This window comes from Actinorugispora endophytica, assembly GCF_004363075.1.
Taxonomy (GTDB): Bacteria; Actinomycetota; Actinomycetes; order Streptosporangiales; family Streptosporangiaceae; genus Actinorugispora; species Actinorugispora endophytica.
Genome location: NZ_SNYN01000021.1, coordinates 1,204 through 82,160 on the forward strand (window position 1 = coordinate 1,204; position 80,957 = coordinate 82,160).

General features: G+C 73.7%; 66 protein-coding genes. 49 read left to right on the forward strand and 17 right to left on the reverse strand.

All coding sequences use genetic code 11. From position 1 onward, the window contains the following. The 3 genes from EV190_RS23775 to EV190_RS18710 all read left to right on the forward strand — a co-directional run. On the forward strand, positions 1 to 437 hold a 437-nt coding region (locus tag EV190_RS23775; RefSeq protein WP_208113241.1), incomplete at its 5' end, for a hypothetical protein. Positions 438 to 463: 26 nt separating this feature from the next. Then, entirely contained in the window at positions 464 to 1,240 is a 777-nt protein-coding gene (locus EV190_RS18705) for an FUSC family protein (RefSeq protein ID WP_243742667.1), read from the forward strand. A 122-nt stretch (positions 1,241 to 1,362) separates the two neighbouring features. After that, positions 1,363 to 1,806: an NUDIX domain-containing protein gene (locus EV190_RS18710; RefSeq protein WP_133742897.1), complete on the forward strand. Its 444-nt coding sequence runs from the start codon at positions 1,363 to 1,365 to the stop codon at positions 1,804 to 1,806. Here the strand turns inward: EV190_RS18710 and EV190_RS18715 are convergent. After that, positions 1,801 to 2,724, reverse strand: a complete 924-nt coding sequence (locus tag EV190_RS18715) for a GNAT family N-acetyltransferase (protein WP_133742898.1) — start codon at positions 2,722 to 2,724, stop codon at positions 1,801 to 1,803. The genes EV190_RS18710 and EV190_RS18715 overlap by 6 nt on opposite strands. Positions 2,725 to 2,837: 113 nt before the next feature. After that, the gene (locus EV190_RS18720) at positions 2,838 to 3,746 is read right to left on the reverse strand and encodes an MBL fold metallo-hydrolase (protein WP_133742949.1); all 909 of its coding nucleotides are present in this window, start codon (positions 3,744 to 3,746) and stop codon (positions 2,838 to 2,840) included. Between the two features lie 347 nt (positions 3,747 to 4,093). Here EV190_RS18720 and EV190_RS18725 point away from each other — a divergent pair, with 347 nt between their 5' ends. Then, positions 4,094 to 4,513, forward strand: a complete 420-nt coding sequence (locus EV190_RS18725) for a single-stranded DNA-binding protein (RefSeq protein ID WP_133742899.1) — start codon at positions 4,094 to 4,096, stop codon at positions 4,511 to 4,513. An 88-nt stretch (positions 4,514 to 4,601) separates the two neighbouring features. On the opposite strand, the gene EV190_RS18730 is transcribed toward EV190_RS18725, so the two are convergent. The 3 genes from EV190_RS18730 to EV190_RS18740 form a co-directional block, all read right to left on the reverse strand. Continuing rightward, entirely contained in the window at positions 4,602 to 5,606 is a 1,005-nt protein-coding gene (locus EV190_RS18730; protein WP_133742900.1) for an HAD-IIA family hydrolase, read from the reverse strand. Next, the gene (locus EV190_RS18735) at positions 5,603 to 6,943 is read right to left on the reverse strand and encodes a DUF1015 domain-containing protein (protein ID WP_133742901.1); all 1,341 of its coding nucleotides are present in this window, start codon (positions 6,941 to 6,943) and stop codon (positions 5,603 to 5,605) included. Before EV190_RS18735 ends, EV190_RS18730 begins: the two co-directional genes overlap by 4 nt. A 181-nt stretch (positions 6,944 to 7,124) precedes the next feature. Then, the gene (locus EV190_RS18740; protein WP_133742902.1) at positions 7,125 to 7,475 is read right to left on the reverse strand and encodes an SCP2 sterol-binding domain-containing protein; all 351 of its coding nucleotides are present in this window, start codon (positions 7,473 to 7,475) and stop codon (positions 7,125 to 7,127) included. Between the two features lie 312 nt (positions 7,476 to 7,787). Here EV190_RS18740 and EV190_RS18745 point away from each other — a divergent pair, with 312 nt between their 5' ends. The 15 genes from EV190_RS18745 to EV190_RS18815 all read left to right on the forward strand — a co-directional run bounded on the left by EV190_RS18745 (position 7,788) and on the right by EV190_RS18815 (position 25,259). Continuing rightward, positions 7,788 to 8,555, forward strand: a complete 768-nt coding sequence (locus EV190_RS18745; protein ID WP_133742903.1) for a hypothetical protein — start codon at positions 7,788 to 7,790, stop codon at positions 8,553 to 8,555. After that, positions 8,555 to 8,716, forward strand: a complete 162-nt coding sequence (locus EV190_RS23525; RefSeq protein WP_166655506.1) for a hypothetical protein — start codon at positions 8,555 to 8,557, stop codon at positions 8,714 to 8,716. The genes EV190_RS18745 and EV190_RS23525 overlap by 1 nt, the downstream gene beginning before the upstream one ends. Positions 8,717 to 8,836: 120 nt before the next feature. Then, positions 8,837 to 9,637, forward strand: a complete 801-nt coding sequence (locus EV190_RS18750) for a TlyA family RNA methyltransferase (RefSeq protein ID WP_133742904.1) — start codon at positions 8,837 to 8,839, stop codon at positions 9,635 to 9,637. Positions 9,638 to 9,778: 141 nt separating this feature from the next. Further along, positions 9,779 to 10,750, forward strand: coding sequence for an NAD kinase (locus EV190_RS18755; protein ID WP_133742905.1), 972 nt, complete (start codon positions 9,779 to 9,781; stop codon positions 10,748 to 10,750). Positions 10,751 to 10,814: 64 nt separating this feature from the next. Beyond that, entirely contained in the window at positions 10,815 to 12,512 is a 1,698-nt protein-coding gene (gene recN / locus EV190_RS18760) for a DNA repair protein RecN (RefSeq protein WP_133742906.1), read from the forward strand. A gap of 184 nt (positions 12,513 to 12,696) precedes the next feature. Then, entirely contained in the window at positions 12,697 to 13,902 is a 1,206-nt protein-coding gene (gene steA / locus EV190_RS18765; protein WP_133742907.1) for a putative cytokinetic ring protein SteA, read from the forward strand. Further along, entirely contained in the window at positions 13,899 to 14,927 is a 1,029-nt protein-coding gene (locus EV190_RS18770) for a copper transporter (protein ID WP_133742908.1), read from the forward strand. The genes steA and EV190_RS18770 overlap by 4 nt, the downstream gene beginning before the upstream one ends. Positions 14,928 to 15,078: 151 nt before the next feature. Next, positions 15,079 to 15,963 (forward strand): hypothetical protein, encoded by an 885-nt coding sequence (locus EV190_RS18775; protein ID WP_133742909.1) that lies wholly within the window; start codon positions 15,079 to 15,081, stop codon positions 15,961 to 15,963. A gap of 94 nt (positions 15,964 to 16,057) precedes the next feature. After that, entirely contained in the window at positions 16,058 to 17,701 is a 1,644-nt protein-coding gene (gene murJ, locus EV190_RS18780; protein ID WP_133742910.1) for a murein biosynthesis integral membrane protein MurJ, read from the forward strand. After that, complete coding sequence (locus EV190_RS18785; protein WP_243742668.1) at positions 17,698 to 18,801, forward strand: glycosyltransferase family 4 protein; 1,104 nt, start codon at positions 17,698 to 17,700, stop codon at positions 18,799 to 18,801. Before murJ ends, EV190_RS18785 begins: the two co-directional genes overlap by 4 nt. A 294-nt stretch (positions 18,802 to 19,095) precedes the next feature. Then, positions 19,096 to 20,115 (forward strand): TerC family protein, encoded by a 1,020-nt coding sequence (locus tag EV190_RS18790; protein WP_133742911.1) that lies wholly within the window; start codon positions 19,096 to 19,098, stop codon positions 20,113 to 20,115. Between the two features lie 348 nt (positions 20,116 to 20,463). Beyond that, on the forward strand, positions 20,464 to 23,310 hold the full coding sequence (uvrA, locus tag EV190_RS18800; protein WP_133742912.1) for an excinuclease ABC subunit UvrA: 2,847 nt from the start codon (positions 20,464 to 20,466) through the stop codon (positions 23,308 to 23,310). 65 nt (positions 23,311 to 23,375) lie between these two features. Further along, complete coding sequence (locus tag EV190_RS18805; protein ID WP_243742669.1) at positions 23,376 to 23,888, forward strand: RDD family protein; 513 nt, start codon at positions 23,376 to 23,378, stop codon at positions 23,886 to 23,888. 149 nt (positions 23,889 to 24,037) lie between these two features. Further along, positions 24,038 to 24,754, forward strand: a complete 717-nt coding sequence (locus tag EV190_RS18810) for an RDD family protein (RefSeq protein WP_133742913.1) — start codon at positions 24,038 to 24,040, stop codon at positions 24,752 to 24,754. Between the two features lie 127 nt (positions 24,755 to 24,881). Next, positions 24,882 to 25,259 carry a Rieske (2Fe-2S) protein gene (locus EV190_RS18815; protein WP_208113237.1) on the forward strand — a complete coding sequence of 126 codons (378 nt, stop codon included), beginning with the start codon at positions 24,882 to 24,884 and terminating at the stop codon, positions 25,257 to 25,259. Positions 25,260 to 25,291: 32 nt separating this feature from the next. Here the strand turns inward: EV190_RS18815 and EV190_RS18820 are convergent, their stop codons facing one another. Next, positions 25,292 to 26,449, reverse strand: a complete 1,158-nt coding sequence (locus EV190_RS18820; RefSeq protein WP_133742914.1) for a mechanosensitive ion channel family protein — start codon at positions 26,447 to 26,449, stop codon at positions 25,292 to 25,294. A 467-nt stretch (positions 26,450 to 26,916) separates the two neighbouring features. On the opposite strand from EV190_RS18820, the gene uvrC reads away from it, so the two are divergent. From uvrC to EV190_RS18865, 9 genes are all read left to right on the forward strand, one after another. Further along, positions 26,917 to 28,938 carry an excinuclease ABC subunit UvrC gene (gene uvrC / locus EV190_RS18825; RefSeq protein WP_133742915.1) on the forward strand — a complete coding sequence of 674 codons (2,022 nt, stop codon included), beginning with the start codon at positions 26,917 to 26,919 and terminating at the stop codon, positions 28,936 to 28,938. 4 nt (positions 28,939 to 28,942) lie between these two features. Next, entirely contained in the window at positions 28,943 to 29,824 is an 882-nt protein-coding gene (gene rapZ, locus EV190_RS18830) for an RNase adapter RapZ (protein ID WP_279536626.1), read from the forward strand. A 154-nt stretch (positions 29,825 to 29,978) separates the two neighbouring features. Beyond that, positions 29,979 to 30,974, forward strand: a complete 996-nt coding sequence (locus EV190_RS18835; protein ID WP_133742917.1) for a gluconeogenesis factor YvcK family protein — start codon at positions 29,979 to 29,981, stop codon at positions 30,972 to 30,974. A 186-nt stretch (positions 30,975 to 31,160) separates the two neighbouring features. Further along, positions 31,161 to 32,141 (forward strand): DNA-binding protein WhiA, encoded by a 981-nt coding sequence (gene whiA, locus EV190_RS18840; protein ID WP_133742918.1) that lies wholly within the window; start codon positions 31,161 to 31,163, stop codon positions 32,139 to 32,141. A 428-nt stretch (positions 32,142 to 32,569) separates the two neighbouring features. Continuing rightward, positions 32,570 to 33,577, forward strand: a complete 1,008-nt coding sequence (gene gap, locus EV190_RS18845; protein ID WP_133742919.1) for a type I glyceraldehyde-3-phosphate dehydrogenase — start codon at positions 32,570 to 32,572, stop codon at positions 33,575 to 33,577. Positions 33,578 to 33,678: 101 nt separating this feature from the next. Then, the gene (locus EV190_RS18850; RefSeq protein WP_133742920.1) at positions 33,679 to 34,866 is read left to right on the forward strand and encodes a phosphoglycerate kinase; all 1,188 of its coding nucleotides are present in this window, start codon (positions 33,679 to 33,681) and stop codon (positions 34,864 to 34,866) included. Between the two features lie 7 nt (positions 34,867 to 34,873). Beyond that, positions 34,874 to 35,659, forward strand: coding sequence for a triose-phosphate isomerase (tpiA, locus tag EV190_RS18855; protein WP_133742921.1), 786 nt, complete (start codon positions 34,874 to 34,876; stop codon positions 35,657 to 35,659). Between the two features lie 309 nt (positions 35,660 to 35,968). Beyond that, positions 35,969 to 36,202: a preprotein translocase subunit SecG gene (gene secG, locus EV190_RS18860; protein ID WP_133742922.1), complete on the forward strand. Its 234-nt coding sequence runs from the start codon at positions 35,969 to 35,971 to the stop codon at positions 36,200 to 36,202. A gap of 117 nt (positions 36,203 to 36,319) precedes the next feature. Beyond that, complete coding sequence (locus EV190_RS18865) at positions 36,320 to 36,691, forward strand: RNA polymerase-binding protein RbpA (protein WP_133742923.1); 372 nt, start codon at positions 36,320 to 36,322, stop codon at positions 36,689 to 36,691. A 53-nt stretch (positions 36,692 to 36,744) separates the two neighbouring features. On the opposite strand, the gene EV190_RS18870 is transcribed toward EV190_RS18865, so the two are convergent. After that, positions 36,745 to 37,503: an IclR family transcriptional regulator gene (locus EV190_RS18870; RefSeq protein WP_133742924.1), complete on the reverse strand. Its 759-nt coding sequence runs from the start codon at positions 37,501 to 37,503 to the stop codon at positions 36,745 to 36,747. Between the two features lie 131 nt (positions 37,504 to 37,634). Here EV190_RS18870 and EV190_RS18875 point away from each other — a divergent pair, with 131 nt between their 5' ends. The 11 genes from EV190_RS18875 (at position 37,635) to EV190_RS18920 (ending at position 49,715) form a co-directional block, all read left to right on the forward strand. Further along, complete coding sequence (locus tag EV190_RS18875; protein ID WP_133742953.1) at positions 37,635 to 38,585, forward strand: VOC family protein; 951 nt, start codon at positions 37,635 to 37,637, stop codon at positions 38,583 to 38,585. 2 nt (positions 38,586 to 38,587) lie between these two features. After that, positions 38,588 to 39,217, forward strand: coding sequence for an alpha/beta hydrolase (locus tag EV190_RS18880; protein WP_133742925.1), 630 nt, complete (start codon positions 38,588 to 38,590; stop codon positions 39,215 to 39,217). A 150-nt stretch (positions 39,218 to 39,367) separates the two neighbouring features. Next, positions 39,368 to 40,216 (forward strand): hypothetical protein, encoded by an 849-nt coding sequence (locus tag EV190_RS18885; protein ID WP_133742926.1) that lies wholly within the window; start codon positions 39,368 to 39,370, stop codon positions 40,214 to 40,216. Beyond that, positions 40,213 to 40,557 carry a hypothetical protein gene (locus EV190_RS18890; RefSeq protein ID WP_133742927.1) on the forward strand — a complete coding sequence of 115 codons (345 nt, stop codon included), beginning with the start codon at positions 40,213 to 40,215 and terminating at the stop codon, positions 40,555 to 40,557. Before EV190_RS18885 ends, EV190_RS18890 begins: the two co-directional genes overlap by 4 nt. Before the next feature lie 91 nt (positions 40,558 to 40,648). Further along, positions 40,649 to 42,193, forward strand: coding sequence for a histidine ammonia-lyase (hutH, locus tag EV190_RS18895; RefSeq protein ID WP_133742928.1), 1,545 nt, complete (start codon positions 40,649 to 40,651; stop codon positions 42,191 to 42,193). A 16-nt stretch (positions 42,194 to 42,209) separates the two neighbouring features. Further along, on the forward strand, positions 42,210 to 43,883 hold the full coding sequence (gene hutU / locus EV190_RS18900; RefSeq protein WP_133742929.1) for a urocanate hydratase: 1,674 nt from the start codon (positions 42,210 to 42,212) through the stop codon (positions 43,881 to 43,883). Between the two features lie 150 nt (positions 43,884 to 44,033). Next, on the forward strand, positions 44,034 to 45,257 hold the full coding sequence (locus tag EV190_RS18905; RefSeq protein ID WP_133742930.1) for an allantoate amidohydrolase: 1,224 nt from the start codon (positions 44,034 to 44,036) through the stop codon (positions 45,255 to 45,257). Next, positions 45,254 to 46,693, forward strand: coding sequence for a formimidoylglutamate deiminase (locus EV190_RS23780; protein WP_208113238.1), 1,440 nt, complete (start codon positions 45,254 to 45,256; stop codon positions 46,691 to 46,693). The genes EV190_RS18905 and EV190_RS23780 overlap by 4 nt, the downstream gene beginning before the upstream one ends. Beyond that, the gene (gene hutI / locus EV190_RS23785; RefSeq protein WP_208113239.1) at positions 46,690 to 47,901 is read left to right on the forward strand and encodes an imidazolonepropionase; all 1,212 of its coding nucleotides are present in this window, start codon (positions 46,690 to 46,692) and stop codon (positions 47,899 to 47,901) included. The genes EV190_RS23780 and hutI overlap by 4 nt, the downstream gene beginning before the upstream one ends. Before the next feature lie 66 nt (positions 47,902 to 47,967). Next, on the forward strand, positions 47,968 to 48,498 hold the full coding sequence (locus EV190_RS18915; protein ID WP_133742932.1) for a hypothetical protein: 531 nt from the start codon (positions 47,968 to 47,970) through the stop codon (positions 48,496 to 48,498). 101 nt (positions 48,499 to 48,599) lie between these two features. Beyond that, positions 48,600 to 49,715 (forward strand): GNAT family N-acetyltransferase, encoded by a 1,116-nt coding sequence (locus EV190_RS18920; RefSeq protein WP_394345539.1) that lies wholly within the window; start codon positions 48,600 to 48,602, stop codon positions 49,713 to 49,715. Here the strand turns inward: EV190_RS18920 and EV190_RS18925 are convergent, their stop codons facing one another. Next, positions 49,716 to 51,158, reverse strand: coding sequence for an amino acid permease (locus EV190_RS18925; protein WP_133742933.1), 1,443 nt, complete (start codon positions 51,156 to 51,158; stop codon positions 49,716 to 49,718). Between the two features lie 263 nt (positions 51,159 to 51,421). Continuing rightward, positions 51,422 to 51,676, reverse strand: coding sequence for an Lsr2 family protein (locus tag EV190_RS18930; protein ID WP_133742934.1), 255 nt, complete (start codon positions 51,674 to 51,676; stop codon positions 51,422 to 51,424). A gap of 348 nt (positions 51,677 to 52,024) precedes the next feature. Between EV190_RS18930 and EV190_RS18935 the strand changes: the two genes are divergently transcribed. Beyond that, positions 52,025 to 52,468, forward strand: coding sequence for a DoxX family protein (locus EV190_RS18935; protein ID WP_133742935.1), 444 nt, complete (start codon positions 52,025 to 52,027; stop codon positions 52,466 to 52,468). A 340-nt stretch (positions 52,469 to 52,808) separates the two neighbouring features. Here the strand turns inward: EV190_RS18935 and EV190_RS23530 are convergent, their stop codons facing one another. Next, positions 52,809 to 53,093: a TFIIB-type zinc ribbon-containing protein gene (locus EV190_RS23530; RefSeq protein ID WP_166655507.1), complete on the reverse strand. Its 285-nt coding sequence runs from the start codon at positions 53,091 to 53,093 to the stop codon at positions 52,809 to 52,811. A 372-nt stretch (positions 53,094 to 53,465) separates the two neighbouring features. Here EV190_RS23530 and EV190_RS18945 point away from each other — a divergent pair, with 372 nt between their 5' ends. The 3 genes from EV190_RS18945 (at position 53,466) to EV190_RS18955 (ending at position 58,102) form a co-directional block, all read left to right on the forward strand. Then, positions 53,466 to 53,903 carry a DUF485 domain-containing protein gene (locus tag EV190_RS18945; RefSeq protein WP_243742670.1) on the forward strand — a complete coding sequence of 146 codons (438 nt, stop codon included), beginning with the start codon at positions 53,466 to 53,468 and terminating at the stop codon, positions 53,901 to 53,903. Further along, positions 53,900 to 55,558, forward strand: a complete 1,659-nt coding sequence (locus EV190_RS18950) for a solute symporter family protein (RefSeq protein WP_133742937.1) — start codon at positions 53,900 to 53,902, stop codon at positions 55,556 to 55,558. Before EV190_RS18945 ends, EV190_RS18950 begins: the two co-directional genes overlap by 4 nt. Positions 55,559 to 55,858: 300 nt before the next feature. Further along, positions 55,859 to 58,102 (forward strand): rhamnogalacturonan lyase family protein, encoded by a 2,244-nt coding sequence (locus tag EV190_RS18955; protein WP_133742938.1) that lies wholly within the window; start codon positions 55,859 to 55,861, stop codon positions 58,100 to 58,102. Between the two features lie 238 nt (positions 58,103 to 58,340). Here the strand turns inward: EV190_RS18955 and pgl are convergent, their stop codons facing one another. The 6 genes from pgl to tkt all read right to left on the reverse strand — a co-directional run bounded on the left by pgl (position 58,341) and on the right by tkt (position 66,984). Further along, positions 58,341 to 59,126, reverse strand: a complete 786-nt coding sequence (gene pgl / locus EV190_RS18960; RefSeq protein WP_133742939.1) for a 6-phosphogluconolactonase — start codon at positions 59,124 to 59,126, stop codon at positions 58,341 to 58,343. Beyond that, positions 59,123 to 60,049 carry a glucose-6-phosphate dehydrogenase assembly protein OpcA gene (locus EV190_RS18965; protein WP_133742940.1) on the reverse strand — a complete coding sequence of 309 codons (927 nt, stop codon included), beginning with the start codon at positions 60,047 to 60,049 and terminating at the stop codon, positions 59,123 to 59,125. Before EV190_RS18965 ends, pgl begins: the two co-directional genes overlap by 4 nt. A gap of 157 nt (positions 60,050 to 60,206) precedes the next feature. Next, positions 60,207 to 61,736, reverse strand: a complete 1,530-nt coding sequence (gene zwf, locus EV190_RS18970) for a glucose-6-phosphate dehydrogenase (RefSeq protein ID WP_133742956.1) — start codon at positions 61,734 to 61,736, stop codon at positions 60,207 to 60,209. A gap of 99 nt (positions 61,737 to 61,835) precedes the next feature. Continuing rightward, the gene (locus EV190_RS18975; RefSeq protein WP_133742941.1) at positions 61,836 to 63,470 is read right to left on the reverse strand and encodes a glucose-6-phosphate isomerase; all 1,635 of its coding nucleotides are present in this window, start codon (positions 63,468 to 63,470) and stop codon (positions 61,836 to 61,838) included. Positions 63,471 to 63,687: 217 nt separating this feature from the next. Beyond that, positions 63,688 to 64,794 (reverse strand): transaldolase, encoded by a 1,107-nt coding sequence (gene tal / locus EV190_RS18980; protein ID WP_133742942.1) that lies wholly within the window; start codon positions 64,792 to 64,794, stop codon positions 63,688 to 63,690. Positions 64,795 to 64,863: 69 nt separating this feature from the next. Next, entirely contained in the window at positions 64,864 to 66,984 is a 2,121-nt protein-coding gene (tkt, locus tag EV190_RS18985) for a transketolase (RefSeq protein ID WP_133742943.1), read from the reverse strand. A 563-nt stretch (positions 66,985 to 67,547) separates the two neighbouring features. On the opposite strand from tkt, the gene EV190_RS18990 reads away from it, so the two are divergent. The 3 genes from EV190_RS18990 to EV190_RS19000 all read left to right on the forward strand — a co-directional run bounded on the left by EV190_RS18990 (position 67,548) and on the right by EV190_RS19000 (position 74,462). Next, entirely contained in the window at positions 67,548 to 68,537 is a 990-nt protein-coding gene (locus EV190_RS18990; protein WP_133742944.1) for a heme o synthase, read from the forward strand. Positions 68,538 to 68,715: 178 nt separating this feature from the next. After that, a complete protein-coding gene (locus tag EV190_RS18995; protein WP_133742945.1) occupies positions 68,716 to 69,603 on the forward strand; it encodes a DUF4132 domain-containing protein in 888 nt (295 codons plus the stop codon). Next, on the forward strand, positions 69,600 to 74,462 hold the full coding sequence (locus EV190_RS19000; RefSeq protein WP_133742946.1) for a hypothetical protein: 4,863 nt from the start codon (positions 69,600 to 69,602) through the stop codon (positions 74,460 to 74,462). Before EV190_RS18995 ends, EV190_RS19000 begins: the two co-directional genes overlap by 4 nt. A 64-nt stretch (positions 74,463 to 74,526) precedes the next feature. On the opposite strand, the gene EV190_RS19005 is transcribed toward EV190_RS19000, so the two are convergent. Beyond that, positions 74,527 to 74,949 (reverse strand): hypothetical protein, encoded by a 423-nt coding sequence (locus EV190_RS19005; RefSeq protein WP_243742671.1) that lies wholly within the window; start codon positions 74,947 to 74,949, stop codon positions 74,527 to 74,529. Between the two features lie 263 nt (positions 74,950 to 75,212). Between EV190_RS19005 and EV190_RS19010 the strand changes: the two genes are divergently transcribed. The 3 genes from EV190_RS19010 to EV190_RS19020 all read left to right on the forward strand — a co-directional run bounded on the left by EV190_RS19010 (position 75,213) and on the right by EV190_RS19020 (position 80,775). Then, positions 75,213 to 76,388: an ATP-binding protein gene (locus EV190_RS19010; protein ID WP_133742947.1), complete on the forward strand. Its 1,176-nt coding sequence runs from the start codon at positions 75,213 to 75,215 to the stop codon at positions 76,386 to 76,388. A 125-nt stretch (positions 76,389 to 76,513) separates the two neighbouring features. Further along, positions 76,514 to 80,098: a DUF5682 family protein gene (locus tag EV190_RS19015; RefSeq protein ID WP_243742672.1), complete on the forward strand. Its 3,585-nt coding sequence runs from the start codon at positions 76,514 to 76,516 to the stop codon at positions 80,096 to 80,098. Positions 80,099 to 80,154: 56 nt separating this feature from the next. Beyond that, positions 80,155 to 80,775, forward strand: coding sequence for a class I SAM-dependent methyltransferase (locus EV190_RS19020; protein WP_133742948.1), 621 nt, complete (start codon positions 80,155 to 80,157; stop codon positions 80,773 to 80,775). Positions 80,776 to 80,957: the final 182 nt, after the last annotated feature.

The following is an 80,957-nucleotide window of genomic DNA, read 5'->3' on the forward strand; positions in this document are numbered from 1 at the left end:
GGGTGGTTCCGACCGTCGTGACAGTCGGCCTTCTTACCGCGATGGCGAAGGCCGCTCCAGGGACGTGGAGCGTGGTGGTTATCGGGGTGGTTCCGATCGCCGTGACGACCGGCCGAGCGGTGGTTACCGGGGTGGTTCCGACCGTCGTGACAGTCGGCCTTCTTACCGCGATGGCGAAGGCCGCTCCAGGGACGTGGAGCGTGGTGGTTATCGGGGTGGTTCCGACCGTCGTGACGACCGGCCGAGCGGTGGTTACCGGGGAGACCGCGGGGATCGCCCGTACCGCGCGAGTGGGAACCGTTCGGAGGCGCCGCGTCGCGGATACGGGAATGACCGCCACCGTGACGAGGCGCCGCGCGAGCCGCGCGAGGCCGCTCCGGAACTGCCCGAGGACGCGCTTCCGTACCGCCTCGACGCCGAGGTTCGCGGTGAGCTGACGACCCTGCCCAAGTCGCTGGCCGACGTGGTCGCCAAGCACCTGGTGGCGGCGGGTGAGCTTCTCGGAGAGGATCCGGAGCGCGCCTACCAGCATGCCGTCTACGCCCGGCGCAAGGCGTCCCGTATCGGCGCGGTGCGGGAGGCGGCCGGTCTGGCGGCCTACTCGGTGGGCAAGTGGCAGGAGGCCCTGTCAGAGCTGCGCGCCGCTCGACGGATGAACGGGCGCAACGTCTACCTCGCCGTGATGGCCGACTGCGAACGCGGTCTCGGCCGTCCCGAGCGTGCCCTGGAGATCGCGCACGGGCCCGAGGCCGAGGGCCTCGAGACCGCCGAGCAGATCGAACTGCGCATCGTCGCCGCAGGGGCCCGCAGGGACATGGGGGACGTTCGCGCTGCCCTGGTCGAGCTCCAAGTCCCCGAACTCAAGGAGCGCCGGGCCCGCCCGTGGGTGGCGCGGTTGTTCTACGCCTACGCCGACGTGCTGCTGGAGCTGGGGCGTACGGAGGAGGCCCGGGAGTACTTCTCCCGCGCGGCCGCCGTGGACCAGGAGGGCGAGACCGACGCCGACGAGCGCCTGGCCGCGCTGGAGGGCGTGGAGATCGTCGATATCGGCGAGGACGTGGTGTGGAGCGACGCCGAGGACCCGGACTTCGAGGACGGCCCCGGGGACCAGGCCGCCGGGATGACCGTGCCCGCGGACATGTCGGAGGCTCCGGCCGGGGACGAGGACTCCCCGAGGGGGGCCGCGCCGGACGAGACTGACGCGGAGGTCCCCTCGGACCGGGAGGACGAGAGCTCCTGAAGTACCGGGCGGCCCGGCTCCGTTACCCGACGGAGCCGGGCCGCCCGGCATGGGACCGGCCTGCGGGCGGGTATGACGACGAGACCCACGGCTGTCCGGTCGAGAGCGAGGCTGACGCGTCCATGACCCTGCTCCCACCGCCGTTGAACGGCGCCGTCGTCCACATCGGGGGCCCACCCGCTTCCCACGACTCGGTCGTCGTGCTGCTGTTCTCGGGACTGAGGCCCGTCATGGTCCGGCACCGGGACCGCGCCTGGGAGTTTCCCGGCGGACACGCCGAAGCGGGCGAAGACGTCGAGGCCACCGCCCGTAGGGAGGCCCGCGAAGAGGCGGGGGCCGAACTGGCGGAACTGCGTGTCGTCGGGTACTACGTACTGGCCGGGGGACACACGACCGTGGTCACGCACGCCCAGCTCGCCGGCCTGACTCCGCTGACCGGGGAGTTCGAGACGCTGGAGGTGCGCTCCTTCGAGGTGCTGCCGCCGGACCTGTCCTTCGACGACGGTCTCTACGCGTACCTGCTCACCGTGCTCGGCCTTCCCGGCGCCCCGGCCGACGGGTCATGAGGCGACGCCCGGTACGGGCTTGGCGTACACCACCTCCACCGCGCACTGCCGGTAGCCCAGCCAGGTGTTGACGGCGCGCATCGGCGCGTTGTCGTCGGCGTTGCTGGTCAGGGCCGTCCGGTAGCCGCGCTCGCGGGCCCGGTGCAGGGCGGCGGCCTTGGTGTACTTGACCAGGCCCCGGCCCCGGTACTCGCGCAGGGTGCCGGTCATGGCCGAGTACAGTTTCGTCCGGCCGTCGGAGAACAGGTTGACGACGCACACCGGGCGGCCGTCCAGGACCGCGGCAGTGCTCAGGTCCAGGTCCAGCAGAGGGTGCTCCCACATCGCGGTCAGCCAGTCGGGGTAGGGGGTCGCGTCGTAGGGGATCTCCGCCGGCTCGTCCCGGGCGGCGGCCCCCTCCACGGCGTGCAGGGGGCGCGGATCGGAACGGAAGTCGCGGTACGGGCGCAGTTCCGCGCCTTCGGGCCTTGGCGGGACCGGTGGCAGCGAGGCCAGGTCGAGTTCCTGGAACAGGCTGATCGTGCCGCGTTCGTAGCCCCGGTGCTCGGCGAACCGCCCCGATTCCGGGCCGAGGGTGTAGGTGCGCATCACGGTCCCGCCGACATCGGCGATGTGCTTCTCGGCCGCGCGCAGCAGCGCGCCGCCGACGCCCCTGCGGCGGTGGCCGGGGTCGACGACGATGTTCACGGCGCCCTGGCCGGCCAGCGAGGTCTCCCATTCCAGCTCGGCGCAGGCACGGCCCACGACGATGCCGTCCAGTTCCGCGACGAGGACCGCGGCGCGGGAGGCGGCCGGGGCCCGGTCGGCCCGTGCCCGCAGCGACTCGACGGTGTCGATCATGTGCGGGACGGCCTGTTGGGTGATGGCGAGGACGGCCGGCGCGTCATCGGGCCGGAAGGGGCGAATCACGAGGCTCATCGTCCGACCCTAGAATCCGGCCCCGGAGTTCGCGACCTGTTTTCGGACGGGCGAGGGAGAACGGTGGCGCCGGGCCCCGGCGGCGGGACGTGGTCGGGGTTCCCCAGGGGCGCTCACCCGGTCTTCTCCGCCTCGCGCCGATCCGCCTCGACCCGGTCCAGCCAGTGCGTGATGCCCGCGACGTTGCCCTCGACGCCGCTGAGGATGTCCAGGACCTGCTGGGACTCCCCGGCGACGCCCTCGGGGAGGGGGCGGTAGCGGTCGAGTACGCGTTCGCGCACCAGGGCGACCGCATGGTCGAGGTCGCCTCCGGTGTCACGGGACTCGCGCACGGTCTCCACCCACACCCGGAGCTCCTCGACCGCGCGCTCCAGGGTCGGGGCGACCTCGTCGACCGCTCCGAAGTGCGAGAACAGCAGCCGTCGCGGTCGGATGTCGGAGAACAGCCGCAGCGAGCCCAGGCCCGCGTCCAGATCGAAGTCCGGCGGCGGGGTCGCCGGGCGCACGTCGCCGGTGAGCGGGTTGTACACGCCGACCGCGTCGCCCACGTACAGGTCGCCGGACAGGGAGTCCACCAGCCCGACGTGGTGCTTGGCGTGGCCGGGGGAGTAGTGCGCGGTCAGTCTGCGGCCCGCGCCCAGGTCGACCTCGTCGCCGGTGTCCACGGCGCGGATCCTGGCCGCCTCGGTCGGCGTCATCTCGCCGAACAGCGTGTCCAGGCGCTCGCCCCACACCATGCGGGCGCTGCGCATCAGCCGTGACGGGTCGGCGAGATGGCGGGCTCCGCGCTCGTGCACGACGATCTCGGCGCGGGGGAACATCCGGGCGATCTCGCCGGTGCCGCCGGCGTGGTCCAGGTGGATGTGGGTGACCGCCACCGTGGCCAGGTCGGCGGCGTCGACGCCCAGGGAGTGCAGCGCGTCGCGCAGCACCGGCGCAGACCCCGCGGTGCCGACCTCCACGACGCACGGCCGCTCGGACCGGATCAGGTAGCTGGAGGTGATCCCGGGGTAGCCCGCCATCCTGGTGTCGATCGCGAAGATCTCGTCGCCCAGCGGTGTGACGCCCCCGCGGACGCCTCCGGTCGTGTCCCCCACGGTGCGCTCCCCTTCCCGGTGGACCCCAACGGCCGAACCCGAATCTAGTTCACGGGAATCCCGTCGGGTGCGCCGGGGCGTGGCCCCGCGGGGCCGTCCGGCGCCCCTCATGCCATTCGACGTCTTCGGGCAGCGTGGACGCAAGTTTTCCACAGGCGGAGGATTCGGCTTTCGCGACGCCGGGGCGCCGGATGATCCTGGGAGTGAGACAGGGTCCCGCGGCGCCCGGCGCGGCGCGGAAGCCACCGGTTCACCAGTCTGGGAGGACGACCATGCAGAACCCGCCACCGGCCCCCACCGCATCCCGACGCGCTCCCGCCCCCGGCCCCGGGGAGCGGCCCGCGTCCCGAGCCACGCACCACTCCGGGGAGCACCGCAACGAGATCCTGCTCGCCGGACGGGTCACCGCCGAGCCGTCGGTGCGCGAACTGCCCAGCGGCGACCAGTTGGTGACCTGGCGTATCGCCGTGACCAGGCCGCAGTCGGAGCAGCGCCCCAACCAGCCGGCCGACCCCATCACCTGCGTCAGCTTCCGGCGGGACATGGCCGAACTCACCCGGGACTGGCGCATCGGGGACACGGTGCAGGTCACCGGTGCGCTCCGGCGCCGGTTCTGGCGTTCCCCCAACGGCTCCGCCAGCGTGTTCGAGGTCGAGGCCAAGACCGCGTGCCGGGTCGGGGCCGCAGCCTGAGGGCACCGCGGCGGGAACGGTCGGGGCTCCCGTCCGGGCCCGGGAGCGGAGACCACCCGGAAGGCGCGCCCCGACCGGTTCCCTCCGGTCACCAGCCCAGCAGGCCGACGGCCTCACGGGCCGCGTCGGCGGAGACCGGGTAGCCCCCACCCCAGGCCGCCGCGCACAGTGCGCGCAGGCCGTCCAGGGGATCTCCCGAGCCGTCGAGCCGCAACCGGTCCCGGCCCGCTGCGGCGGTCCAGCCGCCGCAGCGGGCCAGGCCCTGATCCAGCAGTGCGGACGGGTGCGACTCGTTCATTCCGTCCAGGTCGTGGGCGAGGTAGGAAGGTCGGTGCTCGGGTGGGGCCAGAAGCAGCTCGGCGGGGGTGGTCACTCCGGACAGCACCAGCAGGCTGTGCGCGCCCCGCCGGGTCGCGCCCTCGATGTCGGTGTCCAGACGGTCACCGACCACCAGAGGGTTGGTGGAGCCGGTGCGGCGCACGCCTTCCTCGTGCAGCGGCCGCTCCGGTTTGCCCGCCACGATCGGCTCGCGCCCGGTGGAGTGGGCGATCACCCGGGAGAAGGAGCCGTTGCCGGGCTGGATGCCGCGTCCCAGAGGCGCGGTGGCATCGTTGTTGCTCACCACGAACAGCGCCCCGGCGGCCACCGCGAGAGCGCCCTCGACCGCCAGGTCGTAGCCCATCCGGGGCGAGTATCCCTGCACCACGGCCACCGGCTCGTCATAGACGGTCGTCACCGGGCGCAGGCCGTGGGCGCGCACCGCCTGCCGCAGACCGGTGTCGCCGACCACCAGCACCGGTGACCCCGGAGCGACGCGTTCCGCGATGAGCCGGGCGGCGGCCTGCGCGGAGGTGACCACGTCGTCGGCTTCGGCGCCCACCCCCAGCGAGGTGAGGCGTTCGGCGATGGACGCCGGGGTGCGCGAGGCGTTGTTGGTCACGAAGGCCACCCGCATTCCCTGGGCGCGGGCCTTGGCCACGGCCCCCGGAGCGGCGGGAACCGCGTTCGGGCCGACGTAGACGACCCCGTCCAGGTCGAGCAGGGCCGCGTCGTAGACCGAGTGCAGGGGTTCGGGTGAGGCCAGGAGAGTCATCGTTTTCCGTCACTGTTGAAGGGGTCGGCCGGGTCAAGGGCGCGCAGTACAAGTCCGGTGCGCGGTTTGGGGCCGAATGATGTCGACTTGCGGGGTGTGAGCTCGTTCCGGGCGGTCACCGCGTAGACGTCCTCGACGTCCAGCGGAGGCAGGATCACCGCGGTCCTCCTCCCCGGCTCCGCCGCCGCGGCCGCTTCCTCGGCGTCGTCGTGGACCAGCAGCGCGTCCTCGTCGCGCAGCCCCCAGAGGGGGAGGAAGAGGTGGATGAGCGCGGCGGTGTGCAGCGCCCGCCATTCTTCTGAGCGCTCGGGGAGTGCGGCGGCCAGCGGTGCCGGGTCCACTTCGCGCACGAGGAAGCCGCGTCGCGCGTCCGCCAACAGCAGGGACGGTCCCCGGCGCGCGGCGCGCTCCAACCGGGCGGCGGCCTCCTCCACGGGAACGCCGGTGAGGTCGTCCACCCGGGCGTGCGCGGCGGCGGCGCGGGCGGCGTCGGCCGCGTCCAGACCGGTGAACACGCGGTGGATGGCGCCGAGGCAGGGGGGCGAGGAGTCGGAGTCCACGAGCAGGGCCAGCCCGTAACCCCACGAGGGCTCCTTCGGGTGCGCCGCGCGCAGCCGCTGGTAGGCGGCGTACCGGTGGTGCCCGTCGGCGATCATCGCGGTGCGGGTGGCCAGGTCCGCGGAGACGGCCGAGTGCTGGGCGGGATCGGTGATCGCCCACAGTCGGTGCCGTGTCCCGTCGCCGGTCAGGGTGTCCACCAGGGGCTCGTCCTGGCGGGGAGCGGTCGCGGCGGTGGCCGCCGCACCCCGCGCGGCGCCGGTGCCGCCCTGGTACAGCAGGAAGATCGGTTCGAGGTTCGCGCGGGTCTCGGCCATGAGCCGGGCGCGGTCGGCCACGGGAACATCGAAGACCTCCTCGTGCGCGCGCACCGTTCCGCTGCCGGGGGGCGGCAGCCGCAGCGCGCCGATGAGGCCGCGCTGGCGGACCCCTGCCGTGCCGGTCTGCTCGTACACGTACAGCGAGGCCTCGGCGTCCCGTACGAGCACGCCCTCGTCGATCCAGCGCCGGAGTGTGCCCGCGGCCCGCCGGTACCGGTCGGGCCCGGAAAGGCCTGTGGGCGGCTCGGCGGCGGGGGGCAGGGTCAGACGTACGGCGTTGTGCGGTTCGGCGCGGATCAGGGCGGAGACGGTTCCGGCGTCCACCACGTCATAGGGGGGAGCCAGCGCGAGTGCGAGGTCCAGATCGGGGGAGTCGATGAGGGCCCGGGCGTCCTGGGACGCGTACCGCAGCCCTCGGAACGGGGCGAGTTCGAGAACGTCTTCGGCGGCTTCCGACATCCGCAAACGATACCGGGGAGTCCTCTGCCAGGGGCAGTGTCGGAAGGGTGACATGTCCGACGAGCGGGGTCGGGGTCGCGGTGGTTTTCCCGCTGGTCTTGACCTTTCCGGGGTCTCGGCGGCGGTTGAGGCCCCGGAAAGGTCAAGACCGGGAAGAAGAACGGACACCGGACGCGGGGCGCTAGAGCAGCTTGCGCATCCGCATCATGTCGCCGAGGCTCGCGTCCAGCTTGATCCGCCCGGACAGCAGCGCCTTGGCGAAGTCCAGCCGGTCCTCGGACAGGGCCACCAGGTCGTCGCTGGAGACGGTGATGCGTACCTGGGCCCGCTCGATCTCGGCCGAGGCGGGCTGGTCGGTGACGCCGACCAGGCCCTGCATGCTCAGGCGCATCTCGAAGACGGTCCGCAGGTCGCTGACGGTGACGCTGACGGTCCGGTCCACGATGTGCTTGCGCCGCCGGGCCTCGTCGAGCTGGGCGATCTCATCGGACACTTTGCCGATGGCGGTACGGCATTCCTCAATGGTGGCCATGCCCCCATCATGCCCTAGATCGTCGGCGGGAAGGTTCCGCCCGGTCAGTGGTGGGAAGGGCCGCCGGTCCCTCCCGAGCGCCGTCGGCGGACCGGAGCCGCGCGGCTTCACCGCGTGAGGGCACGCGGCCACGTCAGGGGACTCCGGCGCGGGAGGGCCGTCCAGCGGTCCCGACGCGTCCCGACTCCCGCGAGGCGGTCGGCCGCGGGCTTGCGCCGCATGACGGTGTCGATGCGGGTAGCGTTTCAACGGGGTCCCGCTCACGCAGGCATCACCCGCCGGCACACCTGGATTTCTCGAGGAGCACGTTCAATGGTCGTCGACGCGGTACGCACCTACCTGGAAGCCGCCAGCGGTTTCACCGAGCTCACCCGCAAGCACGCGGTCGCGGCGGCCAAGACCCTCCTCAAGGAGAGCGACGAGCGCTCGGGGGGCGCGATCACCCGCGCCGCCGACACCGCCAAGAGCACCGTGGAGAACGTGGAGAGCTCGGTGCGCGGCACGCGCGTGGGGCACAGCATCCAGGCGCTGGCCACGGACCTCATCGAGACGAGCAGGGCGAACCGGGCCGCGATCGGCACCCTGGTCGAAGGCGAGGTCGAACGCCTCCTGGACCGCCTCGACCTGGTCCGCCGCGACGAGCACGACCGGCTGCTGCGCCGCGTCGCGGAACTGGAGCGGCGCCTGGCCTCGACGGCCGCGGCGCAGCGGCGCCGTGCCGCGGCAGGGGAGGGGGCGCGGACCCCCGCGGCCGCCTCGGCGGAGCCCGTGCGCGGCGCGGCGGCGGAGGCCGAGCAGGCCCCCGAGCCCGAGACGGCGGGGTCCCCGGTGGTCGAGGCCGAGCCCGCGGAGGCCGAGCAGACCCCGGCGGCCGAGCCCGCGCCCGAGTCGGCGGCCGAGCCCGCGCCCGTGGTCGAGGAGCCCCGGGGTCAGGAGCCCGGGAGCGCTCCGGCGGCCAGGCCCGCGGCGCGCGCCGGGAAGGCCAAGGCCAACGGCGCCCGGTCGCGGTCGACCAAGGGCCAGCCCAAGCGCGCCGCGACCCGCAAGGGCTCCGGCCCGGCCAAGGACGGGGGCAAGTAGTGGAGGGCGAGGCCGTGCTCGCCGAGCGCACCCTCGCCGGGGTGCGGGCCCGGATGGACGCGCTCGACGAGCTCGACACCGCGGAGCACGTCGCCGTGTTCGAGACGGTGCACCGCGAACTCTCCGAGGTGCTCTCCGCTCTCGACCCCCCGCGCGGCTGACCGTTCGCGACCGTGCCCCAGCCCCCTTCCGGAGGGCTCGGGGGATACCGCGAGAACACGGGGAAGCCGCGCGGAGACCACCGCGAGCCGGACACCGAACACTAGATAGGCATGCACACCATGGCCAAACGCAGCCGACTGGACGCCGAGCTGGTCCGGCGCGGCCACGCGCGCTCGCGGTCCCACGCCGCCGAACTCATCGACGCGGGACTGGTCCGCGTCGCGGGGGGCGTCGCCACCAAGGCGGCCACCCAGGTCGGCACCGACCAGGCGATCGTGGTGAACGCGGCCGACAACGAACCGGTCTACGTCTCACGGGGCGCGCACAAGCTCATCGGCGCGCTCGACGCCTTCGGCATCGACGCCACGGGCCGGCGCTGCCTGGACGCGGGGGCCTCCACCGGGGGGTTCACCGACGTGCTGCTGCGGCGCGGGGCGGCGCACGTCCTCGCGGTCGACGTCGGGTACGGCCAGCTCGCCTGGTCGCTGCGCAGCGACGCGCGGGTGACGGTGCTGGAGCGGCAGAACGTCCGCGAGCTCACCCCCGGCCACGTCGGCGAACCGCGGCCGGACCTGGTGGTCGGAGACCTGTCCTTCATCTCGCTGAACCTGGTCCTGGGGGCGTTGTCCGAGTGCGCCGCTCCCGGCGCCGACTTCGCGATGATGGTCAAACCCCAGTTCGAGGTGGGCAGGGATCGCGTCGGCGCGGGCGGTGTGGTGCGCGACCCCGAACTGCGCGCGGACGCGGTGCGCGGTGTGGCCGCGCACGCCCTCACTCTGGGGCTGGGTGTCGAGGGCGTCGCGGCGAGCCCGCTGCCGGGGCCGTCGGGGAACGTCGAGTACTTCCTGTGGCTGCGCGCGGGGGCGCGCCCCCTGGACGAGGAGCGGCTGCGGCGGGCGGTCGAGGAGGGGCCGCAGTGAACGGGGTCCGGCCGCCGGACATGGCGGACGGGCCACGCATCCGGATCGTCCGAGGCTTCGGGTAACGTGTCCCGGCCGGGTCGACCCCGGCCGCGCCACCGCGAGCGGTGGCCGGGGTAAGGCGATGAGGAGGACCTTGCGATGACCGGTGCGGGCCAGGACACGTCCGATGCGCCCGGTGGCGGGACCGGCCGGACCGTGCTCCTCCTGGCGCACACGGGGCGGCCCGCCGCCGTCCGCAGCGCCCGACTGGTCCACCAGAGCCTCACGCGGGCCGGGGTGGCGGTGCGGATGTTCGCCTCCGAGGTCGACGAGATCAGGCGGACCGGCGCGCGGCTGGACCCCGTGGAGATCGTCTCGCCGGGGCCCGGCGCCGCGGTGGGGGCCGAGCTCGTCATGGTGCTGGGCGGCGACGGCACGCTGCTGCGCGCCGCCGAGATCGCCCGTCCGGCAGGGGTCCCCCTCCTGGGCGTGAACCTGGGGCACGTGGGCTTCCTCGCCGAGGCCGAGCGCGACGACCTGTCCGACACCGTGCGCTGCGTGGTCGCGCGTGATTACGAGGTCGAGGAGCGCATGACGATCGACGTCGCGGTGTACGACAGGGGCCGCAACGGCACGACCCCGCCGGTGCGCACCTGGGCGTTGAACGAGGCCACGGCCGAGAAGCTCGACGCCCGCCGCATGCTGGAGGTGGTCCTGGAGATCGACGGGCGTCCGCTGTCCCGCTGGGGCTGCGACGGAGTGGTGTGCGCCACGCCCACCGGTTCGACCGCGCACGCGTTCTCCGCGGGAGGCCCCGTCGTGTGGCCCTCCGTGGAGGCGCTTCTGGTGGTGCCGCTGAGCGCGCACGCCCTTTTCGCGCGGCCCATGGTGGTCGCCCCCGACGCGACCGTCGCGTTCGAGGTGCTCCCGGACACCACCGAGGGGGTGCTCTGGTGCGATGGACGCCGTATGGTCGAACTGCCCGCCGGAGCGCGAATCGAGATCTCGCGCTCGAACACGCCGGTGCGGTTGGCCCGCCTCCAGCGGCCGCCGTTCACCGACCGGCTGGTCGCCAAGTTCGGCCTCCCGGTGGCCGGTTGGCGCGGGCGGGCCGAGCGCGGGCACAGGTGAGCGCACCCGTGCGCGCGGCACGGGCAGCACAAGGCGTCAGCAGTGGTTATCAGGAGAGGGTCCGGTGCTCGAAGAAGTCCGAATCCAGGGTCTCGGCGTGATCGACGACGCGGTTCTGGAGCTGTCTCCGGGGTTCACCGTGGTCACGGGTGAGACCGGTGCGGGTAAGACGATGGTGGTCACCGGTCTGGGGCTGCTCTTCGGTGGACGGGCCGATCCGCAGCGGGTGCGTCCCGGTGCGGACCGGGCGGTCGTGGAGGGCAGGCTGACGGTTCCCCCGGGAGGCCGGGTCGCCGGGCGCGTCGCGGAGGCGGGCGGCGAACTCGACGAGGACGTGCTGATCGTCTCGCGCAGCGTGTCCGCCGAAGGCCGCTCGCGCGGCACTCTCGGAGGGCGGTCGGTGCCGGTCAGCCTGCTGGCGTACCTTGCCGACGACCTCGTCGCCGTGCACGGCCAGTCCGACCAGCAGCGGCTGCTGCGCGCCGAACGCCAGCGCGCGGCGCTCGACCGGTACGCGGGGGAGGCGCTGACCAAGACGCTCAGCGCCTACAGCGCCGCCTACCGGCGGCACCGGGAGGTCGCCGAGTCGCTGGAGGAGCTGACCACCCGGGCGCGCGAACGCGCCCAGGAGGCCGACATGCTGCGCTTCGGCGTGGAGGAGATCCTCGCGGCCGAGCCGCGCGAGGGCGAGGACGCCGAGCTTCTGGCCGAGGAGACCCGGCTGGCGCACGCCGACGCGCTGCGCGTGGCCGCGACCACCGCGCACGAGGCGCTTGCCGGAGACCCCGCCAGCGACGTCGAGGTGGACGTCGCCGCGCTGCTGGCCGCCGCGCGCCAGGCGCTGACGGCCGTCCGCGAGCACGACGCGGAGCTCGCCGCGGTCGCCGACCGGCTGGACGAGGTCAGCTACGTACTCAGCGACGCCGCCACCGAGCTCGCCTCCTACTCCGAGTCCGTGGACGCGGACCCGGCGCGCCTGGCCGCGGTGCAGGAGCGCCGGTCGCTGCTCACCCAGCTCTCCCGCAAGTACGGCGCCACCACCGACGACGTCCTGGCCTGGGCCGAGGACGCCGCCAAGCGGCTGGCGGAGCTGGACGGCGACGACGAGCGCATCGAGGCGCTCGCCGTGGAGGAGGAGGAGCTGCGCGGGCGGATGACCGAGCTCGCGGACCGGCTCACCGGCATCCGCTCCGAGACCGCCGACCGGTTCGGCGCGGCCGTCACCGAGGAGCTCGCCGCGCTGGCGATGCCGCACGCCCGGGTCGCGGTCCGCCTGACCACCGGCGCGCAGTTCGGTCCGCACGGCCGCGACGACATCGAGCTGCTGCTCGCCCCCCACCCCAGCGCTCCGCCGCTGCCCCTGAACAAGGGCGCCTCGGGGGGGGAGCTCTCCCGGGTCATGCTGGCCATCGAGGTGGTCTTCGCCGGGGCCGACCCCGTTCCCACCTTCGTCTTCGACGAGGTCGACGCGGGTGTCGGCGGCAAGGCCGCCGTCGAGATCGGGCGGCGCCTGGCCCGCCTCGCCCGGCGCGCGCAGGTCATCGTGGTCACCCACCTGCCCCAGGTCGCCGCGTTCGCCGACGCCCACCTGGTGGTGGAGAAGTCCAACGACGGCATGGTCACCGAGAGCGGGGTGACCCGGCTGGACCGTTCCGGGCGGGTCCGGGAGCTCTCACGTATGCTGGCTGGGCTGGAGGACTCCGAACTCGGCCGCGCCCACGCCGAGGAGCTGCTCACGATCGCGGCGGCCGACCGCGACTGAGCCGCGCCGCGTCCAGCGGTCCCCTTCCGCCGGGACACGGCCGCCGTCCACCGCGTGGGCCGCCGCGACCACAGCGGGGACGGTGGACCAGGATGCCCGAGGACGAGCAGACGGGAGCACGCCAACACGCCGTCACAGTGCGGGGTGTGACGATATCGCTGCCCTCCGTGGCAGGATGCAGGCGATGAAGGTTCCCACCGCGTTCAGCGCGCGGCTCCCGAGACTCCGTCGCGCCAGGCCCGACGGAACGAACGGCGTTGTCGCCCCGGTCCGGGCGGACCGCCGCACCAAGAATCTCACCAAACGGCTCAGACCCGGCGACATCGCGGTCATCGACCACGTCGACATCGACCGGGTGAGCGCCGAGGCCCTCGTCGAGTGCGGGGTCTCGGCGGTGCTGAACACCGCCACGAGCATCAGCGGCCGGTACCCCAACCTCGGGCCGCAGCTCATCGTCGAGGCGGGGATCCCACTGGTCGACGAGGTCGACCCGGCGGTCTTCTCCCGGTTGGAGGAGGGCGAGCGGCTCCGGTTGGAGGGCGGGATCCTGCTGCGCGGCGACACGGTCGTGGCCAGGGGCGTCGAACAGGACGAGGCGTCGGTCGAGGCGGCCATGGCCGAGGCGCGCGCCGGACTCGCGGTGCAGCTGGAGGCGTTCGCCGCCAACACCATGGAGTACCTCAAGCGCGAGCGGGCGCTGCTCCTGGAGGGGGTCGGCGTACCCGACATCGCCACCTCGATCGAGGGCAGGCACGTCCTGATCGTGGTGCGCGGCTACCACTACCGCGAGGACATCGCGACGCTGCGCTCCTACATCCGCGAGTACCGGCCGGTCATCATCGCGGTGGACGGCGGCGCCGACGCGCTCCTGGAGGCCGGGTACCGGCCCGACATCATCGTCGGCGACTTCGACTCGGTGTCCGACCGGGCGCTGACCTGCGGCGCGGAACTGGTGGTGCACGCCTACCGGGACGGGCGGGCCCCCGGTCTCCAGCGCGTCACCGACCTGGGCCACCAGGCCGTCGTCTTCCCCGCGACCGGGACCAGCGAGGACGTGGCGATGCTGCTCGCCGACGACGCGGGCGCCGCCCTCATCGTCGCGGTCGGCACGCACGCCACCCTCGAGGAGTTCCTGGACAAGGGCCGCGCGGGGATGGCCAGCACCTTCCTCACCCGCCTGCGGGTCGGCGGCAAGCTCGTCGACGCCAAGGGCGTCAGCCGCCTCTACCGCAGCCGCATCTCGCCGTGGACGCTGCTGCTGCTCGCGGGGGCCTGCCTGCTCACCATCGTCGTCGCGGCCTACAGCTCCCCGGCCGGGCAGGTCTACATGACCTTCCTCGCCGTGCGCTGGGACGCGTTCCTCTACTGGCTCACGGGACTTCTCGCGTGATCGACTTCCGTTACCACCTGGTCTCCATCGTCGCGGTCTTCCTCGCGTTGACCGTCGGCATCGTGCTGGGCACCACGATGCTGCAGGACCCGCTGCTCAACGCCCTGAAGACCGAGACCGCGCAGCTGCGCGAGCAGAGCGAGCAGCTGCGGACCGAGAAGGACCTGGCCGAGAAGCTGAACGCCGGTGACGCCCAGCTCATCGCCGCGTACGCCGACGCCATGCTCGACGGGCGGCTCAACGGGCTGCGGGTCGTCGTGGTGGAGTCGCCGGGGGTGGACGCGGCGTCCCGCGACGCCGTCCTCGACGGGATCCGGCGCGCGGGGGGGACCGTCGGCGGGCGGCTGCTCCTGACCGACAGGTACCTCGACCCGAGCGAGTCCAGCTTCGTCGACGAGGTCACCGACCAGCTCGGGGCCGGCCTGGACCTGCCGCAGGGCAACCCGTACGAGCGGGCCGGGGCCGAGATCGCCCAGGCCGTGCTCGCCGTGGACGAGGACGCGCCCCAGGGGGTGGCGCGCAGGGCGGGCGACGACTTCGACGGGGAGGCGGTCCTGGCCGGGTTCACCGAGGCGGGGCTGCTCACCACGCAGGGCCGGCCCGCGTCGGGCGCCGACGCGGCCCTGGTGCTGGCCCCCGCCGAGCCCTTCGCGTCCGCCGACTCCCAGGAGGGGGAGGCGGTCACCCCGCCCGGCAACGCGGTGGTGCTGGCGCTGGCGCGCGCCTTCGAGCAGGCGGGCAGCGGCACCGTCCTGGCCGGTTCGCCCGCGGCGGACGGCCGGACGGGCGTCGTGCGCCAGGCGCGCGCGGAGGAGGCCCGCTTCAGTACCGTCGACACGGTCGACACCCAGGCGGGCGCCGTCGTCGCGGTGCTCGTGCTCGCCATGACCGAGGAGGGCCGTGACGGCCACTACGGGATCGGCGCCGGGGTCGACGGCTTCCTGCCCGACCCGCTGCCGGCCGTCAGTGAACCGTCCCCCGAGGCCAGTCCCGAGACCAGCCCGTCCAGCAGAGACGACTCATAGAAAGTACCCGGACATGCTCCCAGGTCCTTCCCCCAGACCGCGGACACGCCCCGAGGGCGCGGCGGACACCTCCGAGCGGCCGCTCCCGGCCCCTCCGTCGCAGACGGGGGACGGACGCGCGCCGACGCCTCCGCCCGGGGCGGCCCGCGCCGTGCGCGGCCTCGCGGGCGCGGTGGTCGGCGCGATCGCGGCCCGGGGCATGTACGCGGCCCTGACCAGCGGGTGGGGACCGGGTTCGGGGAGCGGGCCGGTCGGCGCCCGGTGGAACCGCGTCAACTTCCGGGGTGAGCGGGTCACCCTGTTGGAGGGCCCCGCACTGGCCGCCGGGGCGTGCACGGGAACCGTGCTCTCGCCCGGCCTGCCGGTCAACCTGCGTATGGCGACGGTGCTGGCGGGCGGCGGCGCGGCGGCCTTCGGGGCCTACGACGACCTGTCGGGGACGGCGGGCTCCCGGGGGTTCCGGGGGCATCTGGGCGCCCTGGCCCGCGGTGAGGTGACGACCGGGGCGGCCAAGATCCTGGGGATCGGCGCGACCAGCGCGGCCGCCGCGGTGGCGGTGGCCCGCGCGCCGGTGGACGTGCTGGTCAACAGCGCGCTGATCGCGGGCAGCGCCAACCTGCTCAACCTGTTCGACCTGCGTCCGGGCCGCGCGACCAAGGTGGCGCTGCTGGTCGGCGCCCCCGCCCTGGCGCATCCCGTCGCGGGGCCGATCGCGGCACCGGCCCTGGGCGCGGCCGCCGCTCTGCTGCCCGAGGACCTGGGGGAGCGGGCGATGCTCGGCGACTCGGGGGCCAACGCCCTCGGCGCGATGCTGGGGGTGGCCGCCGCCGCGAGCCTGCCGCGGTCCGCCCGCCTGGGCCTGCTCGCCGGTGTGGTCGCGCTGACCGCGGCGAGCGAGTTCGTGAGCTTCACCAGGGTCATCGCCGAGACCCCGCCGCTGCGCCGCCTGGACGAGCTGGGCCGCCGCTCCACGCCGTTCCCCGCCGGGCACCGGCCCCTGCCGGCCGACCTGCTGGCGGCGCCGAGCGCGGAGTGACTTCCTCCTCGGTCCAGGCCCTCCCCGAGGGCCGCCCGAGCCCCGGACCCCGGGACCGGCGGAAGCGCCGGCCCGGTGCGGGGAGGGAGCGGGGATGAGCGGCCGGGGCGCGGGGCGCGGGTGGGTACGGCGAGTGAGCGCCTCGCTGGCGGGGGCCGCGCTGCTCATAAGCGTCGTCACCGTCTTCGCGCGGGTCGCCGGGTTCGGCCGGACCCTCGTCTTCTCCCAGACGGTCGGGGAGAACTGCCTGGGCACCGCCTACGTCACCGCCAACCAGCTGCCGACCGTCCTGTTCGAGGTCGTCATCGGCGGCGCCCTGTCGGGGATGGTCGTCCCGGTTCTGGCGACCGCCGCCAGCCGGGGCGACGCCGGGCAGGTGCGCCGCACCGCCTCGGCGCTCGTCACCTGGGTGGTACTGGCCGCCGTCCCGCTGAGCCTGCTCCTGGCGGCCGCGTCCGCCCCGGCCGCCCTGCTCCTGCTGTCCGGGACGCGGGGGTGCGACAGCGCCGACCTGCTGGCGCTCGCGACGCGCTTCCTGGTGGTCTTCGCCCCGCAGATCCTCTTCTACGGTCTGGCCGCGGTGCTGTACGGCGTCCTCCAGGCGCACCGCCGCTTCCTCGCGCCGGCACTGGCCCCTCTGGTGTCCAGCCTCGTGGTCATCGCCGCCTACGTCGCCTTCGTGCCCCTGAGCGGGGGGCGGGCCGACGACATCGGCGCCCTGCCCGCCGCCGCGGAGCTCACCCTGTCCCTGGGCACCACCGCGGGGGTGGCCGCGCTGTTCCTCACCGCGCTCGTGCCCGTCGCCCGGCTGCGCCTGGGGCTGCGCCCCACCCTGTCCTTCCCGCCCGGCATCGCCCGCCGGGCGCGCTCCCTGGCGGTGGCCGCGCTGCTCCCGCTGGTCGCCATGCAGCTGAGCCTGCTGCTGTCGATGTGGCTGGCCAACAACGGGGGCGGCGGAGGCACGGGGGTGTTGTACAGCTACGCCTGGGCCCTGTTCACCCTGCCCTACGGGATCGTCGCGGTCCCCATCGCGACCAGCGCCTTCACCGCGTTGTCGGTGCACCACGGCGAGCGGGAGCAGGGGGCCTTCGACCGGGTGCTCTCGACGGGGGTCCGCGCCTGCCTCATCGCGACCGCGGGGCCCGCCGCCGCGCTCGCCGCGGCGGCCTTCCCGCTGTCACTGGTGTTCGCCGGGGAGACGGCTCCGCAGCTGGCCCGGGCGCTGCCCGCCTACGCTCCCGGGATCGTCGCCTTCGGGACGGCCGCCCTGCTCAGCAGGGCGCTGTACGCCTCCCACCACGGCAGGGCCGCGGCCCTGGCCCAGGTCGCGGGCTGGCTGGCGGTGACGGTCGGCTCCGTGGCCGGCGTCGCGCTCGCCCCGCCCGGCTGGACGGTCGCCGCGCTGGGAGCGGGCACCTCGCTGGGGCTGGGGATCGGCGCGCTGCTGCTGGTCGCGGCGGTGCTGCGCGCGCGGGGGCGGTCCGCCTTCGCCGCCGCGGGCCGGACCGTCGCGGCCTGCGCGCTCGGCACGGGGCTGGGGTACGCGTGCGGGGCGGGCGTCGCCGCTCTGGCGCCCACCGGTTCGACACCGGCGGCCGCGGGGGCGGCGGTGCTCAGCGGGACCGCCGCGTTGGCGGGATACGGACTGGCCGTCGCGCTGATCGACTCCAAGGCGCTGCGCGCGGCCCTGACGCGCCGGATCGGCGGCGCGTCCACCGACGAGGGGAGAACGGGTTGAACGGGTTGCGCGTCGCGCTGACACTGGCCACCAGCGGCGGGGGCGTGGGCAACCACGTGCGTTCGCTGTGCGCCGGGCTGGTCGGGCGAGGCCACCGGGTCGTGGTCGTCGGACCGGCCTCGACCGAGGAGCGGTTCGGCTTCACCGCGGCGGGGGCGCGCTTCGCCCCTCTGGAGGTGGGGGGCCGGCCGAGCCCCTTCGCCGACGCCGCGGCGCTGGTACGGCTGCGCGGCCTTCTCAGGGGCGCCGACGTCGTGCACGCGCACGGGGTGCGCGCCGGCGCGCTGGCGGCGCTGGCCCGGCCCTCCGCGCCGCTCGCGGCCACCCTGCACAACGCTCCCCCCTCGGGGAGCGGGGCCGACGCGCTGCTGTTCGGCCTGCTCGAACGCGTTCTGGTGCGCCGCGCCGATCTGGTCCTGGGGGTCTCCGGCGACCTGGTGGAGCGGATGCGCGCGCGCGGTGCGCGGCGGACCGGGCGGGCGCTGGTGCCCGCTCCGGCCATGGCCTCCTCCGGCCGGGACCCGGCCGAGCTGCGCGCCGAACTGGGTGTCGAGCCGGGTCGGCCGCTGCTGGTGACCGTGGCCCGGCTGGCCGGGCAGAAGGGGCTGCCGGTCCTGCTGGACGCGGCGGGGCGCTGGGCGGCGCGCACCCCGCCGCCGCTGGTGGCGGTCGCCGGGGACGGGCCCCTGCACGGGCGGCTCGCGACGCGGATCTCCGCGGGCTCCCTGCCGGTGCGCCTGCTCGGACGTAGGACGGACGTCGCCGACCTGCTCGCCGCGGCCGACGTGTTCGTGCTGGCGAGCGTGTGGGAGGGCCAGCCCCTGGTGATCCAGGAGGCCCTGCGTGCCGGGCTGCCCGTTGTGGCCACCGATGTGGGCGGGGTCCCGGACCTGGTGGGGGACGCCGCGCTCCTGGTGCCCTACGGCGACCCCGCCGCGCTGGCCGACGGAGTGGCGCGGATCCTCGACGACGGCGCGCTCGCCGCCCGGATGCGGGTCCGCGCCCGCGCGGCTGCCGGGGCGCTCCCCGTTCCGGGGGACGACGCCGACCAGGTCCTGGACCTCTACGCGGAGGTCCTGTCCGGCAGTCACCCAAGGTGAGGTGAAGGTCACCGAACAGTCGGACGAAATGACGGCACCGGTGGTTCTCCCCACACCGGATCGATGGCATCATGGACCCGGATGTGAGAGACGCTCGGAATATTTTCGAGTCGGTCTCGTTTCATCATGCGGCAGGGGAGTATCCCTTCGCGGCGGTGCCGTCATCACGGAGCGCAAAGGCGCGTTCCCGGTTCCGTCGGTCCACCGGTTTCCGGGGGGCGGGAGAGACCTCCGGTTAGTCGTCGTGCCCGCAAAATGCGCGCGGTCACCATAACCGGAGGAGAGTTCCTCGTCATGGACGTACCCCTGTGGGTCTGGATCGCCACCATCGTCGGCATCCTCGCGGTCCTCGCCATCGACCTGGCGATCGTGGACCGCCCGTGGAGCAAGAAGCACCAGCCCACGGAGTTCAGCATGAAACAGGCCGGCTGGTGGTCGGCCTTCTACATCATCCTCGCGATCCTCTTCGGACTCGGGATCTGGTACGTCGAGGGCGGGGCGAAGGCGAGCGAGTACTTCGCCGGATACGTCACCGAGAAGAGCCTGAGCGTCGACAACCTCTTCGTCTTCTACCTGATCCTCACCTCCTTCGCGGTGCCCAAGAAGTACCAGCACGAGGTGCTGCTGGTCGGCATCATGCTGGCGCTGGTCATGAGAGGCGTCTTCATCGCGATCGGCGCCCAGGCCATCAACGCCTGGAGCGAGGTCTTCTACCTCTTCGGCGCCTTCCTCATCTACACCGCGATCAAGATCGTCCGGGACCACGTCAAGGGCGAGAGCGAAGAGGACGACGACTACACCAACAGCTTCGCGGTGCGCATGGTCAAGAAGGTCTGGCCGGTCACCGACGACTACCACGGATCGCACCTGACCGTGAAGAAGGACGGGCGCCGCCACGTCACCCCGATGCTCATGGTCATCGTCGCCATCGGCGTCACCGACCTGGTCTTCGCCGTCGACTCCATCCCGGCGATCTTCGGCCTCACCCAGGACGCCTACATCGTCTTCACCGCCAACGCCTTCGCGCTGCTGGGCCTGCGCGTCCTGTACTTCCTGCTGGCGGGGCTGATGGACAAGCTGTCCTACATCAGCTGGGGCCTGGCCGCGATCATGGTGTTCATCGGCGTCAAGATGCTGCTGCACGCGCTGCACGAGAACGGCGTGCACGTGGTGGAGATCAGCACCGGCCTGTCCCTGACCGTCATCCTGGGCGTGATGACCGTGACAATCGTGGCCAGCGTGATCAAGGCCCGCTCCGACGCCAAGCGCCTGAAGGCGCAGGAGGAGACCGTGGGGACGGCCTCCGTCGAGTAGGCCGGTCGGGGGCGCGGTTCCCCGGAGGCCGAAGGCGCGGGGTTCCTCACGGGAACAGGCCGATAATCGAACATCCGTACGTCTACAATGAGGGTCCCGGTCGGAATGCGGCCGGGGCCCTCGTGGTTACCGTGGAGAGGCGCGGCCTCCGGCGGGCGGCCTCCCGGCCGCCGCCGAGACCGGGCGACACGCCCCGTCCCGCGCCCTCACCGCCGGGACCGCCGCGGCCGGCGTCCGGTGACGAGCGGACCCCTCTTCGCGCGGTACGAGAGCACACCCCAGTTGACGAGGAAGGATGGAGCGCATCGGCGTTCCGGCGCAGAGCCGGGGGCGCCCGCGCGAATAGACATGGCCGATCAGCTGGTGATCCGCGGTGCCCGCGAGCACAACCTCAAGAACGTCTCGCTGGACCTGCCCCGCGACTCGATGATCGTGTTCACCGGGCTGTCCGGTTCGGGCAAGTCCTCGCTGGCCTTCGACACCATCTTCGCCGAGGGCCAGCGGCGCTACGTCGAGTCGCTCTCGGCTTACGCCCGCCAGTTCCTCGGGCAGATGGACAAGCCCGACGTCGACTTCATCGAGGGCCTGTCCCCCGCGGTGTCCATCGACCAGAAGTCCACCAGCCGCAACCCGCGCTCCACCGTCGGCACCATCACCGAGGTGTACGACTACCTGCGGCTGCTGTGGGCGCGCATCGGGAAGCCGCACTGCCCCGAGTGCGGGCGCCAGATCGCCCGGCAGACCCCGCAGCAGATCGTGGACCGGGTCATGGAGCTGCCCGAGGGCACCCGCTTCCAGGTGCTGGCCCCCGTGGTGCGCGGCCGCAAGGGCGAGTACACCGAGCTGTTCAAGGACCTGCAGACCAAGGGCTTCACCCGTGCCCGGGTCGACGGCGCCCTGGTGCGCCTGGACGAGGCGCCCGCGCTCAAGAAGCAGGAGAAGCACGACGTCGCCGTCGTCGTGGACCGGCTCAGCGTCAAGGAGTCGGCGCGCAAGCGCCTCACCGACTCGGTGGAGACCGCGCTGCCGCTGGCCGCGGGCACCATCCTGCTGGAGTTCGTGGACCTGCCCGAGGACGACCCCGAGCGCGAGCGGATCTACTCCGAGCACCTGTACTGCCCCTACGACGACCTCTCCTTCGAGGAGCTGGAGCCGCGCTCCTTCTCCTTCAACTCGCCCTACGGCGCGTGCCCCGAGTGCGCGGGCCTGGGCACCCGCATGGAGGTCGACCCCGAGCTCCTGGTGCCGGACCCGGCCAAGACCCTCAACGAGGGCGCCATCGCGCCCTGGAGCGGCGGGAACCCCAGCGAGTACTTCACGCGGCTCGTCCAGGCCCTGGGCGAGGCGGTCGGCTTCGACCTGGACACCCCCTGGGAGAAGCTGCCCAAGGCGGCGCGCAAGGCGCTGCTGCACGGGCACGACACCCAGGTGCACGTGAGCTACAGCAACCGGTACGGGCGTCAGCGCTCCTACTACACCGACTTCGAGGGCGTCCTCGGCTGGGTGCGCAGGCGGCACACCGAGAGCGAGAGCGACTTCGTCCGCGACCGCCTCGAGGGCTACATGCGCGTGGTGCCCTGCCCGAAGTGCGACGGCACCCGGCTCAAGCCGGTCGTGCTGGCGGTGACCGTCGCGGGCCGCTCCATCGCCGAGGTCAGCGCGATGCCGCTGAACGAGTGCGCGGAGTTCCTCGGGGCCCTGGAGCTCTCCGAACGGGACCGCGCCATCGCCGCCCAGGTGCTCAAGGAGATCAACGCCCGGCTCGGCTTCCTGCTGGACGTGGGCCTGGACTACCTCAACCTGGGGCGGGCCTCCGGGACGCTGTCCGGCGGCGAGGCCCAGCGCATCCGGCTGGCCACGCAGATCGGATCCGGACTGGTGGGGGTGCTCTACGTCCTGGACGAACCCTCGATCGGCCTGCACCAGCGCGACAACTTCCGCCTGCTGGAGACCCTTGAGCGGCTCCGGGACATCGGCAACACCCTGATCGTCGTCGAGCACGACGAGGACACCATCCGCGCCGCGGACTGGGTGGTCGACATCGGTCCCGGCGCCGGCGAGCACGGCGGCGAGGTCGTGGTGTCCGGCCCGGTCCAGGAGCTTCTGGACAGCCCCCACTCGTCCACCGGCGAGTACCTCTCGGGCCGGCGCGCCATCAAGGTCCCCGAGAAGCGGCGGCCCCGGGACAGGAACCGCAAGCTGACGGTCAAGGGCGCCCACGAGAACAACCTGCGCGGCCTGGACGTCGACTTCCCGCTCGGCGTGTTCACCGCCGTCACGGGCGTGTCCGGCTCGGGCAAGTCCACCCTGGTCAACGAGATCCTGTACAAGGCGCTGGCCAAGGAGCTCAACGGAGCCCGCGCGGTGCCGGGGCGGCACACCCGGGTCAACGGGATGAGCCAGCTCGACAAGGTCGTGCACGTGGACCAGAGCCCGATCGGGCGCACCCCGCGTTCCAACCCGGCCACCTACACCGGCGTGTTCGACCACATCCGCAAGCTGTTCGCGCAGACCGCCGAGGCCAAGGTGCGCGGCTACCAGCAGGGCCGGTTCTCCTTCAACGTCAAGGGAGGCCGCTGCGAGGCGTGCGCGGGCGACGGCACGATCAAGATCGAGATGCAGTTCCTGCCGGACGTCTACGTGCCGTGCGAGATCTGCCACGGCGCCCGGTACAACCGCGAGACGCTCGACGTGCACTACAAGGGCAGGACCATCGCGGACGTGCTGAACATGCCGATCGAGGAGGCGCTCGAGTTCTTCGAACCGATCAACGCGATCCGCCGGCACATGCAGACTCTCAACGACGTGGGCCTGGGCTACGTGCGGCTCGGCCAGCCCGCCACGACCCTGTCGGGCGGCGAGGCCCAGCGCGTGAAGCTCGCCTCGGAGCTGCAGCGCCGCTCCACCGGGCGCACCGCCTACGTGCTGGACGAGCCCACCACCGGCCTGCACTTCGCCGACATCGAGAAGTTGCTGGGCGTGCTCGGCCGTCTGGTGGACACGGGGAACACCGTCATCGTCATCGAGCACAACCTCGACGTCATCAAGACCGCCGACTACCTCATCGACATGGGGCCCGAGGGCGGAGCGCGCGGCGGCACGGTCCTGGCCACGGGCACCCCCGAGGAGGTCGCCGAGGTCCCCGAGAGCTACACGGGCCGGTTCCTGAGCAAGATCCTCGCCCAGGGCGTGTAGTCGGTCGGCCCGGGGCGCTCGGATAGCGTGGGCGGGCCAGGACGACGACAGGAGACGGGAGCCCCGTGAACGACACCCCCGCCGCCGGCGCCGTGCCCGCTCCGTTGACGCGGCGGGTTCTCGCGAGGCTGGTGGACGTGCTGGTCCTGGCGGGGATCAGCCTGCTCGTCAACGCGGCGCTGGTCCCCCTGGCGCCGGGGGAGCCGCCCGCTCCGGGCGGGGGCGGTGTGTTCGGCGTCGTGGCGGCGGTGCTGACGTTCGCCGCCTACCTCGCCTATGAGGTGGGACTCACCCTGGCGCACGGCGGCACTCCCGGCAAGCGGCTGCTCGGCCTTCGGCTGGCGCCGGTCGCGGCGGGGGAGGACCGCCCCGGCGCCGCGGCGGTCCTCCGGCGGTCGGCCGTGCTGTACGCGTCGGTGCTGCTGGCGCCGGTCCCGCTGGTGAACGTGGTGGCGCTGGGGGTGTCGGTCTTCGCGGTGGTCTCGGCGGTCATGGACCGTCCGGCGGGGCGCGGACTGCACGACCGGCTCGGCGGCAGCGTCGTTGTTGGCGAGCGCCCCGAGTCGGTATCGTCGTAACCGGCCGCCGGAGGCGGGGCCGCAGGTCTCCGGCCGCCCGCGCCGGCGCCCCGCCGCGGGCGGCCGAACCCGGCCCGGGCGGTTCCCACAACACTGCCTGCCGGGCGTTCTCCGCGCGGAGCCCGCCGGCACAGGAGGTCTGTTCTTCGATGAGTCTCCCACCGCCCTGGAACCCCGAACACGGCCAGGGGGGTCAGTGGCAGGGCGGTCCGACGGAGGGCGGACCGCGTCCGCCCGTCCAGGGGCCGCCGCCGATCCGGACCGGCGTATTCCAGCCGCCGCCCTACCAGCAGCCCCGCCCGGCGCCCGTGCCGCTTCCGGGCGGGCGCCCCTGGCCGCCACCGCCGCCCGGCGCGAACGGGGGGCACTACCCGCTCGCGGACTGGGGGCAGCGGGCGGGGGCGCGCCTGATCGACACCTGCTTCGTGATCGTGCCGGGGGCGGTGCTGACCTTCGCCGTCTCCATGATCTGGGGCGCGTTCGCGGTCGCCGACGGCAGCGGCCTGTCCTCGGCCTGGGACAGCTCGATGATCATCGCGAGCGTGTGCGCCTTCCTGCTGTGGACGGGCTACGACGCGTTCTGCGTGCACCGGTGGGGGCGCACCCCCGGCAAGACGATCACCAAGATCCTGGTGGTGCCGTTGAGCGGCGAGGGCCGCCCGGCGCGGGTCCCCTTCGACGCGCTGCTGGTCAGAGCGGGGCTCTTCCAGCTCCCGTGGGCGTTCATGTGGGCGCCGCTCTCGGTGCAGTCCCTCCTGGGCATGGTCGCCATGGTCGTGTTCTATTTTCTGCCGCTGTGGGACAGGCCCAACCAGCAGGGCCTGCACGACAAGGTCTCCAGGACCGTGGTCGTGCGGACCGGTTGACGGCTCCCTGGTCGCTCCACCCGGGGACAGGCACTACATTGCGTAGCGTAACCTGTCGAATCGATCAGAAAGCCGTGCAATGACAACGGATCCGTCGTCGTGTGCCTGCCGGATCAGCCGGCGGACGATGTTGACGACCGCGGGGGCAGCGGGAACGGTGGCGCTCACCGCGGGCGCCTGCACCACCGAGGAGAACCGGCCCAAGCCGCAGGACGCGCTGCGCGGTCGGGTGGTGGCCCAGACGACCGACGTCCCCGAGGGCGGCGGGCTGCTGGTGGTCGAGGCGAAGCTCGTGATCACCCAGCCCGCGGCGGGGGAGTACCAGGCGTTCGGCGCGTCGTGCACGCACGGCGGCTGCACCGTCCAGGAGATCACCACCGACATCCACTGCCTCTGCCACGGCAGCAGGTTCGACCTGAACGGCGAGGTCGTCCAGGGACCCGCCACCGAACCGCTGGAGCCGTTCGAGGTGACGGTGGAGGGCACCGACATCACCCTGGTGTGACGTGTGACGCGGTGCCCTCCCGGAAGGCCCGGTCAGTCCTGCGACTCGGCCGTCTCGCGGCCGTCCGAGGGGTTGACCGGGTCGCCCACGTCCACGGGAGGGCGCCGGAACGCCGAGGTCGGCCACAGCGCGGCGTACCTCTCCTCGCCGTCCTCCGCCCCGGTGACCTGGGTGCGGTTGCGCGGCAGCGACTCGGGGAAGTTCTCGCGGATGTAGGTGACCATGTGCTCGCGCAGCTCCACCGTCAGCGTCCAGCGGGCGCTGGAGTCGGCGGTGGTCGCCGTGGCGCGCAGCTCGATCAGCCCCGATTCCAGCACGTCGGTGACGTCGAGCGCCCAGCTGCGGCCGTCCCACAGCGGGTGCCCGGTCACGAACGAGCCGAGCTCGCGGCGCAGCGCCTCCACGGGGACCTCCCAGTCGACCCGGAACACCACCGACCCGGTGATGGCGGTGCCGTGCTTGGTCCAGTTCTCGAACGGGGTGGTGGTGAAGTAGGACACCGGAAGCACCAGGCGCCGCTCGTCCCAGATCCGCACGGTCACGTTGGTGAGGGTCAGCTCCTCGATGCGGCCCCACTCGCCCTCGACGACCACCACGTCGTTGATCCGCAGCGAGTCGCTGAACGCCAGCTGAAGGCCGGCGAACATGTTGCCCAGCGTGGACTGGGCGGCCACACCGGCGACGATGCCGATCAGACCGGCGGACGCCAGGAGCCCGGCGCCCAGCGCGGCCACGGAGGGGAAGGTGAACAGGATCGCCGCCACCGCGAGCAGGCCCAGGACCGTGGCCGCCACCCGGCGCAGCAACCGGACCTGCGTCTGGAGCCTGCGCGAGCGCCGGTCGGCGTCGCCGTTGTGCACCGAGAGCCAGTCCAGCACCGTGTCGGTGATCGCGTAGGCGACGGTCAGCGCGAGCCAGGTCAGCGACGCGATCATCGCGATGCGCATGCCGTGCTGGAAGACCGGATACCAGAACCGGGGGTTCTCGAATCCCCCGGCGTCGGGGATCGCCAGGTTGACGCCCACGACCGCCGCCGCGGCGTAGGCGGAGAGGCGGCACCGCCGCACCAGCGGACCGGCCAGGCTCCAGACCTTGGACAGCTTGTGCGTGAGCAGCCAGTGCACCACCGTGACCAGGAGCACCGAGATCGCGACGGCGATGCCGACCGCGATCCAGTTGCCGAGTGACATCACGGGAGAAGCCTCCTCAAGGGGGTCGGGAAAAGTCGGTTCAAGCGTCGGTACGCACAACCTAGGGCATCGCTATACCGAACCGTGACGTTTCGAGGGTGAAGAACCGCATGTGTCGGGGCCGCGGGGACGCCGGTGGAAACGCGGCCGACTCGTCGGCGGTCCGCGCAGCGAAGACGTCAGTGCGGAGCCTCTGGCGCGGGGGCGGTTCGGGCTCTGCGGGTCCGCGGTCCTCCCCAGGGGTCCTGCTCGATGATCGTGACGCCGGCGTTCCACTATGTCCGTTTCGTAGAACGCTGACGTCAAGATCATCAATGAAATCCTCGCACAACGGATATGATGGGCGCGTCCTCGGCCCGCGCCCGCCGGCCTGTGAGGCCACCGGCATCCCGCCGCGCCGGCCACTGTCGTCTCTGCCACGCGGTGTCCGGGTGCGGACAGTCTCATGCGACGACCACAATGGGACCATGACCGCCCGACCGAACCTGCGCCCCACGCCCGGATCGATCCCCACGGACCCGGGGGTCTACCGGTTCCGGGACGAGCACGGCCGCGTGATCTACGTCGGCAAGGCCAAGAACCTGCGCGCGCGGCTGTCCTCCTACTTCCAGGACTTCGCCGCGCTGCACCCGCGCACCCAGACGATGGTCTCCACGGCCGCCGACGTCGACTGGACCGTGGTCGGCACCGAGGTCGAGGCGCTGCAGCTGGAGTACTCCTGGATCAAGGAGTACGACCCGCGCTTCAACGTCCGCTACCGCGACGACAAGAGCTACCCGTACCTGGCGATCACCCTCGACGAGGAGTTCCCCCGGGTGCAGGTGATGCGCGGCAGCAGACGCAAGGGGGCGCGCTACTTCGGTCCCTACTCGCACGCCTGGGCCATCCGCGACACCGTGGACCTGCTGCTGCGCGTCTTCCCGGTGCGGACCTGCTCGGCGGGCGTGTTCAAGCGGGCCCGCTCCAGCGGCCGGCCCTGCCTGCTCGGCTACATCGACAAGTGCGCCGCGCCGTGCGTGGGCCGGGTGTCCCCGGCCCAGCACCGCGCGCTCGCCGAGGACTTCTGTTCCTTCATGGCCGGTGAGACCGGCCGCTTCATCAGGACGCTGGAGGCCGACATGCGCGCGGCGGCCGAGGAGCAGGAGTACGAGCGCGCGGGACGCATCCGCGACGACGTCCAGGCGCTGCGCACGGCCCTGGAGAAGCAGGCGGTGGTCCTGGGCGACGGCACCGACTGCGACGTCATCGCCTTCGCCGAGGACCCGCTGGAGGCCGCGGCCAAGGTGTTCTACGTGCGCGACGGCCGCGTCCGCGGGGAGCGGGGCTGGGTGGTCGACAAGGTCGACGACGTCTCCACCGGCGAGCTCGTCGAGCAGTTCCTCTCCCAGACCTACGGCGGAACCGAGTCCGGCGGACAGGGCTCGGGCGGCGCGGCCGCGGTCATCCCGCGCGAGGTCCTGGTCTCGGCCCCGCCCGCCGACCACGCGGCCGTCACCGCCTGGCTGTCGGAACGGCGCGGGTCGGCCGTGGACGTGCGCGTCCCCCGGCGCGGGGACAAGCGCGTCCTGCTGGAGACCGTCGCCAAGAACGCCGAGCAGACCCTGGCCCGGCACAAGACCCAGCGCGCCGGGGACCTCACCACCCGCTCCAAGGCGCTCGCCGAGATCGCCGACGCGCTCGCCCTGGAGGCCGCCCCCCTGCGCATCGAGTGCTACGACGTCTCCAACCTGCAGGGCCGGCACGTGGTGGCGTCCATGGTGGTGTTCGAGGACGGGCTGGCGCGCAAGTCCGAGTACCGCCGGTTCAGCATCCGGGGCAGCGGGACCGGCGGGGCCGAGCAGAACGACGTCGCCGCGATGCACGAGGTCATCACGCGTCGCTTCACCCGTTACCTGGAGGAGAGCCAGCGTTCGGGCGAACTCGACATGCTGGGTGAGGGAACCGAGGCGGACCGGGAGCCCGGCGTCCCGGCGGCACCCGCGAAGTTCGCCTACCCGCCCAACCTGGTCGTCGTCGACGGCGGGCGGCCCCAGGTCCTGGCCGCGCGCCGGGCGCTGGGCGAGCTGGGCGTCGAGGACGTCGCGGTGTGCGGGCTGGCCAAGCGGCTGGAGGAGGTGTGGCTGCCCGACGACGAGGACCCCGTCATCCTGCCGCGCGCCAGCGAGGGCCTCTACCTGCTGCAGCGTGTCCGGGACGAGGCACACCGGTTCGCCATCTCCTACCATCGCAGGAAGCGGGCCAAGGCGCTCACCACCAGCGCGCTCGACGACGTCCCGGGGCTGGGTCCCACCCGTCGCGCGGCGCTGATCAGGCACTTCGGGTCGGTCAAGCGCCTGGCCGCGGCCACCGTCGCCGAGATCGCCGAGGTCCCCGGGATAGGGACGCGAACCGCGGAGACCGTCCACGCGCGACTCACCGGCACCGGCGACACCGGGGGCACGGGCGCGCACCACTCACCAGACGAGGGCGAGCGAAACAATGGGGGATGACCACGTGACCAATCCGGGAGGCGAACTCCCGCCGGAGATCGTCATCGTGACGGGAATGTCGGGAGCCGGGCGCAGCACCGCCGCGCGGGCACTGGAGGATCTGGACTGGTTCGTCGTCGACAACCTGCCGCCGGGACTGCTGCCCACCATGATCGATCTCGCCGGGCGCACCCACGGAGCGGTGCCCCGGGTGGCCGCGGTCGTGGACGTGCGCAGCATGGCCTTCACCCAGGACCTGCTGTCCACCGCCGAGGAGCTGCGCGGCCGCGGCATCGCCGCGCGCGTGGTGTTCCTCGAGGCCAGCGACGAGACGCTGGTGCGCCGCTTCGAGAGCGTGCGCCGCCCGCACCCCCTCCAGGGGGACGGCCGGCTGACCGACGGCATCTCCCGCGAACGCGAACTGCTGCGCGCGGTCCGCGGCGAGGCCGACCTGGTCATCGACACCTCCCAGCTCAACGTGCACCAGCTCAAGGCCAAGATGGTGGGCTTCTTCGGGGAGTCCAAGGAGGCCCACCTGCGGGCCAACGTCGTCTCCTTCGGCTTCAAGCACGGCCTGCCCGTGGACGCGGACCTCGTCGTCGACTGCCGCTTCCTGCCCAACCCGCACTGGGTGCCGGACCTGCGCCCGATGAGCGGGCGGGACGAGCCGGTCCGCGACTACGTGCTGGCCCAGCGCGGCGCCAAGGAGCTGCTGGACTCCTACACCGAGGTGCTGCGCCTGCTCATCGCCGGGTACCTCCGCGAGGGCAAGCACTACATGACGCTCGCGGTGGGGTGCACCGGCGGCAGGCACCGCAGCGTCGCCATGTCCGAGCAGCTCGCCGGGCGCCTGCGCGAGGAGGGCGTGGAGGTGAACATCATCCACCGCGACCTGGAACGCGAGTAGGCCGCCTCCCGGATCGCTCCGGGACAGCGGTCCCCGGGACGGCGGCGGGATCCGCCGTCCCGGGGATCCGTCGTACACACCTCCGGGGCCGCCGCGGCCCCGCCAACGACGCCCCGGGCCGCCAGGCCGGGGAGAAGGAGATGCGCGGACGCCGATGTCGGGTTACGAGGAGGACGCTTCGAGGAGGCGGGGAGCGGACGGGGACGTCCCCCCACCGCCGCGGGTGGTCGCGTTGGGCGGGGGGCACGGGCTGTACTCCTCGTTGTCCGCGCTGCGCCGGGTGACCACCGACGTCACCGCGGTGGTGACGGTGGCCGACGACGGTGGTTCCAGCGGGCGGCTGCGCCGGGAGCTGGGCGTCCTCCCCCCCGGGGACCTGCGCATGGCGCTGGCCGCGCTGTGCGGTGACGACGAGTGGGGCAGCACCTGGACCGAGGTCGTGCAGCACCGCTTCCGCTCCGAGGGCGAACTGCACGGGCACGCCGTGGGGAACCTGCTCATCGTGGCGTTGTGGGAGCTGCTGGGCGACTCCGTCGCCGGGCTGGACTGGGTCGGGCAGCTGCTCGGCGCGCACGGCCGGGTGCTGCCGATGTCCTCGGTCCCGCTCGACATCGTCGCGGAGGTCGAGGGCGCCGACCCCGCCCGCCCCGACGAGGTGGTGACCGTGCGCGGCCAGGTGGCGTGCGCCAGCACCCGAGGCCGGGTGCGCTCCATCTCGCTGATCCCCGACCAGCCGCCGGTGCCCGGCCAGGTGCTCAGGGCCGTGCGCGAGGCCGACTGGGTGGTGTTCGGCCCCGGGTCCTGGTTCACCAGCGTGCTCCCGCACCTGCTCGTCCCCGATCTGGCGAGGGCGCTGGTGGCCACCAGCGCCCGCCGGGTGGTCGTGCTCAACCTCTCCCCCCAGCGCGGGGAGACCGACGACTTCGCCGCGCACACCTACCTGGAGGTCCTGGCCGGGCACGCGCCGGAGCTGGGCGTGGACGTGGTGCTGGCCGACCGCAAGGGCGTGGAGGACGCGGTCCGGCTCGAACGCGTGGCCGGGGGCCTGGGCGCGGAACTGGTGCTGGACGACCTGGCCGTCGCGGACGGGACGCCCCGGCACGACCCGGAGCGGCTCGCGGCCGCCTTCGACCGGATCCTCCTCGGCTGACGACGGGGTCCGGGAGGTGGGCAGGGCCCCGCGGAGCACGCGGCGCGACTCGCCGGATCGGGCGGGGACATCGGACACACGCGCGCGGGGGCGTGGCGTTCGGGGAACGGGCAAGTAGTCTGCCACGAGGGCGCCGTTTTCCGGCGGCGTCCTCGCGTGCGTTCTACAGGGGGAGGGACCGCATCCATGGCGATGACCGGTGTGGTGAAGGACGAGCTGAGCCGGCTGACCGTTCTCAAGCCATGCTGCCGCAAAGCGGAGGTCTCCACGATCTTGCGCTTCACCGGTGGACTGCACCTGGTCAGCGGCCGCATCGTGATCGAGGCCGAACTCGACACCGGGGCGGCCGCGCGCCGACTGCGCAAGGACATCTCCGAGGTCTTCGGACACGAGTCCGAGGTGGTGGTGCTCGCGCCCAGCGGGCTGCGCAAGGGCAACCGCTACGTGGTCCGGGTGATCAAGGACGGCGAGAGCCTGGCCCGCCAGACGGGGCTGGTCGACGGCAACGGCCGCCCCGTGCGCGGGCTGCCCCGGCACGTGGTCGCGGGTGGGGCGTGCGACGCCGAGTCCGCGTGGCGCGGCGCCTTCATCGCGCACGGCTCGCTCACGGAGCCGGGCCGGTCCATGTCCCTGGAGGTCACCTGCCCGGGCCCCGAGGCGGCGCTGGCCCTGGTGGGGGCGGCGCGCCGCCTCAAGGTGCACGCGAAGGCGCGCGAGGTGCGCGGCGTGGACCGGGTGGTGGTGCGCGACGGCGACTCCATCGGCGCGCTGCTGACCCTGCTGGGAGCCCACCAGAGCGTGCTGGCCTGGGAGGAGCGCCGGATGCGGCGCGAGGTGCGGGCCACCGCGAACCGGCTGGCCAACTTCGACGACGCCAACCTCCGGCGCAGCGCCCGCGCCGCGGTCGCGGCGGGCGCCCGGGTCGAGCGGGCCCTGGAGATCCTCGCCGAGGACGCGCCCGAGCACCTGGTCGCCGCGGGGAGGCTGCGCCTGGCGCACAAGCAGGCGTCCCTGGAGGAGCTCGGGCAGCTCTCCGACCCGCCGCTGACCAAGGACGCCATCGCCGGGAGGATCCGCCGGCTGCTGGCGATGGCCGACAAGCGAGCAGCGGATCTGGGTGTCCCCAACACCGAGGCCAGCCTGACCCCCGACATGCTCGTGCCGTGATGTGGTGTGAGCCGCGCCGCGGGAAAAATACTGCGGAAGGTCCCGAAGCGGACGGAACGGCCGTCGCGGCGGGGCAGGGCCGGACACGGTGCGCGACAGGTGCCGGTGAACACTCGCCCGTTTCCCGTTAATGCGTCCGTAATGAACTGTGAATGGGGGGCCGGGGTCGCCCACGCTTTCACGAACTGCGGAAACAGGGGATCCGGGTCGGAAAAAATACGGTGTAATGGTCTACACCTGTAGTACGTAAAGGTGCCAGTATTGGTATCGAAGAGACGGACCGGGTGCCGTGGCCGACTCGGCCCCGGCGGCTGCGGGCGCAGACGATAGGCTCGTCTTGAACCCAACGCACTGTTTCCGTGATCCGGCGCGTGTTGCGTCGGAACCAGCGTCGACGACGCATACAACACGTGAGGAGAATGGTTTCCGTGACCATCCGTGTAGGCGTGAACGGCTTCGGGCGAATCGGCCGCAACTTCTGGCGCGCGGTCCAGGCCGCGGAGGGCAACGACGTCGAGATCGTCGCCGTCAACGACCTCACCGACAAGGCGACCCTCGCCCACCTGCTCAAGTACGACTCCATCCTGGGCACCCTGCCCGGCGAGGTGGAGGTCGGCGAGGACAGCATCAAGGTCGGCGGCAAGAGCATCAAGGCCCTCGCCCAGCGCGACCCCGCCCAGCTGCCCTGGGGCGACCTGGGCGTGGACGTGGTCGTCGAGTCCACCGGCTTCTTCACCAAGGCCGAGGACGCCAAGAAGCACATCGCCGCCGGCGCCAAGAAGGTCATCATCTCCGCCCCGGCCAAGGGCGAGGACCTGACCGTCGTCATGGGCGTCAACGACGACAAGTACGACCCGGCCAGCCACCACGTGCTGTCCAACGCCTCCTGCACCACCAACTGCGTGGCGCCGATGGCCAAGACGCTGCTGGAGAACTTCGGCATCGTCAAGGGCCTCATGACCACGGTCCACGCGTACACCAACGACCAGGTCATCCTCGACTTCCCGCACAAGGACCTGCGTCGCGCCCGCGCCGCCGCCCAGAACATCATCCCCACCACCACCGGTGCCGCCAAGGCCACCGCGCTGGTGCTGCCGGAGCTGCAGGGCAAGCTCGACGGCATCGCCATGCGCGTGCCGGTCCCCGACGGCTCCGTCACCGACCTGGTCGTGACCCTGGACCGCGAGGTCACCAAGGAAGAGGTCAACGCCGCGTTCAAGGCCGCGGCCGAGGGCCCCCTCAAGGACCTGCTGGTCTACACCGAGGACCCGATCGTCTCCTCCGACATCGTCGGCGCCCCGGCCTCCTGCACCTTCGACGCCAGCCTCACCATGGCCTTCGGCAACCAGGTCAAGGTCATCGGCTGGTACGACAACGAGTGGGGCTACTCCAACCGCCTCGTGGACCTGGCCAAGCTGGTCGGCTCCAACCTCTGACACGCCGCCCACGGCAACGGCGACGCCCTTCTGACCGGCCCCGACGGCCGGACGGAGGGCGTCGCCGCCCATGTACACCACTTCCAGAAGGGGAAGTAGACATGCGGACGATCGAGGACCTCGACGTCGCGGGCAAGCGCGTTTTCGTCCGGGCCGACCTCAACGTGCCCCTCGACGGTGACCGCATCACCGACGACGGCCGCATCCGGGCCAGCCTGCCCACCATCAACGCGCTGCGCGGGCGCGGCGCCCGCGTCGTCGTCGGCGCCCACCTGGGCCGGCCCAAGGGCAAACCCGACCCCGCCTTCTCGCTGCGCCCGGTCGCCGCGCGCCTGGGCGAGCTGCTGGGCGCCGAGGTGCGCTTCGCCGAGGACACCGCGGGCGAGTCCGCCCTCGCGGCCAGCCGCGCGCTGGCCGACGGCGAGGTCGCCCTGGTCGAGAACCTGCGCTTCGAGCCGGGGGAGACCAGTAAGGACGACACCGAGCGCGGCGGGTTCGCCGACCGGCTCGCGGCCCTGGCCGAGCTCTACGTCGGCGACGGCTTCGGCGCCGTGCACCGCAGGCACGCCAGCGTCTTCGACCTGCCCCAGCGCCTGCCGCACGCGGCCGGCGGCCTGGTGTTCACCGAGGTCGACGTGCTGCGCAGGCTCACCGAGTCCCCCGAGCGGCCCTACGCGGTGGTGCTCGGCGGCTCCAAGGTCTCCGACAAGCTCGGCGTCATCGACAACCTGCTGAACACCGCCGACCGCATCCTCGTCGGCGGCGGGATGACGTACACCTTCCTCGCGGCCAAGGGCCACGAGGTGGGCTCCAGCCTGCTGGAGCGCGACCAGATCGACACCGTCAACGAGTACCTGCGCCGCGCCGACGAGCGCGGTGTCGAGTTCGTGCTCCCCGTCGACGTGGTGGCCGCCGAGAAGTTCGCGGCCGACGCGGTGCACGACGTGGTCGGCGCCGAGGAGATCCCCGCGGACCGGATGGGCCTGGACATCGGCCCCGCCTCGGCCGAGCTCTTCGCCGCAAAGCTGGCCGACGCCCGGACCGTGTTCTGGAACGGCCCGATGGGCGTGTTCGAGATGGAGCCCTACGCCGGAGGCACCCGCGCGGTGGCCCAGGCGCTGCTGGACTCGGACGCGTTCACCGTGGTCGGCGGCGGCGACTCCGCCGCGGCCGTGCGCGCGCTCGGCTTCGACGAGAACGCGTTCGGGCACATCTCCACCGGCGGCGGCGCCAGCCTGGAGTACCTCGAAGGCAAGACCCTGCCCGGCATCGCGGCACTGGAGGACTGAGGAAGACATGGCAACCGCCAAGCGCAAGCCGCTGATCGCGGGCAACTGGAAGCTGCACAACAACCACCTCGAAGCCATCGCGCTGGTGCAGAAGATGGCGTTCTCCCTCGACGAGGCCGACTTCGAGGCCGCCGAGGTCGTGGTGCTGCCGCCGTTCACCGCGCTGCGCAGCGTGCAGACCCTCGTCGAGGGTGACAAGCTGCGCATCGGCTACGGCGCCCAGGACATCTCCCAGCACGAGAAGGGCGCCTACACCGGTGAGGTGTCCGGACCGATGCTGGCCAAGCTCGGCTGCTCCTACGTGCTGGCCGGGCACTCCGAGCGGCGCGAGTACCACCGCGAGGACGACGCGGTGGTGAACGCCAAGGTCAAGGCCGCCTTCGCCAACGACATCACGCCGATCCTGTGCCTGGGGGAGGGCCTGGACGTCCGCAAGGCCGGCCGGCAGGTCGAGCACTCCCTCGCCCAGCTGGAAGGCGCGCTCAAGGGCGTCACCGAGGAGCAGGCCCGCCGCCTGGTCGTCGCGTACGAGCCCGTGTGGGCGATCGGCACCGGCGAGGTCGCCACCCCCGAGGACGCCCAGGAGGTGTGCGCGGCGCTGCGCGCCCGGCTCGGCGAGCTGTACTCGCCCGAGACCGCCGAGCAGACCCGCGTCCTGTACGGCGGCTCGGTCAAGAGCGACAACGTCGCGGCCATCCTGAGCAAGGACGACGTGGACGGGGCCCTGGTGGGCGGCGCGAGCCTCAAGGCCGACGAGTTCGTGAAGCTGGCCCGCCTCGGAGAGCAGAAGTAGTACGCGTTCTCCCGCGTTTCGACGGGCCCGCACCGATTTCGGTGCGGGCCCGTCGGCGTCGGAGGGCAGGCGAAAGTTCCGTATCCATCGGGAAACAGGCCGTCGGATCCCGCCAAAACCAGTGATCCACGCGCTACGATGCGCGAAGGTTCCCCTGAACCGATCCGGGCCCCGCTGGGCGCGGGGTAAAATCAGGTACTGTCCCCGGTCCCATGCCCGCAGATCCGCCTTCCCCTCGGTTGGCGCGAGTGCGGGAGGGGCCTTAGGTCGTCAATTCCCCCTCGCCGGGGTTGAGTTACGGGTGAGCACGTGATTCTCGGTCTGTCCATTGTCCTGATGCTCGTCAGCCTGCTGCTGATCATGCTGGTGCTGCTCCACAAGGGCAAGGGCGGAGGCCTGTCCGATCTGTTCGGCGGCGGCGTCACGTCCTCCCTGGGCGGTTCCTCGGTGGTCGAACGCAACCTCGACCGCCTGACCATCGTCTCCGGCTCGGTCTGGATCGTCTGCGTCGTCGCGCTCGGCCTGCTCATCCAACGGGGATAGTCCACCTCGATCCAGTGCCCGTACGGCCCGGGCACGCGCGCCCGGCCCCTGAGCGCCGTGCGGAGCGCGCACCAAGTCTCCCCTCACCGAGGGGTAAGCACGCCGAAGGAGTTTTTCGTGGGTAGTGGCAGTGCCATCCGTGGCAGCCGCGTCGGTGCCGGCCCGATGGGCGAGGCCGAGCGAGGCGAGTCCGCGCCGCGGATCCGTATCGCGTTCTACTGCGCCAACAAGCACGAAGTGATCCCGAGCTTCTCGCACGAGGCCCAGGTCCCGGAGGAGTGGGACTGCCCCCGCTGCGGTTTCCCCGCGGGCAAGGACCCGGAGAACCCCCCGGCCCCGCCGAGGACCGAGCCGTACAAGACGCACCTGGCGTACGTGAAGGAGCGCCGCAGCGACGCCGACGGCCAGGCGATCCTGGAGGAGGCCCTGGCCAAGCTGCGCGCCGACCGCGCCGCCATGGACGCGGCGATCAAGGCGATGAGCAACTAGCGCCCTCCCGCCGTTCGACCCCACCGGTCTCCCACCGGTGGGGTTTCGTCATGTCAGGGGGCCCTGCCGCCGAGGCGGCGGGTGAGTTCGGCGGCCGCGTCGCGGGCCCGCGCGGCCAGCGCCCCGGGGGTGACCGGGCGTTCGCACGGGAGGGTGAGGCCGATCGCGGCGACGGGCGTGCCCGAGTGGTCGAAGGCGGTGGCCGCGACCGAGGTGTAGCCCTCGGTGACCTGGCCGTCCTCCCGGGAGAAGCCCCGGCGGCGCTCCAGCGCGAGGACCTCCCGCAGTTCGGCGGGGGAGGCCGGGCCTCGCCCGGTCCGGGTGGTGAACCGCTCGGGGCCGGGGTACAGGGCCCGCACCTGGGCGCGCGGCAGCCACGCCAGCATCGCGCGCCCCGACGCGGTCAGGTGCGCGGGAAGGCGCACACCCACCCCGGTGACGAGTGCGGGCGCGTGCGGAGGCCGCTCCTTGAGCAGGTAGAGGGTGTCCGCGCCGTGCAAGACCCCCAGGTGCGCGGTCGCGCCGGTCTGCGCGGCCGTCCGCGCCACCAGGGGCCGGGCCAGCCGCTCCAGCGGGTCGTGCCGCAGGTAGGCCGAGCCGATCTCGAAGGCGGCCACTCCCAGCCCCCACCGCCGCTCCTCCGGCAGGTGCGTCACGAAGCCCTCCTCGGCCAGGGTCTCCAGCAGCTGGTAGGCGCTGGAGCGCGGCAGGTCAAGACCGCGCGCGATCGCGGCGGCCGATACCGGCCCGGCCTGCGCGGCCAGGAAGCGCAGCAGCCGGACGGCCCGGGTCGCGGCTGGGACGAGGCTCATGGCTTGATTCTCACCGGTCGCGCCGGGGGATGGAACAGTGCGGCCCCGGATCGCGAATCAGGGGAATATCGTTTAAATTTCAACTGTTTACCGGTGTGTCTAACTCTTCGAGAGTGGAAGTGAGTACGGTCATGAGCGTGCGGCCCTCGGGTATCCACCACGTCACGGCGATCGCGAGCGATCCACAGGCCAACGCGGACTTCTACCGCAAGGCGCTGGGGATGCGGCTGGTGAAGCGGACGGTCAACTTCGACTCGCCGGACACCTACCACCTGTACTACGGCGACCGGGCGGGCAACCCGGGCACCGTCATGACCTTCTTCCCGTGGCCGGACGCGCCCAGGGGGCGCATCGGAGCGGGGCAGGCCACCGTCACCTCCTTCTCCGTCCCCGAGGGCTCGCTCGGCTGGTGGCAGACCCACCTCGCGCGGCTGGGAGTGGAGTCCTCCCGGCCGGCCGAGCGGCTGGAGGAGGACGTGCTGAGCCTGCGCGACCCCGACGGCCTCGTCATCGAGCTGGTCGCCAGCACCGACCACCACGACACCGACCCGTGGGACGGCGGCGAGGTCCCCCTCGAACACGCCATCCGCGGCATCCGCGCGGTCACCCTCACCGAGCGGGACCACGAGCAGACCGCGGCCATGCTCCAGGGGCAGCTCGGCTTCACCCTGGCCGCCGAGCAGGGCGACCGCCTGCGGTTCCGCACCGGCGCGGCCGGGGACGGCGTGGGCGACATCGTGGACGTCATCGCCTCGCCCGGCGCCCGGCTCGGGCACGTCGCCGCGGGGACCGTGCACCACGTCGCCTACCGCGCCCCCGACCAGCAGGCCCAGGCCGACTGGCGCCAGACCCTGCTGGACGCCGGAGTGGACGTGACCGAGGTGCGGGACCGCTCCTACTTCACCTCGATCTACTTCCGCGAGCCCGGCGGCGTGCTGCTGGAGATCGCCACCGACGGCCCCGGGTTCGACTACGACGAGCCGCTGCTGGAACTGGGCCGCAGACTCAGGCTGCCGCCGTGGCTGGAGCCCGGCCGCGCGCAGATCGAGCAGGGCCTGCCCGTTCTGAAGACCGAGGAGTGAGCGTGGGAGACCTCGGCTTCGAGCACGTGTTCCGCCCGGCCGCCGGGCCGGGCGGCCCCACCCTGCTCCTGCTGCACGGCACCGGCGCGGACGAGCACGACCTGCTGGGCCTGGGCCGCCTGCTCGCGCCCGGCGCGGCGCTGCTGTCCCCGCGCGGCAGGGTCAGCGAGCACGGCGCGAACCGCTGGTTCCGCCGCCTGCGCGAAGGCGTCTTCGACGTGGACGACGTGATCGCCCGCTCGGGCGAGCTGGCGGGGTTCGTCGGCGCGGCCACCGCCGCCTACGACCTCGACCCGGCCGGCGTGGTGGCGGTCGGCTTCTCCAACGGCGCGAACATGGCGGCGGCCACCCTGCTGCTGCACCCGGGGCTGCTCAGGGCCGCCGCGCTGTTCGCCGTCGCCGCGCCCCTGCAGGGCCGCGAGCCCGAACAGGTGGACCTGTCGGGCACGCCGGTGTTCATCGGGGCGGGGGTGGAGGACCGGATGACGACCATCGACCAGGCCCGCCTCCTGGCCGGGCAGCTGCGGGAGCGGTCCGCCGCCGTGCGGATGCGCGAGCACCCGGGGGGCCACGGCATCCCCCAGGAGGTACTGGACGACGCCGGGGAGTGGTTCTCCGAGAGCGTCCTGTAGACGGTCGCCCCGGGGCGTCCCCCGGGAGACCCGATGGACGCGGCCCCGTGCCCGGGGCGCCTCACGGGGTTCCCGGGCACGGGGGTACCCGCGGTGGACATGGCCACCGGGGTCTCGTGACCGGGGGGAAGCGGCCGGTAGCGTCCCGGCATGCCCACGAAAGAGCATGAGTTCCCGATCCAGTTGTTCCGTGACAGCCCCGCCCTGGCGGCGCTGCTGCTGAACCGGGCGTTCGGGCTCGACGTCCCCTCGTACACCGAGGCCCGGCTGGAGTCCGGCGACCTCACCGACTGCTTCCCCACCGAGTACCGCGCCGACGCGGTGGTGAGCCTCAACGCCGACGGCCTGGTGCTGGCCGTCGTCGTGGAGGTCCAGCGGGGCCGGGACCGGAGGAAGCGGCTGAGCTGGCCGGTCTACCTGGCCACGCTGCGCGCCCGGCTGGACTGCCCGGCCGTGCTGCTGGTGCTGTGCCCCGACGACGCCACCGCCGCCTGGTGCGCCGCCCCCATCGACATGGGCCACCCCGGCTGGGTGCTGGCCCCGCTCGTCGCCGGCCCCGAGCGGCTGCCGGTGCTGGCCTCGGTGGAGCAGGGCGCGCGGGAGCCCGAGCTGGCGGTGCTCTCGGCCATCGCCCACGGCGGCGACACCACGGTGATCGACACGTTCGTGGACGCGATGGGCGGGATCGAGGACATCGAACAGGCCCAGAGGTACGTTGACCACGTGATGGCGGTCCTGCCCGAGGCCGCCCGCAACCACCTGGAGAAGCTGATGGCGACCGAGACGCACAAGTACCAGAGCGAGTTCGCCCGCAGGCGGATGGCGGAGGGCGAAGTGAAGGGCGAGGCGAGGAGCATCCTCAAGTTCCTCGCGGCCCGTGGCGTGGAGGTGGCCGACGAGGAGCGCGAGCGGATTCTCGGCTGCGCCGCCCCCGAGGTGCTGGACGAGTGGCTGCGGCGCGCGGTCACCGCCCGGACCGCGGCCGAGCTGTTCGGGTGAGCGGGGTGGGGGACCACGAGATCAGCGGGACGTACGAGTACAAGAGCGCGTTCGTCCGCAGGTACGTGGCCGAGGGCATCGAGCAGGGGATGGTGCAGGGCATCTTCCAGGGCCTGGATCAGGGCCTGGACAAGGGTCTGGAGAAGGGTCTGGAGAAGGGGCTGAAGAGGGGCCTGGCGCAGGGCCGGGCGAGGAGCATCCTGACGGTGCTCTCGGTGCGGGACGTCGAGGTGGCCGAGGAGAAGCGCGAGCGGATTCTCGACTGCGCCGACCTGGAGGTGCTCAGCGTGTGGCTGCGACGCGCGGTCACCGCGCGGACCGTGGCCGAACTGTTCGACTGAGGCGGCCTCTCCGAGCGCCTGTCTGAGATCCCGGACGGAATCCGGGTGTCGGCCCTCGCCCCGGGCCGGGGCGAGGGCGTCCAATGGGACCATGTCGACCGCAGCCGCCGTCCCGATCGGCCCCCGCCCGCCCAGCCCCGCCGAGGTCGTCGCCGTCGCCCGCCACGGCGCGCCCGTGCGGCTCACCGACGACGCGCTCAAGGCCGTCACCGAAGGGCGCCAGCGGGTCGAGGCCCTGGCCGCCGGGCAGGTCCCCGCGTACGGGGTGAGCACCGGGTTCGGCGCGCTGGCCACCCGGGGAATCGCGCCGGAGCTGCGCGAACGCCTGCAGAAGTCGCTGATCCGCTCGCACGCCGCGGGCACCGGCCCCGAGGTCGAGCGCGAGGTCGTGCGCGCCCTCATGCTGTTGCGGCTGCGGACCCTGGCGTCGGGCCGCACGGGGGTGCGGCCCGAGACCGCCCGAGCGGTGGCCGCGCTGCTCAACGCGGGTGTCACCCCCGTCGTGCACGAGTTCGGCAGCCTCGGCTGCTCCGGCGACCTCGCGCCGCTCGCGCACGTGGGACTCGCCCTCATGGGGGAGGGCACCGTGCGCACCGCCGACGGCGAACCCGCCCCCGCCTACACCGCCCTCCACGACGCGGGGATCCGCCCGGTGGAGCTCGGCGCCAAGGAGGGGCTGGCCCTGGTCAACGGCACCGACGGCATGCTCGGCATGCTGCTCCTGGCCTGCCACGACCTGCGCGCGCTGTTGCGGACGGCGGACCTGACCGCCGCCATGAGCGTCGAGGCGCTGCTGGGCACCGACCGGGTGTTCGCCGCAGACCTGCAGGAACTGCGGCCGCACCCGGGCCAGGCCGCGGCGGCCGCCAACATGCGCGCCCTGCTCTCCGACTCGCCCATCGTCGCCTCGCACCGGGGGTCCGGCTGCGCCCGCGTCCAGGACGCCTACTCGCTGCGCTGCGCCCCGCAGGTCGCCGGGGCCGCGCGCGACACGCTCGCGCACGCCGAGGCCGTCGCGGCCCGCGAACTCGACTCCGTCATCGACAACCCCGTCGTCCTCGCCGACGGTCGCCTGGAGTCCAACGGCAACTTCCACGGCGCGCCCGTCGCCTACGTGCTGGACTTCCTGGCCATCGCGGTCGCCGACGTCGCCTCCATCAGCGAGCGCCGCACCGACCGCATGCTGGACGTCGCCCGCTCGCACGGCCTGCCCGCCTTCCTCGCCGACGACCCCGGTGTGGACTCGGGGCACATGATCGCCCAGTACACCCAGGCCGCCATCGTGTCCGAACTCAAGCGCCTGGCCGTTCCCGCCTGCGTCGACTCGATCCCCAGCTCGGCCATGCAGGAGGACCACGTGTCCATGGGCTGGTCGGCCGCGCGCAAGCTGCGCCGCGCGGTGGACGGGCTCACCAGCGTGCTCGCCGTGGAACTGCTCACCGCCGCGCGCGCCCTGGACCTGCGCGCCCCGCTGGAACCCGCCCCGGCCACCGGCGCGGCCGTCGCCGCCCTGCGCGAACGCGTCTCCGGCCCCGGCCCCGACCGCCACCTCGCCCCGGAGATCGCCGCGGCCGCCGAACTCATCGCCGACGGCACCGTGCTGGCCGCCGTCGAATCCGTCACCGGACTCGTCTGAAGCAGGGAGCCTCCACGTGACCGTCCCGGGACCCCGACCCGTCCGCGCCGCGCGCGGCGCCGAACGCACCGCCAAGAGCTGGCAGACCGAAGCCGCGCTGCGGATGCTCCACAACAACCTCGACCCCGAGGTCGCCGAGCACCCCGACGAGCTCGTCGTCTACGGCGGCACCGGCCGCGCCGCCCGCGACTGGGCGAGTTTCGAGCGGATCACCGCGTCGCTGCGCTCCCTTGAGGACGACGAGACGCTGCTGGTGCAGTCGGGGCGCCCCGTCGGGGTCCTGCGCACCCACGAGTGGGCGCCGCGCGTGCTCATCGCCAACGCCAACCTCGTCCCGGACTGGGCGGACTGGGAGGAGTTCCGCCGCCTGGAGGCGCTCGGCCTGACCATGTACGGGCAGATGACCGCCGGATCGTGGATCTACATCGGCACCCAGGGCATCCTCCAGGGCACCTACGAGACGTTCGCGGCGGTGGCCGCCAAGCTCGGCGGCGGGAACGGCCCGGGCGACCTGGCCGGGACGATCACGCTGACCGCGGGACTGGGCGGGATGGGCGGCGCCCAGCCGCTCGCGGTCACCATGAACGGCGGCGTGGCCCTGGTCGTGGAGGTCGACCCCAGCCGGATCGAGCGTCGGCTGGCGACCCGCTACCTGGACGTGCGGGCCGCGGACCTGGACGAGGCGCTGCGCCTGGCGGTCGAAGCGCGCGACGCGCGCCGCCCGCTGTCCGTGGGCGTGCTCGGCAACGCCGCGGAGGTGCTGCCCGAACTGCTGCGCAGGGGCGCGCCCGTCGACGTGGTCACCGACCAGACCTCCGCGCACGACCCGCTGGCCTACCTGCCCGTCGGCGTGGACGTCGCGGACCGGCGCTCGCTGGCCGCGGCGGACCCCGCCGCGTTCACCGACCGGGCCCGAGAGTCCATGGCCGCGCACGTGGCCGCGATGGTCGGGTTCATGGACGCGGGCGCCGAGGTGTTCGACTACGGCAACTCCATCCGGGGAGAGGCCAGGACCGCCGGGTACGCCCGCGCGTTCGACTTCCCGGGGTTCGTGCCCGCCTACATCCGGCCGCTGTTCTGCGAGGGCAGGGGCCCGTTCCGGTGGGCGGCCCTGTCGGGGGACCCCGCCGACATCGCGCGCACCGACCGGGCCGTCCTCGACCTGTTCCCCGACGACGAGCCGCTGGCGCGGTGGATCCGGGCGGCGGGGGAGAAGGTGGCGTTCCAGGGGCTGCCCGCCCGCATCTGCTGGCTCGGCCAGGGCGACCGCGCCGCGGCGGGGCTGCGCTTCAACGAGCTGGTGGCCGCGGGCGAGATCAGCGCGCCCCTGGCGATCGGACGCGACCACCTGGACACCGGGTCGGTGGCGTCGCCGTACCGCGAGACCGAGGCGATGAGGGACGGGTCGGACGCGATCGCGGACTGGCCGCTCCTCAACGCCCTGGTCAACACGGCCTCGGGCGCGACCTGGGTGTCCGTCCACCACGGCGGAGGCGTGGGCATCGGCCGCTCGGTCCACGCGGGCCAGGTGAGCGTCGCCGACGGCACCGAGCTGGCCGCGGCCAAACTGGAGCGCGTCCTCACCAACGACCCGGGCACGGGTGTGCTGCGGCACGCGGACGCGGGCTACCCCGAGGCCGAGGCGGTCGCCGCACGGCACGGCCTCCGGGTGCCGATGAGCGAGGGGTGACGGCAACCCACACCCCGCCCCGTCCGGGGGACGGCCACCCCCGAGGCCAAGCCGTACGGACCGGTGCGGGGCTGTCGGACCCCGGACGCCGGCCGCGCGGCCGGGCCTGTGGACAACCACGAGGAGCACGCCCGTGATGAGGAGAGACCGATGAGCGACACCTTCGACGCCATGTGGGCCGGCCTCGCCCCGCTGGGGCGGAACCGCGCCACCGGCGGGTACCGGCGCTACTCCTGGACCCCCGCCGACGCTGATGTGCGGGCCTGGTTCACCGCCGAGGCCGTCGCGCGGGACCTGGCGGTGGAGACCGACCGCAACGGCAACCTGTGGGCCTGGTGGGGCGACCCCGGGCCCGACGCGGTGGTCACCGGCTCGCACCTGGACTCGGTCCCCGACGGGGGCGCGTTCGACGGCCCCCTCGGAGTGGTCAGCGCGCTCGCGGCCGTGGACGAGCTCGACCGGCGCGGCCTGCGCCCCGTCCGACCGCTCGCCGTCACCGTCTTCGTCGAGGAGGAGGGCGCGCGCTTCGGAATGCCCTGCCTCGGCTCGCGCCTGCTCACCGGCGCCGTCACGCCCGAACGCGCCCGCGGCCTCGCCGACGCCGACGGCGTCACCTGGGGCCGCGCCATGGCCGACGCCGGTTTCGACCCCCAGCGGATCGGCGCCGACCCCGAACGCCTCGCCCGCGTCGGCGTCTTCGTCGAACTCCACGTCGAGCAGGGCCGCGCCCTCGTCCACCGCGGCGCGCCGGTGGGCGTGGCCGACAGGGTCTGGCCGCACGGCCGCTGGCGGTTGGACTTCTCCGGCCAGGCCGACCACGCGGGGACCACCCGCCTGGCCGACCGCAACGACCCCATGCTGCCCTTCGCCGAGACGGTCCTGGCCGTGCGCCGCGCCGCGGCCGAGCACGACGCCGTCGCGACCGTCGGCAAGGCGCACGTCGCCCCCAACGGCACCAACGCCATCCCCTCGCGGGTCCGGGCCTGGCTGGACGCCCGCGCCCCCGACGAGGCCGCCCTGCGCTCCCTCGTCGGCGGCGTGGACATCGCGGCCCGCCTGGCCGCCGCCGAACACGGCGTCACCCTGGCCAGCTACCAGGAGTCCTTCACCCCCGTGGTGGACTTCCCCGGCGCCCTGCGCGACCGCGTCGCCGCCCTCGCTGGCGCCGGCGCCCCCGCCCCCGCGCTGGCGACCGGCGCGGGCCACGACGCGGGAATCCTGGCCGCCGCCGTGCCCACGGCGATGCTCTTCGTGCGCAACCCCACCGGGATCTCGCACGCGCCCGAGGAGCACGTCGACCTCGCCGACCGCCACGCCGGGGTCGCCGCACTCGCCGACACCCTGGCCGACCTCACCGGAGCCGAGCGGCCGTGACCACTTCGGCGTCCTCCCGGCCACGCGGACCGGACACCGGCGGCCGCCCCGGTCCGGTCCGCCGCTACCGGTGCGAGTGGCTGTGGGACGGCGAGGGCGACGTCGCCCCCGACGTCCTGGTCGAGGTGGGCGCGGAGGGCACCGTCACGGACGTCGCCCGCGCGGCCCCCGCCGGTCCCGGGGCCGAGGAGCTGCCGGGCCTGACCATCCCGGGCATGGCCAACAGCCACTCCCACGCCTTCCACCGCGCGCTGCGCGGCCGCACCCACGACGGCGCCGGCTCCTTCTGGACCTGGCGCGAGCGCATGTACGGCGTCGCCGCCCGCCTCGACCCCGACTCCTACCACCGGCTCGCCCGCGCGGTCTACGCGGAGATGGCGCTGGCCGGGATCACCTGCGTCGGCGAGTTCCACTACCTGCACCACGGCCCGGGCGGAACCCCGTACGCGGACCCCAACGCCATGAGCGCGGCACTCGTCGCCGCGGCGGCCGACGCCGGGATCCGCGTCACCCTGCTCGACGCCTGCTACCTGACCGGCGGCCCGTCCCCCGAAGGCGCGCGGCCGCTGCGGGGCGCCCAACTGCGGTTCGGCGACGCCGACGCCGAGGCGTGGGCCGACCGGGTCGCCGCGTTCCGGCCCGACGGCCCGCACGCCCGCGTCGGCGCGGCCGTGCACTCGGTGCGGGCCGTGCCCCGGGAGCAGATCCCCGCCGTCGCCGAATGGGCCGCGGAGGAGGACCGCCCCCTGCACGTCCACCTGTCCGAGCAGCCCGCCGAGAACGAGGCCTGCCTCGCCGCCTACGGAAGCACCCCCGCCGTCGTGCTCGCCGACGCGGGCGCGCTCACCCGCCGTACCAGCGCGGTGCACGCCACCCACCTCGCCGACGGCGACGTGGCGGCCCTGCGCGCGGCCCGTTGCACGGTGTGCCTGTGCCCCACGACCGAGCGCGACCTCGCCGACGGCGTGGCCCGAGTCCCCGACCTCCTGGCGGCGTCCGGAACGGGCGCCGCCGCGCGGCTCGCCCTCGGCACCGACGGGCACGCCCAGATCGACATGTTCGAGGAGATGCGCGGCGCCGAACTGCACGAACGCCTGCGCGGCGGACGGCGCGGCGTCCTGGCGCCGCGCGACCTGGCCCGCGCGGCCCTGGCGCACGGCCACGCGAGCCTCGGCTGGGACGAGTCCGGTCCCGGGCGCGCGGGCGCCATCGTCCCCGGCGCCCGCGCGGACCTGGTCACACTCGACACGGACGGCGTACGCCTGGCCGGGTTCGACCCGGCCCACGCCATCGGCGCGGTCGTCTTCGCGGCGACCGCGGCCGACGTCCGGCACGTCATGGCGGACGGCCGCTGGATCGTGCGCGACGGCGTCCACCAGGGAATCCCCGACCTGCCCCGCGTCCTCGACGCCGCCGTCAAGGAGTCGAACCCGTGACCACCCGAATCCTGCCCGAGTCCCTGCTCGTCGACCGCGTCGGCGTGCTCGTCACCAACGACCCCCGGCTCGGTCCCGGCCCGCTCGGACCGGTGACCGACGCCGCGGTCGTGGTCGAGGGCGGCCGCGTCGCCTGGGTCGGCCCGAGCGCGCACGCGCCGGCCGCCGACGTGCGGGTGGACGCCGCGGGGCGCTGCCTCGTCCCCGGCTTCGTGGACAGCCACTCCCACGTGGTGTTCGCCGGGGACCGCGGCCGCGAGTTCGCCGCCCGGATGAACGGCGAGCCGTACCGCGCGGGCGGCATCCACGCCACCGTCGCCGCGACCCGCGCCGCCACCGACGCCGAGCTGCGCGCCAACGCGGTCCGGCTGCTGCGCGAGGCCCGCGCCCAGGGCACCACCACCCTGGAGGTCAAGACCGGGTACGGCCTCACCGTGGCCGACGAGGAGCGCTCGGCCCGGATCGCCGCACGCCTCACCGACGAGGTCACCTTCCTGGGCGCGCACGTGGTGCCGCCCGAGTACGCGGACGACCCCGCCGGATACGTGGACCTGGTCACCGGGCCGATGCTGGCGGCCTGCGCGCCGCACGCGCGCTGGATCGACGTGTTCTGCGAACGCGGGGCCTTCGACGCCGACGCCGCGCGCGCCGTCCTGACCGCGGGGCGGAGCGGCGGCCTGCTCGCCCGCGTGCACGGCAACCAGCTCGGCCCGGGCCCGGGTGTCCGCCTGGCCGTCGAACTCGGCGCGGCCTCCGTCGACCACTGCACCCACCTGGACGCCGCGGACGTCGCCGCGCTCGCCGACTCGGCCTCGGCCGGCGGCACCGTCGCCACCCTGCTGCTCGGTGTGGAGTTCTCCACCCGCCAGCCCTACCCCGACGCCCGCGCGCTCCTGGACGCCGGGGCCGTCGTCGCCCTGGCCGGGGACTGCAACCCCGGGTCCTGCTTCACCTCCAGCATCGCCCTGTGCATAGCCCTGGCGGTGCGCGAGATGCGGATGAGCCCCGACGAGGCGCTGTGGGCGGCCACCGCCGGGGGAGCGGCGGCCCTGCGCCGCGCCGACATCGGCCACCTGGGCGTCGGGGCCCGCGCCGACATGCTCCTGCTCGACGCGCCCGACCCGGTCTATCTGGCCTACCGGCCGGGCGTGCCCCAGACCGCGGCGGTGTGGAAGGACGGCGACCTGGTCGCGGGGGACCCGGGCTGAGAAAGGGGGAGGCCGGTCCCGGGCCGGGTGGACGCCCCGGGGGCCGGTGCGCGAGTGTGGTGTCCCATGACCGGCATCAACGATTACGTCGCGCTGGCGCGCGACGACCACACCGATCCCGTCCGGCAGTGGACGGACCTGATGGAGGCGGTCTCGGGCGTCGCCCGAGACCGGTTGTGCGAGGTCGCGGCGCTGCTCGATCCGCCACCGGGGCCGATCCGGACGGGAACGCCCCTCGCGGCGGTCCTGGCGGACTTCGAACGGTTCGGCGTGCTGCTCTCGGAGGTCGCGGCCACCCGGCCGGGACTCGCCCCGGGTGTCGACGACCGGCTGCTGGCGGCGCGCGCCGAGCTCATCGCGCTGCGCGACCGCGAGGAGGGCTACGCCGCCGCGGCGCGGGCCATGCGGGCGCTGCACCACCGGGCCGCGCACACGGCGGCGTCCGGCCCGCGCGCGCTGCTGCGGCGGAGGCGCCGTGAGACCGCCCCCGAACGGCCGGCCCCGCGGACCGGTCCGCGAAGGAGCGGTCTGTCGGCTGGATGTCTGGGGGGCCTCGCCGTATCGTTCGTCCTCCTGCTCGCGGTGGTCCTCGGCTGACCTCCGGGAGCGGGCCCCGTTCCTCACACGCGCGTAGCACCGGCGAAACACGCGGTCCGGAGAATGAGGGGACGAGGGTGCGAGACCGCGATCGTGTGGGGGTGGGGGCAGTGGCTCTGTGGCGGATCCGCGTGGCGGTCGAGGACCGGCCGGGGCAACTGGCGGGAATCGTCCAGGCCATGGCCGAGCACGGCGGGAACGTCGTGGGGCTGTCCATCCACACCGATCCCGTGGGAGTGGTCGACGAGTTCGTCGTCGACGTCCCCGGCTCCCACCACGGCCTGGTCGCCGACCTCACCCGGCGCAGCCGGGACGGCGACGTCATGGCGGTGCCCGCGGCGCCCAAGGACGTGGTCGACGACGTCACGCGCTCCCTCCTGCTCACCGCGCGCCTGAGGAGCGAGCCCAACCAGCTGCCCGAGGCGCTGCGCGAACTCCTGGACGCCGACGAGGCCCGCTGGACCGGTCTCGGCAGGACCGTCCCGGACTTCCCCGAGGAGCCCGAGAGCGTCCTGACCGTTCCGGTCGGCCCGCTGCGCGCGGTCCGGCTGCGCCGACTGGACCGCCCCTTCACCTGGACCGAGTCGGCCCGCGCCGATGCCCTGGTGCGCTCGGTCCTGCCCCCCGCCGGGCCGGCCCCCACCCGGGGCTCGGTCGTCACCCACCGCGGCGTCGAGCTGTTCGTCTGGCGGGTCGGCGCGGGCGACGCCGACGCGCTGCACCGGCTGCACCGGCGCTCCTCCGCCGAGACCAGGCGCAGGCGTTACCTCTCGGGCACGCGCGACGTCAGCCCGAGCATGATCGACGTCTTCTGCGACCCCGGGCGCGGGCTGACCCTCGCGGCCCGGCCCGGCGGTGGCGGCGATCCCGTCGCGCTCGCCCACCTGATGTACACAATGGACCCGGGGGTCGGCGAGATCGCGTTCCTGGTCGAGGACGCCTGGCAGGGCAGCGGCATCGGAACCTGCCTGGCGCGGGTCCTCACCGCCGTCGCCGCCGACTGGGGGCTGGCCGAGGTCCGCGCCGAGACCGTCCCCGACAACCAGCCCATGCAGCGGATCATGCGCCGCCTCGGCGCCACCGTCCACCCGCCGCGCGAGGGCGTCGTCCAGGCGCGCCTGCCCGTCGCGGGGACCACCCCCTCGCGGAGGCCGGGCCGGCTGATGACCCTGCTCGGCCAGGCGGGCGCGCCCGGGGGCCCGGCCGCGAAGGCGTGATCAGGCCAGGCGGCTCCTGCGGACGCCGTACAGGAAGTACACGACGGTCCCCAGCAGCATCCACACCACGAACCGGATCCAGGTGTCGACGGTCAGGTTCAGCATCAGCCAGACGCAGGCCAGCGCAGAGACGGCCGGCAGGACCGGCACCCACGGGGCCCGGAAGGCCCGGGGCAGGTCAGGGCGGGTCCGGCGCAGCACGATCACGCCGAGGGACACCACCACGAAGGCGAACAGGGTGCCGATGTTGACCATCTCCTCCAGCGTGCCGATCGGTACGAGGCCGGCGAGCAGCGCCACCGAGACGGTGGTGATGGCGGCCATCACGTACGGCGTGCCGAAACGCGGGTGCGTCCTGGACAGGCCGCGCGGCAGCAGCCCGTCCCGGGACATCGCGAACGCCACCCGGGACTGGCCCATCATCAGCACCAGGATGACGGTGGTGATGCCGATGACGCCGCCCAGGGAGATGAGCGTGGCGGCCCAGTCCGCGCCGACCGCGCGGAACGCCTCGGCCAGGGGCGCGTCCACGCCCAGTTCGGTGTAGGGGCGCATCCCGGTGACGACGGCGGCTACCGCCATGTACAGGATCGTCACGATGACCAGCGACCCGAAGATGCCCACGGGGATGTCGCGCCGGGGGTTCCTGGTCTCCTCGGCGGTGGTGGCGACGACGTCGAAGCCGATGAAGGAGAAGAACACCACGGACGCGGCCGCGATGACGCCCCACAGGCCGAAGGAGCTGGGCTCCAGGCCCAGCATCACCTGGGTGAGGGGCTGGTGGCCGATCGACCCGGTTCCCGTCGGTACCGGTTCGGCCGGGGGGACGAACGGGGTCCAGTTGGCGGTGTCCACGTAGAACGCGCCGACGGCGATGATGAACAGCACGATGCCGACCTTGACGGTCACCACGACCGCGGTGACCCGCCCCGAGAGTTTGGCGCCCATCACGCTGACCAGGCCCAGCAGCACGACGATGGCCATGGCGCCGAGGTCGACCGAGTAGCCCCCGCCGACGGGGACGGAGGTCGGCGTCCCGATCAGGTCGCCCGCGTACTCGGACCAGCCCACCGCGACCACGGAGGCGGCCAGCGTGAACTCCAGGACCAGGTCCCAGCCGATGACCCAGGCGACGAACTCGCCGAGGGTGGCGTACCCGAAGGTGTAGGCGCTGCCGGCCACCGGCACGGTCGAGGCGAACTCGGCGTAGCACATGGCCGCCAGCGCGCACACCAGGCCGGCGACGAGGAAGGCCGCGATGATGGCGGGACCGGCGTTCTCGGCGGCCTGGCGCCCCGTGACCACGAAGATGCCGGTCCCGATGATGACGCCGATGCCGAAGACGATCAGGTCGAGGCCGCTCAGATCCCTGCGCAGCCGGTGCCCCGGCTCGTCGGTGTCCTGGATCGACTGTTCGATGGTCTTGGTGCGCCAAATGCTCAAGAGAGGCTCCAGCTCCGTTGCCGGGCCCGGCGGGGCCGCGGGAGACCGGGTGTCGGGGCGGGATCCCCTACCCGGAATTCCTCTCCTACCAGCACGGAAGCGTCCGCGGCTCGGGAGACACGCAAAAGCGGTCGGCGCCGGGCGGAAACCCGGCGCCGACCGCGGGGTCGTGCCTCATGACCCGGGACGGGCGCGGATCACTCCGCGCCCGCCGAACCGGAAGCCTTCGAACGGCACGCCCCGGAGGCGCGTTCCGAGGGCGGTCAGCCCTCGGCGGACTCGTCCCCGGACGCGGCGGAGTCTTCGGTCTTCTTGGTGACGCGACGCTTCTTCACCGGGCGGGAGTAGTCCACCAGCGGCTCGAACTGGGTCTCGTACTCCTTCTTGCACTCCTCGCAGGAGTCGACCTCGCGAACGGTGCCGTCCCAGGCGAACTGGATGACCTCGGTGGCCTCGACCTTCTCGTCGCGAACGGCGTGCGGGTCGCAATACTTGCGCGTGAAGACCTCGGTGACCACGATGGCGGCTTCCCTTCGGTAGCGGTATGGGTGCTGGCACCGGAATCATACACGCGTTCGAAAACGGGAAGTGAATGGGAAGGGGGAGCTCCGTGCCGGTTTCGGCGGAGTTCGCGGACCCGTCGCCCCCGAGAGCCTAGCGAAGACCGGTGGCCCTTATGACCACCCTGTTCCGGGCGGTGTGCGGTCCGGCTCACAGGGGAGTGAAATTGGCTACTTTACGTGTCGGGGTGTGTTCGTATACGATCTACTTTCCTCGGAAGATGCTTCCGAGGCGTTTCGGCTCAGGGGCACGGGCCGAATCCGCGCCGACACCATTCCATCCCCCTTCGAAGGAAGACAGGAACGATGACCGAACGTACGCAGCGGATCAACGCGTGGCCCGCCGACATCACCGCGCTTCTGGCCAGGATCGTCGTGGGGGCGGTGTTCATCGCGCACGGCCTGCAGAAGATCGGGACGGGCGTCGACGGCGTCGCCCAGGGGTTCGGGAGCATGGGCATCCCGCTCCCGCAGGTCGCCGCCGTCACGGCGATGACCGTCGAGATCGGGGGCGGCCTCGCCCTGATCGTCGGCTTCGCGCTGCCCGCGGCGGGCGCCGCGCTGGCCGCCTTCATGGTCGGCGCCTACACCTTCGCCCATGTCGGCGACGCACTCGTGGGCGGCTACGAAGTGGTCCTGGTGCTCGGCGCCTCGGCGCTGGCGCTCGGGTTCTCGGGGGGTTCCCTCGCGGTGGACCGCTTCCTGCCGTGGGGAACCCGCCGCGCGGAGACGGTGCGGGCCGCGGTCTGAGGCGCTGACGCGGGACGCGGATGACCGCGGGGCGGGAGCGCTGGGAGGACGCGCCCGCCCCGCTTCTCCCGGTGGGCGTGGCGTTTCCGGGGGCCCAACCGCTGACGGGCCGGGGCCGCGCCCACAGCGCCCGTTGTGCGAGGGTCCCGTTGACGGTCTTGGGCCTTCTGCCCGTTCCGGGGCCTTGAAGGGCGGAAAGCCCGTGATCATTCCGGGCGGGGGCGGAACCGGCCCTCACCCGCCGTCGCCGCCCGCCGTGACCTCGCGATCCGCGTGGCGTGAGACCGAAAGACCCGCCCGGAGCACCGGCACGCCGAACCACCCCCGCGCCGGAGCTTCCCTAGTCGAAGATCTCGTCCAGGAAGCTCGCCTGGCGTCTGCGGCGCCCGCCCTGGTAGTCGCTTCTCGCGTAGGCGTCGTCGTCCTCGTCCCCGCGGTGGTGGCGACCGCCGTTGTACCCGCCTTCGTGTCCGCGCCGCCAGCGGTGCTCGGCCTCCAGCAGTTGTTCGAGCTCGCCCCGGTCGAGGAACAGCCCTCGACACCGCGAGCACTTGTCGACCGTCACGCCGACGAGGGTCTCCCGACTGAGCGAACCGGGGCATTTGGGGCAGGAAAGCTGCGTCATGTGCTCTTGGATACCGCGACCGGGCCCTTCGGTTCCACCGGACCGCGGAAATCGCGCGCGACTCGTGACCGGCTCCGCGCCGGGCCCGGCACCGGGCCGCCGAACATCCCCCTCTATGGCCCACTGTCCGGATTCACGCGAATTTGGCATCCGAAATCTCTCATACGCCGAACGTGAACCAGGGTCGCTGGTTATCGTGTTGCCTTGTCTGCAACTTTCCGGCGTGCCGCGAATTCTATCCGCGACCCGCCCTGCGGGACTTGTCTGAAAATGTATGGTATCCGCCGGCCGTATCAGGGCCGTGTGGGCCACGGGGGAGGGGGCGGTTCCGATAGGGGATGAGACGGAGCCGTCCCCAAAAAAGGGGAAAATGTGTTCGACCATCTCGAAGTTGTCATCAGTAGACCGCTCCATTCAGGTGAGAAGCCTGGGTATCCGGCCTGCCAGGCGCAGCGCCGGCAACTGGTCCAGCAGAGCGTCCAGGCCGTGCGTATGGGGAGCGACCCGCGCTTTGTGAAGCTGCGTAAACGATTCATTCGTCAATTCGCTGTCCTCGCCGTCCTTTTTCTCGGTTTGTATCTCGGCTATATCTTCCTCACCGCATTCGCGCGTGATTTCATGGCCGTCCGGGTCGCCGGGTCCATCAATGTCGCGCTAATTCTCGGCGTCCTCCAGTTCGCGTCGACCTTCCTGCTGGCCTGGGGGTACGGCCGCTGCGCCGCGCGCGGCCTCGATCCGCTCGCCGCCGAACTGCGCATCGAGAAGGCGGAGGAGAGCGCCGCCCGTCACGGCCGGGTGGTGCGGCCGTGACGACCGGACAGATCTGGACCATCGGACTCTTCGCGCTGTTCTCCGGGGTCACGCTCGCCGTCACCGTCCGCGCGGGCCGCGGGGGCGGGGGCGCCGCGGACTTCTACGCGGGCGGCCGCGGCTACGGCAGAACCCAGAACGGCCTGGCGCTGACCGGCGACTACCTGTCGGCCGCGTCGTTCCTCGGCATCGCCGGGACCATCGCGCTCAACGGCTACGACGGCCTCCTGTACTCCGTCGGCTTCCTCGCCGCCTGGCTGCTCGTGCTGCCGTTGTCGCAGCTGGTGCGCAACACCGGACGCTTCACCATGGCCGACATCCCGGGCTTCCGCATGCGCCGCGCGCGGGTGCGCCTGGCCTGCGCCGTCTCCACCGTCACCGTCTCGGTCTGCTACCTGCTGGCCCAGATGGTCGGCGCGGGCGCGCTGGTCACCCTCATGCTCGGCTTCGACCAGGGCGAGTCCCTCCTGGGCATGGACGCGGCCGCGGCCCGCACCGCGGCCATCGTCACGGTGGGCGTCCTGATGATCGCCTACGTCATGTACGGCGGCATGCGGGCCGCCACCTGGCTGCAGATCGTCAAGGCCCTGCTGCTGCTGGCCGGGACGGCCCTCATGGCGGCCGCGGTCCTGGCCGTGTTCGGGTTCGACGTCAGCGGCCTGCTCGGCGCGGCCGCCGAGGCCAGCGGAAAGGGCAGGGCGTTCCTGGAACCCGGGCTGCGCTTCGGACAGGACGTCCCGGGAGACCCGGTGCGGACCATCGTCAACAAGCTCGACCTGCTCAGCCTGGGTCTGGGCCTGGTCCTGGGCACGGCCGCGCTCCCGCACATCCTGGTCCGCTTCTACACCGTTCCCGACAGCCGGACCGCGCGCGGCTCGGTCAACCGCGCCATCGCGCTGGTGGGCGGGTTCTACCTCATGACGCTGGTGCTGGGCTTCGGCGCGGCCGCGTTGGTGGGGCCCGAGCGGATCGCCGCCCAGGACCCCTCCGGCAACACCGCGGTGCCCCAACTGGCGCGCGAACTCGGCACGATCCTGGCCGGCCCGGTCGGCGGCTCCATCATGCTGGCGTTCGTCTGCGCGGTCGCCCTTGTCACCATCCTGGCGGTCATCGCGAGTCTGACGCTGGCCTCCTCCTCGTCCCTGGCACACGACTTCTTCGGCCACGTGCTGATGCGGGGACGGCCCAAGGAGTCCCAGGAGGTGGGGGTCGCGCGGTTCTCCGCCGCGCTCATCGGGGCCCTGGCGATCCTGCTCGCGGTCTTCGCCCAGGACCTCAACGTGGCCTTCCTGGTGGGCCTGGCCTTCGCGACCGCGGCCGCGGCGAACCTCCCGGTCATCGTGCTGTCGATGTTCTGGTCCCGGTTCAACGGCAGGGGGGTGGAGGCGGGCGTCTACGGGGGGCTGCTCTCCTCCCTGCTCCTGGTCACCCTGTCCCCGGTCATGTCCGGGAAGGTCGGCGCGTCCGGCGAGAACCTCTCGCTGCTGCCCGCCTGGATCGACATCCAGGTCTTCCCGCTGGAGAACCCGGGCCTGGTGTCCATCCCGATCGGTTTCGCGTGCGCGGTCGTCGGCGCCCTGTCGTCGCCCGAGCGCAACTCCGTCCGCTACCGGGAGCTCCAGGTGCGCTCCCTCACCGGGACGGGGGCACACTGAGGCGCGGTCCCCGTCGGGGAGCCCGGTCCACGGGAACGGGGGCGCGGCGGTCCCACCGCGCCCCCGCGGTGGACGGGAGACCCCCGGAAACGGGAACGTTTTACGGAAAGCCCTTTCCTGTGCGTGTTCGCCGTGTTACGTTCTGCTGGCGATCGACGGACTGGGAGCGCTCCCGCATCTCTGGGCTCCTCCCCCTCCGGGAGAGGACGACCGCCGGCCGCGCGGACAGAGGACCCGTCACTTCCCCCGGCCACCTTCGGCCCGCCCCCTGGCCGAACGGCACTCGTGAGGAGTCAGCACATGCAGCACCGTCCCCCCACCGGCGGCACCCGAAGGCCAGGGAGGCCCCTGGCCGCGGCCGCCGCACTGGCCCTGTGCGCCACGGCGGTCGCCGCCGCGGGCGGCCCCGCGAGCGCGGCCGCCGGATGCCGGGTCGACTACGGCACCAGCCAGTGGAACAACGGCTTCACCGCCAGCGTCGACATCACCAACCTCGGAGACCCGGTCGACGGTTGGACCCTGGAGTGGGAGTTCCCCTCCGGGGAGCGGCTGACCCAGGGCTGGGGCGCCGAGTTCGCCTCCTCCGGCGCGGGCGTCACGGCCTCCAACACCTCCTGGAACGCCGAGATCGCCACCGGTGCCACCGTCGGCATCGGGTTCAACGCCACCCACACCGGCACCGTGGGAACCCCCTCCTCCTTCACGCTGAACGGCGTCGTGTGCACCGGCGGGACCGGCTCCGAGCCCGACCCCGACCCCGATCCCGACCCCGGTGGCACGGAGGACCCCGACGGCGCGCGCCAGACCGAACGGCTGGACCGCGGGCTGGTCAGCGTCCGCAGCGGCGACGGGAACCTGGTGAGTTGGCGGCTGCTGGGCGGAGACCCCCGGGACGTGGCGTTCAACGTCTACCGGGGCTCCACCAGGCTCACCCCCGCCCCGCTGGCCTCGGCCACCTCCTACCTGGACACGGGCGCGCCGGCGAACGCCTCCTACACGGTGCGCCCGGTCGTCGACGGCGTGGAGCAGGCCGCCTCGCCCGCCTCGCTGGCGTTCTCCGACGGCTACCTGGACGTGCCGCTGCAGCGGCCCCCGGGCGGCAGCGTGAACGGCTCGTCCTACACCTACGACGCCAACGACGCCAGCGTCGGCGACCTCGACGGCGACGGCGCGTACGAGATCGTGCTCAAGTGGGAGCCCGCCAACGCCAAGGACAACTCCCAGTCCGGCTACACCGGACCGGTCCTGATCGACGCCTACGAGCTCGACGGCACCCGGCTGTGGCGTCTCGACCTGGGCCGCAACATCCGCGCGGGCGCGCACTACACCCAGTTCCAGGTGTACGACTACGACGGCGACGGACGCGCCGAGGTGGCGATGAAGACCGCCGACGGAACCCGCGACGGCATGGGCGCCGTCATCGGCTCGGCCTCGGCCGACCACCGCAACTCCTCCGGCTACGTGCTGTCCGGCCCGGAGTTCCTCACCGTGTTCGACGGGCGGACCGGCGTGGCCCTGGACACCGCGGACTACGTGCCCGCGCGCGGCACGGTGTCCTCCTGGGGCGACAGCTACGGAAACCGGGTCGACCGCTTCCTGGCCGGGACCGCCTACCTGGACGGCGAGCGCCCCAGCATGGTGTTCTCGCGCGGCTACTACACCCGGACCGTCATCGCGGCCTGGGACTTCCGGGACGGGCGGCTCACCAGGCGCTGGACCTTCGACACCAACAGCTCCACCAACACCGGGCAGGGCTACGACGGCCAGGGCTTCCACTCCCTGTCCGTCGCCGACGCCGACGGCGACGGCCGCGACGAGGTCATGTTCGGCGCGATGGCCGTGGACGACGACGGCACCCGGATGTGGACCACCCGCTACGGCCACGGCGACGCCCTGCACGTGGGCGACCTCGTGCCCGGACGGTCGGGCCTGGAGGTGTACGGGGTGTCCGAGAGCGCCTCCCAGCCCGACGCGTGGCTGGCGGACGCGCGCACCGGCGCCACCATCTGGCGCACCGCGTCAGGCGACGACAACGGGCGCGGCGTGGCCGGAGACGTCTGGTCGGGCAGCCCCGGCGCGGAGTTCTGGTCGTCGAGCGTGGACGGACTGCTCGGCGCCGACGGGAGCAGCGTGGGCCGCAAGCCCGGATCGGCCAACTTCCTGGCCTGGTGGGACGGCGACCCGAGCCGCGAGCTCCTGGACCAGACCCGAATCGACGAGTACGGACCCGGCGGCGACACCCGCCTGCTCACCGGATCGGGCGTGGCCTCCAACAACGGCACGAAGGCCACCCCGGCGCTGTCCGGCGACATCCTGGGGGACTGGCGAGAAGAGGTCGTCTGGCGCACCGGTGACAGCTCGGCGCTGCGGATCTACTCGACGCCCCACGCCACCGACCGGCGCCTTCCCACCCTGATGCACGACACGCAGTACCGGGTGGCGATCGCATGGCAGAACACCGCCTACAACCAGCCGCCCCACCCGTCCTTCCACATCGGCGACGGAATGGCGTCCCCGCCCTGGCCGGACATCCACTACCCGTGACCGGTTCCGTGCGGTGAGCCGCCGAGGGGAACCCCGCCGACGCGGTCGGCGAGGACGGGTGCGGGTCGAGGCCGCTCCCGTCGAAACGACCCCGACATCCCCATCATGAACCAATAGATCTTGACGTCAGCGTTCTGCAGAACGGACAGAATCGGACGCTGACGTCAAGATCGTCGAGGGAGGCGGCGCGGAGCCCTCCTTCGAGGGGCCCGCGGCCGTTTCCGTGTAACGGGGGTGGTCAGTGCCCCGGCACGTACAGGCCCGGCGGCAGGGCGCTCGCGGCCGCGTGGTCCAGCAGGAACAGCGTCCGGGAGCGCCCGCGCGCGCCCGCCGCGGGGACCTGCACCGGACCCGCCTTGCCCAGGGCCAGGTGGACCGCGTCGGCCTTGGACTCACCCGCCGCCAGCAGCCACACCTCGCGCGAACCGCGGATGGCCGGCAGCGTCAGGGAGACCCGGACGGGCGGCGGCTTGGGGGAGCCGTGCACCGCGACCACGGTGCGCTCGGTCTCGTACATCGCCGGAAGCTCCGGGAACAGCGAGGCCACGTGCGCGTCCGGACCCACCCCCAGCAGGCACACGTCGAACGGCGGCGCGTCCGCGCCACCGCCCGCGGCGGCCCGCAGCTCCTCGGCGTAGCGCCGCGCGCCCGCCTCGGGGTCGTCGCCGTCGGGCCCGCCGGGCGCGGGCATCACGTGCACCCGCTCGGCCGGGACCGGGACGTGGTCCAGCAGCGCCGCGCGCGCCTGCGTCTCGTTGCGCTCGGGGTCGCCGGCGGGCAGGAACCGCTCGTCCCCCCACCACACGTCCACGCGGCGCCAGTCGATCGCGTCGCGCGCCGGGGCCTTCGCCAGCTCGGACAGCACCGCGATCCCGATGCCGCCGCCGGTCAGTACGACGGACGCGGTCCCGCGCAGCGCCTGGGCGTCCACCAGCCGGGTGACGATCCGCGCCGCCGTGGCCTTCGCCAGCAGGTCCGCGTCGGACTGCACGACGACCGTCGGAGGGTTCACGACCTTGCTCATACCCCGGCCTCCGCACCGCTGAGCCGCGCCGCCATGGACCTGGCGGTGCGCTCGTACATCTCGTCGGCGTCCAGGCGGCGCAGCTCCTCGGAGAGGAACTCCGACACCCGCCGCCGCGCCAGCGCAACCGTCTGGTCGGGCTGGTTCGGCCGCCGCAGCGTGGCCACCCGGCCGTCCTTGCGGCTGATCGCCACGGGGCCGTCGTCGGTGATGAGGGAGGCGCCGGTGATCCCCGGACCGCTGGACTCCCTGCGCTCCACCGGCACCTCCAGCTGCTGGCCCAGCCAGGCCGCCAGCAGGTCGGCGGTGGGGTAGTGCGGTTCGGCCTCGATCTCGGCGGCCGTCACCCAGCCGCACGACTGGTCCATGGTCGAGGCCAGCAGTGAACGCCACGGGGTGAGCCGGGTCCAGGTCAGGTCGGTGTCGCCGGGCGTGTAGTGCTCGATCCGGCGCAGCAGGTCGGCCACCGGGTCGGCGGCGCGCTGGGCGTCGGTGATGCGCCGGTGCGCGAGCATGCCCACCGGGTCCGAGGCCGGGTCGGCCGGGCCGACCCCCGGCCACCACGCCACCACCGGGGCGTCGGGGACCAGCAGCGGGGTGACGACGGAGTCGGCGTGGCCGCCGAGCGGCCCGTACAGCCGCAGCAGCAGCGCCTCGCCCGGTCCGGCCGTGCCGGGACGGCGGATCTCGGCGTCGATCGCGGGCTCGGCGTCGGGGTCGCGGCGGATCAGCGCGATCACCCGGCTGGGGTGCTCGTGCCCGGCCTCGGTCGCCGCGAGCACCGCGTCGTAGTGGTCGGCCTCGTCGGTGACGATGACGAGGGTGAGGACGAGGTTCATCGCGCCGCCGCCGACGCTGCGCCGTTCGGTGGCCAGCGCCTCGGCGATCTGCGAGGTCGTGGTGCGCGGAAGGTAGAGCGTCATCGGTCCTCCCCGGGGTGGGCCGCCGCCGCGGCGTCCACAGGCTCAAGGTTTCTCTGGCGGGCGCTTGTCGAACGGTGGTGGACTCGGGAGTGGGGGACCGAGTCTCTCCCCCTGCCCCGGGGGGTCCCCGGGCCCGGCGGCGTGTGCGCTCGCGGTGTCACGGTCTGCGCCACTGACGGCCGTCCCGGGCCAGGAGCTCGTGCGCGGACCGGGGGCCCCAGGTGCCCGACTCGTACTGCTCGGGCTGGCCGTTCTTGGCCCAGTGCTCCTCGATCGGGTCGAGGATCTTCCACGACAGCTCCACCTCCTCCTGGCGGGGGAACAGCGGAGGGTCGCCGATGAGCACGTCCAGGATCAGCCGCTCGTACGCCTCGGGGCTGGCCTCGGTGAAGGACTCGCCGTAGCTGAAGTCCATGCTCACGTCCCGCACCTCCATGGAGGCGCCCGGAACCTTGGAGCCGAACCGCAGCGTCACGCCCTCGTCCGGCTGCACCCGGATGACCAGCGAGTTCGCGCCCTGCTCTTCGGTCTCGACGTGGTTGAAGACCTGGTTCGCGGTGCGCTGGAAGACCAGGGCCACCTCGGTCACCCGCCGCCCCAGCCGCTTGCCGGTGCGCAGGTAGAACGGAACCCCCGCCCACCGGCGGGTGTTCACGCCCAGCTTGATCGCCGCGTAGGTCTCGGTGATGGAGTCGTCGGGGATGCCCTCCTCCTCCAGGTAGCCGACCACCGACGCGCCGCCCTGCCACCCGGCCGCGTACTGCCCGCGCGCGGTCCCGGCCTCCAGGTCGTCGGGCAGCCGCACCGCCGAGAGCGCCTTCTCCTTCTCCGCGCGGATGGCGTCGGCGGTGAAGGACAGCGGCTCCTCCATCGCCACCAGCGCCAGCAGCTGGAGCAGGTGGTTCTGGATGACGTCGCGCGCCGCGCCGATGCCGTCGTAGTAGCCGGCCCGGCCGCCCACGCCGATGTCCTCGGCCATGGTGATCTGCACGTGGTCGACGTAGCCGCGGTTCCAGATCGGCTCGAACAGGGTGTTGGCGAACCGCAGCGCCATCAGGTTCTGGACGGTCTCCTTGCCCAGGTAGTGGTCGATCCGGAACACCGACTGCGGCGGGAACACGTCGTCGACGACCGCGTTGAGGTCCCGCGCGCTCTCCAGGTCGTGCCCGAAGGGCTTCTCGATGACGACCCTGCGCCACGAGTCGTCCTCGGACTCGGCCAGCCCGCACCGCTTGAGCTGCTTGACCACGGTCGGGAACAGCTTGGGCGGCAGGGACAGGTAGAAGGCGTAGTTGCCGCCGGTTCCCCGGCTGGCGTCCAGCTCGCGCACGGTCCGCGCCAGGCGGTCGAACGAGTCGTCGTCGTGCAGCTCGCCCTGGACGAACCGCACCCCCTCGCTGAGCTGGCGCCACACGTCCTCGCGGAAGGGCGTGCGCGCGTGCTCGCGCACCGAGTCGTGCGCCAGCTGCGCGAAGTCCTGGTCCTCCCAGTCGCGGCGGGCGAAGCCCACCAGACCGAACCCCGGCGGCAGCAGCCCCCGGTTGGCGAGGTCGTAGATGGCGGGCAGCAGCTTCTTGCGGGCGAGGTCGCCGGTGACCCCGAACAGCACCAGCACGCTGGGGCCCGCGATCCGCGGCAACCGCCGGTCCAGCACGTCGCGCAGCGGGTTCGGCACCGCGCCCGGCATCACCGGTTCTTTCACCTTCGGCTCTTTCCTAGTAGTGGTGTCGGGCGGCCGGGTCCGGCGCCGTCCCGGCTCCGCCGGAGCCGGGACGGCGCCGGAGCGTCAGGGCCGGACGGCGCCCAGCGCCCGGCTCAGTTCCTCCAGGCCCGCGACCCGGTCGCGCAGGTGCAGGCGGATGGCGGGACGGCCCCGCTCGGCGAGCGCGCCGAAGTCGCCCAGCGCCTGGGCGAGCTGCAGCCGCGCGAACGAGTACGGTCGGCCCGGCACCGGCAGGTCCTGCGTGACCTCACCGGTGATCTGCGCGAACACGCCGTTGGCCGGTCCGCCCTTGTGGTACTGCCCGGTGGAGTGCAGGAAACGCGGCCCCCACCCGAAAGTCACCGGGCGGGGAGTCAGCGCGGCGAGGCCGGAGCGCACCGTGGCGGCGCGCCCGTCGCCCTCGGCGTCGCGGTCCAGGTACGCCATCACGGCCAGGTAGCCGTCCTCGGGGACCGAGCGCACCAGGGCCTGCAGCACCGCCGCCAGATCCTTGGCGTCGCCCAGCAGCGCCGGGTCGGACGCGTGCACCTCCACGGCGCCGTCCACCAGCAGCGGGGCCCCCGTGGGCAGCGTCCCGTTGTTGGAGGACTCCAGCAGCGCCTTGGTGTTGTCCTTGGACTCCTGCACGTTGGGCTGGTCGAACGGGTCGATCCCCAGCAGGCGGCCCGCCACCGCGGTGGCGTACTCCCAGGCCAGGAACTGCCCGCCCAGGGGGCCCGTCACCAGGGTGTCGGCGGTGTCCGCCCCGGGCGCCGCGTCCTCGCCGTAGACCACCAGGTGGGTGTCGGGTCCGGGCGTGAACCCGGGCGCGTCCACGCCCTCCACGACCACCGGCAGCAGACCGGTCCCGCTCTTGCCGGTGGACTCGGCCACCAGCTGCTCGATCCAGTCGCCCAGCCCGGCCGGGGTCCGCCCGGCAAGCACGACCTTGTCGTGCCCGCCGAACCCGCCCAGGACCGCGCCCAGCGCCAGCGCCGGGTTGTCGTCGTCGGCCAGCGTCGCGGCGACCGCGGCGGCCTCGTCCAGCAGCGCCTCCACGTCCACCCCGGCCAGGGCGCTGGGAACCAGGCCGAACGCGGTCAGCGCGCTGTACCGGCCGCCCACGTCCGGGTCCGCCAGCACGGTCTCGTAGCCGCGCTCGGCGGCGAGGCCGGCCAGCGGGGACCCGGGGTCGGTGACCACGACGACGCGCTCGGCCGGGTCGATCCCGGCGTCGGTGAACGCCTGCTCGAACGCGCGGCGGTGGCTGTCGGTCTCCACGGTCCCGCCGCTCTTGGACGAGACCACCACGACCGTGCGGGCCAGGTCCGTCCCGATCGCGCGGCGCACCTGGTGGGCGTCGGTGGTGTCCAGGGTGACGAGGTCGGCCCCGCGGCTCGCGGCGATCACCTCGGGGGCCAGCGAGGAGCCGCCCATCCCGGCCAGCACCACCCGGTCCAGCCCGGCGGCGCGCTTGGCCTCCGCGATCTCCCTGATCCGCGGCAGCAGCGCCCGGGAGCTCTCCGCGAGGTCGACCCAGCCCAGCCGGACCGACGCCTCGGCCTCGGCGCCCGGGCCCCACAGGGTGGCGTCCTTGGCGGCCAGCCGGGCGGCGACGCCGTCGGTGCCGAGCGTCTCCAGAGCGGTCCGGGACGCGTCGCCCGCCGCGCCGCGCAGGGTTACGGTGAGGCCGCCGGCCTGTACCTGATCACTGCTCAAAGCGATGGTCCTTCCTCGTCTCACACGGGTTTCCCGCAATTGTGTCCGGCAGGGCCGCGCCGAAGGAAATCCGGGAAACCGCGCGGCCGCCGGTCAGGCGACCGGCCCCGCGAGTTGGGCGAGGGTTCGGGCGCCGTTCACCGTCGGCTCCGACCTCGGACCCCCCGACGCGTGGGAGGAGTTCCACGCGGTGAGGGGCCCGGATCGGGGACGGGCCTCAGGCGTTGGCGTCCAGCTGCTGGGAGACCCGCGTGAGCAGCTCGTCCCAGGACTTGGCGAACTTGTCCACGCCCTCGTTCTCCAGCACCCTCACCACGTCGTCCAGATCCACCCCGACCGCCGCCACCGCGTCCAGGTCGGCGCGCGCCGACCCGTAGTTCGCGCGGACGGTGTCGCCGGTGATCTCGCCGTGGTCGGCCACCGCCGACAGCGTGGCCTCGGGCATCGTGTTCACCGTGTTCGGCGCGACCAGCTCGGTCACGTACAGGGTGTCGGGGAGCTCCGGGTCCTTCACCCCCGTGGACGCCCACAGCGGGCGCTGCGCCCGGGCACCGGCCGACTCCAGCGCCGCCCAGCGCTCCCCCGAGAAGACCTCCTCGTAGGCGGCGTAGGCCAGGCGCGCGTTGGCGATCGCCGCGCGGCCGCGCAGCCCCACGGCCTCCTCGGTGCCGATCTTCGTCAGCCGCTTGTCCACCTCGGTGTCCACCCGGCTGACGAAGAACGACGCCACCGACTGGATCGTGGACAGGTCCCGGCCCGCCTCGCGGGCCCGCTCCAGGCCGGTGAGGAACGCCTCCATCACCGCGCGGTAGCGCTCCAGCGAGAAGATCAGGGTCACGTTGACGCTGATGCCCTCGGCCAGCGCCGCGGTGATCGCGGGCAGGCCCTCCACCGTCGCGGGGATCTTGATCATCAGGTTCGGCCGGTCCACCAGCCACCAGAGGGCGCGCGCCTCGGCGATCGTGCGCTCGGTGTCGCGCGCCAGGCGGGGGTCGACCTCCAGCGAGACGCGTCCGTCCACACCGCCGTCGGCGTCGTAGACCGGGCGCAGCACGTCGGCGCCCCAGCGGATGTCGTAGGCGGTGATGGCGCGTACGGCCTCGTCCACCGACACCCCGCGCACCGCGAGGTCGTGCAGCTGGGCGTCGTAGGCGTCGCCCTCACTGAGGGCCTTGGCGAAGATCGTCGGATTGGAGGTGACCCCGACGACGTTGCGCTCGGCGATCAGCTCGGCGAGGTTGCCGCCGCGCAGCCGCTCCCGGCTGATGTCGTCGAGCCAGACGGCCACACCGGCGTCGGAGAGGTTCTGAAGTGGGCTGCTCATTGCTCGTCGTTCCCCTTCGGGTGAAACAGGGGAGGGCCTCGCTTGCCGCGGAGGCCCTCCCCTCAACCACTAGTTGCCTGTCGTTGTTCCGTGCTCGCCGCCGAGCCGGGCGATGCTGGCGTGCACCGCCGCGACCACCCTGTCCGGGGTGAGCCCGAACTGCTCGTACAGCGTCTTGTACGGCGCGGACGCGCCGAAGTGCTCCAGGCTCACCGACTCGCCGGCGTCGCCGACCAGTTCGCGCCAGCCCAGCGCCAGCCCCGCCTCGACCGACACGCGGACGCGCACCGACGGCGGCAGCACGTGCTGGCGGTAGGCGTCGTCCTGCTCCTGGAACCACTCGACGCACGGCATGGACACGACACGGGTCGGAGTGCCCGCCTCCTCCAGCCGGGAACGGGCCTCCAGGGCGATGGCGACCTCGCTGCCGGTGGCGATGACGATCGCCTGCGGGAGGCCGTCACTCGCCTCGGCCAGCACGTAGCCGCCCTTGGCGGTCAGATCCGCGTCGCCCATCTCCGAGCGGTCCAGGGTGGGCACGTTCTGCCGGGTCAGCGCCAGCGCCGCCGGGCCGTCGGCCCGCTCCAGCACGGTGCGCCACGCCACGGCCGTCTCGTTGGCGTCGGCGGGACGCACCACGGCCAGGCCCGGGATGGCGCGCAGCGCCCACAGGTGCTCGACGGGCTGGTGCGTGGGGCCGTCCTCGCCCAGGCCGATGGAGTCGTGCGTCCACACGTAGGTGACGGGCAGCTTCATCAGCGCCGCCAGCCGCACCGCGGGGCGCATGTAGTCGCTGAACACCAGGAAGGTGCCGCCGTAGGGACGGGTCGGGCCGTGCAGCGCGATGCCGTTCAGGATCGAGCCCATGCCGTGCTCGCGGATGCCGAAGTGCAGCACCCGGCCGTACCGGTCGCCCGAGAACGCCTTGGTGGAGTACTCCTCCGGGATGAACGACGGCTCGCCCTTGGGAGTGGTGTTGTTGGAGCCCGCCAGGTCCGCCGAGCCGCCCCACAGCTCGGGCAGGACCGGCGCGATCGCGGTCAGCACGCTGCCCGAGGCGCTGCGGGTGGCCACGCCCTTGGCGCTGGGCTCGAACACCGGGATGGCCTTGTCCCACCCCTCGGGCAGCGCGCCCGAGGCCAGGCGGTCGAACAGCTCGGCGCGCTCGCCGGCGTTCGCGCGCCACGCGGACAGGAAGCCGTCCCACTCGGCGCGGGCGGAGCGCCCGCGGGCCACCGCGCCCCGGGCGTGCGCCAGGAGCTCGTCCGGCACGTCGAAGCGGGCGTGCGGGTCCAGGCCGAGCACCCGCTTGGTGGCGGCGACCTCGTCGGCGCCCAGCGCCGATCCGTGGACCGCGCCGGTGTTCTGCTTGTTCGGGGCGGGCCAGCCGATGACGGTGCGCAGCCGGATGAACGACGGGCGGTCGGTCTCGGCCTGCGCGGCCAGCACCGCCGCGTGCAGCGCCTCGACGTCCTCGCGGTACTCGCCGTCGGCGGTCCAGTCGACCTCCTGGACGTGCCAGCCGTACGCCGCGTAGCGCGCGGACACGTCCTCGGAGAACGCGATCCGGGTGTCGTCCTCGATCGAGATCTGGTTGTCGTCCCAGATCATGACCAGGTTGCCGAGCTTCTGCGTGCCGGCCAGCGCGCTCGCCTCGTGGCTGACGCCCTCCTGGACGTCGCCGTCGGAGCAGATCGCGTACACGAAGTGGTCGAACGGGCTCTCACCCGTGGCGGCCTCGGGGTCGAACAGCCCCCGCTCGCGGCGCGCGGCCATGGCCATGCCGACCGCGTTGCCCACGCCCTGGCCCAGCGGACCCGTCGTGGTCTCGACACCGGCGGTGTGCCCGAACTCGGGGTGGCCCGGGGTGAGGCTGTCCCACTGGCGCAGCCGCTTGATGTCGTCCAGGCTCAGGCCGTAGCCGGCGAGGTAGAGCTGGATGTAGAGGGTGAGGCTGGAGTGGCCGCACGACAGGACGAAGCGGTCCCGGCCGACCCAGGTCGGCTCGCTCGGGTCGTGCCGCATGACCTTCTGGAACAGCAGGTAGGCGGCGGGGGCCAGGCTCATCGCGGTCCCCGGGTGGCCGGAGCCCGCCTCCTCGACCGCGTCCATGGCCAGGGCACGGACCAGGTCGACGGTGCGTTGGTCCAGTTCCGACCAGTCAAGGGTCTTCGAGGTGCCGATGTTCACGCGGGCTCAGGGCTCCTTTCGCGCATCCAGGCCAGTCGCAGGCGTGGTGGCCCGAAAAATATGTGGTGGATCCACCTGCGCGCCGCACCGGCTCCCGTGCCGGGCGACGCCCGCGGAGCGCGGGGCGGTTGTTGGGACCGCCGCGCCGCCGCGGGGTGGAAATGCCCGAGGGCATGACTACCCAGACCCTATCGTCGAAACCGGTTCCGCAAGATGACCGATGTCTCCCATCAGGGTGCGAAGTGGTGCGAGCCCCCGGTGAGGGCATCTCCGGGGCAAGCACTACACTCTGTCGTTGACGGCTCCGGCAGTCGTGTCAGGGCACGGCAGAGGACGCCCGGGGTGCCGCACCCCGCACCCGCCCCGCCGATGGCAGGCAGGGGCGTCCGGAGCAAGGACGTTTCCAGTTTCACTTTCCGCTTCCCCAAGTTCTTTCGAGGTTCTAGCGTGTCTGTGTCCGTAGAGCGGATGACCCCCGCCGTGCGTTCCGCGCCGCACGGCAGGCGGACCGAACGGCAGCGGAGTGCTCGGACCGGGCACACGGCCACGGCGCGGCGGTTGCCATGACACTGCTCGACCGCTCGTCGGCCACCCCCGACGCCCCCGACCCGGACCCGGCCGACGCCCCCGCCGTCGAGCCCGAGGCCCGCTCGGCCTCGCTCGGGGCGTACGTGCGCGCCTACGTCGCGCTGTCCAAGCCGCGCGTCATCGAACTGCTGCTGATCACCACCATCCCGGTGATGTTCGTGGCGGCCCAGGGCGTGCCGCCGCTGTGGACGGCCGTCGCCACGCTGCTGTTCGGCACCATGTCCGCGGCCAGCGCCAACGCCCTCAACTGCTACATCGACCGCGACATCGACCGGGAGATGCGCCGCACCCGCAAACGGCCCGGCGCCATGCACCAGGTCACCCCGCGCGGCGCGATGGTCTACGGCCTGACGCTGGCGGTGCTGTCCACGGCCGGCTTCGCGGTCTTCGTGAACTGGCTGTCGGCCGGGCTGTCGCTGTTCGCGATCGCGTTCTACATCTTCGTCTACACGCTGCTGCTCAAGCGCCGCACCGCGCAGAACGTCGTGTGGGGCGGCATCGCGGGCTGCATGCCGGTGCTCATCGGCTGGGCCGCGGTCACCCACCGGCTCGACTGGGCGCCGTTCGTCCTGTTCCTGGTGGTGTTCTTCTGGACCCCGCCGCACACCTGGGCGCTGGCCATGCGCTACCGCGAGGACTACGCGGCCGCGAACGTCCCCATGCTGCCCGTCGTGGCCGGCGACCGCCGGGTGCTGCTGGAGTGCGTGCTGTACAGCTGGGCGACCGTGGTGGTCTCCCTCGTCCTGTGGCCCGTCGCGCAGACCACCCTGTTCTACCCGGCGGTGGCCGGGGTCCTGGGCGCGGTCCTGCTGGTCCAGGCGCACCGCCTGTACGGCCGCTCCCGCGCGGGGGACACCGGCGCCAAGCTCAAGACGATGGCGTTCTTCCACCTGTCCAACGCCTACCTGGCGCTGCTGTTCGTCGCCGTGACGGTCGACCCGCTGCTCCAGGGCGTCATCGGCTGAACCGCCGACCGCACCCGCCCGAGGGCCCCGAGCACAGCGCCGGGGCCCTCGTTCTTCCCGGTGATCTTGACCTTTCCGGGGTCTCAAGGGCGATTGAGGCCCCGGAAAGGTCAAGATCACCGGGAAGGGCACCCGGTCCCGACACCCTCCTGTCACCGGGCATCGCTATAACTTCCCCATGTCCACCACTTCCCCTCCCCAGAGCGAGCTGATCTGGGTCGACGGCCCCGACGGCTACGCGCTCGCGCTCGACGGCACCACCATGGTGTGCCGCAACGCCAAGGGGCGCCGGCTCAAGACGGTGCCCAAGAAGGTCCGCGAATCCGCCGAGGCGGAGCAGCTCACCAGCGTCCGGCTGTGGCTGGAGCGCCACGAGCGCGAGTGCGCCGAACGCGTCGAGTCCTGGCTGCTGGGGTCCCTGCCGGTCCCCGCGCCCATGATCGCCCGGGTGTGGCCCGACCCCGCCTGGCGGGACCTGCTGGCCGACCTGTTCGTCGCCCCCGCCGACGGCGGCGAGGGCGGGTTCCTGCGCGGCGTGGACGACCAGGGACGGATCGGCGTCGTCGACCTGGACGCGGAGAGCGCCTGGCTCGACGCCGACCGCGTCGCGCTCGTCCACCCGGTCCTCATCGATGACCTCGACGAGGTGCGCGAGTTCGCCCTCGAACTCGGCATCACCCAGCGCCTGCCCCAGCTCACCCGCGAGATCCACCGCAAGCCCGCCGAGGTGGCCGCCGGCTCCACCGCCGTCACCGACTACTCGGGCGGCGAGTTCGAGCAGCTGCGGCAGGCCACGGGCCGCGCCCAGCGCTACGGGTTCTCGGTGCGCGGGGGCTACGCGGTGTGCCGCGTCGGCGAGGCGGGCCGCTCCCTCCAGGCGCGCTACTGGATCGGCTCGGAGATGCCCGACTACGAGACCGAGACCGGCACGCTGATCTGGGTGGACGCCGACGAGCGCCCCCTCAGGCTCGCCGACGTCGGCCCCGTCGCCTGGTCGGAGGGCGTCCGGATGGCCGAACTCATCTACGCGGGACGCAAGAACACCCAGGAGGAGACCCAGCGATGACGGCCACCCCCACCACCCCCGACACCGGCCTGCTCGACGCCGGGCTCGCCCCCCTTGACACCGTCGCCGACGGCCACACCGACCGCGTGCGCGCCCGCGGCTACACCCACGCCGCCCTCGGCGGTCGCACGGTCGTCCGCCTCGTCCCCGACACCCTGGCCCCCGCGGAGGACGCGGCCCTGGACTTCCTGGAGTTCGCCCCCCAGGGCGCCTCCGAGCCGCTGGCGCTGGCCCGCCCGCGCGGCCTCGGCTACCCCGAATGGGCGCTCGTGCACGACCCCGAGCGCACCGCCGAGGCGCTCGCCCAGGTCAAGCCCATGGAGCGCGCCGCCCGCATGGCGGCCTCGCGCCCCGGCGCGGCCGTCGAGGAGTTCACCCGCATCGCCACCGGCGTCCCCGTCACCCACCTCGCCTCCTACTGGGAGCAGGCGGGACGCGCCTTCATCGCCGCCGGGAGCGCCAAGACCGCCGCCGTCATGTTCGGCAGGGCCCGCGAGGCCGAGCGCGTGTACAGCATCCCCGTGCACGAGGCCGCCCGCCGCGAGGCGTTCCTGGAGTTCGCGTTCGCCGGGGCACTCACGGTCAAGGCCCTCGCCGGGCACGCCGCCGAACTCGCCGAGCGCTACGACCCCGCCCGCGCCTACGCCGAGTTCCGCGAACTCAGCCTGCGCCGCACCCTGGGCGGGCTCCCCCCGTGGACCACGCTGCCCAAGCAGCTGCGCGGCCTCGCCGAGGACGCCGGGCTCGACGCCGACGCCGAGACGGCCGCCCTGCTGCGCGAGCTCGTCGAGATCCCGGTCACCGCCTCGGCGCCCGAGGGCTTCTGGAGGGCGGTGCGCGCGGGCCTGGTGGCGCTGTGCCGCGCCGACGCCGGTGCCGCCCACGCCCTGCTGGGCCTGTTCCCCGCCAACGCGGGCCACGGCTGGTGGCTGGACCTGCTGGAGGAGGCCGGAGCGGTCGACCTGCTCGCCGACCCCGCCCGGCCCGTCTCCGGCGGCGCGGCGGCCTGGTTCACCCGCATGGTCAACCACGTGCGCGGGTGGCGCGACCAGACCCCCGACCAGATCATGGGCCTCATCCCGCGCCTGGCCGGGCGGCTCGCCGCCGACGGGGAGCCGGTCCGCCTCGACGGCGGCCGCTCCGGGAGGGGCGGCTGGGTCTCCCCGAACATGCTCGACCTGTGCCTGGAGCTGGGCGTCCCCGTCCGCGCGCCGGACGAGGGGACGAACCTCGCCCTCGGCAACTGGGTGCGGCGCCCGGACCGCGCCCTCGCCTCCCTGCGGGCCGACCCCGTGTGGGAGCCGCTGCTGGCCGCCGCGGTCGCCGAGTACGGCACCGTCTACAACCAGGTCCTGGAGGACCTGCTGCCCCACGCGTTCCTGCGCCCCTACGTGGACCGGCGGCTCGGCGAGCTCGTCGCCCCCATGGGCGGGACGGCGGTCGGCGAGCTCCGCCACGGCGTCGAGCGGCTCCGGACGGAGGTCGACGGCCGGGTCTTCCACGCGTTCCCCGAACAGCGCGCCCGACTGGAGGCCGTCGACTTCGCGGAGGTGCTCGCCACCACCCTGCGCGCCGGGATCATCGACGAGTACGGCTGGCCCGCGCTGGACGAGGCCGCCCGCGAACTCGGCGGGACCGGCGCCAGGCCCGCGAGCGTCGTCGGCACCGCCAGCTGGCCCGTCCTCACCCTGGCCTCCGCGACCAGGGCGATCGCCGTGGGCCCTGGGGGCCGCGTCGCCGAGCACGCGCTGCGCCTGCCCAAGGGGGCCAAGGACCCGCTCGCCGTGTACGCGGACGGGCGGTTCCTGGTCTGCTACCGGATCGGCTACAACTCCCACGGCTACTGGTCCGACGACCCCGGCACCCAACTGGACTTCCCCGGATACGACGCCGCCCGCAGCTGGCGCTGGAGCGGGGCGACGGCCAACGGACTGCCCCAGCTCACCGGGGACGGCGCCCGCATGGCCGGAGGGCGCGCGCTGCGCTCCGGGGAGAGCCCCGGAAAACGGGACCTGCACCTGCTGGGGGACGGCCGCACCTACTGGGCCCTGGACGGGGGCACCCTGTACGAGGTGGACCCCGCCACCGGCGACCGGGGCCGCGCCAGCCTGCCCGCCTTCCTGGAGGAGCAGCCCCTGGCGGAGGGCGAGTACCTGATCACCCGCAACTCCACGCTCGCGCCGCTGCCCGCCCCGACCACCGGGACCCCGCTGGGCGCCGCCGACGGCCTCGCCGGGTTCGCGGTCGTGAGGACCGGGCGCGACCCGGGCAGCGGCCTCGCCGAGTACCGGATCACCGCCGCCGACGGCCGGACCGTCGCCGCGGCGCTGCCCGGCGGACGCGGGCGCTACCGTGTCACCCCCATCGGCCTGTTCAACGGCCCCGGAGCCGCCACCGGCGTCCTCACCGAGGACAACGGGGTCTCCCTCCACGCCGCCGACGGCTCCGGCCAGGTCTGGAGCTGCCACATCGGCCAGGCCTGCGACTGCACCGCCAAGTGGGGCACCCCCTACCTGCCCGAGCCCATGTTCTGGCACTTCATGACGGTGCGCGACGCACGGGCGTCCGAGCGGCTGCGCGCCGTGCGCGCCGCCGACCTCGCGCCGCTCATGGCGGCGGCCGCCGCCGAGAGCGAGGACCCCAAGGAGGCCCCCCGCACCATGGTGGCCGCCGCCGCGCTGCTGTCGGGCGGCCCCGGCGCCGCCGCGCCGGACCCCTCCCTGGTCCGGGGCGTCGCCGGGATCGCGATCGCGGTCGCCAACCAGCGCCGCGCCCTGAACGAGCTCGTCACCAAGGTCGCCAAGAGCGAGAGCAGGAGGAAGCGGCCCGCCGTCGAGAGGGACCCGGCCGGGCTCCTCGAAGGGCTGCTCCACTTCCTGGCCGACCGGGGCGGAAGGGACGCCGCCAACACCGGCGTCCACCTCGACCTCACCTCGCGGTTCCTGCGCGGAGGGATCGGCGCCGAGGAGCTGGAGGAGCGGCCGCGCGCCGGCGTGGACTGGGACGCGCTCATCGGCAGGATCGGCGGGATCGCCTGGTACGCGGCCCTGCCCACCGTCCCCGACGGCGTGCGGACCGAACTGCTGAGGTTCCTCACCCGGTGGTCCGGCACCGTCTTCGCCGACCCCGGCGCGGTCCTGGACGTCGGCGTGGTCGTGGGGGCGCTCAAGCACGAGCCGGGGACCGGCGGCGCGTCCCGGCGCGCGGCCCTGAGGAGCCGCGTCCCCGCGACCGTCCGGGAGAAGAGCCACGGGCAGCAGGCCACCGTCCACCACTTCGTCGAACTGCGCTCCGGCGACCCCCTGCCCCTGGCCGAGCACGAGGCCGAGCACGAACGCCGCCGCGCCGAGCTGGCGTGGGGCACCGCGGACCAGCTCGCCGCGTTCACCGCCGCGGCCGCCGAGCACGGACCCCTCGCCTGGGACCCCGACACCGCCGCGGTCCTGGCCGAGCGCACCGGCCTGTCCCGGGCCGCCGCGGCACTGCTGCTGGCCTGCGAACTCCGCAGGTACCGCTGGCGCGCGGGCTTCCTGGACACCGGGACGCGCAAGACCCTGGGCCTCAAGACCGCCGAGGCCGACCTCGGAGCGCGGGAGCTGGACGAGGTCACCCACAGGGACCTGCTGGACCTGTACCGCGCCGCGCTGCCGGAGAGCCCCGAGGAGATCGCGGCGCTGTGGCGGCCGGGCGGCACCCGCGCGGTCGCCGAGCGCCTCGCCGACGCCTGGAACGCCCGCTACGGGCGGCGCCTCGCGCTGGACGAGGCCACCGAGGCCGCGCTGCTGTCGGCGGGGCTGAGCGACTCCGTCGGAACGGCCCGGCTGCTGGCCGACGCCTCCGCCGCGCCGGTCCTCACCCGGGACACGCGCTCCCGCCTGGTCGTGAGCGAGAGGAACTACGGGGGGGTGGAGCTCAGGCAGACCCCCGAGGGGCCCGACCGGCTGGTCGAGGTCGTCAGCGGCTTCGCGTCCCTCGTCCCGTGGGCCTACGCCGACCTGCCGGGCGGCTCCGCGGTGCGCCAGGGGGTGCCGTCCGCGCTGTGCGCCCTCCGGGACCGCCTCGATGCCCCGGACCTGCTGCTCTACGGCACGCAGGTGTGGAGCTCGGACGAGGCGCGGCGGACCCGCCTGGTGGAGACGGTCGGCGGCGCCCCCTACCGCGACCCCGACGGCCGGGCGCCCTTCCCCGACGCGGTCGACAACGGGACGGTGGTCGCGGTTCCGAACAGGAACTACACGAACATCTGGTTCCGCCCCGCCCGGCTCGTCGACGGGAACGTGGACGCGACGGTGCTGCGCGGGATCGTCGCGGACTCGGGGAACCGGCTGAGCACCCTGTCCAGGATCGACCTGCTGCGCGGCCCCGGTTTCACGGGGATGGCGGAGCGGATCGCCTCAGGGGGCCTGGCCGAGGGCGCCCACGAGAGCGACCCGGCCGCCGCCGTGCCCGAACTGTCGGCCGAGGTCGCCGGCAAGCTCGGGCTCTCCGACGACGCCGCGCGCCTGTACCTGCAGCTGCTGGCGCTGCTGGAGCCCACCGACAGGCGGGTGCGCGCCGCCAACGGCTGGACGCCGGCCCGCCACAAGAAGGTCCAGGCCGAACTGGTCGGGGCGGGCCTGGCACTGACCGCCAAACGCTCCCGCGCGGGGCGCTCGGTGTTCCTGCCGGGCGGGTGGACCGACGCCAAGGCCCCGAACATCCCGTTCGAGACCTGGAAGCTGCCCCTGTACGACCTGGAGATCGACCGGCTGGGCAAGCCGTCGGGGCCGCTGGAGCGGTTCCTGCCGCTCAGGACGCTGCCGGAGACCTTCGCCCGGGCGTGGCAGCGCGTCCAGGAGGGTGACGCGCCGCGGCGGTAGCCGCGGGGCGCCCCCGACGGCAGCGGCGCCGGCAGGACGCCGGCGCCGCCGCCGTCACCCCCCGTCACGGCCGGGAGCGGGCGGGGCCCTGCCGCGTCCACGCCAGGGCGAGGACCCACACCACCAGCACCACCAGCGCCAGCGCGGCCGGGACGTGCAGGCCCAGCATCCCGTGGCTGCCGAAGTAGGCCTGCGCGAAGCCGAGCGCGAACGCCGCGGCGCTCAGCACCATCGGAAGGGGGGAGCCGCGGCCGGGCCGCCACAGCAGGACCGCGGCGACCAGCTGCAGTCCCGCCGCGACGTGCAGCACGAGCGCGCCGGTCGAGTGCGCCGACATGGCGGCGAAGTTCTGGGACATCAGCTGGCCGGCGGTGACGAACTCCAGCGTCAGCACCGCGACGTGGGCGAGGGCGGCCGCGCGCAGCCCCCACAGCGCGGCGCTGGTCGATCCGGTGGAGGGGGGTGCGGCCGTGGCGGCTTGGCTCATGGAGGGGAACGCCTTTCGCGGTCGGTCCGCGGCCGGGGGACGGGGGCAGGGACCGGTGCCCGGCCGGTGCGGATCGTTCTCTGATTCGTCGTCCTCCAGAACACGGGGCGGCGGTGCCCGGTTCCCGGAAAGCGCGGTTTCTTAAGGACTTCTCACCTTCGCGGCGCCGTCCGGCGGATCGTCCCGGAATCACCGTCCGGTCCCGGTGTGTCCCTCCCCTCTGGTAGTTCTGTTCCAGTCCAGCCGAGCCGTAAGGAGACGCGGTGCCCGAGACCACGACCGCCGTACAGATCGAACCCGCCGAGCGGCGCTACGCGGGGGAACTGGCCTTCCTCGCCGCGTACGACCAGGGGCCGCGCCCGCCCGGGTGGCTGCTCACGCCGCGCGCGGTCGTCACCTTCGTCGTCGGCAGCGACGGCGCGCGCCTGCGCCTGCCCGAACCCGTCGACGGGCTCCCGGCGAGCCTGGAGATCGGCGCCAAGTTCGTCGGCGAGCGCGGACTCGTGGAGCGGTGCGTGGTCACCCTCGCGGGGGAACGAGGGCTGCTGCTGGTCGGCGAGCCCGGCACCGCCAAGTCGCTGCTGTCGGAACTGCTGGCCGCGGCCGTCAGCGGTACCGGCGCGCTCACCGTGCAGGGCACCGCAGGGACCACCGAGGAGCACCTGCGCTACGGGTGGAACTACGCGCTGCTGCTCGCCAAGGGCCCCACCGCCGAGGCCCTCGCGCCCTCGCCGGTGCTCACCGCGCTGCGCTCGGGCCGGATCGCCCGCGTCGAGGAGGTCACCCGCTGCCTGCCCGAGGTGCAGGACGCGCTGGTTTCCATCCTGTCCGACCGGCGCATGGCCGTCCCCGAGCTCGCGGGCTCGACCGGCGACGCGAGCGGCGCGGACCTGGACGACGGCCTGTTCCTGGCGCGGCCCGGCTTCAACGTGATCGCCACCGCCAACCTGCGCGACAGGGGCGTCTCGGAGATGAGCGCGGCCCTCAAGCGCCGCTTCAACTTCGAGGTGGTCCCGCCCATCGCCGACCTGACCGCCGAGATCGCCCTGGTGCGCCGCCAGGCCGGGACCGCGCTGGCCCGGCATGGCCACGAGCTGCCCGTGGACGACGCCGTGCTCGAGGCCCTCGTCACGGCCTTCCGCGACCTGCGCTCGGGCGCCTCGGTGGAGGGGTGGCCGGTGGAGCGCCCCACGACCGTGATGAGCACCGCCGAGGCCGTCGGCGTGACCACCTCCCTCGGCCTGCAGACCGCCTACCTGGGGGTGCCCGACCCGCTGGCGCTCGTCCCCGGCTACCTCCTGGGCGCGGTCCGCAAGGACGACCCCGATGACCAGGGCCGCCTGCTCGCCTACTGGGACTCCGCGATCCGCCACCGCGCCGAGAACGGCGCGCGCCTGTGGAAGCGCCTGTACGAACTCCGCCACGTCGTGGGGGAGTAGCCCCGGCGCCACCCGCCGCGCGCCGCCGACCCGAGCCGGCCCCCGGAACCCCGGCCGGCTCCGGGGGCCGCGACGGACCTCCGCCCGCCCCTGAACCTCAGCAGACACGAAGGGAGACCACGGCGGTGAGCATCGCCCTGGAAGACGCGACCGAGGCCCTGCCCGAAGCGCTGGCCGCGTGCGCCGGCCCCCACCTCATCGGGGTGCGGCACCACTCGCCCGTGCTCGCCGCCGCGATGCCCGCGCTCCTCGAGGCGGCCGACCCCGACGCGGTGCTCATCGAGCTCCCGCTGGAGGCCGGGCCGTGGCTGGAGTGGCTGGGGCACCCCGACACGGTGGCGCCCGTCGCGCTCGTGCTCGGCGACCCCGAGCACGGCGGACACGGCTACTACCCCTTCGCGGACTTCTCGCCCGAACTCGCGGCCGCGCGGTGGGCGCGCGCCAACGGCGTCCCCGTGCACGCCATCGACCTCCCGGCGGCCGTGGCCGCGACCGCCCCCGACCCGGCGGACCACGGCCGCGGCGCCCCCGGCCTCAACGGCGCGCTCCTGCGCGCCACCGGCACGGCCGACACCGAGGAGCTGTGGGACCGCCTCGTCGAGGCCCGCTCCTACGGCGCCGAACCCGAGCGCGTCCGCCGCGCCGCCCTCGCCCTGGGCTGGGCCCACCGCGCCGACGCGCTCGAGCGGGGCCGGGTCGGCGCCCGCGACCGCGCCCGCGAGGCGTGGATGCGCCGCCGCGTCGAGGAGATCGGCGCGGCGCGCCCCGCCGCCGTCGTCGGCTCCTTCCACGCCGCGGCCCTGCTCCCCGGGCGGGACCGGGCGGAACTGGTCCGCCACCTGCGCGGGGAGGCCCCCGAGGCGCTGCCCGCCACTGCGGACGTCGCCGTCCCCGAGGCCGGGGCGCGCCCCGGCCGGGGGATCACCACCGCGCTCATCCCGTACACCTTCGAACTCCTGGACTCGCGCTCGGGCTACCCCGCGGGCATCCGCGACCCCGAGTGGCAGCAGGACGTGTACGAGGCGGGCGGCGATCCGGACGGGGTGGAGCGCGCCGCCGTGCGGCGGCTGTCCGCCATCGGCGGCCACCTGCGCGCGGACGGGCACGTCTGCGGGGTCCCCGACGTCACGGCCGCCTACCGCATGGCCCGCGACCTGGCGGCCCTGCGCGGCCTGCCCGCTCCCGGCCGCCGCGAACTCGTCGAGGGGCTCACCAGCGCGCTCGCCCAGGGCGAGCCCCTGGGGCGGGCGCGCGCCATCGCGGGCGCCGCGCACACCGAACTCGTCGGCTCCCGGCGCGGCGCCCCCGCTCCCGGCGCGCCCGCCTCCGGCCTGGCCACGCACGTCGCCGCGCTCCTGGCGGACCTCGGCCTGCCCGGCCCCGACAGCGCGGGCGGGGGGAAGGAGATTCGGCTCGACCCCCTGCGCGCGAGGCGCGACCGTGAACGCCACGTCGCGCTCAACCGGCTGTGCGCGGCGGGCGTCGCCTACGCCGAGCAGAGGGCGGGCGAGAACGCCTCGGGCGGCGAGACGCTGGGCCGTTTCTGGACCGTGCGCTGGAGCCCCGGCAGCGCCGCCACCCTGGAACTCGCCTCCTGCTACGGGACCACCCTGGAGCAGGTCGCCCGGGGCCGGATCGGCGCCCGGTTGCGCGAGGCCGGGCGGACCGGCGACGGCGGCGGGCTCACTCCCGCCGCAGCGGGCGCGCTCCTCACCGACGCCGCCGAGTGCGCGCTCGCCGACCTGGCCACGGAACTGGGCGAGCGCGTCGAGGCCGAGGTGCTGCCCCGCGCGGGCCTGGCCGACGCCATCGCGCTGCACGACCGGGTCCAGCGCGTCGTCGCCGGACAGGTCCCCGGTATGAGCAGCCCCCCCGAATCCCTGTCCCGCCTGCGGACGCGGCTGGCCGAGACCGCCATCGCCTCGGTCCCGGGCATGTCGGGCAGCACCGACCCGGCCGACGCCACCGCGCTGCTGCAGGTCGTGCGCCTGGTGCAGGCCCAGGCCGCGCTGAAGGGGGCGGTCGGCGCCGAGCGCCTGCTGTGGCACCTGGACGCGCTCAGCCGAGAGGGCGGCCCGCTCGCCCAGGGCGCGGCCGCCTCCGCCCTGCTGCTCCTGGGCGAATTGGACTCCGACGCGATGGCGGCCCGGCTCGTCGGCTGGCTCGACCTTGCCTCGCCGCCCGCCGGGGACGGCGCTCCGTCCGGAGGCGGCGGGACCGCGCTCGCCCTGCGCCTGGCGGGGGCGCTGGCCGTGGCCGCGCCCGTGATCGAGAGTGATCCCGGCGTGCTGGACGCCCTGTCCGAGCGGGTGGAGGGCTGGACCGACGCCGTCTTCCTGAACAGGCTGCCCGCGCTGCGGGACGGGTTCGAGACGCTGTCGGCGGCCGCCCGCGCCCGGTTCCTGGCCTCGGTCACGGAACGGCTCGGCGAGGCGGGCGGCGACCTCGCCGTGGACCCGGCCCTGGCCGTCGCCCTCGCCCGCGCGGACGCCGGAGCCCGCGCGGCCGTGGACGCGCTCCTGCCGGGACTGCTCGACCACGGCGCGCCCGACGAGCCCGTCCCGGGACCGGAGCCCGCCCGGCCGGGCCCGCGCGGCGCGGACAGCGCCATCGGGGCCGCCGACCGGTGGCGGCTCATCCTCGGCCGCCCTCCCGAGGACGATGGCGGCGGCGGCCTCGCCGGCCGGGCCGCGGCGGCGCTCGACGAGCTGTACGGGCGCGGCCACGGCGAGGGCTCGCAGGCCTCCGGCGGGCGGAGGGGCGGAACCGGCAGGCCCGAACCCGCCACGCGCGAATGGGCCGACGAACTCCAAGCGCTGTTCGGCACCAGGGTCCGCGAGGAGGTCCTGGGCCGCGCCGCGGGCCGCGGCCGCTCCGACGTGCTCGACCACCTCGACCCCGCCGAGGTCACCGCCTCGGTGGACCTGCTGGAGCGCGTGCTGTCGCTGGCGGGCGCGCTGCCCGAGGCCAGGCTCGCCCGGCTGCGGCCGCTGGTGGACCGGATCATCCGGCAGCTCGTCGCCCAGTTGGCGCGCCGCCTGCGCCCGGCCCTGTCGGGGCTGTCGGTGCCGCGTCCCACGCGCAGGCCCGGCGGCCGCCTCGACCTGGGGCGCACGGTGCGCGCCAACCTGCGCACCGTGCGACCGGGAGCGGACGGGCCGCTGCTCATCCCCGAGCAGCCGGTGTTCACCACCCGGGCGCGTCGGAGCGCGGACTGGCACGTGCACGTCGTCGTGGACGTGTCGGGGTCGATGGAGCGCTCCACGATCTACGCGGCGCTCGTCGCGGCGGTGCTGCACGGCCTGCCCGCGTTGAGCGTGTCGTTCACCACGTTCTCCACCAAGGTCGTCGACCTCACCGACCGGGTGGCGGACCCGCTGTCGCTGCTGTTGGAGGTCTCCGTGGGCGGCGGCACCGACATCGGGGCGGGCCTGGCCCACACCCGCGCCAAGGTGCGCGTGCCCGGCCGGACGATCGTCGCCCTGATCACCGACTTCGAGGAGGGCGGCCGCCTCGGCCGCACCCTGGCCGAGGTGCGCGCGCTGGCGGGCAGCGGCGCGCACCTGCTGGGACTGGCAGCCCTGGACGACGCCGGCAAACCGGTCTACAACAAGGCGATCGCCGGGCAGTTCGTGGCGGCGGGCATGCCGGTGGCGGCGCTGAGCCCCGAGGAACTGGCCGCCTGGATCGGGGAGAAGGTGCGCGGGTGAGCCCGTTCGGGCGGAGCCGTGATCACGCGGCGGGCAAGGGGTGAGAGGCTGGGGCCATGCGAGAGATCACCGCGTGGGAGGCCATCGTGCAGGCCGACCCCAACCATTCCCAGTGGTTCGTCGAACGGTTCCGGAACATGGCCGCGCAGGGGCGCGACCTCGCGGGCGAGGCCCGCATGGTCGACGCGATGCTGCCGCGCGGGGGGAGGGTCCTGGACGCGGGCTGCGGAAGCGGGCGCGTGGGCGCGGAGCTCGCGGCGCGCGGGCACGACGTGGTCGGCGTGGACGTCGACCCGCACCTGGTCGCGGCCGCGCGCGAGGACTACCCGGGGCCCGACTGGAGGGTGGGCGACCTCGCCGAACTCGACCTGGCGGGGGAGGGGCAGGAGCCCTTCGACGTGGTGGTCTGCGCGGGCAACGTGATGACCTTCGTGGCCCCGGGCACCGAGGCCGAGGTCCTGCGCAGGATGGGCGCGCACGTGGGGGACGGCGGCCGGGTGGTCGTCGGCTTCGGCGCGGGGCGCGGCTACGCGTTCGACCGGTTCTTCGCCGACGCCGGCGAGGCCGGACTGGCGCTGGACCTGGCGCTGTCCTCCTGGGACCTGCGGCCCTTCACCGCGGCCTCGGACTTCCTGGTCGCCGTCCTGCGCCCGGACACCGGGGCCCCGCAGGGCTAGAGAACCTCCGGCGCGCCGAATCACCCCCGCGCTGGCAACTCCCTAGTGCCCGTTCTGTGGTGGTTCCCTTGCCGGTCGTGGGCGTTACCGGGGGGCGGGGGGGGGTGTGGCCCCGGGAAGGGCCCCCCCCGCGGGGAAGTCGGGGCCCCGCCAAGGGGGCCGGGGGGGGGGCCGGGGGGGTT

Coding starts and splice junctions, on each gene's coding strand:
- EV190_RS18755 (WP_133742905.1), top strand. CDS start 9,779: ATGACCGGTGCGGGCCAGGACACGTCCGATGCGCCCGGTGGCGGGACC.
- EV190_RS18990 (WP_133742944.1), top strand. CDS start 67,548: ATGACACTGCTCGACCGCTCGTCGGCCACCCCCGACGCCCCCGACCCG.
- EV190_RS18875 (WP_133742953.1), top strand. CDS start 37,635: ATGAGCGTGCGGCCCTCGGGTATCCACCACGTCACGGCGATCGCGAGC.
- EV190_RS18905 (WP_133742930.1), top strand. CDS start 44,034: ATGAGCGACACCTTCGACGCCATGTGGGCCGGCCTCGCCCCGCTGGGG.
- tpiA (WP_133742921.1), top strand. CDS start 34,874: ATGGCAACCGCCAAGCGCAAGCCGCTGATCGCGGGCAACTGGAAGCTG.
- EV190_RS18810 (WP_133742913.1), top strand. CDS start 24,038: ATGAGTCTCCCACCGCCCTGGAACCCCGAACACGGCCAGGGGGGTCAG.
- EV190_RS18955 (WP_133742938.1), top strand. CDS start 55,859: ATGCAGCACCGTCCCCCCACCGGCGGCACCCGAAGGCCAGGGAGGCCC.
- EV190_RS18815 (WP_208113237.1), top strand. CDS start 24,882: ATGTTGACGACCGCGGGGGCAGCGGGAACGGTGGCGCTCACCGCGGGC.
- EV190_RS18745 (WP_133742903.1), top strand. CDS start 7,788: ATGGTCGTCGACGCGGTACGCACCTACCTGGAAGCCGCCAGCGGTTTC.
- EV190_RS18835 (WP_133742917.1), top strand. CDS start 29,979: ATGTCGGGTTACGAGGAGGACGCTTCGAGGAGGCGGGGAGCGGACGGG.
- EV190_RS18730 (WP_133742900.1), bottom strand. CDS start 5,606: ATGACTCTCCTGGCCTCACCCGAACCCCTGCACTCGGTCTACGACGCG.
- EV190_RS18915 (WP_133742932.1), top strand. CDS start 47,968: ATGACCGGCATCAACGATTACGTCGCGCTGGCGCGCGACGACCACACC.
- uvrC (WP_133742915.1), top strand. CDS start 26,917: ATGACCGCCCGACCGAACCTGCGCCCCACGCCCGGATCGATCCCCACG.
- EV190_RS18870 (WP_133742924.1), bottom strand. CDS start 37,503: ATGAGCCTCGTCCCAGCCGCGACCCGGGCCGTCCGGCTGCTGCGCTTC.
- zwf (WP_133742956.1), bottom strand. CDS start 61,736: ATGCCGGGCGCGGTGCCGAACCCGCTGCGCGACGTGCTGGACCGGCGG.
- EV190_RS18710 (WP_133742897.1), top strand. CDS start 1,363: ATGACCCTGCTCCCACCGCCGTTGAACGGCGCCGTCGTCCACATCGGG.
- EV190_RS18720 (WP_133742949.1), bottom strand. CDS start 3,746: ATGGCGGGCTACCCCGGGATCACCTCCAGCTACCTGATCCGGTCCGAG.
- EV190_RS19000 (WP_133742946.1), top strand. CDS start 69,600: ATGACGGCCACCCCCACCACCCCCGACACCGGCCTGCTCGACGCCGGG.
- EV190_RS23530 (WP_166655507.1), bottom strand. CDS start 53,093: ATGACGCAGCTTTCCTGCCCCAAATGCCCCGGTTCGCTCAGTCGGGAG.
- EV190_RS18725 (WP_133742899.1), top strand. CDS start 4,094: ATGCAGAACCCGCCACCGGCCCCCACCGCATCCCGACGCGCTCCCGCC.
- EV190_RS18850 (WP_133742920.1), top strand. CDS start 33,679: ATGCGGACGATCGAGGACCTCGACGTCGCGGGCAAGCGCGTTTTCGTC.
- EV190_RS18750 (WP_133742904.1), top strand. CDS start 8,837: ATGGCCAAACGCAGCCGACTGGACGCCGAGCTGGTCCGGCGCGGCCAC.
- EV190_RS18740 (WP_133742902.1), bottom strand. CDS start 7,475: ATGGCCACCATTGAGGAATGCCGTACCGCCATCGGCAAAGTGTCCGAT.
- EV190_RS18790 (WP_133742911.1), top strand. CDS start 19,096: ATGGACGTACCCCTGTGGGTCTGGATCGCCACCATCGTCGGCATCCTC.
- EV190_RS18935 (WP_133742935.1), top strand. CDS start 52,025: ATGACCGAACGTACGCAGCGGATCAACGCGTGGCCCGCCGACATCACC.
- EV190_RS18735 (WP_133742901.1), bottom strand. CDS start 6,943: ATGTCGGAAGCCGCCGAAGACGTTCTCGAACTCGCCCCGTTCCGAGGG.
- EV190_RS18715 (WP_133742898.1), bottom strand. CDS start 2,724: ATGAGCCTCGTGATTCGCCCCTTCCGGCCCGATGACGCGCCGGCCGTC.
- EV190_RS18995 (WP_133742945.1), top strand. CDS start 68,716: ATGTCCACCACTTCCCCTCCCCAGAGCGAGCTGATCTGGGTCGACGGC.
- pgl (WP_133742939.1), bottom strand. CDS start 59,126: ATGAGCAAGGTCGTGAACCCTCCGACGGTCGTCGTGCAGTCCGACGCG.
- EV190_RS18820 (WP_133742914.1), bottom strand. CDS start 26,449: ATGTCACTCGGCAACTGGATCGCGGTCGGCATCGCCGTCGCGATCTCG.
- hutH (WP_133742928.1), top strand. CDS start 40,649: ATGTCGACCGCAGCCGCCGTCCCGATCGGCCCCCGCCCGCCCAGCCCC.
- EV190_RS18965 (WP_133742940.1), bottom strand. CDS start 60,049: ATGACGCTCTACCTTCCGCGCACCACGACCTCGCAGATCGCCGAGGCG.
- tal (WP_133742942.1), bottom strand. CDS start 64,794: ATGAGCAGCCCACTTCAGAACCTCTCCGACGCCGGTGTGGCCGTCTGG.
- EV190_RS19020 (WP_133742948.1), top strand. CDS start 80,155: ATGCGAGAGATCACCGCGTGGGAGGCCATCGTGCAGGCCGACCCCAAC.
- EV190_RS18885 (WP_133742926.1), top strand. CDS start 39,368: ATGCCCACGAAAGAGCATGAGTTCCCGATCCAGTTGTTCCGTGACAGC.
- whiA (WP_133742918.1), top strand. CDS start 31,161: ATGGCGATGACCGGTGTGGTGAAGGACGAGCTGAGCCGGCTGACCGTT.
- uvrA (WP_133742912.1), top strand. CDS start 20,464: ATGGCCGATCAGCTGGTGATCCGCGGTGCCCGCGAGCACAACCTCAAG.
- steA (WP_133742907.1), top strand. CDS start 12,697: ATGAAGGTTCCCACCGCGTTCAGCGCGCGGCTCCCGAGACTCCGTCGC.
- EV190_RS19005 (WP_243742671.1), bottom strand. CDS start 74,949: ATGAGCCAAGCCGCCACGGCCGCACCCCCCTCCACCGGATCGACCAGC.
- murJ (WP_133742910.1), top strand. CDS start 16,058: ATGAGCGGCCGGGGCGCGGGGCGCGGGTGGGTACGGCGAGTGAGCGCC.